At 72.8% G+C, this 111,189-nt stretch carries 105 protein-coding genes and 6 pseudogenes (1 of these 111 only partly in view); 65 read left to right on the forward strand and 46 right to left on the reverse strand.

Going from position 1 to position 111,189, the window contains the following annotated elements; genetic code table 11:
• Positions 1–98: 98 nt before the first annotated feature.
• Positions 99–746, forward strand: a complete 648-nt coding sequence (locus ACZ79I_RS31040; protein WP_471501628.1) for a class I SAM-dependent methyltransferase — start codon at positions 99–101, stop codon at positions 744–746.
• A gap of 89 nt (positions 747–835) precedes the next feature.
• Here the strand turns inward: ACZ79I_RS31040 and ACZ79I_RS31045 are convergent, their stop codons facing one another.
• Entirely contained in the window at positions 836–1,792 is a 957-nt protein-coding gene (locus ACZ79I_RS31045) for an AraC-like ligand-binding domain-containing protein (RefSeq protein WP_471501630.1), read from the reverse strand.
• A gap of 227 nt (positions 1,793–2,019) precedes the next feature.
• Here ACZ79I_RS31045 and ACZ79I_RS31050 point away from each other — a divergent pair, with 227 nt between their 5' ends.
• From ACZ79I_RS31050 to ACZ79I_RS31070, 5 genes are read left to right on the forward strand one after another with little or no spacing between them, the layout of a single operon-like run.
• On the forward strand, positions 2,020–3,399 hold the full coding sequence (locus ACZ79I_RS31050) for an ATP-binding protein (protein WP_471501632.1): 1,380 nt from the start codon (positions 2,020–2,022) through the stop codon (positions 3,397–3,399).
• A complete protein-coding gene (locus ACZ79I_RS31055; RefSeq protein WP_471501634.1) occupies positions 3,396–3,827 on the forward strand; it encodes a roadblock/LC7 domain-containing protein in 432 nt (143 codons plus the stop codon). Before ACZ79I_RS31050 ends, ACZ79I_RS31055 begins: the two co-directional genes overlap by 4 nt.
• Complete coding sequence (locus tag ACZ79I_RS31060; protein ID WP_381082878.1) at positions 3,824–4,183, forward strand: DUF742 domain-containing protein; 360 nt, start codon at positions 3,824–3,826, stop codon at positions 4,181–4,183. The genes ACZ79I_RS31055 and ACZ79I_RS31060 overlap by 4 nt, the downstream gene beginning before the upstream one ends.
• Positions 4,161–4,769, forward strand: a complete 609-nt coding sequence (locus ACZ79I_RS31065) for a GTP-binding protein (protein WP_471501636.1) — start codon at positions 4,161–4,163, stop codon at positions 4,767–4,769. The genes ACZ79I_RS31060 and ACZ79I_RS31065 overlap by 23 nt, the downstream gene beginning before the upstream one ends.
• Before the next feature lie 56 nt (positions 4,770–4,825).
• Positions 4,826–6,172: a cytochrome P450 gene (locus tag ACZ79I_RS31070; protein ID WP_471501638.1), complete on the forward strand. Its 1,347-nt coding sequence runs from the start codon at positions 4,826–4,828 to the stop codon at positions 6,170–6,172.
• Between the two features lie 12 nt (positions 6,173–6,184).
• On the opposite strand, the gene ACZ79I_RS31075 is transcribed toward ACZ79I_RS31070, so the two are convergent.
• Complete coding sequence (locus tag ACZ79I_RS31075) at positions 6,185–7,429, reverse strand: cytochrome P450 family protein (protein ID WP_471501640.1); 1,245 nt, start codon at positions 7,427–7,429, stop codon at positions 6,185–6,187.
• Between the two features lie 268 nt (positions 7,430–7,697).
• On the opposite strand from ACZ79I_RS31075, the gene ACZ79I_RS31080 reads away from it, so the two are divergent.
• A complete protein-coding gene (locus ACZ79I_RS31080) occupies positions 7,698–8,012 on the forward strand; it encodes a hypothetical protein (protein WP_471501642.1) in 315 nt (104 codons plus the stop codon).
• 151 nt (positions 8,013–8,163) lie between these two features.
• Here the strand turns inward: ACZ79I_RS31080 and ACZ79I_RS31085 are convergent, their stop codons facing one another.
• Both ACZ79I_RS31085 and ACZ79I_RS31090 read right to left on the reverse strand, forming a co-directional pair.
• Positions 8,164–8,583 (reverse strand): DUF6114 domain-containing protein, encoded by a 420-nt coding sequence (locus ACZ79I_RS31085; RefSeq protein WP_471501644.1) that lies wholly within the window; start codon positions 8,581–8,583, stop codon positions 8,164–8,166.
• Positions 8,583–9,245, reverse strand: coding sequence for a DUF6230 family protein (locus tag ACZ79I_RS31090; protein ID WP_471501646.1), 663 nt, complete (start codon positions 9,243–9,245; stop codon positions 8,583–8,585). Before ACZ79I_RS31090 ends, ACZ79I_RS31085 begins: the two co-directional genes overlap by 1 nt.
• Positions 9,246–9,877: 632 nt before the next feature.
• On the opposite strand from ACZ79I_RS31090, the gene ACZ79I_RS31095 reads away from it, so the two are divergent.
• Entirely contained in the window at positions 9,878–10,540 is a 663-nt protein-coding gene (locus ACZ79I_RS31095) for a Tat pathway signal sequence domain protein (RefSeq protein WP_471501648.1), read from the forward strand.
• An 88-nt stretch (positions 10,541–10,628) separates the two neighbouring features.
• Here the strand turns inward: ACZ79I_RS31095 and ACZ79I_RS31100 are convergent, their stop codons facing one another.
• Positions 10,629–11,546 carry a lytic polysaccharide monooxygenase auxiliary activity family 9 protein gene (locus tag ACZ79I_RS31100; RefSeq protein WP_471501650.1) on the reverse strand — a complete coding sequence of 306 codons (918 nt, stop codon included), beginning with the start codon at positions 11,544–11,546 and terminating at the stop codon, positions 10,629–10,631.
• Positions 11,547–11,734: 188 nt separating this feature from the next.
• On the opposite strand from ACZ79I_RS31100, the gene ACZ79I_RS31105 reads away from it, so the two are divergent.
• The 6 genes from ACZ79I_RS31105 to cyc2 all read left to right on the forward strand — a co-directional run bounded on the left by ACZ79I_RS31105 (position 11,735) and on the right by cyc2 (position 18,972).
• Positions 11,735–12,703, forward strand: a complete 969-nt coding sequence (locus tag ACZ79I_RS31105) for an ABC transporter substrate-binding protein (RefSeq protein ID WP_471501652.1) — start codon at positions 11,735–11,737, stop codon at positions 12,701–12,703.
• A 22-nt stretch (positions 12,704–12,725) separates the two neighbouring features.
• Positions 12,726–13,505, forward strand: coding sequence for an ABC transporter permease (locus ACZ79I_RS31110; RefSeq protein ID WP_471501654.1), 780 nt, complete (start codon positions 12,726–12,728; stop codon positions 13,503–13,505).
• Complete coding sequence (locus ACZ79I_RS31115; RefSeq protein ID WP_471501656.1) at positions 13,502–14,320, forward strand: ABC transporter permease; 819 nt, start codon at positions 13,502–13,504, stop codon at positions 14,318–14,320. The genes ACZ79I_RS31110 and ACZ79I_RS31115 overlap by 4 nt, the downstream gene beginning before the upstream one ends.
• Complete coding sequence (gene mdlC / locus ACZ79I_RS31120) at positions 14,317–15,939, forward strand: benzoylformate decarboxylase (protein WP_471501658.1); 1,623 nt, start codon at positions 14,317–14,319, stop codon at positions 15,937–15,939. The genes ACZ79I_RS31115 and mdlC overlap by 4 nt, the downstream gene beginning before the upstream one ends.
• Before the next feature lie 9 nt (positions 15,940–15,948).
• Positions 15,949–16,722: an ABC transporter ATP-binding protein gene (locus ACZ79I_RS31125; protein WP_471501660.1), complete on the forward strand. Its 774-nt coding sequence runs from the start codon at positions 15,949–15,951 to the stop codon at positions 16,720–16,722.
• 78 nt (positions 16,723–16,800) lie between these two features.
• Positions 16,801–18,972 (forward strand): germacradienol/geosmin synthase Cyc2, encoded by a 2,172-nt coding sequence (gene cyc2, locus ACZ79I_RS31130; RefSeq protein ID WP_471501662.1) that lies wholly within the window; start codon positions 16,801–16,803, stop codon positions 18,970–18,972.
• Between the two features lie 78 nt (positions 18,973–19,050).
• Here cyc2 and ACZ79I_RS31135 read toward each other — a convergent pair whose 3' ends face one another.
• Positions 19,051–19,788 (reverse strand): CTP synthase C-terminal region-related (seleno)protein, encoded by a 738-nt coding sequence (locus tag ACZ79I_RS31135; RefSeq protein ID WP_471501664.1) that lies wholly within the window; start codon positions 19,786–19,788, stop codon positions 19,051–19,053.
• A 95-nt stretch (positions 19,789–19,883) separates the two neighbouring features.
• Between ACZ79I_RS31135 and ACZ79I_RS31140 the strand changes: the two are divergent.
• Positions 19,884–20,782 (forward strand): annotated as a pseudogene (locus tag ACZ79I_RS31140) (LysR family transcriptional regulator).
• A 36-nt stretch (positions 20,783–20,818) separates the two neighbouring features.
• On the opposite strand, the gene ACZ79I_RS31145 reads toward ACZ79I_RS31140, so the two are convergent.
• Positions 20,819–21,715: a helix-turn-helix transcriptional regulator gene (locus ACZ79I_RS31145; RefSeq protein ID WP_471501666.1), complete on the reverse strand. Its 897-nt coding sequence runs from the start codon at positions 21,713–21,715 to the stop codon at positions 20,819–20,821.
• Between the two features lie 139 nt (positions 21,716–21,854).
• On the opposite strand from ACZ79I_RS31145, the gene ACZ79I_RS31150 reads away from it, so the two are divergent.
• The 18 genes from ACZ79I_RS31150 (at position 21,855) to ACZ79I_RS31235 (ending at position 38,384) form a co-directional block, all read left to right on the forward strand.
• Positions 21,855–23,612 carry a bifunctional metallophosphatase/5'-nucleotidase gene (locus ACZ79I_RS31150; protein ID WP_471501668.1) on the forward strand — a complete coding sequence of 586 codons (1,758 nt, stop codon included), beginning with the start codon at positions 21,855–21,857 and terminating at the stop codon, positions 23,610–23,612.
• Between the two features lie 369 nt (positions 23,613–23,981).
• Entirely contained in the window at positions 23,982–26,066 is a 2,085-nt protein-coding gene (locus ACZ79I_RS31155; RefSeq protein ID WP_471501670.1) for a heme lyase CcmF/NrfE family subunit, read from the forward strand.
• Positions 26,066–26,656, forward strand: coding sequence for a TlpA family protein disulfide reductase (locus tag ACZ79I_RS31160; protein ID WP_471501672.1), 591 nt, complete (start codon positions 26,066–26,068; stop codon positions 26,654–26,656). Before ACZ79I_RS31155 ends, ACZ79I_RS31160 begins: the two co-directional genes overlap by 1 nt.
• Before the next feature lie 59 nt (positions 26,657–26,715).
• Positions 26,716–27,594 (forward strand): cytochrome c-type biogenesis protein, encoded by an 879-nt coding sequence (locus tag ACZ79I_RS31165; protein WP_471501674.1) that lies wholly within the window; start codon positions 26,716–26,718, stop codon positions 27,592–27,594.
• The gene (locus ACZ79I_RS31170; protein WP_471501676.1) at positions 27,591–28,034 is read left to right on the forward strand and encodes a hypothetical protein; all 444 of its coding nucleotides are present in this window, start codon (positions 27,591–27,593) and stop codon (positions 28,032–28,034) included. Before ACZ79I_RS31165 ends, ACZ79I_RS31170 begins: the two co-directional genes overlap by 4 nt.
• Positions 28,031–28,207, forward strand: coding sequence for a hypothetical protein (locus ACZ79I_RS31175; protein WP_471501678.1), 177 nt, complete (start codon positions 28,031–28,033; stop codon positions 28,205–28,207). Before ACZ79I_RS31170 ends, ACZ79I_RS31175 begins: the two co-directional genes overlap by 4 nt.
• On the forward strand, positions 28,204–29,691 hold the full coding sequence (locus ACZ79I_RS31180; protein WP_471501680.1) for a cbb3-type cytochrome c oxidase subunit I: 1,488 nt from the start codon (positions 28,204–28,206) through the stop codon (positions 29,689–29,691). The genes ACZ79I_RS31175 and ACZ79I_RS31180 overlap by 4 nt, the downstream gene beginning before the upstream one ends.
• On the forward strand, positions 29,688–30,377 hold the full coding sequence (locus ACZ79I_RS31185) for a cbb3-type cytochrome c oxidase subunit II (RefSeq protein ID WP_471501682.1): 690 nt from the start codon (positions 29,688–29,690) through the stop codon (positions 30,375–30,377). Before ACZ79I_RS31180 ends, ACZ79I_RS31185 begins: the two co-directional genes overlap by 4 nt.
• A gap of 6 nt (positions 30,378–30,383) precedes the next feature.
• Positions 30,384–30,566, forward strand: coding sequence for a hypothetical protein (locus ACZ79I_RS31190; protein WP_471501684.1), 183 nt, complete (start codon positions 30,384–30,386; stop codon positions 30,564–30,566).
• Positions 30,566–31,711, forward strand: coding sequence for a c-type cytochrome (locus ACZ79I_RS31195; RefSeq protein WP_471501686.1), 1,146 nt, complete (start codon positions 30,566–30,568; stop codon positions 31,709–31,711). The genes ACZ79I_RS31190 and ACZ79I_RS31195 overlap by 1 nt, the downstream gene beginning before the upstream one ends.
• Positions 31,708–32,925, forward strand: a complete 1,218-nt coding sequence (locus ACZ79I_RS31200) for a molybdopterin-dependent oxidoreductase (protein ID WP_471501688.1) — start codon at positions 31,708–31,710, stop codon at positions 32,923–32,925. Before ACZ79I_RS31195 ends, ACZ79I_RS31200 begins: the two co-directional genes overlap by 4 nt.
• Before the next feature lie 3 nt (positions 32,926–32,928).
• Positions 32,929–33,342 (forward strand): hypothetical protein, encoded by a 414-nt coding sequence (locus tag ACZ79I_RS31205; protein WP_471501690.1) that lies wholly within the window; start codon positions 32,929–32,931, stop codon positions 33,340–33,342.
• Between the two features lie 3 nt (positions 33,343–33,345).
• The gene (locus tag ACZ79I_RS31210; protein WP_471501692.1) at positions 33,346–34,017 is read left to right on the forward strand and encodes an ABC transporter ATP-binding protein; all 672 of its coding nucleotides are present in this window, start codon (positions 33,346–33,348) and stop codon (positions 34,015–34,017) included.
• The gene (locus tag ACZ79I_RS31215; protein ID WP_471501694.1) at positions 34,008–34,652 is read left to right on the forward strand and encodes a heme exporter protein CcmB; all 645 of its coding nucleotides are present in this window, start codon (positions 34,008–34,010) and stop codon (positions 34,650–34,652) included. Before ACZ79I_RS31210 ends, ACZ79I_RS31215 begins: the two co-directional genes overlap by 10 nt.
• A 1-nt stretch (position 34,653) precedes the next feature.
• Positions 34,654–35,400 (forward strand): cytochrome c biogenesis protein CcsA, encoded by a 747-nt coding sequence (ccsA, locus tag ACZ79I_RS31220; protein ID WP_471501696.1) that lies wholly within the window; start codon positions 34,654–34,656, stop codon positions 35,398–35,400.
• Between the two features lie 94 nt (positions 35,401–35,494).
• A complete protein-coding gene (locus ACZ79I_RS31225) occupies positions 35,495–35,920 on the forward strand; it encodes a cytochrome c maturation protein CcmE (RefSeq protein ID WP_471501698.1) in 426 nt (141 codons plus the stop codon).
• A gap of 344 nt (positions 35,921–36,264) precedes the next feature.
• Entirely contained in the window at positions 36,265–37,410 is a 1,146-nt protein-coding gene (locus tag ACZ79I_RS31230) for a M24 family metallopeptidase (protein ID WP_471501700.1), read from the forward strand.
• A gap of 50 nt (positions 37,411–37,460) precedes the next feature.
• Positions 37,461–38,384, forward strand: coding sequence for an aminoglycoside phosphotransferase family protein (locus tag ACZ79I_RS31235; protein ID WP_471501702.1), 924 nt, complete (start codon positions 37,461–37,463; stop codon positions 38,382–38,384).
• 47 nt (positions 38,385–38,431) lie between these two features.
• Here ACZ79I_RS31235 and treZ read toward each other — a convergent pair whose 3' ends face one another.
• Positions 38,432–40,177 (reverse strand): malto-oligosyltrehalose trehalohydrolase, encoded by a 1,746-nt coding sequence (gene treZ / locus ACZ79I_RS31240; RefSeq protein WP_471501704.1) that lies wholly within the window; start codon positions 40,175–40,177, stop codon positions 38,432–38,434.
• 173 nt (positions 40,178–40,350) lie between these two features.
• Between treZ and ACZ79I_RS31245 the strand changes: the two genes are divergently transcribed.
• The 3 genes from ACZ79I_RS31245 to ACZ79I_RS31255 all read left to right on the forward strand — a co-directional run bounded on the left by ACZ79I_RS31245 (position 40,351) and on the right by ACZ79I_RS31255 (position 42,945).
• Positions 40,351–40,902, forward strand: coding sequence for an FHA domain-containing protein (locus ACZ79I_RS31245; RefSeq protein ID WP_381081325.1), 552 nt, complete (start codon positions 40,351–40,353; stop codon positions 40,900–40,902).
• 280 nt (positions 40,903–41,182) lie between these two features.
• The gene (locus ACZ79I_RS31250; protein WP_471501706.1) at positions 41,183–42,508 is read left to right on the forward strand and encodes a M14 family zinc carboxypeptidase; all 1,326 of its coding nucleotides are present in this window, start codon (positions 41,183–41,185) and stop codon (positions 42,506–42,508) included.
• Complete coding sequence (locus ACZ79I_RS31255; RefSeq protein ID WP_471501708.1) at positions 42,505–42,945, forward strand: SSI family serine proteinase inhibitor; 441 nt, start codon at positions 42,505–42,507, stop codon at positions 42,943–42,945. The genes ACZ79I_RS31250 and ACZ79I_RS31255 overlap by 4 nt, the downstream gene beginning before the upstream one ends.
• A gap of 130 nt (positions 42,946–43,075) precedes the next feature.
• Here the strand turns inward: ACZ79I_RS31255 and treY are convergent, their stop codons facing one another.
• Both treY and glgX read right to left on the reverse strand, forming a co-directional pair.
• Positions 43,076–45,424, reverse strand: a complete 2,349-nt coding sequence (treY, locus tag ACZ79I_RS31260; protein WP_471501710.1) for a malto-oligosyltrehalose synthase — start codon at positions 45,422–45,424, stop codon at positions 43,076–43,078.
• A 68-nt stretch (positions 45,425–45,492) separates the two neighbouring features.
• Entirely contained in the window at positions 45,493–47,601 is a 2,109-nt protein-coding gene (gene glgX, locus ACZ79I_RS31265; protein ID WP_471501712.1) for a glycogen debranching protein GlgX, read from the reverse strand.
• A 165-nt stretch (positions 47,602–47,766) separates the two neighbouring features.
• Here glgX and ACZ79I_RS31270 point away from each other — a divergent pair.
• The 3 genes and pseudogenes from ACZ79I_RS31270 to ACZ79I_RS31280 form a co-directional block, all read left to right on the forward strand.
• Positions 47,767–47,962 (forward strand): annotated as a pseudogene (locus ACZ79I_RS31270) (copper amine oxidase); the annotation flags it as partial.
• A 118-nt stretch (positions 47,963–48,080) separates the two neighbouring features.
• Positions 48,081–49,319 carry an SAV2148 family HEPN domain-containing protein gene (locus ACZ79I_RS31275; RefSeq protein WP_471505326.1) on the forward strand — a complete coding sequence of 413 codons (1,239 nt, stop codon included), beginning with the start codon at positions 48,081–48,083 and terminating at the stop codon, positions 49,317–49,319.
• A gap of 102 nt (positions 49,320–49,421) precedes the next feature.
• Positions 49,422–50,144: an exonuclease domain-containing protein gene (locus ACZ79I_RS31280; protein WP_471501714.1), complete on the forward strand. Its 723-nt coding sequence runs from the start codon at positions 49,422–49,424 to the stop codon at positions 50,142–50,144.
• A 12-nt stretch (positions 50,145–50,156) separates the two neighbouring features.
• Here the strand turns inward: ACZ79I_RS31280 and ACZ79I_RS31285 are convergent, their stop codons facing one another.
• Together ACZ79I_RS31285 and ACZ79I_RS31290 are read right to left on the reverse strand one after the other, a co-directional pair.
• Positions 50,157–50,654: a YbaK/EbsC family protein gene (locus ACZ79I_RS31285; RefSeq protein WP_471501716.1), complete on the reverse strand. Its 498-nt coding sequence runs from the start codon at positions 50,652–50,654 to the stop codon at positions 50,157–50,159.
• Complete coding sequence (locus ACZ79I_RS31290; protein WP_471501718.1) at positions 50,624–51,607, reverse strand: DMT family transporter; 984 nt, start codon at positions 51,605–51,607, stop codon at positions 50,624–50,626. The genes ACZ79I_RS31285 and ACZ79I_RS31290 overlap by 31 nt, the downstream gene beginning before the upstream one ends.
• A gap of 81 nt (positions 51,608–51,688) precedes the next feature.
• On the opposite strand from ACZ79I_RS31290, the gene ACZ79I_RS31295 reads away from it, so the two are divergent.
• Positions 51,689–52,618 (forward strand): LysR family transcriptional regulator, encoded by a 930-nt coding sequence (locus ACZ79I_RS31295; protein ID WP_471501720.1) that lies wholly within the window; start codon positions 51,689–51,691, stop codon positions 52,616–52,618.
• Positions 52,619–52,657: 39 nt separating this feature from the next.
• Here the strand turns inward: ACZ79I_RS31295 and ACZ79I_RS31300 are convergent, their stop codons facing one another.
• Positions 52,658–53,521, reverse strand: a complete 864-nt coding sequence (locus ACZ79I_RS31300) for a phosphotransferase enzyme family protein (RefSeq protein WP_471501722.1) — start codon at positions 53,519–53,521, stop codon at positions 52,658–52,660.
• 136 nt (positions 53,522–53,657) lie between these two features.
• Here ACZ79I_RS31300 and mgt point away from each other — a divergent pair.
• Positions 53,658–54,915 (forward strand): annotated as a pseudogene (mgt, locus tag ACZ79I_RS31305) (macrolide-inactivating glycosyltransferase).
• 62 nt (positions 54,916–54,977) lie between these two features.
• On the opposite strand, the gene ACZ79I_RS31310 reads toward mgt, so the two are convergent.
• Positions 54,978–57,248 carry an MMPL family transporter gene (locus ACZ79I_RS31310; protein WP_471501724.1) on the reverse strand — a complete coding sequence of 757 codons (2,271 nt, stop codon included), beginning with the start codon at positions 57,246–57,248 and terminating at the stop codon, positions 54,978–54,980.
• Between the two features lie 239 nt (positions 57,249–57,487).
• Here ACZ79I_RS31310 and ACZ79I_RS31315 point away from each other — a divergent pair.
• Positions 57,488–57,804, forward strand: a pseudogene (locus tag ACZ79I_RS31315) (2-dehydropantoate 2-reductase N-terminal domain-containing protein); the annotation flags it as partial.
• Positions 57,805–57,967: 163 nt separating this feature from the next.
• Complete coding sequence (locus ACZ79I_RS31320) at positions 57,968–58,585, forward strand: mycothiol-dependent nitroreductase Rv2466c family protein (RefSeq protein ID WP_471501726.1); 618 nt, start codon at positions 57,968–57,970, stop codon at positions 58,583–58,585.
• Between the two features lie 53 nt (positions 58,586–58,638).
• On the opposite strand, the gene ACZ79I_RS31325 is transcribed toward ACZ79I_RS31320, so the two are convergent.
• The 15 genes from ACZ79I_RS31325 to ACZ79I_RS31395 form a co-directional block, all read right to left on the reverse strand.
• Positions 58,639–59,376: a sirohydrochlorin chelatase gene (locus ACZ79I_RS31325; protein WP_471501728.1), complete on the reverse strand. Its 738-nt coding sequence runs from the start codon at positions 59,374–59,376 to the stop codon at positions 58,639–58,641.
• Positions 59,377–59,384: 8 nt separating this feature from the next.
• On the reverse strand, positions 59,385–60,293 hold the full coding sequence (locus ACZ79I_RS31330; protein WP_471501730.1) for an ABC transporter permease: 909 nt from the start codon (positions 60,291–60,293) through the stop codon (positions 59,385–59,387).
• Positions 60,280–61,059 (reverse strand): ABC transporter ATP-binding protein, encoded by a 780-nt coding sequence (locus tag ACZ79I_RS31335; RefSeq protein ID WP_471501732.1) that lies wholly within the window; start codon positions 61,057–61,059, stop codon positions 60,280–60,282. Before ACZ79I_RS31335 ends, ACZ79I_RS31330 begins: the two co-directional genes overlap by 14 nt.
• Positions 61,060–61,104: 45 nt before the next feature.
• Complete coding sequence (locus ACZ79I_RS31340; RefSeq protein WP_471501734.1) at positions 61,105–62,217, reverse strand: aliphatic sulfonate ABC transporter substrate-binding protein; 1,113 nt, start codon at positions 62,215–62,217, stop codon at positions 61,105–61,107.
• A gap of 288 nt (positions 62,218–62,505) precedes the next feature.
• On the reverse strand, positions 62,506–63,834 hold the full coding sequence (locus tag ACZ79I_RS31345; protein WP_471501736.1) for a sulfate adenylyltransferase subunit 1: 1,329 nt from the start codon (positions 63,832–63,834) through the stop codon (positions 62,506–62,508).
• A gap of 2 nt (positions 63,835–63,836) precedes the next feature.
• Positions 63,837–64,772, reverse strand: a complete 936-nt coding sequence (gene cysD / locus ACZ79I_RS31350) for a sulfate adenylyltransferase subunit CysD (protein ID WP_471501738.1) — start codon at positions 64,770–64,772, stop codon at positions 63,837–63,839.
• Positions 64,769–65,338, reverse strand: a complete 570-nt coding sequence (cysC, locus tag ACZ79I_RS31355) for an adenylyl-sulfate kinase (RefSeq protein WP_471501740.1) — start codon at positions 65,336–65,338, stop codon at positions 64,769–64,771. The genes cysD and cysC overlap by 4 nt, the downstream gene beginning before the upstream one ends.
• Before the next feature lie 2 nt (positions 65,339–65,340).
• A complete protein-coding gene (locus ACZ79I_RS31360) occupies positions 65,341–66,051 on the reverse strand; it encodes a phosphoadenylyl-sulfate reductase (RefSeq protein WP_471501742.1) in 711 nt (236 codons plus the stop codon).
• A complete protein-coding gene (locus tag ACZ79I_RS31365; RefSeq protein WP_471501744.1) occupies positions 66,048–66,230 on the reverse strand; it encodes a hypothetical protein in 183 nt (60 codons plus the stop codon). The genes ACZ79I_RS31360 and ACZ79I_RS31365 overlap by 4 nt, the downstream gene beginning before the upstream one ends.
• The gene (locus tag ACZ79I_RS31370; protein ID WP_471501746.1) at positions 66,227–67,918 is read right to left on the reverse strand and encodes a nitrite/sulfite reductase; all 1,692 of its coding nucleotides are present in this window, start codon (positions 67,916–67,918) and stop codon (positions 66,227–66,229) included. Before ACZ79I_RS31370 ends, ACZ79I_RS31365 begins: the two co-directional genes overlap by 4 nt.
• 138 nt (positions 67,919–68,056) lie before the next feature.
• Positions 68,057–68,140: a putative leader peptide gene (locus ACZ79I_RS31375; RefSeq protein WP_349817346.1), complete on the reverse strand. Its 84-nt coding sequence runs from the start codon at positions 68,138–68,140 to the stop codon at positions 68,057–68,059.
• 127 nt (positions 68,141–68,267) lie between these two features.
• A complete protein-coding gene (locus tag ACZ79I_RS31380) occupies positions 68,268–68,840 on the reverse strand; it encodes a GNAT family N-acetyltransferase (RefSeq protein WP_471501748.1) in 573 nt (190 codons plus the stop codon).
• Between the two features lie 70 nt (positions 68,841–68,910).
• Entirely contained in the window at positions 68,911–70,293 is a 1,383-nt protein-coding gene (locus ACZ79I_RS31385; RefSeq protein WP_471501750.1) for a hypothetical protein, read from the reverse strand.
• A 148-nt stretch (positions 70,294–70,441) separates the two neighbouring features.
• Positions 70,442–71,806, reverse strand: coding sequence for a GAF domain-containing protein (locus tag ACZ79I_RS31390; protein ID WP_471501752.1), 1,365 nt, complete (start codon positions 71,804–71,806; stop codon positions 70,442–70,444).
• Positions 71,807–72,119: 313 nt separating this feature from the next.
• Complete coding sequence (locus tag ACZ79I_RS31395) at positions 72,120–73,754, reverse strand: acyl-CoA dehydrogenase family protein (RefSeq protein WP_471501754.1); 1,635 nt, start codon at positions 73,752–73,754, stop codon at positions 72,120–72,122.
• Positions 73,755–73,877: 123 nt separating this feature from the next.
• On the opposite strand from ACZ79I_RS31395, the gene ACZ79I_RS31400 reads away from it, so the two are divergent.
• Both ACZ79I_RS31400 and ACZ79I_RS31405 read left to right on the forward strand, forming a co-directional pair.
• Positions 73,878–75,026 carry a YihY/virulence factor BrkB family protein gene (locus ACZ79I_RS31400; protein ID WP_471501756.1) on the forward strand — a complete coding sequence of 383 codons (1,149 nt, stop codon included), beginning with the start codon at positions 73,878–73,880 and terminating at the stop codon, positions 75,024–75,026.
• Positions 75,027–75,192: 166 nt separating this feature from the next.
• A complete protein-coding gene (locus ACZ79I_RS31405) occupies positions 75,193–75,894 on the forward strand; it encodes a helix-turn-helix domain-containing protein (protein WP_471501758.1) in 702 nt (233 codons plus the stop codon).
• On the opposite strand, the gene ACZ79I_RS31410 is transcribed toward ACZ79I_RS31405, so the two are convergent.
• The 3 genes from ACZ79I_RS31410 to ACZ79I_RS31420 all read right to left on the reverse strand — a co-directional run bounded on the left by ACZ79I_RS31410 (position 75,877) and on the right by ACZ79I_RS31420 (position 78,599).
• Complete coding sequence (locus ACZ79I_RS31410; RefSeq protein ID WP_471501760.1) at positions 75,877–76,278, reverse strand: VOC family protein; 402 nt, start codon at positions 76,276–76,278, stop codon at positions 75,877–75,879. The genes ACZ79I_RS31405 and ACZ79I_RS31410 overlap by 18 nt on opposite strands.
• Before the next feature lie 288 nt (positions 76,279–76,566).
• Positions 76,567–77,910 carry a sensor histidine kinase gene (locus ACZ79I_RS31415; protein ID WP_471501762.1) on the reverse strand — a complete coding sequence of 448 codons (1,344 nt, stop codon included), beginning with the start codon at positions 77,908–77,910 and terminating at the stop codon, positions 76,567–76,569.
• Positions 77,907–78,599, reverse strand: a complete 693-nt coding sequence (locus ACZ79I_RS31420) for a response regulator transcription factor (RefSeq protein WP_471501764.1) — start codon at positions 78,597–78,599, stop codon at positions 77,907–77,909. Before ACZ79I_RS31420 ends, ACZ79I_RS31415 begins: the two co-directional genes overlap by 4 nt.
• 98 nt (positions 78,600–78,697) lie before the next feature.
• Here ACZ79I_RS31420 and ACZ79I_RS31425 point away from each other — a divergent pair, with 98 nt between their 5' ends.
• Entirely contained in the window at positions 78,698–79,258 is a 561-nt protein-coding gene (locus tag ACZ79I_RS31425) for a hypothetical protein (RefSeq protein ID WP_471501766.1), read from the forward strand.
• A gap of 31 nt (positions 79,259–79,289) precedes the next feature.
• On the opposite strand, the gene ACZ79I_RS31430 is transcribed toward ACZ79I_RS31425, so the two are convergent.
• Genes ACZ79I_RS31430 through ACZ79I_RS31445 form a run of 4 tightly spaced genes read right to left on the reverse strand, consistent with a single transcriptional unit; the run spans position 79,290 to position 82,550 of the window.
• Positions 79,290–79,511, reverse strand: a complete 222-nt coding sequence (locus tag ACZ79I_RS31430) for a ferredoxin (RefSeq protein WP_471501768.1) — start codon at positions 79,509–79,511, stop codon at positions 79,290–79,292.
• Positions 79,508–80,830 (reverse strand): NADH-ubiquinone oxidoreductase-F iron-sulfur binding region domain-containing protein, encoded by a 1,323-nt coding sequence (locus ACZ79I_RS31435; RefSeq protein WP_471501770.1) that lies wholly within the window; start codon positions 80,828–80,830, stop codon positions 79,508–79,510. Before ACZ79I_RS31435 ends, ACZ79I_RS31430 begins: the two co-directional genes overlap by 4 nt.
• Positions 80,827–81,558 carry a ferric reductase-like transmembrane domain-containing protein gene (locus ACZ79I_RS31440; RefSeq protein WP_471501772.1) on the reverse strand — a complete coding sequence of 244 codons (732 nt, stop codon included), beginning with the start codon at positions 81,556–81,558 and terminating at the stop codon, positions 80,827–80,829. The genes ACZ79I_RS31435 and ACZ79I_RS31440 overlap by 4 nt, the downstream gene beginning before the upstream one ends.
• Positions 81,555–82,550, reverse strand: a complete 996-nt coding sequence (locus ACZ79I_RS31445; RefSeq protein WP_471501774.1) for an FAD:protein FMN transferase — start codon at positions 82,548–82,550, stop codon at positions 81,555–81,557. The genes ACZ79I_RS31440 and ACZ79I_RS31445 overlap by 4 nt, the downstream gene beginning before the upstream one ends.
• A 3-nt stretch (positions 82,551–82,553) precedes the next feature.
• Between ACZ79I_RS31445 and ACZ79I_RS31450 the strand changes: the two genes are divergently transcribed.
• Complete coding sequence (locus ACZ79I_RS31450) at positions 82,554–83,138, forward strand: hypothetical protein (RefSeq protein WP_471501776.1); 585 nt, start codon at positions 82,554–82,556, stop codon at positions 83,136–83,138.
• Between the two features lie 153 nt (positions 83,139–83,291).
• Positions 83,292–84,920: a carboxylesterase/lipase family protein gene (locus tag ACZ79I_RS31455; RefSeq protein WP_471501778.1), complete on the forward strand. Its 1,629-nt coding sequence runs from the start codon at positions 83,292–83,294 to the stop codon at positions 84,918–84,920.
• Positions 84,921–84,964: 44 nt separating this feature from the next.
• On the opposite strand, the pseudogene ACZ79I_RS31460 reads toward ACZ79I_RS31455, so the two are convergent.
• Positions 84,965–85,162 (reverse strand): annotated as a pseudogene (locus ACZ79I_RS31460) (alpha/beta fold hydrolase); the annotation flags it as partial.
• A 115-nt stretch (positions 85,163–85,277) separates the two neighbouring features.
• Complete coding sequence (gene mmuM / locus ACZ79I_RS31465) at positions 85,278–86,207, reverse strand: homocysteine S-methyltransferase (RefSeq protein ID WP_471501780.1); 930 nt, start codon at positions 86,205–86,207, stop codon at positions 85,278–85,280.
• Between the two features lie 105 nt (positions 86,208–86,312).
• On the opposite strand from mmuM, the gene ACZ79I_RS31470 reads away from it, so the two are divergent.
• From ACZ79I_RS31470 to ACZ79I_RS31490, 5 genes and pseudogenes are all read left to right on the forward strand, one after another.
• Positions 86,313–87,428 (forward strand): aminoglycoside phosphotransferase family protein, encoded by a 1,116-nt coding sequence (locus ACZ79I_RS31470; protein ID WP_471501782.1) that lies wholly within the window; start codon positions 86,313–86,315, stop codon positions 87,426–87,428.
• 285 nt (positions 87,429–87,713) lie between these two features.
• Positions 87,714–89,123, forward strand: coding sequence for an RICIN domain-containing protein (locus ACZ79I_RS31475; protein ID WP_471505329.1), 1,410 nt, complete (start codon positions 87,714–87,716; stop codon positions 89,121–89,123).
• Between the two features lie 38 nt (positions 89,124–89,161).
• Positions 89,162–89,453 (forward strand): annotated as a pseudogene (locus tag ACZ79I_RS31480) (carbohydrate esterase); the annotation flags it as partial.
• Positions 89,454–89,656: 203 nt separating this feature from the next.
• Positions 89,657–89,845, forward strand: coding sequence for a hypothetical protein (locus tag ACZ79I_RS31485; protein WP_471501784.1), 189 nt, complete (start codon positions 89,657–89,659; stop codon positions 89,843–89,845).
• Positions 89,842–90,600 (forward strand): isocitrate lyase/PEP mutase family protein, encoded by a 759-nt coding sequence (locus ACZ79I_RS31490; protein WP_471501786.1) that lies wholly within the window; start codon positions 89,842–89,844, stop codon positions 90,598–90,600. Before ACZ79I_RS31485 ends, ACZ79I_RS31490 begins: the two co-directional genes overlap by 4 nt.
• Before the next feature lie 47 nt (positions 90,601–90,647).
• Here the strand turns inward: ACZ79I_RS31490 and ACZ79I_RS31495 are convergent, their stop codons facing one another.
• On the reverse strand, positions 90,648–91,640 hold the full coding sequence (locus tag ACZ79I_RS31495) for a glycoside hydrolase family 11 protein (protein ID WP_471501788.1): 993 nt from the start codon (positions 91,638–91,640) through the stop codon (positions 90,648–90,650).
• Between the two features lie 440 nt (positions 91,641–92,080).
• On the opposite strand from ACZ79I_RS31495, the gene ACZ79I_RS31500 reads away from it, so the two are divergent.
• A complete protein-coding gene (locus tag ACZ79I_RS31500; RefSeq protein WP_471501790.1) occupies positions 92,081–93,307 on the forward strand; it encodes a PP2C family protein-serine/threonine phosphatase in 1,227 nt (408 codons plus the stop codon).
• A 91-nt stretch (positions 93,308–93,398) separates the two neighbouring features.
• Here ACZ79I_RS31500 and ACZ79I_RS31505 read toward each other — a convergent pair whose 3' ends face one another.
• The 3 genes from ACZ79I_RS31505 to ACZ79I_RS31515 all read right to left on the reverse strand — a co-directional run bounded on the left by ACZ79I_RS31505 (position 93,399) and on the right by ACZ79I_RS31515 (position 95,420).
• The gene (locus tag ACZ79I_RS31505) at positions 93,399–93,998 is read right to left on the reverse strand and encodes a TetR/AcrR family transcriptional regulator (protein ID WP_471501792.1); all 600 of its coding nucleotides are present in this window, start codon (positions 93,996–93,998) and stop codon (positions 93,399–93,401) included.
• Positions 93,999–94,125: 127 nt separating this feature from the next.
• Complete coding sequence (locus tag ACZ79I_RS31510) at positions 94,126–95,007, reverse strand: hypothetical protein (RefSeq protein WP_471501794.1); 882 nt, start codon at positions 95,005–95,007, stop codon at positions 94,126–94,128.
• The gene (locus ACZ79I_RS31515; protein WP_471501796.1) at positions 95,004–95,420 is read right to left on the reverse strand and encodes a peptidase inhibitor family I36 protein; all 417 of its coding nucleotides are present in this window, start codon (positions 95,418–95,420) and stop codon (positions 95,004–95,006) included. Before ACZ79I_RS31515 ends, ACZ79I_RS31510 begins: the two co-directional genes overlap by 4 nt.
• A 499-nt stretch (positions 95,421–95,919) precedes the next feature.
• Between ACZ79I_RS31515 and ACZ79I_RS31520 the strand changes: the two genes are divergently transcribed.
• Positions 95,920–96,387, forward strand: coding sequence for a DUF2690 domain-containing protein (locus tag ACZ79I_RS31520; RefSeq protein ID WP_471501798.1), 468 nt, complete (start codon positions 95,920–95,922; stop codon positions 96,385–96,387).
• 175 nt (positions 96,388–96,562) lie between these two features.
• Here the strand turns inward: ACZ79I_RS31520 and ACZ79I_RS31525 are convergent, their stop codons facing one another.
• Together ACZ79I_RS31525 and ACZ79I_RS31530 are read right to left on the reverse strand one after the other, a co-directional pair.
• Entirely contained in the window at positions 96,563–96,745 is a 183-nt protein-coding gene (locus ACZ79I_RS31525; protein ID WP_471501800.1) for a DUF397 domain-containing protein, read from the reverse strand.
• Positions 96,742–97,581, reverse strand: a complete 840-nt coding sequence (locus ACZ79I_RS31530; RefSeq protein WP_471501802.1) for a helix-turn-helix domain-containing protein — start codon at positions 97,579–97,581, stop codon at positions 96,742–96,744. The genes ACZ79I_RS31525 and ACZ79I_RS31530 overlap by 4 nt, the downstream gene beginning before the upstream one ends.
• Positions 97,582–97,734: 153 nt before the next feature.
• On the opposite strand from ACZ79I_RS31530, the gene ACZ79I_RS31535 reads away from it, so the two are divergent.
• Positions 97,735–98,190, forward strand: coding sequence for an ATP-binding protein (locus ACZ79I_RS31535; protein WP_471501804.1), 456 nt, complete (start codon positions 97,735–97,737; stop codon positions 98,188–98,190).
• Positions 98,191–98,278: 88 nt separating this feature from the next.
• Here ACZ79I_RS31535 and ACZ79I_RS31540 read toward each other — a convergent pair whose 3' ends face one another.
• Together ACZ79I_RS31540 and ACZ79I_RS31545 are read right to left on the reverse strand one after the other, a co-directional pair.
• Complete coding sequence (locus tag ACZ79I_RS31540) at positions 98,279–98,680, reverse strand: peptidase inhibitor family I36 protein (RefSeq protein ID WP_471501806.1); 402 nt, start codon at positions 98,678–98,680, stop codon at positions 98,279–98,281.
• Positions 98,681–98,856: 176 nt separating this feature from the next.
• Positions 98,857–99,891 carry a helix-turn-helix domain-containing protein gene (locus tag ACZ79I_RS31545; protein WP_471501808.1) on the reverse strand — a complete coding sequence of 345 codons (1,035 nt, stop codon included), beginning with the start codon at positions 99,889–99,891 and terminating at the stop codon, positions 98,857–98,859.
• 312 nt (positions 99,892–100,203) lie between these two features.
• On the opposite strand from ACZ79I_RS31545, the gene ACZ79I_RS31550 reads away from it, so the two are divergent.
• From ACZ79I_RS31550 to ACZ79I_RS31590, 9 genes are all read left to right on the forward strand, one after another.
• Entirely contained in the window at positions 100,204–101,196 is a 993-nt protein-coding gene (locus tag ACZ79I_RS31550) for a metallophosphoesterase (protein WP_471501810.1), read from the forward strand.
• A 231-nt stretch (positions 101,197–101,427) separates the two neighbouring features.
• Entirely contained in the window at positions 101,428–102,399 is a 972-nt protein-coding gene (locus tag ACZ79I_RS31555) for a helix-turn-helix domain-containing protein (protein WP_471501812.1), read from the forward strand.
• On the forward strand, positions 102,396–103,256 hold the full coding sequence (locus ACZ79I_RS31560; protein ID WP_471501814.1) for an endo alpha-1,4 polygalactosaminidase: 861 nt from the start codon (positions 102,396–102,398) through the stop codon (positions 103,254–103,256). Before ACZ79I_RS31555 ends, ACZ79I_RS31560 begins: the two co-directional genes overlap by 4 nt.
• A 221-nt stretch (positions 103,257–103,477) precedes the next feature.
• Complete coding sequence (locus tag ACZ79I_RS31565) at positions 103,478–104,710, forward strand: MFS transporter (RefSeq protein WP_471501816.1); 1,233 nt, start codon at positions 103,478–103,480, stop codon at positions 104,708–104,710.
• A gap of 103 nt (positions 104,711–104,813) precedes the next feature.
• Complete coding sequence (locus ACZ79I_RS31570; RefSeq protein ID WP_471501818.1) at positions 104,814–105,545, forward strand: FadR/GntR family transcriptional regulator; 732 nt, start codon at positions 104,814–104,816, stop codon at positions 105,543–105,545.
• A 518-nt stretch (positions 105,546–106,063) separates the two neighbouring features.
• A complete protein-coding gene (locus ACZ79I_RS31575) occupies positions 106,064–107,167 on the forward strand; it encodes a TerC family protein (protein WP_471501820.1) in 1,104 nt (367 codons plus the stop codon).
• A gap of 269 nt (positions 107,168–107,436) precedes the next feature.
• Positions 107,437–109,215: an L-lactate permease gene (locus ACZ79I_RS31580; protein ID WP_471501822.1), complete on the forward strand. Its 1,779-nt coding sequence runs from the start codon at positions 107,437–107,439 to the stop codon at positions 109,213–109,215.
• A gap of 44 nt (positions 109,216–109,259) precedes the next feature.
• On the forward strand, positions 109,260–110,030 hold the full coding sequence (locus ACZ79I_RS31585; RefSeq protein ID WP_471501824.1) for a (Fe-S)-binding protein: 771 nt from the start codon (positions 109,260–109,262) through the stop codon (positions 110,028–110,030).
• Positions 110,027–111,189, forward strand: the 5' portion of a protein-coding gene (locus ACZ79I_RS31590; RefSeq protein ID WP_471501826.1) for a lactate utilization protein B. The gene runs 283 nt beyond the window's last position; only the first 1,163 of its 1,446 coding nucleotides appear in the window; its start codon is at positions 110,027–110,029; its stop codon lies off the right edge, out of view. The genes ACZ79I_RS31585 and ACZ79I_RS31590 overlap by 4 nt, the downstream gene beginning before the upstream one ends.

Here is a 111,189-nt window from a genome sequence, read left to right on the forward strand (position 1 = left end):
CCGCAGTCGGCCCCCACCTGCGTGGCGGGGCCGACAGGCGGGTGGGGAGAGCGCGATTCTCCCGGCCCGTCCCAGCGCAGGGAACTACTGTCGTGAGCATGGTCGGACACGATGCCTTCACCGCCACCCGCGATGCCTACGACGCTGCCGCCCCCGTGTACGCGCAGATGTTCCGCGGCGAGCTGCGGGACAGGCCCCTGGACCGCGCGGTCTTGAGCGCCTTCGCCGAGGTGGTGGGCGCGAGTGGCAACGGCCGGGTCGCGGACCTGGGATGTGGGCCCGGTCATATCACCTGCCACCTGGATGAGTTGGGGCTGGCGGCGTTCGGCGTCGATGCCTCTCCCGCGATGATCGAGTCGGCCCGGCAGACCTATCCGGGTCTGCGGTTCGACGTGGGCTCGATGGCCGCGCTGGACATCGCTGACGGGGTGCTGGGCGGCATGCTGTCACGTTGGTCCGTCATCCACACACCGCCGCGAGAACTCCCCGTCATCCTGGCCGAGTTCCACCGTGTGCTGGCATCTGGCGGACACCTCCTGATCGGCTTCTCCGCCAGCGACGATCCGTCCCACCCCACGCAGGTCTTCGATCACGCGGTCGCGCCGGCCTATCGGTGGTCGCCGGATCATCTCGCCGTGCTGCTGCGCCGGTCCGGGCTGGCCGAGGTGGCCCGGATGGTTCGCGAGCCCCAGCCCACCGACCGGCGGCAGTTCCGGGAGGTTCATCTGCTCGCCCGCAAAGCCTAGGCAGGGGCTTTCTGCGACTCGCCGCAGCGGGGCTTCCCCCGGTCCGGCTTCCAGCAGCCCGTCGGACAGCGGTGCGACCGCCCCCGCCCTCAGCGGTGGCGGTGGCGCATCTCGCGCGGGCTCATCCCGAAGCGCCGGCGGAACGCCGTGCTGAGCGTGCTGGCCGAGGAGAAGCCGCACGCGTAGGCCAGTTCCGTGATCGTCAGATACGCGCAGTCCGTGCAGCGGAGCCGGTCGCGCACCAGCCGCAGCCGCTCCTCCCGGATCAGGTCCCGGGGCGTGGTGCCCACGCGCTGGAGGGCGAGCTGTATCTGGCGCAGGGACCAGCCGAGGTCCCGCGCCATCGACGAGCCGCTGAGGGCGGGGTCCGCGGCGTGTTCGCGGACGTAGCGGCGGACCATCGCCTCGACCTCGCGCAGGTGGCCCGGCGCGTCCGGACGGTCGTCGCCCGCGGCCAGCATGCACAGCAGCTCCACGATCCGGTCCGAGACCGCGTCGAACTGGGTTCCCGTCAGGTGGTCCCGCTCCTCGTGCAGCGACCGCACCATGGAGTCCACCACGCGGCCCAGTCCCCGCGTCAGGTCGAGGCCCGTGGCCAGCGGCGCCTTGCGGCCCAGCGGGCCGTCGATCTCCTGGGAGGGGATCGACAGGATGATCCCCCGCAGCGAGGCGTCGTGCGCCAGCTCGAACGGCGCGCCGAGCGTCATCAGGCTGCCGGTGCCCGGGGTCAGCCGCGCCTCCTGGCCGTCCTGCCGCAGCACCAGCTCACCGGAGGCGGGAAGCACGAACCGGTAGGCGTCGTCGGGCTTCCGGCGCACCAGGCCGGGGGTGCGGACGTACTCGATCTGGTCGCAGTTCCAGCTCACCAGCTGGTACGAGTCGCTGCGCTGCCGGGTCATCTCCCCGCGGAACGCCTCGGAGTGCGCGTACCTGAAGTCCAGCGGGGTCTGGAAGGACACCACGTGCTCGCTCCAGAAGTCGGTGCGTTCCCGTGCGCCGACCTCACCTGTCCTGACCGATTCCACGACGTAGCTTCCCGTGGACAACGATCCCCCTTCGGTACCGCGTGTGCCGACCGCCCATGCAGGCAATACAGCAACTACCGCGTGATCAGGCGGGAGTTACTCCCGGTCATCTTAGAGCACACGCAGCGTCCGCACGTCCGGGGTGTGCGCCCCGTGGCGGATTCCTTTCGTCCGCGCAAAAGTTGTTCGGCCCGGATGCCGCTAGCCTGTGCGCCGCCCGTCCACTCGCGTCCGCTCTTGGGGACTTCATGACCGAACGGATACCGGAGCCGCTGTTCTGGTGCCTGGCAGCCCTGCTGCTCGCCGTCGTGGTGCTGCTGATGCGCCAGCGCGGCATCACCCGGCGCCAGCGCCTGCTCGCCGAGACGCTGGCCGGCGACGTGCGCGCACGCGAGGACGAGGTGCGGCACCTGGTGTCGGTCCGGCTGCCCGCGCTCGCCGACTCCCCGCACGACCCCGTCCCCGGCCCCGGCCCGCTCGACCCACGCCTGGCCAGCACCGACTTCGGCAAGTGCCTCGACGGCGTGCTGGAGAGCTTCTCCGGCGCCGTGGCCCACGCCCAGGCCCGCGCCGACCAGTCCGCGAAGGCCGCCCTGAAGGCGTCGATGCACTCGATCCAGGCCCTCGCCAACGAGCAGCAGGTCGCCATCGCCGAGATGCAGGACCGGCACGACCACCCCGACGTGCTGCGCGACCTGCTCGAAATCGACCACACCAACGCCCAGTTCGGCCGCCGCGCGCAGGCCATCGCCGTGCTGTGCGGTTCCTGGCCCGGACGCCAGCGCTCCACCTCCCCGCTGGTCGAGGTGGTGCGCGGCGCGACCTCCCGCATCCGCGACTACCGCCGGGTGCGCATCACCGGAGAGGTCGACATCGCCGTCGAGAGCCGTGCCGTGGAGCCGGTGGTCCTCGCCATCGCCGAGCTCCTCGACAACGCGGCACGCCACTCGCAGCCCAACACGACCGTCGAGGTGGGCGTCAGCGCGGTGCACAACGGCGCCTGCGTCATCGTCGACGACGCCGGGGTCGGCATGGACGCGCAGTCCGTGGCGAGCGCGACCGAACTCCTGGACGGCCGCCGCTCCGTCGACGTCACCCGGCTCGACGACCCGCCCCGGTTCGGCCTCGCCGTCGTCGGTGTGCTCGCCGTGCGGTACGGATTCAGCGTGTCCGTGGACACGCGGTCCCCCTACGGGGGCGTACGGGCCGTGGTGTTCCTGCCGAGTGCGCTGCTCACGCACGCCGATGCCGCCGCGCCGGAGGACCCCTCCGCCTCCGCCTCCGCCTCCGCCTCCGCCTCCGCCTCTGCCCCCGCCCCCGCCCCGGACCCGGAGGCGGCCCCGTCCTCCGGCACGGACGACTCCGCGCCGCGCCCAGCCGAGGTCGTGGGGAGCACACCCGGGGGCCTGCCGAAGCGGCGGCGACGGACCCCCCGCGCCTCGCAGCCGGCCGCACCCGCCGCCGCCCCGGCCGACGACGTCGAGCACCGCTCCGCAGAGGAGAACGCCCGCCGGATGGGGGCGTTCGCCCGTGGCACCCGCTTCGGCCGGACCGCGCAGGACTCGCCGGACGACGCCCGTGACACCGAGAACCACAGCACCAGCGACGAAGGGACCCCCCAGCCATGATCGAGCCCACGACCAACGAGCTGGGATGGATGCTCGACGACGTGCTGAAGGTGCCCGAGGCCCGGCACGCGATCCTGCTCTCCGCCGACGGCATGCTGCGCGCTCACTCGGCGGACATCGAACGTGACGACGCCGAGCGGCTCGCCGCCGGGCTCTCCGGCGTCCAGTCGATCAGCCGCAGCACCGCCGAGTTCTGCGGCACACCGGGCACCCCGTGGCGGCAGACGCTGATCGAGTTCGCGCACGGATACGTGTTCCTGGCCGCGGCCGGGGAGGGGGCCTACCTCGCCGTCTCCACCAGCCAGGACGTGGACATGGAGGCCGTCACCTACCGCATGCACAAACTGGTCGACCGGCTAGGCCGGGAGCTGACCAGCCCGGTCCGCCGGGACACCGGCCCGGTCGCGCACGGCGGCAGCCCGGCATGACGCCCCGGCGCCGCCCCGGGGAGCGGCTCGTGCGCTCGTACGTGGTCACCGACGGGCGCGCCCACCCGACCCGCACCGCCCTGGACCTGGTCACCCTGATGATCGCCACCGGTGACGTGCCGCCGCCCGGGCTGAGCCCGGAGAAGCGCCGGATCCTCGAACTGTGCCGGCCGGGGGCGCTGTCGCTCGCCGAGGTGGCCGGGCATCTGGAACTGCCCGTCAGCGTCACCAAGGTGCTGGTCGCCGACCTCATGGACAGCGGCCATCTCGTCTCCCGCGCCCCGGTCCCGGCCGCCGCGCCGTCCGACACCCGCATCCTCCAGGAGGTCCTCGATGGGCTTCGCGCCCGCCTCTGACGTCTATCTGCGCAGCAGCGTACGGACCGCGGCCAAGCTGCTGATCGTCGGTCACTTCGCGGTCGGCAAGACCACGTTCGTCGGCGCGCTCTCCGAGATCCGCCCGCTGCGCACCGAGGAGGTCATGACGCAGGCGGGTGCCCTCGTCGACGATCTCGCCGGTACCACCGACAAGACCACCACCACGGTCGCGCTGGACTTCGGCCGGCTCACCCTCAACGACCAGCTGGTGCTCTACCTGTTCGGCACCCCGGGCCAGCAGCGCTTCACCGAGCTGTGGCAGGACATGACCCGGGGTGCCCTCGGTGCGCTGGTGCTGGCCGACACCCGCCGCCTCAGCCAGTCCTTCGGCGTCATGGGGGTGCTGGAGGAGCTGGGGCTGCCGTACGCGGTCGCCGTCAACGACTTCGACGGCGCCCCGGTGTTCGAGCTGGACGAGGTGCGCGAGGCCCTCGACCTGCTGCCCGAGACCCCGCTGGTCCGCTGCGACGCCCGCGACCGCGTCTCCTCGACGCGGGCGCTGATCGCCCTCGTGGAGTACCTGCTGAACCGGACCGGCACCGGTGAACCGCCGGCCGGTACCTGACCGGGCCGGGGACGCACCGGCCGCCTGACGAACCGCACCGGCGAATTGGAGTACGCGTGAGTGCCGTACCACCCCCGGGCTGCCCGGCCCACGAGTCCCTGTACGGGCCGGAGTTCGCCGCCGATCCGGCCGCCGTCTACGGGCGGCTGCGCGCGGCCGGGCCCTTCGCGCCCGTCGAACTGGCCCCCGGCGTCCGGGCCACGCTGGTGGTCTCCTACGACGCCGCCCTGCACGTCCTGCGCAGCCCGGAGACCTTCTCCAAGGACTCCCGCCGCTGGCAGGACCTCGCCGACGGCACCGTCCCGATGGACAGCCCGGTCGTGCCGATGATGGCGTACCGGCCCAACGCCCTGCTCACGGACGGCGAGGAGCACCGGCGGCTGCGCGGGGCGATCACCGACAGCCTCGCCCGGGTCGATCCCCACACCCTGCGCGGCTATGTGGAGTCCAGCGCGGACACCCTCATCGACCGGTTCGCGCCCGCCGGGCAGGCGGATCTGCTCGGCGAGTACGCCCAGGTGCTGCCGCTGCTGGTGTTCAACCATCTCTTCGGCTGCCCCACCGAGTACGGGCTGCGGCTCGTCGAGGGCATGTCCGGGATCTTCGACGGCGTGGAGGCCGAGAAGGCCAACGAACTGCTCAGCACGACCGTGGCGGATCTGGTGGCGCTGAAGCGGGCGAAGCCGGGTGCGGACGTGACGAGCCGGCTCATCGCCCATCCGGCCCGCCTCACGGACGAGGAGCTGGTGCACACCCTGGTCCTGCTGATGGGCGCGGGCACCGAGCCGCAGCAGAACCTCATCGCCAACGGTCTGCGGCTGCTGCTGTCGGACGACCGGTTCGCGGGCGACCTGTCCGGCGGCAGCCTGCCGGTGGAGGACGCCCTCGACGAGGTGCTGTGGACGGACCCGCCGATGGCCAACTACGCGGTGCACTTCCCGATCCACGACGTCACCTACGAGGGCGTGCGGCTGCGCGCGGGCCATCCGCTCGTGGTCAGTTTCGGCGCCGCCAACACCGACCCCGCCCTGACGGCCGACCAGCGGGCGGGCAACCGCGCCCATCTGGCGTGGAGCGCGGGCCCGCACACCTGCCCGGCGATCAGCCCGGCCCGGCTGATCGCGGCGGTCGCGGTGGAAAAGCTCCTGGACCGGCTGCCGGACGTCGAACTCGCCGTGCCCGTCACAGAGCTGGTGTGGCGGCCCGGCCCCTTCCACCGGGCGCTGGCCGCGCTGCCCGTGACGTTCCCGCCCGCCCCCGCGGCAGCGGCCACCGCGCCGGCCGCGGGCCCGGCCGCCGGGCAGCATCCGCCCCTCGTGCCGGAGCCGGCGTCCGGGCCCGCGGCGGCCGACCGGCCGAGGAACGGCTGGGCCCGGCTGCTGGCGTGGTGGCGCGGGGAGTGACTCCCGAGGCGATCAGGCCAGGCGCACCGGAAGGGCCCGGTGGCCGTTCGAGATGAACGAGTCGACGGGCTCCAGCTCTCCCTCGGGCACGGCGAGCCTGAGATCCGGGAACCGCTCGAAGAGGGTGGGCAGCGCGATGCGCGCCTCCAGCCTGCCGAGCGGCGCGCCCAGGCAGAAGTGGACGCCGTAACCGAAGGCGAGGTGCTCCTTGTCGGCGCGGGTGACGTCGAAGCGGTCGGCCTCCGGGCCGTACCGCTCGGGGGCGCGCCCGGCGGCGGCGTACGCGGCCAGGATCGCCTCGCCCTTGCGGATGGACACCTCCTCGGGGCCGCCGAACTCGCCCATCGCCAGGTCCTCGACGGCGTACCGCAGAGGCAGGCTGGCGACGGGCGAATCGACGCGCAGGGTCTCCTCGATCACGTCGTCCCAGGACGCGCGGCCCGTGCGGACGTGCGCCAGCTGGTCCGGGTGGGTGAGCAGGGCGTGGACGGCGTTGTCGAGGAGGTTGACCGTCGTCTCGTGGCCGGCGCTGATCAACAGCACCAGCGTGTCGAGGAGTTCCTGCTCGCTGAGCCGGGTGTCCCCTTCCTCGTCACGGGCCGAGATCAGCCCGGAGGTCAGGTCGTCGCCGGGCGACTCGCGCTTGGACGCGACCAGTTCGCCCAGGGTGGCGTACAGCCGCCCGTAGGTGTCGGTGACCTCCTCCGGGCTCGCCGAGGTGTGGAAGATGCTGTCGACCAGGGACCGCAGCTCGGCGCCCTTCTCCTCCGGCAGGCCGAACAGCTCGCTGATCACCTGGATCGGCAGCGGGTAGCAGAACTCCTCGCGCAGATCGACGGGTTCGCCGGTGCGCCCGGCCTGGCCGACCCGGTCGAGCAACTGCGCGGTGATCTCCTCGATGCGGGGCTGGAGCGCGGCGATGCGACGGGGGGTGAACGCCCTGGAGACGAGCCCGCGGAGCCGTTTGTGGTCGCCGCCGTACGCGGTGAACATGTTCTGCACCGCGACCCAGGTGAACAGCGGCCACTCGGGGGAGACCTCGCCGTTGATCCAGGTGGGCCAGTGCTGTCGCGGGTCCTTGGACACCCGGGGGTCGGTGAGCAGCCGTTTCAGCAGGTCGGCGTCGCTCACGGCCCACGCCGGCACCCCGCCGGGGAGCTCGACGAGGGTCACCGGTCCCCGGGCACGGATGCGTGCGGCCTCGCCGTGGATGTCACGACCGGTCGCGTCAATCACTATGGGGGTCGGGTTCCCCATCGAAGCCTCCCTGGCGTTCGGGCGTTCGTACGACGCGTCACCGTACGCGGAGGGGGAGCGCTGCCACGGGGGTGGGGCGCGGCGGTGCGTACGCGCGCAACTTCCCTGCGCGTGCAGGCAAGTTCGCCCGGTGGGCCGGTCCTAGGGTGAGGGGTGGAGGGGGTGAGGGGGAGGTCGGTTGTTCGGAAGCCTGGGAGGGCTTGTGTTCGGCAGGACGGACGGTGGGGCGCCGCGATGGATGCGCCCTTACAGCGCCGAGGTGCGGACGATGCCCGCCGGGCGGTGGTGGGACGCGGTCCGCGTGCCCCTCGCGCTCGGGGCGCGCACGCTGCAGCACCTCGGTGACGAGACCGGCGCCGTGATCAAGGACGGTTTCGGGGGCATCCTGTACTGGCTCGTGCTGCCGGACTCGGCGGACGGCTGGCGGCTGCCGGGGGTGCAGGTGCTCGGCTCGGGCTGCCATGTGGCCGTTCCGCCGCTGCACCGCACGACGGGACCGGGCCTGTACTGGAGCGTCCCGCCCTCCCGTGAACGCGAGTGCACCACCGCCCACCGCCTCCACTCGGCCCTGACCGCCCCCTGACCTCCCATCGGGCGGCCCCCCGGCGGGCCGGGCCCCGTCGCCGGCGGGGCCCGGCCCGCCGGCTCGGCCTCGGCGGGCGGGGGCCCGGTGGGGGAGTCCCGTGCGGTGGGGCGTGGGACGTCGCAGGACCGCCCGCCGAGGTGCGGAAGGGTCAGGACGTGGCCGTGTCCGCGGTGGGGGACGGCGCGCGACGGCGGCGCAGCCGGCCCCGGCGGGGTTCCTGGTCCGGCAGCCAGCCGAAGGCGAGACAACTGCCCGTCGCGCCCAGCAGCAGGCCGATCAGGAAACCGCCCAGATTGGACGTGAGCCAGGTGCCCAGCGACAGCAGGATGCCGATGATCGAGTAGAACAGCCGCTGCTGGGGGTTGAAGAGGACCAGCAGACCGCACAGCACCATCACCGTCGGCAGGAGATACCCCGCCAGGCCCTGCATGCCGATGTGCATGACCACCTTCAGCGACGCCTTCTCGGTGAGAAGGATCTCCGCCCCGCCCAACGTCAGCAGCAGCCCGCCCCAGAAGGGACGGGCCGCTCGCCACCGCCGGAAGGCGGTCCTTGTCCGGCCGCTCATCAGCAGCCCGTGTCGCTGAAGCGGAGCTTGAGCCCGGGCAGCTTGAACACGCCTGCCGTGGTCGCGTAGTTGGTCTGCCGCAGGTTGCCGATGTGCACGGTGTCGGCCTGCTGGCTGAAGACGCCCTTGGGGCCCTGGACCCCCGCCTTGTCCAGCGTGCTCGCGTCGTTGCCGATCTCGATGTTGTTGAACGCGGCGTCGCCGGACAGCACGGTCGAGTCGGTGGTCAGATCGCTCGCGGTCACCTTCTCGGCACCGCTGCCCGCGGTGATGAGCAGGTTGGTGCCGCCGAGGTCGACGCTCTGGCACAGCTTGGTGAGCGTCGCGTTCTTGATCGCCGAGGTGACGACCAGGACCTGGCCGCCGGTGTCGCCGGCGTTCGGGCTGCCCTCGGCCATGTTGTCGAGAGCGCCGAACTGCTCGAAACCGGTGCCGTCGAGGTTCGTGGCGGTGACCGTGAACGGCATCCCGGAGATGGCGAACTGGACGCCGAGCGCGCCCTGGGCCGTGAGGATCATGAGTCCCGCGGCGATCGCGGTGGCAGGCACCGCCATCACCGCGGCGCGGCGCAGGCGGACTCGCCCGCGTCTCTCGGGCGACCCCTCGTCGGGGAGCTCGGGGGTGGAACCGGTGGACGCCGTGGCGTCCGGGGACGAGGCCATGTCTGCTCCTGGGCATAGTCAATGCAAGTAGGGCTTCGCTGGCACGTTGTCCTGGCGCGGACTGCTGCCGCTCACGCCTCCTCACACCTCCCGGCGTGTGCAAGGGCTTACTCGTGGCGCGGCAGGGGGCCGACGAGGAAGTTACCCGGGGTTACAGCAAGCGGTCAAGGGAGTTGTGGCAAAGAGGTGTCGATTGTGTGACGCCCATGCACGAGCTGCGTCCGGATCCGGACCGGCAATGGCCCGACTGTGCGTGCACTTGAGCCCCTTTCAACGCCAACTTGGTTGAAACTTCTTGACGTTGACGGTTGATCAGGTCTACAACTGCCACTGTTTTCCCACGGATCCGTGGCGCCGGATCCGTTCGCACGGAGCACGTCGCTCTCCCGGCCCCGTCCTTCCGGGGCGTTGGCGACACCTCTGCACGCGCCGTGCGATGTACGGATCCTTCACACCGCTCGTGATCCTGTACCACCCCTTCGCGGCACCGGTACGGCCGCCTTCCCCTGTCCGCGGTCCGTTCCCCGTGCCTCGTTCGTCGCTGTTGGTCCGTCACGTACGGAGAAGGCGTCGCGGACCGGCAGCGGCACACCACCCGCACAGGCCCCCACTTCGGAGAAGAGGCACCCCCCATGCGTTCGACCCGATCCCTGCTCGCCGTCGCCGGCGCCGCCGCGGCCCTCGCCGTGGCAGCCGCCACCCCCGCCTCCGCGGACGGCACCGTGCTCACCACCGGCAGCGCGGGCGGCACCGCCGTCGCCGTCGGCGACGTCCTCAACGCTTCGCTCGCCAGCGGCACCGCGGCCACGCTCTACTCCAGCAGCACCGGCACCAGCGGCGTCACCTGCACCTCCTCCTCGTTCAGCGCCACCGTCACCGGCAACCCGGCCGCGCCCGGCACCGCGACCGAGTCGCTCACCGGCCAGAGCTTCGACAGCAGCAGCTGCACCAGCAACGTCACCGGTGTCCTGAGCGTCTCCAGCATCAACGTCGACAACCTGCCCTACTCGACCTCCGTCACCTCCGGCGGCACGGTCACCGTCACCCCGGCCGCGGGCTCCACCATCCAGACGACGGTGAAGCTGCGCACCCTGCTCGGCACGATCACCTGCGTCTACCAGGCCCCGAGCCTGACCGGCACGGCGAGCAACGCCGACAACAGCATCACCTTCACCAACCAGCAGTTCACCAAGTCCTCGGGCTCGTCCCTGTGCTTCGCCAACGGCTTCTTCACGGCGAAGTACGCCCCGGTCACCGACACCAGCCAGGGCAACAGCCCGGTCTACGTCAACTGACGGCCGGCGATCCGGGTGGACGACCGCTTCCGGCGCTCCGCGGAGCCGGGGCGGTCGTCCTGCTCCGGCCGCGGGCGGGCGATCGTCCTCATCCGCGCCGTCGGCGCAGCGCCAGCGCGGTACCCCCCGCGAGCAGCGCCACCGCCGCGGCGCCGCCCGCCAGCAGCGGCATCGACGGGCCGCCGCCGGAACCGGAGCGGGGCGCGGCGGCCGCCGCCGGGGTGCCGGGCACGGTCGTCGCCGGGTCGTCCGGCACCGCCGAAGGCTGTGCCGGCGTGGCCCCGGTCTCCGAGGTACCGGAGGCACCCGAGGCGTCCGCGGTGCCCGGGTTCCCGGACGCACCCCGGGTCGCGGAGCCACCCGCCGCACCGGATGCGCCCGACGCGGGGAAGACCACGTCCGAGCACGAGTAGTACGTGTCCGTCGTGCTCGAGTTCTGCCAGATCGTGTAGAGGACGTGGTGCCCCGTCCGGTCCGCCGGGAGCTTCACCCCGATCCGGTAGGCGCCCTTGACCAGCGGCGGGTCAGTGACCTGGGCGAAGGGCTTCGCCGGGAGATCGGACCAGGCCAAGGGCCTGGTGGGGTCGTACCCCTGTTTCGTCAGGAACAGCTTGAACGTGCCGGTGTGCGGGATCGTCGAGCTGTACGCCATGGTCAGCGACGCGCCCGGCGCGAGCCGCGTCGACGGCCAGTCGGAGCGCGCCAGGTCGAGGCCCCGGTAGGAGGGCAGCCCTCCGCTGCACAGCCGTCCGTCGGGGATGAGCCGTCGGTCCCGGCCGTTCACGTCCGCGACCCGCAGGTTGTCCCACGCCGTGAACGGGGCGCCGTTCGCCTCCACCGCCGCCCGGCACGCGGCGCTCCGCGCCCGGTCGCCCCCCTCGGGCGAGCACGCGACCACCCGGCTGACCGGGTCCGTGGGCGCGCCGTGGGCGAGGGCCGGGGTCGCGGTCAGCAGCGTGACCGACACGGCGACGGCGGCCGCGGCGGTGGTGCGGTGTGCGGTCATCCGGTGTCTCCAGGGCACATGGGTCCGGTGGGTGCGTGCCGAGAAGTACGGGCGGGCGGCGCCGGGTGTTCAGACGCGGGCCGCCGCGGTGGCACGGCGGCGCGTTTGCCCCGCGCATTTCTCCACAGCACACGCGCTTGACCATTCCTATGTGGTGATCATGTCAACTGACTGGTAGTCATGCATACATGGCGTTACCTCGACTGCGCTCAGGAACGGGAAGACTGGCGGCGGCGCTGGCCGCCCTCGCCCTGGCCGTCACCGCCTGCGGCGGCGACGGGAAATCCTCCTCCGAGAGCGGGCGGCAGACGATCACCGTGGCCGCCGTCCCGCTCGCCGACGAAGCCGCGCTCTACCTCGCGCAGGACCGCGGGCTCTTCCGCAAGGAAGGGCTGGACGTCCGCATCCAGCCCGTCCAGCAGAGCATCCAGGCGCTGCCCGCGCTCACCAAGGGGCAGGTGGACCTCATCGCCGGGGCGAACTACGTGACGTTCCTGCAGGCGTACGACAAGGGGACGCTGGACCTGCGCATCGTCGCCGAGGGCGCCCGGGCCGCGTCGCACATGATGGACGTGCTGGTGCCCAAGGACTCGCCGATCAAGAGCGTCTCCGACCTCAAGGGCAAGAAGGTCGCCGTCAACATCCTCAACAACATCCAGTCGCTCACCCTCGACGCGATCCTCGACGCGCAGGGTGCGGGGCGGCCCGTGTACCGGCAGATCACCTTCCCGCAGATGGGCCCCGCCCTGCAGAAGGGGCAGGTGGACGCGGTGCACGCGGCCGAGCCGTTCGACAGCGCCCTGCAGAAGGACCTCGGCGCCCGGATCCTCCTGGACGGCGCGTCCCCGCCGGTGCGGCTGATCCCGATCAGCGGGTACGTCACCACGGGCCGCTTCGCCGCGAAGAACCCCGAGGCGGTGGCCGCGTTCCAGCGCGCCCTCGCCGCCGCCGCGGCGCTCGCGAACCGGACCCCCGACGCCGTACGCCGGGAACTCCCCACGTTCACCAAGGTGACCGCCGACCAGGCGAAGTCGATCCGTCTGCCGGCCTATCCGGAGAAGGCCGACGCGGCACAGCTGCGGCGGCTCGTCTCGCTGATGCGGGCACAGGGGCTGCTGACGAAGGACGTCGACCCCGGGTCGCTGTTGGTGAAGTGAGCGGCGGGATCGGGTGGCTCGGATGAGGCGACGGCGGGAGCTCGGGCTCGGCGCCCTCGGAGTGCTGCTCGCCTTCGGTGTCTGCGAAGCCGTGAGCCGGGCCGGACTCGTCCGCGAGAGCTATCTGCCGCCGGCGTCCCGGGTGGCCGCGCGAGCCGTCGGACTGGCGGGCGACCCCGCCTTCCTGAACGGTGTCGCGGCGACCCTGAGGGCCTGGGCGCTCGGGCTCGGCCTCGCCTGCGCGCTCGCCGTCCCGGCGGGACTGCTGCTCGGCAGCGTGCCCGTGGCCGACGCCGCGGTGCGGGCCGTGGTGGAGTTCCTGCGGCCGCTGCCGTCCGTGGCCCTGATCCCCCTGGTCTCGCTGCTGCTCGGCTCCGGCACCGAGACCAAGGTCGCGCTCATCACCTACGCCTCCGTGTGGCCCGTGCTCTTCAACACGGTGTACGGGCTCGGCGAGACGGACCCCCTCGCCAAGGACACGCTGCGCGCCTTCGGCTTCGGCCGGGTGTCGGTGCTGCTGCGCGTCGAACTCCCCGCCACCGCGCCCTTCATCGCGGCCGGGGTGCGCATCTCGGCGGCCGTCGCGCTCGTCCTGGCCGTCGCTACGGAGATCCTGTCGGGCTTCGGCGAAGGGCTCGGCATCTTCATCGCCCAGGCGGAATCGGCGACGGACGGGGCGCTCGACGTGCTGGCCGGGGTCATGTGGGCCGGAGTCCTCGGGCTGGTGATCAACGGGGTACTGGAGTGGGCGGAGCGGCGGCTGTTCCCCTGGACGCCGGAGCGGCGAGGAGCGCCGGCGTGACGCGGGGGCGTGCGCCGTCGACGCGCGCCGTCGCGGTGCGCGGTGCCGTCCTGCGCTGGACCGTGCTCGCGGTCGCCGTCGCCGGATGGGAGGCCGCGGCGCGCGCCCACGGCAGCGTCTACTTCCCGCCGCCCGGCCGGATCGCGGGCCACGCCTACGACCTGTGGTTCTCGGGACCGGCCCGGCATGTCTTCCTGACCCGGGAGGCCCTCGACACGATCCTCCCCAGCCTGGGGCGGATGGCCGCCGGGTTCGCGATCGCCGCCGTCGCCGGCATCGCGCTCGGTGTGCTCCTGGGACGCTCGCGCCAGGCGTACGCGCTGTGCAACCCGGTGCTGCAGTTCGCGCGCGCCGTGCCACCGCCCGCACTCGTCCCCGTCTTCGTGGTCGTCTTCGCCTTCGGCACCCCGATGCAGCTCGCCTCCATCGTGTTCAGCGCCGTCTGGCCCGTTCTCATCAACACGGCGCAGGGCACACGTGCCACCGACCCGCTGCGCCTGGAGGTCGCCGCCGTGCTGCGGCTGACGGCCGCCGAGCGGCTGTGGCTGCTCCTGCTGCCGTCCGCGCTGCCACGCATCCTCGCGGGCCTGCGCCTGAGCCTGTCGCTCTCGCTCATCCTCATGGTGTTCTCGGAACTGCTGCCCGGTACCGCCGACGGCATCGGATTCGCGCTCACCGACGCCCAGTCGCGCTCCGACCTGCTCACCGTGTGGGCGGCGCTGGTCCTGCTCGGCGTCCTCGGGAACCTGCTCAACACCGGCCTGCTGGGCGTGGAGAAGCGGCTGGTCGGACGGGGAAGGGAAAGCGCCGCATGACCGAGCGGACCGTTCTGCAATGCGCCCTGGACTTCTTCCGGGACACCGGAATGACCACGATCTTCGGCAATCCGGGCTCGACGGAGCTGCGCATGTTCCGCGACTGGCCCGACGACTTCACCTATGTGCTCGGACTCCAGGAGTCCGTCGCCGTCGCCATGGCCGCGGGACATGCGATAGGGACCCGCCGCGCCGCCCTCGTCAGTCTGCACTCGGCCGGCGGAGTCGGTCACGCCCTGGGCGCCGTCTTCAACGCCCACCGCGACCGCGTCCCGCTCGTCGTCGTCGCCGGGCAGCAGTCCCGTGCCCTGCTCCAGCTGCGCCCCTTCCTCGGCGCGGACGAACCGGCCCAGTTCCCGCGCCCCTACGTGAAGTTCAGCCGCCAGCCGGAACGTGCCGCCGATGTGCCGGCCGTGCTCGCCGAGGCGCACCGGATCGCGATGGCGCCGCCCCGCGGGCCCGTGTTCGTCTCCGTCCCCGAGGACGACTGGGACCGGCCGGCGCAGCCGGTCGCGCCGCGCGCCGTCCACAGCTCGTACACGGCCGACCCGCAGGCGTTGCGCACCCTCGCCGCACGCCTGGACGCCTGCGCCCGGCCCGCCCTGGTCGTCGGCCCGGGAGTCGACGACGAACACGCCCTGGACGAGGTGCGCGCCCTCGCCGAGCGGCTCGGCGCCGCCGTGTGGATCAGCCCGCTCTCGGGCCGCTCCGGGTTCCCCGAGTCGCACCCCCTCTTCCAGGGGTTCCTGCCGCCCGTCGCCGACCAGCTGGCGGCGCGCCTGGACCCGTACGACGTGGTGATCGCCCTGGGTGCGCCCCTGTTCACCTACCACGTGCACACCGAGAGCCCGCCGCTGAGTCCGGGCACCGAACTCTTCCACCTGGACTGCGACCCCGCCCAGGCGGCCTGGCTGCCCACCGGCACGAGCATCGTGACCACGCTCAAGCCGGCCCTGACCCGGCTGACCTCCCTGGTGGGCGAGTCCGGGCGCACGCCGCCCCCGCCCCGGACCCCGCGCCCGCGCGCCGCACCCGGTGTGCTCACCCCCGAGCTGCTCTTCGACCTCCTCCAGGAGCGGCTGCCGGGCGACCGCGTGCTCGTCGAGGAGACCCCCAGCCACCGCGACACGCTCCACGCGCGCGTGCGCGTCGACGCCGACGGCGGCTTCCTCACCACCGGCAGCGGCGCGCTCGGCTGGGGTCTGCCGCTCGCTGTGGGGCGGGCGCTCGCCGACCGGCGCCGGCTGGTGTGCGTGGTCGGCGACGGCTCGGCGCTCTACTCCGTGCAGGCCCTGTGGACCGCGGCCCGGCACCGCGCGCCGGTGACCTATGTGCTCGTCGACAACGGCGGCTACGGCGCCGTCCGGGCGCTGGGGCGCCGCATCGACATCGCGCCGGTCCCCGGCACCGACATCGACGGCATCGACTTCGCCGCGCTCGCCGCGTCGTTCGGCTGCCCGTCGGCGTACGTCGACGACCCCGGGGCCCTCGCCCCCGCCCTGGACCGGGCGCTGGCGGCGGGGGACGACGAGGGCCCGTTCCTGCTGCACGTCCGGGTGACGGGCGCGGACGGCGCGCTGTACGCCGGACACGACGCCCGCACCCCCTGGGCCGGGTGAGCGGACCTCATGCTCGAACTGGACGCGCTCGGCCAGCGCTACGGCGACCACGTCGTCCTGCGCGACATCGGCCTCACCGTCCCCGACGGCCAGCTCCTGTGCGTCGTGGGCCCGTCCGGCTGCGGGAAGTCCACGCTGCTGCGCACCATCGCCGGACTGCTGCCCGCGTACGAAGGGAAGATCGTCCTGGACGGGACTGCGGTGACCGGTGTGCCGGACCGGCTCGCGGTCGTCTTCCAGGACTACGGCCGCTCGCTCTTCCCCTGGCTGACGGTGCGCGAGAACGTGGCGCTGCCGCTGCGCCGCCGGGGACTCGGCCGGGCCGCGCGACGCGCGGAGGCCGACCGCATCCTGGAGCGGGTCGGCCTCCTCGACGCGGCCCGCCGGCACCCCTGGCAGCTCTCCGGCGGAATGCAGCAGCGGGTCGCCATCGCCCGCGCGCTGGTCTGCCGCCCCGCCCTGCTGCTGATGGACGAACCGTTCGGCTCCCTCGACGCCCAGACCCGCGAGGACCTGGAGGACCTGCTCCTGGAGGTCCACCGCACGGACGGCGCGACGATCGTGTTCGTGACGCACGACATCGACGAGAGCGTCTACCTGGGCGACCGTGTGGTGGCCCTGTCCCCGGGCCCGGCCGCGCGGGTCGCCCTGGACCTCCCGGTCCCGCTCCCCGGCGCACGGGACCAGATCGCCACCCGCGGCCTGCCGGAGTTCGTGGCGCTGCGGACGCGGGTGGGGCGGGCGGTGCGCGGCGGGGGCGTCCGCGACCGAACCGGCGGCTGAGCGCCCCCGGTTCACGCGATGGTGGGAGCATGTCCCGCCGCGCGGATGTACCGCACCGGCCACGGGTAGGGCCCGGCCATGACGCAGCCGTTCGACCTTCCCCGCTTCTACATGCCGTACCCGGCACGGCTGAACCCGCATGTCGACGAGGCGCGCGCCCACTCCGCGCACTGGGCGCGGGCCATGGGCATGCTGGAGGGCTCCGGCATCTGGGAGCGGTCCGACCTCGACGCGCACGACTACGGACTGCTCTGCGCGTACACCCACCCCGACTGCGACGGCCCGGCCCTCTCCCTCATCACCGACTGGTACGTGTGGGTGTTCTTCTTCGACGACCACTTCCTGGAGACCTTCAAACGCAGCCGGGACCGCGCGGGTGGCAGGGCCCACCTGGACCGGCTGCCGTCGTTCATGCCGCTGGACCTCGCGACGCCCGTTCCCGAGCCGGAGAACCCCGTCGAGGCGGGGCTCGCCGACCTGTGGGCCCGCACGGTGCCGTCGATGTCCCCGCACTGGCGGCGGCGGTTCGCGACCGCCACCGCGCACCTGCTCGACGAGTCACTGTGGGAGCTGTCCAACATCGACGAGGGGCGGATCGCCAACCCCGTCGAGTACATCGAGATGCGCCGCAAGGTGGGCGGCGCCCCCTGGTCGGCGGGGCTCGTGGAGTTCGCGACCGCCGAAGTGCCCGCCCGGGTGGCCGCGGCCCGGCCGCTGCGCGTGCTCATGGAGACGTTCGCCGACGCGGTCCATCTGCGCAACGACCTCTTCTCCTACCAGCGCGAGGTCGAGCAGGAGGGCGAACTCAGCAACGGCGTCCTCGTCCTGGAGACCTTCTTCGGCTGCGGAACGCAGCAGGCCGCCGACACCGTCAACGACATCCTCACCTCGCGGCTGCACCAGTTCGAGCACACGGCGCTCACCGAGGTGCCCGCGCTGGCCGTGGCGAAGGGGCTCACGCCGGACGAGGTGGCGGCCGTCGCCGCGTACACGAAGGGGCTGCAGGACTGGCAGTCGGGCGGCCACGCCTGGCACACCAGGTCCAGCCGCTACATGAACGGACGAGCCCGCTCCGCGGAGCGGCCCCTCGGCCCCACCGGCATCGGCACGTCGGCCGCCGATGTGCGCGGGCTGCTCGCCGACGCCGGGGCCGAGAGGCTGCGCGCGTACACCCATGTCCCCTTCCGGCAGGTCGGACCCTCGCTCATCCCCGACATCCACATGCCCTACGAGGTGGAACTGAGCCCTCACCTGGACGGCGCCCGCAGCCGCCTCGTGCCCTGGGCGCGGCGCACGGGCATGCTCCAGGAGGGCGTCTGGGACGAGGACAGGCTCGCGGCGTTCGACCTGCCGCTGTGCGCCGCGGGCCTGGACCCGGACGCGACACCCGAGGCACTGGACCTCAGCTCACGGTGGCTGGCCTGGGGCACGTACGGCGACGACTACTACCCGCTGGTCTTCGGCCACCGCCGCGACCTCGCGGCGGCCGCGCTGTGCACCGAGCGCCTGTCGTCGTGCATGCCCGTCGACGGCACGGAACCCCCCGTACCGGTCAACGCGATGGAGCGCGGACTGATCGACCTGTGGGCGCACACCACGGCCGCGATGACTCCCGAGCGGCGGCGCGAACTGCGGGCCGCCGTGGACACGATGACCGAGGGCTGGCTGTGGGAGCTGTCCAACCAGTTCCAGAACCGCATCCCGGATCCCGTCGACTATCTGGAGATGCGGCGCGCCACCTTCGGCGCCGACCTCACCAAGAACCTGTGCCGCGCCGGCCACGGGCCCGCGGTCCCTCCCGAGGTGTACCGCAGCAGCACGGTCCGGGCGCTGGAGAACGCGGCCGTCGACCACGCGATGCTGGTCAACGACGTCTTCTCGTACCAGAAGGAGATCCAGTACGAGGGCGAGATCCACAACGCCCTGCTCGTCGTGCAGAACTTCTTCGGCTGCGACTACCCGACGGCCCTGCGCATCGTCAACGACCTGATGACCGGCCGCATGAGGCAGTTCCAGCATGTTGCCGCCCACGAACTGCCCGTTCTGTACGAGGACTTGCGGCTGGGCGAGGAGGCCCGCGCCGTCCTGGACGGTTATGTCGCGGACCTGCGGCACTACATGTCCGGCATCCTGAACTGGCACCGCGGCTGCCACCGTTACGGTGCCGCCGACCTGGCCCGCCGCGTCCACGGCTTCGTACCGGACCTGGCACCGGCCGTCGGCCGGCGGGCGGCTGCGGTGGCACGCTGAATGCGCGGAGGGCCGCCGCGGAGGCTCCGCGACGAACTCCGCGGCGGCCCGGAGTCCAGGCGGGCGCTCTGCACGCGATCAGCCGGTCCGGGCCTCCTCGCGGACGGCCGCCCGCTCCACCGCGGCTCGCGCCAGCGCCCGCACGACCGGATGCGGGCGGGACCCGTCGCCGGCCAGTTCCGGCTGGAAGAGGGTGGCCAGGAAGAAGGGATGCCCGGGGAGTTCGGCGATGCGGACGTCGCCGTCCTCGTCGTGGCCGCTGAACCGCAGCCCGTGCGCGCGCAGCGTGTCGAGGTGCCGGGAGGGCCCGTACGCGCAGAAGTACCGTTCGACGGTCCGGGCGGAGCCGATCACCGTGTGGGCCAGCGAATCCGGCTCGATCGTGACCGCCGCCTCGTGGCCCACCAGGGAGCAGGCGAGCGGCTCGATGAGGAGGTCGTCGGCGCCGGGGTCGTTCTCGGCGTGCGCCACCTTGGTCAGACCGCAGACGGTGCGCGCGTACTCGAGCAGCGCGTGCTGGAACCCGCCGCACGTGCCGAGGAAGGGAACGCCCTCCTCCCGCGCGGTGCGGATCGCGGCGACCACGCCCGCCTCGCTGCGGTAGGGGCTGCCCGGCACCGCCCACACCGCGTCGAAGCCGTGCAGCGCGCCCGCGTCCCCGGCTTCCTCGGAGGGGATCCAGTAGGCGTCGAGGACGAGCCGGTCGCGTTCGGCGAGCGCCTCCAGCAGCAGCGGGATGCGGGTGTGCGAGACGACGGCGGGGGAGCGGTCGCCGACCAGGGCGAGACGGGCGGTGTGCGTGATGTCGGCTGTCATGCCGACCATGCTGGGCGCGCGATGCGGTTCACGTCCAACGATGATTCCTGGAGGGCCGATAAGCGGTGCTGATGGGGTGCGGGATGCTGGGCGGCATGGACCCTCACCTCCTGCGCACGTACGTCACCGTGGCCCGGCTCGCCTCCTTCTCGGAGGCGGCGCGTGAGCTGGGCTACACCCAGTCCGCGGTGTCGCAGCACATCGCCGCGCTCGAACAGGACCTCGGCGCGCCCCTGCTGACCCGGCGTCCGGTGGCGCCCACCGCGGCGGGCGAACGGCTCCTGGAACACGCCGGGCCGCTGCTGCTGCGGCTGGAGGCGGCGAGGGCCGATGTCGTCCGGATGGCGGCCGCGCCCGCGTTCGGCGTGACGCTCGCCGCGACGCCGACCGCGCTCGGACCGCACGTCCTGACCGCGCTGCCCGCCGCCGGTGTCACGCTGCGCGTGCTCACCCGGGGGGGGGAGAGATCCCCGCCGCGGTCGCCACGGGCACCGCCGACCTCGGCCTCGTCGACGGGCTGGCCGCGCCCAGCGACCCGCTGCGGCTGCCCGACGTGGCACCGCTGACGACCGAGGGCGTGAGCGAGGAGCCCGTGTGCCTGGTCCTGCCCCGCACCCATCCCCTCGCCGGGCGCGCCGGGCTCCGGCTCGACGACCTGGCCGACGCCCGCTGGCTCGACGCCCCGGACGCGGGCCTGCCGCTCGCGCAGCTCCGCACGGCGATCGGCGGCGCCGGCCTCCGCCGGGCCCTGCGCTACGAGGGCACCGATCTGCACGCGCTCACCGCGCTGGCGGCCGCCGGCCACGGGCTGACGGTGCTGCCGCGCCGGGCGGCCACCGGCGTCCCGGGCGCGGTCGCCGTTCCGCTCACGGCACCGCGTGTGGTCCACCGCACGGAACTGGTGCGCGGCGGCGACCTGCGCGGAGCGGCGGCGGCCCTGGCCGAGCGGCTGCTCCGCGGTCCCCGCGGGTCCTCGCTTCCTCCCCGGGCGTGAAACCGGCCGGGCCGCACACCCGGCGGGTCCGGTGCCTCAGCCCAGATCGACGGCATCCGGCGATGAGGCGGTTCCGCGTGCCGCGCTGCAGGCGGCGACCTCACGGGCCAGGGCCAGCAGTTCCTCCCGGTCCGCCAGCTTCAGTTTGTGGCGGATGTTGTGCACATGGTTCCGCACGGTTCCCGCGGAGATGTAGAGCCCGTCAGCCACCGCGGAGTACGTGTGGTCCTGACCGAGCATGAGCAGGATCTGCTGCTCCCGTTGGGTCAGTGACGCCGCGTTGTTCGTGGTGTCGAGCTTGAGCGACAGACACGCCGCGAGGTTGGTGATGCGTTCGTTGCCCGTGCTCGCGGGTGTCACGCCGGCCGGCTCCTGATCGTCCGCGGCGGAGGCCGGATTCTCGCCGGCGCCGCGCTTCCCGATCTCAAGCGCCAGTATGAGCACCAGCGTTGCCACGAGCGCCCAGGCGAGGAGCAGGGGAAGGCGGACCAGCGCTTCTCCGTTCACCATCCTGTTCGCGGCGATACGGAGCACGATCAGGCTGACGAAGACTCCCGCCCCGCCGATCGCGCCCGGCACGCCACGGCGTGCCGTCATCCGGAAGACGAGGAGCGGCAGCGCGGCGACGGGCGTGGCTTCCGGGTCGGGGAGGAAGACCACGAACACCGTCAGGGCGAGAACGATGTCGAACCAGTGGGAGCCCGTGGCGAGCTTGACGAGTTCGTCCCGGGACAGACGGCTCTGGAGGGCCAGGGTCATCAGCAGCGACCAACCGATCCCGGTGACCGCGGCGGTGACGGCCACCCAGGCCGCCAAAGGCTCGAAGGCTATGGTCATGGCCACGAGCAGGACGCCCACGGCCAGACGCAGCACGCAGGCCACGCGCTCGGTTCTCAGAAAATTCCGGCAGGTGTTGCGCTGAGCGCCGACCATCTCTTCCTCCCAGCACCTCCGGATCCCGACGTGGACGCAGTATCCAGAGAAAACCGACGTGTGTATAGGCGCGTGTCCATGGATTTTGGACGTAAGCACAAGGTCTCCTCGAGTGGTCGCCGCCACATGAGGAGCCGCCATGAACCACGCCAACAGTGAGAAGCGGGCTGAACTTGCCCCGTCCGCGCCGAGTCGCAGAGCCCTGCTCAGAGGCGTCGGCGCGGGGGGGCTGGCACTGGGCCTGACCCCCCTTGTCGGGTCGAGCGCGTCCGCGAACTCGGCGCAGACCCTCCGGCAGAGCCAGGCCGTCGCCTGCGGCAGGGCGACCTTGCTGACCGTTCTCCAGACGGCGGACCTGCACGGTCAGCTCGACACCCACGACGAGTTCTTCTGGGAGAACGGCAAGCCCGTGTTTCGCCGTACCGGAGGAGTTGCCCGGATCCAGACACTGGTCAAGCAGGTCCGCGCGCAGAACCCGCGGGGTACGATCCTGGTCGACGGCGGGGACTGCTTCCAGGGCAGTGGCTGGGCGGCGCTCAGCCGCGGTGAGGCGATGGTGCCCCCCATGCGGCACCTGAACTACGACGTCATGATCCCGGGCAACTGGGAGGTCGTCTACGGCAAGAGCCAGCTGCTGAAGGTCATGGGCGAGTACGAGGCACCCGTGGTGTGCTCCAACATGTTCGATGACGACAACGGCCAACCGGGGGACTACCTGTTCAAGCCGGTGCACGTCCGGAACTTCGCCGGCGTACGGGTCGGGTTCCTTTCGTTCAACGACCCCATGGTGCCGACCCGTCAGAGCCCGGAGTACAGCGTCGGCATCAAGTTCACCTTCCCCGAGTACAACGCCGCCAAGTGGATCAAGTACCTGCGTGAGGACCAGCAGTGCGACCTGGTCTTCGCGGTCACCCACATGGGCATTGCCCAGCAGGTCGACCTGGCCAGCCGGGACTACATGCAGGGCGTGGACTACATCCTCGGCAACGACACCCACGAGCGGATCCGTGAGCCGATCAAGGGGACGTACGCGTCCGTGACCGAGCCCGGGGCCTTCGGCTCGTTCGTCGGGCGGCTGGACCTGGTCGTGGAGAAGGGCCGGATCAAGGACGCGGCGTACGACCTGATGGAGGTCGCGGAGTCGCGGTATGCCGAGGACCGTGCCATGCGCAGGATCGTGCGCCGGGTGCAGGCGCCCTACAAGAAGGAGCTCTCCCAGGTCCTGGGCAGCACCGCGACCCCGATCATGCGCTACTACCCGATCGAGACCCCCATGGACAACCTGATCACCGACGCTCTCTTCGAGACGACGTCGGAGGAGTTGGCCAAGCAGGGCAGGACCCTCGACGTGGCGCTGTCCAACGGGTTCCGGTTCTGCCCGCCCCTGGTGCCGAAGAACGGCGGGACGGCCCAGATCACCCGCGAGTACCTGTGGAGCATGCTCCCGGTGAACGCCGGGGCCCGGATCGCCAGCGTGCCGGGCGGCCTCCTGAAGGCATGGATGGAGAAGGAACTCAACAACGTCTTCTCCAACAACCCCTTGGAGCGCTTCGGCGGCTGGGTCGTGCGGATGAGCGGCATGAAGGTCAACTTCACGGCCGGCAAGCCGATGGGGCAGCGGGTCAACAGCATCGAGATCGGCGGGCAGCCGCTCGACGTCAACCGGACCTACACCTTCGCCGCCTGTGAGCGCGGAGGGGACCCGGCGGACGTACTGTGCCGGATCAAGGGCGTGTCGAACCGGCAGGACCTCTCCTTCACCCTCCACGACGCGGTGGAGCGCTACCTGCACCGGCACTCGCCCGTGGCGCCGAAGCAGGAGGGCCGGGTCACCGCCACCGACCTGCCGTCCACCACGCTCGGCCAGCTGCCCGGGACCGACTACCAGTTCCACTGAGTCCACACGGTCTGTTCGTCGCCGTCGGCCTTCCGCCGTGCCGTGCCGGTTCGCGGGCCCGCCGAGCCATCGGCGGGCCCCGCAGAAGAGCGTCCAAGAGGGCGTCCAGGCGGGCGTCCAGGCGGCGTCCAGAAGCGTCCAGGCGGGCGTCCAGATCTCCAAACGCCCCTGTCTATGGAGGCCGGCCACGGCTTCGTGGTCTGCTCTGCCGAGCACGCCGCCGGACTCCGGGCGGCGCAGATTCCTGCAAGGAGAGAACGCTATGACCGGCCTCGTGGGCACACCGAGCAACGCCACGCATCGTCCGGGCGGAGTCCGCTGTGCGCGCACCGGCCCATGCGGTTCCTCCACGGTACGGGGAGCCCGGCGGTGATCAGCCGGCTGGGCCCGCTGCTGCTCGCCTCGGGCGTCGGGCTCGCGCTCACCGCGACCCTCCTGTGGGCGTTCGCGGCCCGCGCGTCCCGGCTGACCGTCACGGCCCGCAAGCTGACCTGGGGCGCGCTCGGTTCGGCCGCGGCGACGCTGCTGGCCATGGAGTGGGCGCTGGTCACGAACGACTTCAGCGTCCGCTACGTGGCCGAGCACAGCGCCCGCGAGGTACCGCTCTACTACCGGATGACCGGCCTGTGGAGCGCGCTGGAGGGCTCCCTCCTGCTGTGGCTGCTGATCCTCGCCGGGCTCGCCGCGATCATGTCGCACGTCGTGCCGCGCCGCGCCGCCGAGCTGCACCCCTGGGCCATGGCCGTCATGACGTCGGTCCTGACGTTCTTCTTCGGCGTGGCGCTGCTGACCGGAAGGGCCTTCGCCAGGGTGTCCCCGGTGCCCGCCGACGGGCCCGGTCCCAATCCGCTGCTGCAGGACCACCCGTTGATGGGTGTGCATCCGCCGTTGCTGTACCTCGGCTACGTCGGTTTCACCGTGCCCTTCGCATACGCCGTGTCCGCGCTCGTGACCGGGCGCCTCGACCGTGACTGGCTCGTGGTGAGCCGCCGGTGGCTGCTGGTGGCGTGGGCGGCGCTCACCGTCGGCATCACGATGGGGGCCTGGTGGTCGTACGAGGTGCTCGGCTGGGGCGGCTACTGGGCCTGGGACCCGGTGGAGAACGCCTCGATCCTTCCGTGGTTCACCGCCACCGCGCTGCTGCACTCGGTGATGGTCCAGGAGCGGCGCTCCATCCTGCGCATCTGGAACATCGTCCTCGCGGCCTCGACCTTCCTGCTCGTCCTCATCGGCACGTTCATCACCCGCAGCGGGGTGCTGGCGAGCGTGCACGCGTTCACCCAGTCGGCGCTCGGCCCGGTCCTGCTCGGCTACATCGCCGTGGTGGCGCTCGGCGTGGTCGTCCTGCTGGTGTGGCGCGGGGACCGGCTCGGCCCGGTCAGCAGGATCGAGTCCACGGTCAGCCGCGAGTCGGTGTTCCTGGTCAACAACGTGCTGTTCGTGGCGCTCGCCGTCACGGTGCTGCTCGGTACGACCTTCCCGCTGCTCGTGGAGGCCCTCAACGGCGACCGGGTGAGCGTGGGCGCGCCGTACTTCAACCGCATGGTCGTGCCGCTGGTCCTTGCCGTGGTCCTGCTCATGGGCGTGGGCCCGGTCCTGCCCTGGGAGGGGCGCGAGGCGTCCGCGGCCCTGCGGCGGCTCCGGTTGCCCGCGCTGACCGGCCTGGGCACGGTCGCGGTCCTGGGCGGGGCGGGGCTGCCGCGTCCCGGCACGATCGTGGCCTTCGGGCTTGCCGCCTTCTCCGTCGCCGCCACCGCCGGTACGGCGCTCCACGACGTGCGCAAGGTACGGGCCGCGGGCGAGGGGACCTGGTTCTCGGCCGCCGCGCGTGCCGTGCGGGGCAACCGGCGCCGCTACGGCGGGCTGATCGCGCACGTGGGCATCGTCCTCGCGGCGGTGGCCGTGGCGGGCTCGTCCTCGTACGCGTCGACCGCCGAGCGGACGCTGCGCCCCGGCGAGAGCATCACCGTGGCCGGGCACACCGCGACCCTGGTCCGGGTCGAGCGGCAGCGGACGCCGCGTTTCATGCAGGTCCGCGTGCTGACCGAGCTGTCCGACTCGGACCGCCGCCTCGGCGTGTACACGCCGGCGCTGCGGTTCTACCCCTCGATGAACGAGGCGATCGGGCGGCCGTCGGTGCGCACCGGGCTCACCTCGGACGCCTACCTGACGGTCTCGTCGGCGGCGCCCGACGGCTCGACCGCGACGGTGCGGCTCACCGTCACCCCGCTGGTGGTGTGGCTGTGGGTGGCCGGTGTGCTGGTGGCATGCGGCGCGCTGTTCGCCGCGCTGCCGCGCCGCCTGAGGAAACGGTCCACCGCCGCGGCCGGGGAATCCCCGGCCGGCGTCGAGAGCACCGCTGCGGACTCCGGGGACTCCGCGGACTCCGCGCCCGGTGCCGCGGCGGTCCCGGAGGACGGCGCCTCCGCGGAACTGTCCGGGGCGGAGCGGTGATGGCGGCTCCCCCCGAAACCGTGGAACGGGCGGCGGCCCCCGCCCCCGGCCGGCGTCCGCGCGTGTGGCGCTGGGGCGTTCTGGCACTTGCGGTCGTCGTCGTCGCCACCGTCGTGACGGTGCTCGGCACCGGCATCGGCCGCGATCCGTCCATCGTGTCGTCGCGACTGGTCGGCCACAGTGCGCCGCCGCTGGCCGGGCCCACGATCGACGGGGGACGCTTCGACCTCGCCGGGCAGCGGGGAAGCGTGGTCCTCGTCAACGTGTGGGCCTCCTGGTGCGGACCGTGCCGGGAGGAGCATCCGCTGCTGGTCGAGGCCTCGCGCGACCTGGCCCCGCGCGGGCTGGTCGTCGTCGGTGTCAACACCAAGGACGACGCGGCCGACGCGCGCGCGTTCCTGCGCGAGATGGGTGGCGCGCCGTATCCGAGCGTCGACGACGGGGACGGCAGGCACGCGGTGGAGTGGGCGACCTTCGGCGTCCCCGAGACCTTCGTCGTCGACCGCGCCGGCGTTGTCCGCGCCCACGTCGCCGGGGAGGTGAGCACCCAATGGATCGACCAGAACGTCGTGCCACTGCTGGCAGGCTGACCCGGTTCTCCGGGCGAATCCCCGGCGGTGCGGGGGTTCGCCCCCGGGGACCGCGAGGGGTGACGCTGGCGGCGGTGCTGATCCTGCTGGCGCTGGCGGGCTTCGGGCTCGTCCGGTCCGCCGACTCGGCCGGGCCGACATCGCGCGCGCAGGTGGCGCACGAGGTGGCCGCCTCGCTTCGCTGCCCGACGTGCCAGGGGCTGTCGGTGGCCGAGTCGAACTCACCACTGGCGCAGAGCATGCGGAAGATCATCGACCGGCAGGTGGCCCAGCACCGCAGTCCCGGGCAGATCCGTGGCTACTTCGTCCAGCGCTACGGCGACTGGATCCTGCTGGCACCGCCGGCCGGCCACCTGGGGTGGGTGGTGTGGGCGGCGCCCGCCGTGGCGGTCGCCGTGGGACTCGTCGTCGCGAGCCGGCTCCTGGGCCGCCGGCGGCTGCCCCGGGCGGTGCGCTGGGTCTCGGCGGTCGCGCTGTTCGCCGCCGCGTCGGGTGTGCTGGTGTGGAGCAACCTCGGTGAGCGCGGTGCGGGCGGCCTGCCCACGGGGAACGTACCGGTCGCGGCCGGCTCCGGCACCACGGGGCGCTCCGCGGCGCCGACCGGTGCCGCACCGGGCTCGCCGGCCCCGACGGACGCCGCGGCGGACCTGCGGGCCATGGAGGCGGCGGTCGCGCGGCAGCCCGACAACGCCTCGGCCCGCCTGGCGCTGGCGTCGGCGGCTCTGCGCGTCGGCCGGCTCCAGGTCGTGCGCGCCCAGGCCGAGGCCGTGCTGAGGGGGGATCCGGACAACGTCGACGCGCTGCTGCTGCGCGGGCTGTCCCCCCTCTCGCGGACCGATCCGGAGGCCCTCGCGGCCATGCGGAAGTTCCTGCGGCTCGCACCGCCGGACCACCCCGGGGTCCCGGTGGCCCGCGCCGTCACGGAGGGGGCGTCGTGAGCCGCTCCGTCATCAGCCGGCGTGCCGCGGTGCCGCTCGCCGCCGTCGTCGCGGCGCTGGTCGCGGGCGGGTGCTCGGCGGATCCCGCCCCGGCCCCTCCGCCCAGCGGTCCGCCCACGGCGGACATGCGTGTCGGCCTCGTGGAATGGGGGTTCACGATGTCGGCGTCGGCCCTCCGCGCCGGTCCGGTGCGGCTGACGGTCACCAACGCCGGTTCGACGGCCCACGACCTCGAGGTTCTCGACGGTCACACCGTGCTGGGGAAGACCGCCTCGCTTTCCCCCGGTGCCGGGCAGACGCTCGAGATCGATCTGTCGGGGCACTCCGAAGTCACCTTCCTCTGCACACTGCCGGGCCACCGGGCTCAGGGCATGGTGCGCGAGGTCAGGGTCATGCCACCCCCCGCCGTGTCGAGCACGCAAGGAGCCACGAACACATGACGGAACAGCTGAACACGCCGTCGGGGGACGCCGGTCAGGACACGAGGAGGCCGGCCGCCTTCTTCGAGCCGGAGCGGTATTCGTGGCCGCCCGACCCGGTGATGGTCTGGCTCTTCGTGATCTGCGTGTTCGCCTTCGGCGGGCCCCTGACATGGCTGGCGGTGCGACGATGACCGTGATCGACACACGCTCGGGCGGCGCCGGCCGGCCGGCGCACGAGCCGGTCGCCGGGACCGACCTGCCGCCGAGACCGGAGCCGGGCGTGCGGGTGGAGCGCGGTCTCATCCGCGCGCACGCCATCGCCGGGCTGGTCGGCGTGCTGGGCGCCGCGGTCTTCGGCATCCTCGTCGCCGCCAAGTTCAACAACCCCGACTTCCTGGGCAGGTCGCCGGTCACCACCTGGGGGCGGCTGCGCTACGCGCACGTCCAGGGGATCCTGTACGCCTGGCTGATCAACGGCTTCATCGCCTTCGCCTACTACGCGGTCCCGACGACGTCGGGCCGCCGGGTGCTGAGCCGGACGCTGGGCTGGTGGCTGTTCTGGGTGTGGAACATCGCAGTCGTCCTGCTCGGCTGGATCTTCGTACTGATCGGGTACAGCCAGTCGGTCGAGTGGGGCGAGTTCCCGGTCGCCGTCGACGTCGTCACCGTGTTCGCCTTCCTCGGGTTCGGCGCCCAGTTCGTCGCGCCGTACCTGCGCCGCCGGGACGCGCGCCTGTACGTCTCCAGCTGGTATCTGCTGCTGGCCTTCACGTTCAGCCCGGTGGTCTTCGTCATCGGCCAGTTCGTGCCCGAGTACTTCGCCCCCGGCGCCCTCGGCGCCGTGCTGTCGGGGCTGTGGATCCACGACGCGGTCGGCCTGCTCGTCACGCCGCTGGCGCTGGCGATCGCCTACTACGTGATCCCGGTGACGACCAACCGTCCCGTCTACAGCCACTTCATGTCGCTGGTCGGGTTCTGGGGCCTGGTGTTCTTCTATCCCCTCAACGGGATCCACCACTACGTCTTCTCGCCGATCCCCATGGAGGCGCAGAAGGTCGCCATCATGGCGTCGGTGTTCATGGGCCTGGCCGTCCTCGTGGTGGTCACGAACCTGCTGCTCAGCCTGCGCGGCTGCGGCCGGCTCACGGTGTCGAGCCTGCCGCTGCGCTTCATCTGGACCGGGATCGTCTTCTACCTCCTGGTCTCGATGCAGGGGGCGTTCCAGGCCGCGATGCCGGTCCAGGAGCAGATCCACTTCAGCGACTGGGTGATCGGGCACGCGCACCTGGCCATGGCCGGGTTCGCGACCTTCGTGATCATCGGCGGTCTGCTGCACCTGTGGCCGCGGGTGGCCGGCCGGCCCGTGCACGCCCGCTACGCGAACCTCGCCTACTGGACCGGCACCATCGCCCTGGTCACCCTTGTCGCGGATCTGACGGCGGCCGGCCTGCTGCAGGCGGGCTCCTGGATGAACGGCGCGCCGTGGATCGAGAGCGTCGTCGTGTCCAAGGTGCCCTGGCTGCTGCGCACGGTCAGCGGCACGTTCCTGGCCGCGGCGTTCGTGCTGCTCCTGATGGCCGTCCTCACCAAGCCGGCGCCGGGCGACGCCGAAACGAACGTATCGATGTCCGGTGAGTCGGAGCACGAGCCGGTGGAAGTGGAGGCAGGCCGATGAGCGACCCGGAAGAGCCGGACAAGCCCGGGACACCGGATGAGCCACGGCGTTCGGACGCTTCGCAGGGGGACGGGCCGGGGCACGAGGGGCCGCGCTGGATGCGCTTCCTCGAACGCGGCACCACGGTCATGCTGCTGGGCGGGCTGGGGTCGCTCGTGCTGTCCTTCCTCACGCTCGGCGTCCTGCCGCTGGGCGAGCTGAGCGACGAGGTCAAGAAGGACACGCCGGCCTCCTACCGGCCGATGAACCAGCTCGAACAGACCGGATTCACCGTCTACAAACGGGAGGGCTGCGCCTACTGCCACTCCAACTTCGTCCGCAGCACCACCTCGGACGTCCGGCGGTTCGGCGCACCGGCCGAGGCGTGGGAGTACCAGGACCAGTACCCGCAGCAGTGGGGGACCCGGCGGATCGGCCCGGACCTCTCCCGCGAGTCCGGCGTGCGGACGGACGCATGGCAGTACGCGCACCTGTACGACCCGCGCAGCACGGTGCCGCAGTCCGTGATGCCGCCGTACCCGTGGCTCTTCCAGAAGAAGGCCGACGGCGAGCTCGTTCCCACGCAGGAGGCACGCGGCCTGGTCGCCTACCTCAACTTCCTCGGACGGGCGATGCGGGAGTCGGGACCGCAGACGAAAACGGGCAGCGACGCCGTCAACGGCGTCATGAGCCATGAGGGGCACTGAGAACAGATGTCGAATTTCCTGATGGACCTCCTGCTGGTGCTTGGTATCGCCCTCGTAGGAATGTTCCTGACCGCCGGCCTGGCCAGCCCGCGTTTCCGCGCCGCCCTGCAACGGCCCGCCGAGGACATGCTCCAGCGCGACCGCAGGCAGTGGGGCGAACACCCGGGAAGGGAGAATGGTGCGCGGTGATGGGCAGATTCCTCCGGTTGACGCTGGTGCCGGGGACGGCCGTGCTGGCCACTGCCGCCGCCTGGACCACTTTCCACGCCTTGACCGACCGTGAAGCAGCGCCGGTGCACGTCCACACCATGTCCATGGGCGTGCAGCGCAACGAGCAGAAACTGGTGGCCCCGCAGCCGGCGGCGTACAAGGGCCTGATCTCGCGCGGTGCCCAGGTGTACGCGGCCAACTGCTTCTCCTGCCACGGTGGCGTCGGCAACGGCCGCGGCCCGCTGGCGGCGAACCTGTCCACGCCGGCCCGTGACTTCACCGACGCCGACTGGATGTCCTCGCAGTCCGACGGCGTGTTCTTCACGTCCGTGCAGCGCGGTGTCCCCGGCACGCCGATGCCGGCGTTCACCGGCCGGCTGTCCAACGCCGACATCTGGGCCGTCGTCGCCTACATCCGGGGGTTCTCCCCGACCGTACGGCTGGACAGCGCCCCCGGCGGCGCGCCCGGCGACTCGGGGAACAGCAGCCTGGGCAAGCAGCTGTACGAGGAGCAGTGCGCGGGATGCCACGGCCAGTCCGGCGACGGGAAGGGGGCGGCCGCGTCGTCGATGCGGACGAAACCGCGCAACCTGTCCGACCAGGACTGGCAGGCGGGCCGCAGCGACGGGCAACTCGCCCACACGATCCAGCAGGGCCTGCCGGGGACGGCCATGCCCGCGTTCGGCGGTGACCTGACCGCCGACCAGATCGACGCCGTCGTCGGCTATCTGCGCCGGCTCGCCGACGGAGTCGAGCGGCCCAACCCCGTCTCCGGATGGGCCCAGGAGAACTACCTTGCCTACTGCGCCTCCTGCCACGGCGTGAACGGCGACGGCAAGGGGGTCGCCGCGGGCCGCCTGGACCCGGCGCCGCGGGTGTTCCGCAATCCGGCCTGGATGGCCGGCCAGACCGACCAGGCGCTGGCGAACGCCATCAAGAACGGCCGACCGGGAACCGCGATGCCCTCCTTCGGCGCGGTCCTGACCGACCAGGAGATCGCCGTACTCGCCGACTATCTGCGCGCTTTCGCCGGTTCCGCGGCGATTCCCGGAGCCGACTCCGCCTACCGATACGACCCCCAGAGCAATCAACGACTCGACGGCCGCGCCGAGGTGAAGCAATGAGTTCAGTCAACAGACGCCGTCTCCTCATCGGAGGAATCGCCGTGCCGGCCGCAGCGCTGATGGCCGGCGGCGGGTACCGCCTCTTCGGCGGCGCGGACACGGCCTCCGCGGCCGACAGCGTGCTGCGCGCCGGGGACCTCAAGATGCCACCGGGCACGCCCTTCCGGCTCGTGGCGCTGCCCGGCAAGGCGCCCATGGGGCAGACCTACGACCGGCCGCCGAACTACGAGACGCCGGCCGAGCGCCTGATCGGGCGGGAGAACTACCCCTACACCGACAACGACTACTACTACGTGCGTTATCGGGAGGCCACCGTCCTCCAGCTCAATCCGGACAACTACCGGCTGACGATCGGCGGCGCGTCCGCGGCCAACGAGATCACGCTGTCGCTCGACGACCTGCAGGCCCGCGCCACCACCACGGTCGGCGCGGTGGGCATGTGCTCCGGCGAGGGCCGCGGCCTGCACCACCCGATGATCCCGGGGATGCCGTGGACCAAGGGCGACCTGTCGTGCGCCGAGTGGACCGGGGTGCGGATCTCGGACCTGCTGAAGGAGGTCGGTCTCAAGGACGACGCCAAGTACGCCTCGTTCGGCGCCGGCCGAGAGCTCAGCCTGACCAAGCCGGAGTACTGGCGCACGTATCCGCTCGCGAGCGTGCAAGAGAACCCCGACGCGATCCTCGCCGTCAAGATGAACGGGGAGGACATACCGCTCTGGAACGGCTACCCGGTCCGCCTCGTCGTGCCGGGCACATGGGCGCCGACCTGGACCAAGCAGCTCGTCAGCCTCGAGATCGCGCCGACGCCGCACCCGATGGAGTGGTCCGGGCGTCCCATCACGCCCAACAAGCTGAGCGTGTTCTCGATGATCTCCACGCCCACCGACGGCACGCGGATCCCGTTCGGCCGGAAGGTCGAGATCACCGGCGTCGCGTTCGACGACGGCTCCGGCATCACCAAGGTGGAGATCAGCCAGGACGACGGGCGTACCTGGCAGCCGGTCACCCTGGACAGGTCGTACGGCAAGTACACCTGGCGGGTGTGGCGGGCGCAGATCGGGTTCTCCGGCCGCGGCGAACAGCGGGTCCTGAGCCGGGCGACGAGCGCCGACGGCAAGGTGCAGCCGCTGGAGCCGGACCCGGCGAAGCTGGCGAACGGCGGCCGCAAGGAAACCGCCTCCCGTACCTTCGCGGCTGTCTACGAGGTGGTCTGAGCCATGGCGAAACGTGGACTGTGGATGATTCCGGCGGTCGTGCTGCTCGGCTCCGCCGGCGCCCTCGGGGTGTACGCGGTGACACGGCCGGACGCCCTGCCCGCCGTCGAGGCGGGGCAGGCCGGCCTGGGCCAGTACCCGCAGGCGGACTTCACCCTGGCCGAGGGCAGCGGGAAGGGACTCGTCGAGGCCTACTGCACGGCGTGCCACTCGCTGGCGCCGATCGTGACCCACGGCGGGTTCACCGCGAAGCAGTGGGCCAAGGAGGTGGACAAGATGCGCACCAACTACGGCGCCCCCATCGACGACGCGACGGCCGCCCAGATCACGGCCTACCTGCAGACGCACTACACCGTCCCGCCGCCGCTGCCGTTGAAGGGCACGGCGGGCGACGTCTACGGCAAGCCGGGCAGCTGATCGATGACCGCCGCACCGTCCTCCGGGTCCGGCCCGCCCGCCGGGCTCGTCCTGCAGCTGACCACCGTCCGCCGGCACTACGGCGAGGTCGCCGCGCTCGCGCCGACCAGCCTGGCGCTGGCGCGCGGTACGGCCACCGTGGTGACCGGCCCCAACGGCTCGGGCAAGACCACGCTGCTGCGGCTCGCCGCCGGCCTGCTGCGGCCGGCGGCGGGCGTCCGCCTCGTGTCCGGACCCTCCCTCTATCTGGCGGGAGGAAGCGGCGCGCGCGCGGCGCAGCGCGCGGAGGAGGCCGTCGCCGACGTGCTGGGCCTGGCCGGCGAGCCGAGGGCGGCGGCCCGGGTCCGCGCCCGCGAGGCGCTGGCCGTCGTCGGCCTCGAGGACTCGGCCGGGGCCCGGGCGGGGACGCTGTCCGCGGGCCAGCGGGCCCGCCTCACCCTGGCGATCGCCCTCGTCTGCCGCGCCGACCTCGTCTGCCTCGACGAGCCGACCGCGCACCTCGACGAGACCGGGTCCGCGCTCGCCGGCGACGTGCTGCGGCGGCTGCGGGCGCGCGGCGCCGCCGTGCTGGTCGCCACGCACGACCCGGCGTGGACCGCGTGGACCGCGGACGCGCATCTCCGGCTCGCGCGGGGCCGTCTCGAACAGGTCGCGGAGGAGGCAGCGTGCCCGTGACAACCGTGGCCCGCCTGGTCGCTCGCGAAGTGCGCGTCGAGCTCGCCGGGCACGAGTCCTCGATCACGGTGTTCCCGTTCGTCGTCGCGGGCGTGCTGCTCGCCGGGCTGGCGTACGGGCCGGTGCCGCGGGTGCTGGAGGCGGTCGCGCCCGGCACGGTGTGGATCGTGGTGCTGTTCGCCGCCGCCCCGCTGGCCCGCGGCGTCGCCGCCGCGGAGCGCGACGAGGGCGCCTGGGACCTGCTGCGCGGTCTGGCCTCGCCCGGGCAGCTGCTGGCCGGGAAGATCCTGGGGCTGTGGCTGCCGCTCACGATCGCGTGGGCGATCGTGAGCGCTCTGGTGACGCTGGTGTTCCCGGCTCCGCTGCCGGCGGCGGCGCTGGCCGCCGGGCCGCTGGGCACGTTCGGCCTGGCCGGGCTCGTCGTGGCGTTCGGCGCCCTGCTCGTCGGCACGCGCCGCCGCATCGGCCTGCTCGCGGTGCTGCTGCTGCCCGCCGGGCTGCCGGTGCTGCTGGCCGGCACGGCGGTGGGCAAGCCGGGCGTCCCGGCACTGCCGTGGCTGGTTCTGCTGACCGCCTATGACCTGCTCGTGTCGGTCGCCATCTGGGCCGTCCACCCCGTCTTGCTGGAGGAATGACATGCGTGGATCGCGTCTCGAACGTGCCGTAGGACTCGCCTCGGGCGCCACCGCGGCGGTGGCGCTGCCGCTCGCCCTCGTCATCTCGCCCCACGACGCGTACCAGGGCGACGCGCAGCGGCTCATGTACGTTCATGTGCCGGCCGCGTGGGCGGCGTATCTGTCGTTCGCGGTGGTCGCCGTCGCCAGCGCCGCCTACCTGATCCGCCGCGACCTGCGCTACGACCGGGCGGCGCAGGCGGCCGCCGAGCTCGGTGTCGGCCTGACCGCGCTGGCGATCGTGCTGGGCAGCCTGTGGGCCAAGCCGACCTGGGGCACCTGGTGGACGTGGGACCCCCGGCTGGTGACCACCGTGGTCCTGCTCCTCGTCTACATCGGCTACCTCGGGGTGCGCGGGCTGGCCGAGGATCCGCACCTGAACGCGCGTCGCGCCGCCGCCGTCGGCGTGCTCGCGGTCGTCAACGTGCCGATCGTGCACTTCTCGGTCGTCTGGTGGCGGACGCTGCACCAGCCGCCGACCGTGCTGCGCCCCGGAGGCCCCGACGGAGCGCTGCCGACGATCATGTTCGTCACGCTGATCGCCGCGGTCGTCGCGTTCACGCTCGCCGCGGCGTGGGTGTGGATGCGGCGCGTCCGTCTCCTCGGCGAGCAGGCGGTGGCCGCCGCGCCCGAACCCGGGAACGAGGACGAGCGGCCGCTGGTCGAGGTCGTCGTGGTTCCCCGCCTGGAGCCGGGAGGCGAACGGTGATCTACCTTCTGATCGGCTATCTCACCACCGCGGTGTTCTGGGCGGGCTACCTCGCCTGGGTCGTCGTGGGGCCCTCGCAGCGAAGGAGCCGGTGATGCGGCTGTCGACGCCACGCGCCCGGCTCGCCGTCGTCGGCGTCGCCGCGGCCGGTGTGCTCGCGGTGCTCGGCATCTGGGGGGCGGGGGACGACCTGGTCTACTACCGGACCCCGAGCGAGATCGCCGCCAAGGTGCGCCCCGGCGAACGGGTGCGCCTCGGCGGCCTGGTCGAGCAGGGCACCCTGCGCCGCGACGGCTCCGTCGTCCGTTTCATCATCACGGACGGCGCCCGCGACCTGCCCGTCACCTATGACGGCGCGACGACCGCGATCTTCCGGGAGGGCCAGGGCGTCCTGGTGGAGGGCAGCGTCGACGGCCGGGGCCGCTTCGTCGCCGACACGCTGCTGGTCAAGCACTCCAACCAGTACGTGACGAAGACACGGGAGAAGATCTCGGACCGCGCGGGCCGCGGCACGCGGTGACCGCGGCACCGGCCGCGGCCGGGACCCGCCGCGGGGTGCCCGTGGCCGGCCGCGTCCGGATGCGCCGAACGGCCGGTGCGGGACCGGCGGGGCCTGCGCATTCCCCGCGGGCACGGCACGCCGTTCGACGTGCCCGGCAGCCGGGCCGGCGGGGCCCGCGGGCATGAGGACGGCCGCACGTCCCGCGCCCGCAGACACGCCGGGCATTCCGGGCCGCCGGAGGACCGCGCCGTGTGCGCCCGGTCCGCGGCCCGCCATGGTCGCAATGGGCTCGCATCCACCCCGGCGGAAGGGCAGGATGCTGCCCGTAGACCCTGGGAGGCTCCGGAACCGCGGAGGTATGGATGACCGGCACGTCCACGCAGCCCGAGGGCGGCGGCCCCGCGCCCTTCACCGTCGCGGACTACGCGGCCCGGATGCGGCGCGCCGCGGAGGCCGCCGATGCGGCCGGCCTCGCCGGGCTCCTGATCGCGCCGGGACCCGACCTGGTGTGGCTGACCGGGTACCGGCCGGTGGAGACCGAGCGCCTCACCCTCCTGGTGCTCAGGGCCGGACACGACCCCGTCCTCGTCGTGCCCACCCTGGAGGCGCCCGACGCGGCGAAGGCGGCCGGAGGGCCCGCGCTGACGCTGCATGACTGGACCGACGGCAAGGACCCCTATGAGGCGACCGCCTCGGTGCTCGGGGCCGGCGGCCGCTACGGCATCAGCGACAACGCCTGGGCCCTGCACCTGCTCGGTCTGCGCGAACGGCTCCCCGACGCCGGCCATGTCGCCCTCACCCGCGCCCTGCCCATGCTGCGGGCCGTCAAGGACGCCGCCGAACTCGACCGGCTGGCGGCAGCGGGCGCGGCCGCGGACGCGACGTACGAGGAGATCCTGAAGGTCCCCTTCGGCGGGCGCCGCGAGCGGGAGGTCGCCGCGGACCTGGCCGATCTGCTGCGGTGGTCCGGGCACGCGCAGGTCGACTTCACCATCGTCGCCTCGGGCCCCAACGGCGCCAACCCGCACCACGAGGCCGGTGAACGCGTCATCGAGCGCGGTGACATGGTCGTCCTCGACTTCGGCGGCCTCAAGGACGGCTACGGCTCGGACACCTCCCGCACCGTCCACGTCGGCGAACCGGCCGACGAGGAGCGCGCCGTGCACGACCTGGTGCGCACCGCCCAGGAGGCGGGCTTCCAGGCGGTGAGACCGGGCGCGGCCTGCCAGGACGTCGACCGGGCGGCCCGCGCGGTCATCGCCGACGCCGGGTACGGCGAGTACTTCATCCACCGCACGGGGCACGGCATCGGCGTCACCACGCACGAGCCGCCGTACATGATCGAGGGCGAGGAGCAGCCCCTCGTCCCCGGGATGTGCTTCTCCGTGGAGCCCGGCGTCTATCTGCCCGGGCGCTTCGGCGTCCGCATCGAGGACATCGTGACGGTGACCGAGGACGGCGGGCGCCGGCTCAACAACACCCCCCGCGGGATGGCGGTGGTCGACTGAGGGGGACAGTGGAGCCCGGCACACTCGATCAAGACGACAACGGCGCGATCATGACCCAGGCACCGACACCGACGGCGGAGACCGTACGCCGGCTGGTCCGTTCCCTGATCCCCGACGGCGACGGGCCGGACGTGACGCCGGCCGCCGAGGGCGAGGGGCCCTCCGCCTGGTGGGTCGGGACACGCCATGTGCTGCGACTGGCCCGTGACCGCGGCGCCTCCGTGCGCCAGCGCCGCGAACTGCGGCTGCGTGACCTGGTGCGGCCGCACGTCCGGCTCGCCGTGCCGAAGAGCGTCGCGTACGGCGAGTGGTCCGCAGGACTGGGCTACACCCTCGACACCCGGCTGCCCGGCGCCACCGGTGACGTGCTCGCCGTGTCGGCGCTCGGCGAGGCGGATCTCGCGGACCTGCTCACCGGGTTGCGGGGCGTACCCGCGCGCCTGGCGGAGTCGCTCGGCGTCCCGCGTGTCGCACCGCGCTCCCTGGAGGCGCTGCGGACGGCCGGGGCGAGCGCCGCGCGGCGCCTGGCCGAGGCCGACGAATTCGACCCCGCCCGGTTCGCGCAGCTCACCGCCCCCGCCGCCCGCCAACTCGTCGCCCAGCCCGGCGCCGCCGTGCTGGTGCACCACAACCTCAGCCGCGAACACCTCCTGGTGAGCGGCGACGGGCGGGTCCGCGGCGTGCTCGGGTGGACCGACGCGGTCATCGGCGATCCGGCCGAGGACATCGCCGGACTCGCCGCGGCGGTCGGCGCCCCGGCCGCCGTACGCGCCGCCACCCTCGCCGGTTACGGGGCCCGCCCCTGCCTGCGCGGGCTGTGGCTGGCGCGCTGCGACGCGCTCGTCCGCCTCGCCGACGGTCTGGAGGGCCCGGACGACAGCCGCCGGACCGCCCTGCGCGCCCGGCTGCGGCGCTCCTGGGAGGCCATCCTGCTGGAACGGGTCACGGAACTGCCGCGCGACGAGATGCCGTAGACGACGCCCGTGCGCACGGCGGTGGCCCGGACCGGGGCCCGCCCGTGTCACTCCTGGCTCAGCACCACGCACGACTCGCCCGGCAGGTTCAGCACCCCGCCCGCCTCCGGCGGCCGCACGGGCTCCCACGCGGCCAGCACGCGCGCGTACCGGGCGCCGAGGGGGACGGAGGCCGGCTCCGCACCCAGGTTGACGGCTACCCTTACGTCACCGCGGCGGAAGGCGAGCCAGCGGGCGTCCTCGTCGTAGGCGACCCGCACGTCCCCGAGGCCGGGATCCGAGAGGTCCGGCTCGGCGGCGCGCAGGGCGATCAGCTCCCGGTACCAGGCCAGGACGCGCGCGTGGGGATCGCGCCCCGGCTCCGACCAGTCCAGGCAGGAGCGGTCCCGGGTGGCCGGGTCCTGCGGGTCGGGCACGTCCTCCTCCGCCCAGCCGTGCGCCGCGAACTCCCGGCGCCTGCCGCGCCGTACGGCGTCGGCGAGTCCGGGGTCGGTGTGGTCGGTGAAGAACTGCCAGGGCGTCGTGGCGGCCCACTCCTCGCCCATGAACAGCATCGGCGTGAAGGGGGCGGTGAGCACCAGCGTGGCCGCGCACGCCAGCAGGCCCGGGGACAGGGACGCGGAGAGCCGGTCCCCCTGGGCGCGGTTGCCGACCTGGTCGTGGGTCTGGGCGTAACCGAGCAGGCGGTGCGCCGGGACCCGGGTGCGGTCCAGCGGGCGGCCGTGCCGCCGGCCGCGGAACGTCGAATACGTGCCGTCGTGGAAGAAGCCGCCCGTCAGCGTCTTGGCGAGGGCCGCGAAGGGGGCACGGGCGAAGTCCGCGTAGTAGCCCTGCGCTTCACCGGTCAGCGCCGTGTGCAGCGCGTGGTGGAAGTCGTCGTTCCACTGGGCGTGCACCCCGAGGCCGTTCTCCGCGCGCGGGGTGATGACCCGCGGGTCGCCCAGGTCCGACTCGGCGATCAGGAACAGCGGCCTGCCCACCTCGGCGGCCAGCGCGTCCACGGCCGACGACAGCTCCTCCAGGAAGTGGATCGCGCGCGTGTCGCGCAGCGCGTGCACAGCGTCCAGGCGCAGCCCGTCGAGCCGGTAGTCGCGCAGCCAGGCCAGGGCGCTGCCGACCAGATACGCGCGCACCTCGTCCGAGCCCGGCGCGTCCAGGTTCACCGCGGCGCCCCAGGGGGTGTGGTGGGTGTCCGTGAAGTACGGGCCGAACGCGGGCAGATGGTTGCCGGAGGGGCCGAGGTGGTTGTGGACCACGTCCACGACCACCCCGAGGCCCAGCTCGTGCGCCCGGTCAACGAACCGTTTCAGCGCCTCGGGCCCCCCGTACGGCTCGTGCACCGCCCAGAGCGAGACGCCCTCGTACCCCCAGCCGTGCCGCCCCGGGAACGGGCACAACGGCATCAACTCCACATGCGTCACACCCAGTTCAGCCAGATGCCCGAGCCGCTCGGCGGCGGCGTCCAGCGTGCCCTCGCGGGTGTACGTCCCCACGTGCAGTTCGTAGAGCACCGCACCCGGCAGCCCGCGCCCCGCCCATGCGGTGCGCCACCCGTACCGCCCCTGGTCGACCACCGCGCTCAGCCCGTCGGGACCGTCCGGCTGGCGGCGCGAGCGCGGATCGGGCAGCACGGGGCCGCCGTCCACGGCGAACCCGTACCGCGTGCCGTCCCCGGCCTCCGCTTCGCCCGTCCACCACCCCGGCCGGTCCGGATCGCGCCCCAACGCGTGCGCGGCGCCCGCGCAGTGGAGCGTCACCCTGGTGGCCCGCGGTGCCCACACCTCGAACTGCACGGACGGTTCCCCCTCGTCTGCTCATCGTGATGTAGCCCGTGTCCATGGTGCGCCACAAGAGATCAATTCGCTTTCGAATCGACCCTTTTGACACGTGGAACGACCCTGACGGCGGCAGCGGCCGTTGCCGGGTTTTCTGGACACCCCGGCCCGACTGACCGACAATCACGTCCGTGACGTCGTCCTTCGAGTTCCACACCTACCCCGCCCGGCTCTCGGACGCCGAGCGCGACAGGGCGCTGAAGGTGCTCCGCGACGGCGTCGCCCTGGGGCGTCTGTCGCACGACACGTTCATGCGGCGCATGGAGCTCGCCCTGGTCGCCCGCCAGCCGCACGAGCTCGCCGCGCTCACCGCCGACCTGCCCACCGAGAAGCGCTGGTCGCGGATCGTGTTCGGAACGGTCGAGGCGGTCTCCGGGTTCACCGTGCGGCTGCGCCGCGCCTGGCAGGCCGAGCGGCTGCCCAAGCTGCTGCTGCCGAACCCGGGCCATTCCCATCCGCTGCGGATCGGCCGCGACCCGGCGTGCGGGCTCAGGCTCAGCCACGAGACGGTCTCCCGCCTGCACGCGGAGCTGAGCCGTCAGGGCGGCCTGTGGGTGCTGCGCGATCTCGGCTCGACCAACGGCACCACGGTCAACGGCCGCCGTGTGATCGGGGCCGCGGTCGTCCGCGACGGCGACCAGGTCGGTTTCGGGACGATGACCTTCCGGCTGGCCGCGGAGTAGCCGCAGGGGCGCACCGGCCGGCGCCGGAGGGGCCGGCCGGTCCCGCCCCAGGTGACACGGCCGGTCGCGCCGGAGTGAACCCCGGCGTGCGGCGTGCCGCGCCGGAGCGCGGTGCGTGGCCGGATTCTTCTCCTACATCCCGCCCGCCCTCCCTCACCATCCGTGGTGTTGACGTACCTGCCCAGCCGTGACTGACTGTGCGTACACCATGTACGTGTGGTGAAGCGACGGTGCCGCAGAGTGGAGGTGTGCCCTGCCGCCACTCCTCCGCTACCCGACCGTGGACGAGCTCGGCGCCCGCGCGGCCGCGCTCGTCGCCCGCCGTCCACGTGACGCCAGGCTGCGCCGTGTGGGTACCTCCCGGGGCGGCACGCCCCTGTGGCTCCTGTCCGTCGGCCACGGCAGCCGCCAGGCCCTCGTCGTCGCCGGACCCCACGCCAACGAGCCGGTCGGCGGCGCCACCGTCCTGCGGCTGGCCGAGCGCGCGCTGGCCGACCCGAGGCTGGGCACGGAGGCCGACGCCACCTGGAACCTGCTGCTGTGCCTCGACCCCGACGGCGCGCGCCGCAACGAGGGATGGCTGACGGGCCCGTACACGCTCGGCCGGTACTTCCGGCACTTCTTCCGTCCCGGCTTCCTCGAACAGCCCGAGTGGCTGCCCGACGGCGCGGCGCGCGCCGCCCTCCCCGAGACCCGCGCGCTGCTCGACGTCCAGGACGAACTGCGGCCGTTCTTCCAGTGCTCCCTGCACGGCGTGGACGTGGGCGGCGGCTTCGTCGAACTGACCCGCGACCTGCCCGGGATCGCCCAGCGGCTCGCCCAGACCGCGGCCCGCCTCGGCATCCCGCGCGAGCTCGGCCCGTACGACACCCTGTACTGGCCGGCGCTGGGGCCCGCCGTCTACTGCATTCCGCCGCCACGCCGTGGCGACCTCGCCGCCGCGATCACGGAGGCCGCGGTCGAGTCGACCTGGTTCCATCCGCACCGCTACGGCACCGTCACGGCGGTGGTGGAGGCACCCATGTGGGGCGTCGCGGCCGTGGAGGACGGCTCGCCGCCCCCCGACGCCGACGCGGTGCTGCGGGCCGTGAGCCGGACCCTGCGGCGCGACACACTGCTCCTGGAGGGCCTCCTGGCCCGCATCCGCCCGCATCTCGCGGCCGTGCCGGACGCAGACCGGCTGCTCGCCCCGGTCGACGACTATTTACTGGTCGGCCCCGGTCTCGCCGACTCCTGGGACCCCGACACGCACGCCGCCGGACAGCGGACGCTGCCGCCGCTGGACAGCGCCCGGCTGACGGCCCTGGGCATCTCCGGGCGCCGCGTCGCGCTGCGCACCGCCGGACTGCTGCACCAGCTCGCCACGGCCGCCGGGCGCGAGACGGCCCGCGTGGTGCGGGAGCTGGACGGGCTCATCGACGCGTGGTGCGCCGACTACCGCGACGGCTATGGCGCGCGCTGGATCCCGGTCGCACGCCAGGCCGAGTACCAGGCGCGCGTGGTGCTCGCCGCCTTCGAACTCGCCGGTCGGTACGCGCCCGCGCGCTCCCATTCGGGTGAGCCGGGCTGGGGTCCGGGCGCCGCCGTGCCGATGCACACGGAATGAAGAACACCACTCTGGCCCTGCGCGGCGTCCTGGTCGCCGCGGCGGCCCTGCTCATCGCGACCCCGGCGCAGGCCGCGCCCCGGCCGGCCGGCACCGGCAACTGGCTCTACGTCACCGTCACCAGGAGCGACGACCGTTCGATGGACGTCAACGGCACGCTGCTGATGTGCGACCCGCCCCAGGGACACGCGCAGGCCGGCCAGGCATGCGCGGAACTCGCCGAGGCCGAGGGCGACATCGGCCGTATCCCCCGCAAGGACGCGATCTGCCCGATGGTCTACGCGCCCGTGACGGTGTCCGCGCGCGGCCAGTGGAACGGCCGCCCGGTCGACTACAGCCAGACCTTCTCGAACGCGTGCGACCTTCAGGCGAGGACCGGGGCGGTGTTCGCGCTGCCGGACCGGACGCCGGTCAGGACGGTGCCGGGGCTGCACTGAACCGTGCCGCGCGGGGGCTGCGGACGACGCATCACGCGCGCGTGGCAGGGCACGGGTGCGGGGGCGCCGGGGGTGTCGGGGACGTCGGTGCGGTGGCCGGGCGCGCCGGGGCCGGTGCGCGCCGGCCCCGTCACCCGCCGGTCTGCTCCAGCAGCGCCACCGGGCGCCGCGCGAACAGGTCCGCCACGCGCGCGTGCCCCCCGAACCTCCGTTCAGGCGCGAGCACATCCGTCCACAGGCCCGGCGGCAGCGTGAGGGACGTGTCGCGCCAGCCGCCGGCCTCCGCCAGCCGCAGCGACAGCCGGGTGACCGCCGTGAGGGCCGCGCCGGAGCGCACGAAGGCCACACAGTGGGCGGCACCCGGCCCCCGGGCCGCCAGGGGTGCGTACGTGCCCGAGGCGCCGAAGACGTCCGGGCGCCGCCGGCGCAGCCCCAGCGCCGCCCCGGTGAGGTCCGCCTTCTCCGAGGCCACCGCGCGCGGCGCGAACGGCCGCCGGTTGTCCGGGTCGACCAGGGCCCGGTACTCGTCCTCCGCGCCCTGGTAGACGTCCGGCACGCCCGGCATGGTCAGATGGACCAGCGCGGCCCCGAGGACGTTCGCCCGGATGTGCGGCGCCAGCGTGTCCCGCAGGTCCAGGACGAGCCGCCCCGGCGCCCCGCACACGCTCTCGGCGACGAACGCCGCCACCGCCTCCTCGTAGCCGGGATCCTGCTCGGTCCACGTCGTGCGCAGTCCCGCCTCCCGCACCTGCTTGAGCAGGGCGCCCCGAAGCCGCTCCTCGGCGGCCTGTCCCAGCCCGAAGAGCGTCTGCCAGGCCGCCCACGCCAGATGCGGGTCCGGCACCCGGCCGCCCGCGCGCGTCACCTCGGCCAGCACGTCGGCCCAGCGCTCCGGGCACTGGGCGAGCACCGAGACCGCCGCCCGTACGTCCGCGCTGCGCTTGGTGTCGTGCGTCGACAGCACGGTCCCGGTGGCGGGCCAGTCGCGCTGCAGACGCGCGCAGTACGCGTGGAAGTCCTCCACCGGGACGGCCGGGGTCCCCGGATCGCCGCCCACCTCGTTCGCCGACAGCAGCGGCACATAGCGGTAGAACGCCGTGTCCTCCACGGACTTGGCGCGCAGCGCCGACGCGGTCTGCGCGAACCGGGCCCGGAACCCGGCGTGCCCCGGCCCGTCCCCGGCCCGTCCCAGCGCCAGGTCCCGCACCACGGTCACCGCGTGCGCCTCCTCGGGCACCGTGAAGACGGCACGGGCCTCGGCGGCCGCCTCCTGTGTGATCACCGCGGCGGCGTCACCGGAGGCGTACGGGCGGTACACCTCAAGGCGGACGAGGAGCTCCCGCAGCGCGGTGCGCAGCGCCCAGGGGGCGTGGTCGCGCAGGGCCGGGTCCGGGGACGCGGCGCACAGACGGCTCGCCTCCCGCGTGAGACGGTCCACCTCGGCCGCCAGTTCGTGCGTGACCACCTCGTGCGCGGCGCGCCGCACGGTCGAGGCCCAGTGGCCGCCGCGGTCGCCCGGCGGGCCGGCGAACCGCCGGTAGTGGCCGAGCAGGGCCCCGGCGCCCGCCGGGTCCGTGAACAGCCCGTCCACGTGCCGCAGCGCGTCGTACCCGGTGGTGCCCGCGACCGGCCAGGCGGCGGGCAGGCGCTCGCCGGCCGCGAGGATCTTCTCGACCACCGTCCACCGGCCGGAGGTGGCCTCGTGCAGGCGGCGCAGATACGCGTCCGGGTCGGCCAGGCCGTCCGGGTGGTCGACCCGCAGGCCCTCGATCACGCCCTCGTCGAGCAGCCGCAGGAGCGTGGCGTGCGTCGCCCTGAAGACCTCGGGGTCCTCGACGCGCACCCCGATGAGCTCGGAGATGCTGAAGAAGCGCCGGTAGTTCAGCTCCGTACGGGCCAGCCGCCACCACACCGGGCGGTACCACTGGGCGTCGAGCAGCCGCGGCAGCGGCAGCGTCCGGGTGCCCTCGCGCAGCGGGAACACCTGGTCGTGGTAGCGCAGCAGGTCGCCGTCGACCTTCAGCTCGCCCAGCTCCTCGCCGAGCCGGCGCCCCAGCACGGGCAGCAGCAGCTGCCCGCCCTGCGCCTCCCAGTCGATGTCGAACCAGCGCGCACAGGGCGAGGCGGGGCCCTCGCGCAGCACCTCCCACAGCGGGCGGTTGTGGCGCGGGGACATGGCCATGTGGTTGGGGACGACGTCCACGACGAGGCCGAGCCCGTGTTCCCGCGCGGTGCGTGCCAGGGAGCGCAGTCCCGCCTCGCCGCCCAGCTCGTCCCGCACGCGCCCGTGGTCGACGACGTCGTAGCCGTGCGCCGATCCCGGGACCGCCTCCAGGACCGGCGACAGATGCAGGTGCGAGACGCCGAGCGAGGCCAGGTGGGGCACGGCCGCCTGCGCCGCGCGGAACGGGAACTCGGGCTGCAGCTGGAGCCGGTAGGTGGCCGTGGGCGCGGCCGGGCCGGGGCGCTCAGGTGTCATGGGAACCTAGGTACCCGCCCCACGGCCCTTCGTGTCACCGACGCGCCGCCGTGTGCCGTCGCGAGGACTCAGACCGGCCGCTGCAGCACCGTCAGGCTCCGGTCCACCAGCGTCAGCCGGCCCCCGGCCTCGATCTTCGCACCGGTGCCGGGCGCCACCCCCTCCGGCACGGCGGTGTCGACGACGACCTGCCACTGGCGCCCGTGGTCGGCCGGCACCACGAACTCCAGGGGCTTCGGCGAGGCGTTGAACAGGAGCAGGAACGAGTCGTCGGCGATCCGCTCACCGCGCGGGCCGGGCTCGGAGATCGCGTTGCCGTTGAGGAACACCGTCAGCGCGCCGGCCTGTGCCGACGTCCAGTCCTGCTGGGTCATCTCATCACCCTGGGGGGTGAACCACGCGATGTCGGACAGCTCGTCGTGCGTGCCCTGCACCGGCCGTCCGTGGAAGAAGCGGCGGCGGCGGAAGACCGGGTGGTCGCGGCGCAGCCAGACCATGGCGCGGGTGAACTCCAGCAGACCGCTGCCGCCCTCGGGCCACTCCAGCCAGGACAGCTCGTTGTCCTGGCAGTAGGCGTTGTTGTTGCCGTGCTGCGTCCGGGCGAACTCGTCGCCGTGGCTGAGCATCGGCACTCCCTGGGAGAGCATCAGCGTGGCGATGAAGTTCCGCATCTGCCGCGCCCGCAGCTCCAGCACCGCCGGGTCGTCGGTCTCGCCCTCGACCCCGCAGTTCCAGGAGCGGTTGTGGCTCTCCCCGTCGCGGTTGTCCTCGCCGTTGGCCTCGTTGTGCTTGCCGTTGTACGAGACGAGGTCGTGCAGCGTGAAGCCGTCGTGGCAGGTCACGAAGTTGATGGAGGCGAGCGGGCGGCGTCCGTCGTCCTGGTAGAGGTCCGAGGAGCCCGTCAGCCGGGAGGCGAACTCCGCGAGGGTGCGCGGCTCGCCGCGCCACAGGTCCCGCACGGTGTCGCGGTACTTGCCGTTCCACTCGGTCCACAGCGGCGGGAAGTTGCCCACCTGGTAGCCGCCCTCACCCACGTCCCACGGTTCGGCGATCAGCTTCACCTGGGAGACGACCGGGTCCTGCTGGACCAGGTCGAAGAACGACGACAGCCGGTCCACCTCGTGGAACTGCCGTGCCAGCGTCGCCGCCAGGTCGAAGCGGAAGCCGTCCACGTGCATGTCGGTGACCCAGTAGCGCAGCGAGTCCATGATGAGCTGCAGCACGTGCGGGGAGCGCATCAGCAGCGAGTTGCCGGTCCCCGTGGTGTCCGTGTAGTAGCGCGGGTCGTCCGCCAGCCGGTAGTACGAGGCGTTGTCGAGCCCCCTGAAGGAGAGCGTCGGTCCCAGGTGGTTGCCCTCGGCGGTGTGGTTGTAGACGACGTCCAGGATGACCTCGATGCCCGCCTCGTGCAGCGCCCGGACGGCCGACTTGAACTCCAGGACCTGCTGGCCGCGGTCGCCCCAGGAGGCGTAGGCGTTGTGCGGGGCGAAGAAGCCGATCGTGTTGTAGCCCCAGTAGTTGCCCAGTCCCATGTCCGCCAGACGGTGGTCGTTCACGAACTGGTGCACCGGCATCAGTTCCAGTGCCGTCACACCGAGTTCGGTCAGGTGTTCGATGATCGCGGGGTGGGCGAGCCCCGCGTAGGTGCCGCGCAGTTCCTCGGGCAGCGCCGGGTGGCGCATGGTCAGGCCCTTCACATGGGCCTCGTAGATCACCGTGCGGTGGTACTCGGTACGCGGCCGGCGGTCGTCGCCCCAGTCGAAGTACGGATTGATCACGACGGACGACATGGTGTACGGCGCCGAGTCCAGGTCGTTGCGCCGGTCGGGCGCCCCGAAGGGGTACCCGTACACCTCCTCGCCCCACCGCACCGAGCCGCTGACGGCGCGCGCGTACGGGTCGAGCAGCAGCTTCGCCGAGTTGCAGCGCAGGCCGCGCTCGGGGGCGTAGGCGCCGTGCACCCGGAATCCGTACCGCTGTCCCGGCATCACCCCCGGCAGATACGCATGCCGCACGAAGGCGTCGGTCTCCCGCAGTTCCACCGCCGTCTCCGAGCCGTCGTCGTGCAGCAGACACAGTTCGATCCGGTCGGCGGCCTCCGAGAAGACCGCGAAATTGGTCCCGGCGCCGTCGTACGTCGCGCCGAGCGGATACGCCTCTCCAGGCCAGACCTGCATGGATATGACTCTCCCAGGTGCGTCGCCCCTCTGGGGGGCCTTGAGGCCGAGTCTCCCCGAATTTGACGGCTCCCTCTCCTCGGCGAGAGGGATTCCCGGCTCGGGCAGCCGCCTGGAGCGGCGCTCCCCAGCGGCTCGACTTCGACGGGGACAACGAACGAGCGGGTCAATGGACAGCCCCTCACCCACCCGGTGGTGTGGGCCGGCATCGGCTTCCACCCGCATCGCACGCGACGAGGACCGGCAGCCCATGCCCGTCGGACGGCAGGGCCTCTCCATCGCTCCACGCGACGTCACGGCCATGAATCCGCTCACCCCGCCCGCCCCCGCCGACCGGAACGGTCATGGAGAAGGCGGTAGTTGGGAAACGACCCTGTGCATCCGGCTGCACCGCCCCGGGCTCCCGGAGTACCCTTCCTTGATCGTTGGCTGGGACCTTGCCCCTGGGCAGGCTCGGGGGAGCGGAAGGCGGTGCGCGGGTGGGCTCGGGAGGGCTGGAGCTGCCCCCTGGTGACGAGGGTCGCGAGGGGAGCTCCGCGGATGTCCCGCCCGGGGCGGTGTCCCTGGCACGGCCGATGGACCTGGGGTCCATCGGACCCGAGCTGGAGTGGAACGCCGACGCGTGGCGCGAGGTGCGCACCCGCGCCCAGCGGGCGGGGCGGGCCTACATCTGGCTGAACCTCGTGGAACAGCGGCTGCGCGCGGTCGTGGCCGCCGTTCTCCGTCCCATCTACGAACCCGTCCACGGCGACGACTGGGTGGTCGCCGCGGCCGGGCCCGCCGGCCAGGAGTGGGTGCAGCGCGCGGTCGCCGTACGCGAGGTCAGCCGGCGCAAGGGGTATCTGCTGGACCCCGCCGACGACAACGTGCTGAGCTTTCTGACCCTGCCGCAGCTGCGCGAGCTGATGGTGCAGCACTGGCCGTGCTTCGAACCGTACGTCGACGAGCGCCGCGACATCGAACTCGCCCTGGACGAGCTGGAGGTGACCCGGAACGTCGTCTCCCGCAACCGGGCCCTGTCCCAGGCCGTCCTCGCCCAGGCCGAGCGCGCCTCGGCCAGGCTCCTGGAGGTGCTGGGCGCGGGCGGCGACGTGCCCTCGGCGCGCCGGCTGCCCGTCGACGCGGTCGAGGACCTCGTCGGCGACCGGTACGCGGACGTGGTCGCCGTCCACCCGGACCGGGTGCGGCTGCTGCGGCAGTTCCCCGCCGAGGACATCTTCGGCGGCGCCCGCCGTCTCGACGCCATCGGCATCGGCCTCAACCTGCTCGTGCAGAACTTCTCCGGACGCCGGCTGGTGCGCCTGGCCGAGTCGGGCTGCCGGGTGCGGCTGCTGTTCCTCAATCCCGCCTCCAGCGCGGTCAAGCGGCGCGAGCGGGAACTCGGCATCAAGAAGGGCGAGCTGAGCCGGGCCGTCGAGATGAACATCCTGCACATGCGCCGGGTGCGCTCGAAGCTGCGCGACCCGGGCGCCTTCGAGATCCAGGTCTTCGACGAGACGCCCCGCTTCACCGCCTACCTGGTCGACGGGGACGGCTCGGACGGCATCGCGGTCGTGCAGACGTATCTGCGGCGCACCCGCGGCATGGAGGCGCCGGTGTTCGTGCTGCGCAACGGCGGCAAGGTCGTGAGATCGGGGAACCTGGAGGAGAGCGGGCTCTTCCCGACCTACCGTGAGGAGTTCGAAGTGGCTTGGGCGGATTCGCGTCCCGTGTCCTGACCCGTTCCACTGCGCAAGCGGAACGTGGTCCTCGGATTGTCAGTGGCGCATGCGAGGGTGGAGGCCACTGGGGGGAACGCACCACCGAGAAGGGGGGCCGCCATGGCCTGGCACCGGGAGCTGCTGATCGGCTTCGACCTGGAGACGACCGGGACGGATCCGTATGAGGCGCGCATCGTCACGGGGGCGGTGATCGAGGTCAAGGACGGCGAGCCGCTCGGCCGTCGCGACTGGCTGGCCGACCCGGGCGTGGAGATCCCGGCGGACGCCGTGGCGGTGCACGGGATCAGCAATGAGCGCGCGGCAGCCGAGGGCGGACCCGCCGACCGGGTGGCGGACGCGATCGCCGGGGTCCTGGTGGCGTACTGGAGGACGGGCGTCCCGGTCGTCGCCTACAACGCGGCCTTCGATCTGACCCTGCTCAGCGCCGAGTTGCACCGTTACGGACTGCCGTCCCTGCGTGAGCGGCTGGGCGGCCTGGATCCCGCCCCGGTCATCGACCCGTACACCATCGACCGCTGGGCCGACCGCTACCGCCGCGGCAAGCGCAATCTGGAGGCGGTCTGCGCGGAGTACGGGATCGCGCTGGACGCGGCGCACGACGCCGGGGCGGACGCGCTGGCCGCGGCCCGGCTCGCCCGCGCGATAGCCGATCGCCACCCCAAGGTCGCCGCCCTCGGCCCGGCGGAGCTGCACCGCCGTCAGATCGAGTGGTACGCGGCCTGGGCCGCTGACTTCCAGGACTTCCTGCGCCGCAAGGGCAACGCGCAGGCGGTGGTGGACGGCACCTGGCCGCTGCGGGAGGCCGTGGGCGACAGGGTCTGACCCGGGCGCCCCTCACATCGGGGCCGGGCCCGCGATGCGTTCCACCCGCGGGTGGGCGAGCCTGGCGTAGTCGGCGCCGGAGATGACCAGCGACCGGTCCAGGCGGGCCGCGTTGAAGTAGAGCCGCGGCTGTGCCACGACGTCCGGATCGGCCACGACATCGAGCGCGGGGTCGAAACTGAACGGCAGAACGGTGCCGGGGACGGCGCGGGCCAGCCGCTCGGCGGTCGCGGCGTCGCTGAAGCCGACGTAACGGGCCGAGAACAGCGCACGCACGGCGTCGAGGTCCACCCGCCGGTCCCCGGGGACGACCGCGAGGACGTGACGCGTCGTGCGCCGGTCGACCTTGACCCTCAGCACGATGCACTTCGCGGCCTGGGCCGCCGGGTGTCCGCGCAGGGCGCTGACGGCAGCCGTGGTGCCCTCGGGGGCGTGGTCGATGAGGCGGTAGCCGACGCGGGAGGAGTCGAGCAGAGAGATCAGGTGCTGGTAAGTGTCGTGGTCGGGCACGGGGTGTCTTCTTCTTCCGTTCTGCCGGCGGTCCCTGAGGTCACGGTCGGGGTGGTCACGGTCGGGGTGGTCCCGGCGGCGCGGTGGGTGCGTTCGACGGCCTGGCCCCAGTAGGTGCCGGCGACCATCAGGACCGCGCCGAGGGCGGTGGGCGCCGTGAGGCGTTCGCCGCCGAGGGCGAGGCCCACCACGGCGGCCCAGACCGGTTCGGTGCCCAGCAGCAGGCTCGCCCGGGACGCCGAGGTGCGCTGCACCGCCCAGGTCTGGGCGAGGAAGGCGAACACACTGCAGAACAGGGCGAGGTACACCAGATGGGACCAGGTGGTGGCGTCGGCGTCGGCCACGGACGGCAGGTCGCGTGCCGCGCATGCCAGGAACAGGACCGAGCCGACGACGGTCTGCACGGCCGTCAGCTGCAGGGGACGGATCGCCCCGGCCGAGGTGAGCCGGCCGACGAGCGCCACGTGCACCGCCCGGACGCCGGCGGCCGCGAGCATCAGCAGGTCGCCGAGGCGCGGCGCGTGGAAGCCGCCCGCGGACATGAGGAGCCCGACGGCCAGGACGCACACGCCGGCCGCGGCGAAGAAAGCGGGTGGCAGCCCGTCCCCGTGCCGGTCACGGTCGAGCATCGGGGTCAGGACGATGGTCAGGCTGATGATCAGCCCCGCGTTGGCGGCGCTGGTGTGCGCCACGCCGTACGTCTCCACGACCAGGACCGCGGCCTGGGTCACGCCCAGCGGGACCCCGGCCCGGATCTCGTCACGGGTCCACCGGCGCCGCCCGCGCCGGGCCGCGACCAGGCCCAGGCAGGCCACCGCCGACAGCGCGTACCGCAGGAACAGCACGGTCAGGACGGGCAGGGCGAGGACGGCCGTCCGGGCGGACAGATAGCTGGAACCCCAGACGAGCGCGACCAGGAGGAGTACCGCGTCGGTACGGCGGGCGTCGGACACACGCCCACCGTGCACCGCCCACGTCCTTGAAGCCCACAACCACTTTCTACAACGATCTTTTAGCATCCCTACACTGAGACCATGGACGAACGGCAGCTGCGGATCCTGCGGGAGCTGGGGGAACTGGGGAGCATCACCGCGGTCGCGGAGGCGCTGCTGGTGACCCCCTCGGCGATCTCGCAGCAACTGCGGCTGCTGCAGCGCTCGATGCCCGTGCCGCTCACCGAGCGCCTCGGGCGGCGGGTCGTGCTCACCGACGCGGGGCGGGCGCTGGCGGACGCGGCCGTCGAGGTGGAGACCGCGCTGGCGCGGGCCCGGGGCGCCGTCGCGGAGTTCGTCGGCAGACCGGACGGCGAGGTGTCGGTGGCGGCGTTCCACAGCGCGGGCGCGGCGTTCTTCCCCCTGCTGCTGCGGGGCCTGACCGGTCCCGGCGCGCCGGTCGTGGCGCTTGCCGACGAGGACGTACCGCAGGAGGACTTCCCCCGGCTGACCCGGGAGTACGACCTCGTCCTGGCCCACCGCCTCGACCATGCCCCGCCGTGGCCGCGCACGGTGGCCTCGGTCACGTTGCTGCGCGAACCGCTCGATGTGGCGATGCCCGCCGGTCATCCGCTCGCCGCGAAGCGGCGCCTGACGCCGCGCGACGTGGCCGACGAGCGGTGGATCACCGTGCACGAGGGCTTCCCTGTCATGGCGACCGTCGAGGCCATCGCCGCCGCGGCGGGGCGGCGGCTGCACCTCGCCCACCGCATCAACGAGTTCGCGGTGGTCGCCGAGGCCGTCGCCGCCGGCGGCGGTGTCGCGCTGATGCCGCGCTGGACCATGCGCCCGCACCCCGCGCTCGTCCTCAGACCACTCGGCGGCGTGCAGGCCAGGCGGCACATCGACGTCCTGTGCCGCCCCGAGCGCACGGCGCGGACAGCGGTCCGCACGGTGCTGTCCGAACTGCGCCGCGCCGCGCGGACGATCCGGGAGCGGGACCCGGGGGAAGCGGCCGGCCGGGAACGGTGACGGGACCCTCGGCGCCGGACGGGCGGCCGGGCGGCCGGCTCAGAAGGGATGCCAGCGGACCGTCTCGTCCCCGTCCCGCAGCGACGCCACCCGCCGCTCGAACTCGGCCAGCGCCTGGGGGTTGCCGGGCGCGTGCTGGGCGGCCCAGGCGCAGCCGGCGGTCTCACGCGCCCCGCGGAGCACGGAGCAGCCCTCCCACTCGCGCACGTCCCACCCGTAGGCCCGGGTGAAGGAGTGGTACGCCTCGGCCGGCAGCCCGTAGCGGTCGTGGGCGAGGGCCATGACCACCAGGTCGTGCTCGCGCAGGTCGGCGGAGAAGGTCTCCAGGTCGACCAGGACGGGGCCGTCCGGGCCGATGTGCACATTGCGGGGCAGCGCGTCGCCGTGGATCGGGCCCGGCGGCAGATGCGGCGTCAGCGCGGCCGCCGCGGCGGCGAACCCGTCACGGCGCTCACGCAGATACGCCGCGTCCTGTGGGCGGATCGCGTCGCCCGCGAGCCGCAGCCAGCGCTCCACGCCGCCCAGCAGGTCCCGGGGCGGCAGGGGGACGGAGGGGGAGGGCAGGGCGTGCACCATCCGCAGCAGCCCGGCCAGATCCCCCGGCTGCGCGGGGCGCAGGGGACCGGCCACCCGGTGCCACACCGTCACCGGGTGACCGTCCACCAGCAGCGGCTCCGGGCCGGCGGCCCGCACCGCGGGGATGCCCGCCTCGGCGAGCCACAGGGCGATCTCCAGCTCCCGGCGCGCACGGCCGAGGAGTTCGGCGTCGCGCCCCACCTTGACCACCAGATCGCCGGCGGCGAAGACCGCGTTCTCGCCCAGGGCGAGGAGCCGCGCGTCCCGCGCCGGGGCCGGCAGCACGCCCGCCGCGGCCAGCACGTCGCGCGCCCGTGCCTCGTCCATCGTCCGCCTCCGTGTGCTCGACGCGTTCCCGGCCTGTGCCGCTCAGTGTCGCATTCGCGCAGGTCGCGATGTGTGGACGGGGCGGCCAGGGGAGGCGGACCAGGACGTGGCAGGACCACATGGCGCCCCAAATACATTGGACGAGACGTATCGTCTCACCTATGGTCACGGCCATGACCACCCCACACCCCGCCCACATCGCCATGTTCTCCATCGCCGCGCACGGCCATGTGAACCCCAGCCTGGAAGTGATCCGTGAGCTCGTCGCGCGCGGGCACCGGGTGACGTACGCGATTCCGCCCGTGTTCGCACGGAAGGTCGCCGAGACCGGAGCCGAGCCCGTCCGCTACACCTCGACGCTGCCGTCCCCCGACGACGACCCCGATGCCTGGGGCACCACACTCCTCGACAACGTCGAACCGTTCCTGGACGACGCCGTCCAGGCGCTGCCGCAGCTCGTCGAGGCGTACGAAGGGGACCGGCCCGACCTCGTGCTGCACGACATCGCCTCCTACCCCGCCCGCGTCCTCGCCCACCGCTGGGGCGTCCCGGCGATCTCGCTGTCCCCCAGCCTTGTCGCCTGGGAGGGCTATGAGGAAGAGGTCGCCGAACCGATGTGGGCCGAGGCCAGGGAGACCGCGCGCGGCCGGGCGTACTACGCGCGCTTCGAGTCCTGGCTGGCGCAGAACGGGATCACCCGGCACCCCGACTCGTTCGCCGGCCACCCCGCCCGTTCCCTCGTACTGATCCCGAAGGCGCTCCAGCCGCACGCGGACCGGGTCGACGAGCGGATCTACACCTTCGTCGGCGCCTGCCAGGGCGACCGCGCCGCGCAGGGCGACTGGCGGCGGCCGGCCGGTGCCGGCAGGGTGCTGCTCGTCTCACTCGGCTCCAGCTTCACCAAACAGCCGGCCTTCTACCGCAGGTGCGTCGAGGCGTTCGGCGGCCTGCCGGGCTGGCACATGGTGCTGCAGATCGGACGGCACGTCGACCCGGCGGAGCTGGGGCCCGTTCCGGACAACGTCGAGGTGCGGGACTGGGTACCGCAGCTCGCGGTCCTGAGGCAGGCCGACGCGTTCATCACGCACGCCGGGGCGGGCGGCAGCCAGGAGGGCCTCGCGACCGCCACGCCGATGGTGGCGGTGCCGCAGGCCGTGGACCAGTTCGGCAACGCCGACATGCTCCAGGCGCTGGGCGTCGCACGTCACCTGCCGATGGAGGAGGCGACGGCCCGGACCCTGCGAGAGGCGGTCCTGGCGCTCGTCGACGATCCCGAAGTGGCGCGCCGGCTCCAGGAGATCCGGGAACAGATGAAGCAGGAGGGCGGCACACGGCGGGCGGCGGACCTCATCGAGGCGGAACTCCCGCGACGCGGCGCCTCCCGCGAGCCCTGACACGCGAGGTGGCCGGGGCGCACGCCCCGGCCACCGGCCATCCGCGCCGTCACCCGCGCAGGTCAGACGCGGACCTTCTCGTCCTCCACCGCCGGCGGCGGGGGTGCCACCGGAGCCGACTCGTCGTGCGTGAGGTCGGGCAGCCGGTTCAGCCACTTCGGCAGGTACCAGTTGCGCTCGCCGAGCAGGGCCATCACCGCCGGGAGCAGCACGCCCCGGATGACGGTCGCGTCGATGAGCACCGCGGCGGCGAGGCCGACGCCCATCTGCTTCATCGACTGCATGGACAGGGTGCCGAAGATCGCGAAGACGGCGACCATGATGGCCGCGGCGCTGGTGACGACGCCCGCCGTGGTCACCACGCCGTGCCTGATCGCCTCCTTCGTCGTACGGCCCCGCAGGCGTGCCTCACGGATGCGGGAGACCACGAACACGTGGTAGTCCATCGACAGCCCGAAGAGGATGACGAACAGGAACAGCGGCAGCCAGGTGACGATGGCACCCACACCCTCGGCGCCCACCAGCGACGCGCCCCAGCCGTGCTGGAAGACGGTGACCAGGATGCCGTACGCCGCGCCGACCGACAGCAGGTTCAGCGCGATCGAGGTGATCGCGACCGTGAGCGAGCGGAACGACAGCAGCATCAGCAGGAAGGCGAACACCACGACGAACGCGAAGACCGGCACCACCGAGCCGATGAGCCGGTCGTTGAAGTCCTGCGAGCCGGCGACCTGGCCGGTGATCGGCGCCTGCACCCCGGCGACCTTGCCGAGGGTGTCCGGCCGCACCGTGTCGCGCAGCAGGTCCAGGCTCTTGCCCGCCTTGTCCAGGTCGGAGCCGCCGACGAGGGGCACGGAGATCAGGGCCACGTTCTCGGCGTCGTGCACCTTGATGTCGACCGGGCCGCGCGAGGCACCGGAGCTGACCGCCCGCGCCCGGAACTCGGACAACGCGGCCTTCACGTCCGCGGCGTTGATGTCCTTCGCCTTCACCACGACCTGGGCCGGCTCTGAGCCGCCGGGGAAGGCGTCGTTGACGCGGTCGTACGTGGCCACGATGGGCAGCCTGTCCCCGAACTCCTGGTCGAGGGTGAGGTTCTGGGTCTTCATGCCGAGCGCGGGCGCGGCGATCGCCAGCAGGGCGCCGGCCGCGACCACCAGGGAGACGGCGGGCCTGGCCAGGACGACCCCGAGCACGGCACCCCACACCCGGCTGCCCTCCTCGGGGGACCGGCCGCGCCGGGCCAGCCGCCGCCGTCGGCTCTCCGGGTGCAGGAACGGGATGCGCCCCTTCTCGACCCGCTCGCCCAGCAGCGACAGCAGCGCGGGCAGCACGGTCACCGAGCCGACCATGGCGACCGCCACCACCATCAGCGAGGCCAGACCCATCGCCTCGAAGGTGGCGATCCCGGTGAACAGCAGGCCCGCCATCGCGACGCAGACGGTCACACCGGAGACGATGACGGCGCGGCCACTGGTCGCGGCGGCGATGCGCAGCGCGGTGCCCGGGTCCCGGCCGGCCGCGCGCTCCTCACGTTCGCGCCGCAGATAGAACAGGCAGTAGTCGACGCCCACGGCCAGACCCACCAGCAGCATCACGGAGTTGGCGGTGTTGTCCATCGCCTGCAGATGGCTGACGACGCCCATCAGGCCCAGCGTCGCCATGATCGCGGTGAGGGCGAGCGCGACCGGCAGCAGCGCCGCGACCACCGCGCCGAACGCGATCAGCAGGATGCCGAGCGCCACCGGCACCGCGGAGTACTCGGCCTGCTGGAAGTCGTCACCGAACGCGTCGGAGAACGTCTTCTGGATGCTGGCCGAGCCGATCTCCTCGATCCGCAGCCCCGCGTGCTCCTTCTGCACCCCGGCGACGGCCTTCAGCACCGGCTCGACCCGCTTGCCCGCGGTGTCCGCGTCGCCGCGTATGTCGAACTGCACGAGCGCGCTGCGGCCGTCCTTCGAGATGGTCCCCGCGTCGTAGGGGGAGGTCACGTTCGCCACCCGGCCGGTGCCGTCGACGGCCCGTACGACCTCGGTGACGGCGGCGCGGAACTGCGGGTCCGTGGCCGTGGTCCGGCCGTCCTCGGCCTGGATCAGCACGCTCTCGCCCGCCGGCCGCTTGATCCCCGCATCGTCGATGATCGTGGCGGCGGTGTGCGTCTCGCCCTTGAGCTGGTCGCTCTCCTTGACGTCGACGCGCCCGGCCGCCGAGCCGGCGGCCATCGCCAGGACGACGAACAGCACCCAGATGCCGACGGCAGCCCATCGGTGCCGGGCGCTCCAGCCGCCGGCCCGGGCGGCGATGCCCCGCACCCTCGTATCTCCGTTCCCCATGACGGGCATGCCCTCTCGTGCACGGGTGGCGGCCCCCTGCCGCCACCGTCCGCATAGACGGTATGCGCTGCGCAGGCGCGGCTCGTCGTGCTGCCCGGTGAACCGTGTGCGGCCCGGCTCATCCCCTCGGACCGCGCCGCCTCAGCATCTGGGAGGACAGCGGCCCCTTACATCTACCCGGGTTCTCCCACTCCGGGGTCAGGGTCGGGGCGCCGCCCGGACTCTGCGAGGCTCGCGGTATGCGCTCCGTCATCATCGGGGCAGGGGCGGTCGGGGGCGCGGTCGGGGCGCGGCTCGCCGAGGGGGGCACGAGGTGGTCCTCGTCGCACGGGGCGCGCAGTACACGGCGCTGCGCGAGGGCGGGCTGCGGTTCCGCGGCCCGGACGGCGAGCGCACCCATCGGCTGCCGGTCGTCGAGGGGCCGGACGTGCTGGGCGCGTTGCGCACGGACGACGTGCCGGTGCCGGCCGTCAAGACGCGGGACAGCGCGGCCGCCCTGGACGTCTGGGGCCCCTGGGCGGTGACGCGCGGGGCGGCGGTTCCTCCTGGCAGTCCCTCACGCGCGGCACCGGCACGATCGAGGCCGACTACCGCGGAGCTGGTGCGGCTGGCGGACGAGGCGGTGGAGGCGGCCGGGGGGAGCGCGGGGGAAGTGGACCACTGAAGCGGTCGCCGATTGGACCGGGGGCCTGCGCCAATCGACGACTAGCGTGACGGGCATGCAGAACACCTCACCCACCCGCGTCGACTTCTACTTCGACCCCGCCTGCCCGTTCGCCTGGATCACCTCCCGCTGGCTGCTGGAGGTCGAGCGCGAGCGCCCGCTCGACCTCCGCTTCCACGCGATGAGTCTGTATCTGCACAACATCGGCAACGAACTCCCGGACTGGTACCGGGAACTGGTCGACAAGTCGGTCGGACCCGTGCGGGTCGCCGTGGCCGCCGCCGAGCGGCACGGCGAGAAGGTGCTGCGCGACCTGTACACCGCCTTCGGCACCAGGATCCACGAAGGCGAGGAGGAGGACTTCGACGCCGTGGTCGCCGAGTCGCTCGCCGAACTCGGTCTCCCCGCCGATCTGGCCGCCGCCGCGCACGACCCCGCGTACGACGACGCCGTACGCCGCAGCCATGACGCCGGCGCCGAGCCCGACTCGGACGGCTATGTGGGCACCCCCACGATCCACGTCGACGGAACGGTGTGGTTCGGACCGGTCCTGCGCGCCATCCCGCGGGGTGCGCGGGCGGCCGAACTCTTCGACAGCTTCCGGGTGCTGGCGGGGCACCCCGACTTCTTCGAGCTGAAGCGGACCCGTACCGGCGGGCTGTCCTTCGGCTGAGCCCGGTCCGGACGCGTCACCCCCGCGCGCGCGGACGTCGTGCGCCGGCTCCCTCAGGCACCCATCGCCGCCGGCACCGGCGTCCGCGCCGCGTCGTACCGCTCCAGCAGCAGGCGCGCCACCTCCGGCGCCGGGCCGAGCACCTCGGCCAGGACGTCCGCCTCGGCGGCACCCCGCACGATACGGTCCGGCAGGAACCCCGGCGCCAGCACATACGGCGCCACGGCCACCGTTGCGCAGCCCAGCGCCCGCAGGTCGCGCACGGCGTCCTGCGTGCGCGGAAGGGATGCGGAGGCGAACGCAGGCCGCACGGCGCACCAACCGGTGTGCCGCCACTCCCGCGCGATTTCTGCGATCACTGCGATCGCCTCCGGGTCGGTGGACCCCGCCGAGGCCAGCACGACCCCGGTCGAGGACTTGTCGGCGGGGCCCAGACCCGCCTCGTACAGCCGCCGTTCGAGGGCGCGCAGCAGCAGCGGCGAGGGGCCCAGCACATCCGCCTGCCGGATCCTCAGCCGGGCCGGGGCGCCCCGCAGGGCCGCCGGGATGTCCGCCTTCGCGTGGAACGCGCGGGTGAGCAGCAGGGGCAGGACCACGACGTCGCGCACTCCCTGAGCCGCCAGGGAGGCGAGCATCCCGTGCACGGACGGGACGTCGAAGTCCAGGAAGGCGGTCTCCACGCGCAGCCACGGCCGCAGCGACCGTACCCGCCGTACCAGGGCGTGGACGGTGTGGGCGTGCCGCGGGTCGCGGCTGCCGTGGGCGACGACCACTAGGACCGGACGGTGCATCGGAGGGATCACCCCTTCACGAGGAGGCCGCGGCTGCGCAGCACCCACCGCTCCAGCGGGCTGAAGATCAGCAGGTCGACGGCGATGCCGACGAGCAGGATGAGCAGGATGGCCTCGAACACCATGGCCATGTCGCCGGCGTTGCGGCCGTTCTCCAGCAACTGGCCGAGGCCCACCCCCAGATCGGGGAAGGACGCGATGATCTCCGCCGCCATCAGCGAGCGCCACGAGAACGCCCAGCCCTGCTTCATTCCCGCGACATAGCCGGGCAGCGCGGCCGGCAGCACGATGTGCCAGGTCCCCCGCAGGCCGGTCGCGCCCAGGGTGCGGCCCGCCCGCAGGAACAGCGGCGGCACCTGGTCGACGCCGGACACCAGGCCGTTGGCGATGGAGGGGACGGCACCGAGCAGGATCACCGCGTACATCATCGAGTTGTCCAGGCCGAGCCAGATGACGGCCGGCGGCACCCACGCCACCGACGGCAGCGACTGCAGGCCGGACAGGATCGGGCCGACGGCCGCGCGCACGAACCTCACCCGCGCCACCAGCAGACCCAGCGGGGTGCCGATGGCCAGGGCGAACAGGAAGCCCAGCAGTCCGCGGGAGACGCTGGTCCAGATGTAGCCCAGCAGCGTGCCCCGCAGCCACGACTGGTGGACCACGTCCCACACCGCGGACGGCGAGGGCAGCTTGCTCGGGTCGGTGACGATCCGCAGCGAGATCAGCCCCTGCCACACCGCCAGCACCAGCACGACGGCGACGACGGGCGGCAGTATCTTCCGGGTGAACGTCTGCCGCAGCGGCGGACGGCCGGCGGCCGTCGTCTCCAGGGCGTCGAGGCCGGCCTCCACACCGGCCAGCTCCGAGGTGCTCCGGTCGGCGGCGGTGCCCGCCGAGGTGGTCTCACTGCTGGCCATGACGCCGGATCTCCCCACGCAGTACTTCGGTGATCTCTCTGGACAGGTCCGCCACGGGGGCGTCCTCGATGCGGCGCGGCTGCGGGATGTCCACGGCCCACTCGCGGGCCACCCGCCCCGGACGCGACGAGAGCAGCACCACGCGCTGGGCGAGCCGCACCGCCTCCCGGACGTTGTGCGTGACGAACAGGACCGAGACTCCCGTCTCACTCCAGATGCGGGTCAGCTCCTCGTGCAGCACGTCCCGGGTGATGGCGTCGAGCGCCGCGAACGGCTCGTCCATCAGAAGCAGCCGGCTGTCCTGGGCGAGCGCCCGGGCCAGCGCCACGCGCTGGCGCATCCCGCCGGACAGCTCGTGCACCCGCTTGCCGTGCGCGCCCTTGAGCCGGACGAGTTCGAGCAGCTCGTCGGCCCGGCCGCGCCGCTCGCCCTTGGGAACACCCCGCAGGCGCAGGGCCAGTTCGATGTTCTTGCCCGCGGTCAGCCATGGGAAGAGGGCGTGCTCCTGGAACATCAGCGCCGGGCGTCCGTGCGTGGTGATGCTGCCCGAGGTCGGGGCGTCGAGCCCGGCGACCAGGTTGAGCAGCGTCGACTTGCCGCAGCCCGAGGCGCCCAGGAGGGTGACGAACTCGCCGGGCGCGACATCCAGCGTGATGTCGTCGAGGACGAGCTGCCGCCCCGCGGGCCCCGCGAAGGACTTCGAGACGTGCGCGATGCGGGCGGCCTGCTCCACCGCCTCGGCGGCCTTGGCGTAGGTCGTGGCCATGGTCGTCACCTCCTGGGAACTCGGGGAACGCTTCGGGTCGGGGACTCAACGGACGCCGAGGCCGGCGTCGTCGACGGTGCCGGCGCCCTCTTCCGCGAGGACCTTGTTGAGGAGCGTGAGGTCGTAGATGCCGCGCAGGTCCGGCTTCCGCAGCAGACCCGCCTCGGCCGCGTGGTCCGCCTCGGTGCCGAGGGTGGCGGCCAGCGGGTCGTCGGTGGTGCGGATCGACGCCCAGGCCGGGTCCAGCACGTTCGACGGCAGCGCCTTGCCGGAGTCGGCCTCCAACTGCTCGTTCGCCGACGCCTTCGCCGCGTCCGGATGGGCCGTGATCCACTTGTTGGTCTCGACCGAGGCCCGCAGCACCGCCTCGACGGCCTTCGGGTGCTCCTTCAGGAACCTCTGTGAGACGACGATGTTCGTGATCACGAACTTGCCGCCGGGCCACAGCGACGCCTCGTCCAGCAGGACCCTGCCGCCCTCGGCGACCAGCCTGGACGCGGTCGGCTCCGGCACCCAGGCACCGTCGACGGAGCCGGCCCTGAAGGCGTCCGGGGTCACCTTGTTGTCGCTGCGCACGACGGTGACGTCGCCCGTGCCGCTCTGCGCGTCGACCTTCCAGCCCCGGCCGGCGATCCAGTGGAGGAACGCCACGTCCTGCGTGTTGCCGAGCTGAGGTGTGGCGATCCTCTTGCCCTTGACGTCCTCCAGGGACCTGATCTTCTCCGGGTCGACCACGAGCTTGACACCGCCGGACGCCGAACCTCCGACGATGCGCAGGCTCTTGCCGTTGGACCTGGTGTAGCCGTTGATCGCCGGGGACGGTCCGATCCAGCCGATGTCGAGGGAGCCCGAGTTCAGTGCCTCGATCTCGGAGGGGCCGGCGTTGAAGGTCGCGTACTCGGCCCTGGTCGCGCCCAGCGCCTTCTGGAAGATGCCCCGCTCACGGCCGACGAGGGCGGTGGCGTGGGTGAGGTTGCCGAAGTATCCGATCCTGACGGAGTCGAGGCCGTCGGTCTTGCTGGCCCCGGCGGCGATCGCCTGGTCGGCCGCGCCGTCCTCGGCCTGGGAGCCGTAGCCGCAGGCGGCCAGGGCGAGGAGGGGGAGCGCGGCGAGCACGGCTGTGCCGCGGCGAAGGAGCGAAGGGCGGGTGGCAGGCACGGGAGGGGTTCCTCTCGTCGGCCCGGCGGTCACGGTCCGTCAGGGCGTGGCCGGGAGGTCGGCAGGTCTTCGTCGTCTCCGGCGCCGCAGGGGGCGGAGCGACGGCAGGGCGTGCGGGCGGTGCGCGGACGTCATCGCGCACATCGCGCCACTCCGCCCCGGCCTCCCCCGAACTCCGTTCGGGGGGACCCCCAGCCGAGGGCTCCGCTGCCGATGCGGCCCCCCTCTTTCGCGAACGTCGCGTAGACGTCCTTCGCGAACGTCGCATGGACGTCGGTGGAGTTCATGTCAGAAATCCCACCCGTCGTCCTCGGCCCCGTCCTTGACCGGCTCGGGGGCGGCGAAGGACTCGCCGACCATGCCGGCCGTCAGCGTGGTGCCGTCCGCCGGATCGATCAGGATGAACGAGCCGGTGCGCCGCGAGTCGGCGTACGAGTCCACCGGCAGCGGCTCGGCGGTACGGATCTTCACCCGGCCGATGTCGTTGGCGGCCAGCAGTCCCGGGTGCGGGTGCAGGGACAGGTCGTCGAGCGTGAGACGGGACGGGATGTCCTTGACGATCGCCTTGACGGTGCGGGTGCCGTGCTTGAGCAGCACGCGGTGGCCGACCGTCAGCGGCTGGTCGGCGACGTGGCACACGGTCGCCTCGATGTCCTGTGTGGTCGGGGGCGCGTCCTTGGCCGGGACGATCAGGTCGCCGCGCGAGATGTCGAGGTCGTCCTCCAGCAGCAGGGTCACCGACTGCGGGGTCCAGGCCGCGTCGACCGGCCGGCCCAGCAGGTGGATGCCCGAGACCCTGGTCGTGCGCCCCGACGGCAGGACGGTGACCCGGTCGCCGACGCGGAACGTGCCGGCCGCGATCTGGCCCGCGTACCCCCGGTAGTCCGGGTGTTCGGCGGTCCCCGGACGGATCACGTACTGCACGGGCAGCCGCGCGTGGCAGTGTGCCAGGTCGTGGCTGACCGGGACCGTCTCCAGGTGCTCCAGGACGGTCGGCCCGCCGTACCAGTCCATGTTCGCGGACGGTTCCACGACGTTGTCGCCGGCCAGCGCCGAGATCGGGATCGCGGTGACGTCGGGGACGCCCAGCTCGGTCGCGTACGCCGTGAACTCTTCGGCGATCGCCGCGAAGACGGACTCCCGGTGGCCGACCAGGTCCATCTTGTTGACGGCGAGGACCACGTGCGGGACGCGGAGCAGGGCGGCGATCGCGGCGTGGCGGCGGGTCTGCTCGACGACACCGTTGCGGGCGTCGACCAGGATCACCGTCAGCTCGGCCGTGGAGGCGCCGGTGACCATGTTGCGGGTGTACTGCACATGACCGGGGGTGTCGGCGAGGATGAACCGCCTGCGCGGGGTGGCGAAGTAGCGGTAGGCGACGTCGATCGTGATGCCCTGCTCGCGTTCGGCGCGCAGGCCGTCGGTGAGCAGCGCGAGGTCCGGGCCGTCCTGCCCGCGGTTCGCCGAGGCGCGCTCCACGGCCTCCAGCTGGTCGGCGAGGACCGACTTGGAGTCGTGCAGCAGACGGCCGACCAGCGTGGACTTGCCGTCGTCGACCGAGCCGGCGGTGGCGAACCGCAGGAGCGTGGTGGCGGAGAGTTCCGTGGTCGTGGTCATGCTCAGAAGTACCCCTCGCGCTTGCGGTCCTCCATGGCGGCCTCGGAGAGCCGGTCGTCGGCGCGTGTCGCGCCGCGCTCGGTGAGCCGGGACGCGGCGATCTCGGCGATGACCTCCTCCAGCGTCACCGCGCCGGAGTCGACGGCGCCGGTGCAGGACATGTCGCCCACGGTCCGGTACCGCACCAGGCGCTTCTCGACCCGCTCGCCGTCCTTCGGGCCGCCCCACCCGCCGGCCGTCAGCCACATGCCCCCGCGCCGGAAGACCTCGCGCTCGTGCGCGAAGTAGATCTCCGGCAGGCCGATGTCCTCGCGGGCGATGTACTGCCACACGTCCAGTTCGGTCCAGTTGGACAGCGGGAAGACGCGGACATGCTCCCCGGGCGCATGGCGGCCGTTGTACAGGTTCCACAGCTCCGGGCGCTGGCGGCGGGGATCCCACTGGGAGAACTCGTCGCGCAGCGAGAAGACCCTCTCCTTGGCGCGCGCCTTCTCCTCGTCGCGGCGCCCGCCGCCGAAGACGGCGTCGAAGCGCTCGGACTGGATCTTCTCCGTCAGCGGAAGCGTCTGCAGGGGGTTGCGGGTCCCGTCGGGCCGCTCCTTGAGGACGCCCCGGTCGATGTAGTCCTGCACGGACGCCACGTGCAGCCGCAGCCGGTGCCTCTCGACCGTGCGGTCGCGGTACTGCAGCACCTCGGGGAAGTTGTGCCCGGTGTCCACGTGCAGCAGCGAGAAGGGCACCGGCGCGGGCGTGAACGCCTTCACCGCCAGGTGGAGCATGACGATGGAGTCCTTGCCGCCGGAGAACAGGATCACCGGCCGCTCGAACTCGCCCGCCACCTCGCGGAAGATGTGCACGGCCTCGGACTCCAGCGCGTCCAGGTGGCTCAGGGCGTAAGGGCTTCCCGTGCCCTCCGCGACCTCGGCGACGGTCGTCATGCCAGTCCCCTTTCGCTCAGCAGCGTGTACACGGCCGCCGCCGACTCCTGCACGGTCTGGTGCTGCGACTCGATGCGCAGATCGGGCGCGACGGGCTCCTCGTACGGGTCGTCGACGCCCGTCAGTCCGGTCAGCTCGCCCGCCGCCTGCTTGGCGTACAGCCCCTTCACATCGCGCACGGAGCAGACCTCGACCGGGGTCGCCACGTGCACCTCCAGGTACGGCGCACCGCTGTTCCGGTGGCGCTTGCGCACCGCCTCGCGGCTGTCCGCGTAGGGCGCGATCACCGGGACGAGCGCCTTGACGCCGTTGCGGGCGAGCAGGTCGGCGAGGAAGCCGATGCGCTGCACATTGGTGTGCCGGTCGGCGCGGCTGAAGCCCAGGCCCGCCGAGATGAACTCGCGGATCTCGTCGCCGTCGAGCACCTCGACGCGGTGGCCCTTCTCGCGCAGCCGCCCGGCCAGTTCGTACGCGATGGTGGTCTTGCCGGCGCTCGGCAGACCCGTGAGCCAGACGGTGGCTCCGGTCGTCACGTGTGACTCCTGATTCGTAGAGATCCCGGTCATGGTCAGCCGTGCAGCCCGCACTCGGTCTTGGCGCGGCCCGCCCAGCGGCCGGCGCGCGCGTCCTCACCGGCCAGGACCCGGCGGGTGCAGGGGGCGCAGCCCACGGAGGCGTAGCCGTCCATGAGCAGCGGGTTGGTGAGCACACCGTGTTCGGCGATGTAGGCGTCCACGTCGTCCTGGGTCCAGCGGGCGATCGGCGAGATCTTGACCTTGCGGCGCTTCTCGTCCCAGCCGACGACCGGGGTGTCCGCCCGGGTGGGGGCCTCGTCGCGGCGCAGTCCGGTGGCCCAGGCGTCGTAGTCCTTCAGCCCCTCCTCCAGGGGCATGACCTTGCGCAGCCTGCAGCACAGGTCGGGGTCGCGGTCGTGCAGCCGGGTGCCGTACTCGGCGTCCTGCTCCGCCACCGTCTGACGCGGTGTCAGAGTGATGACGCTGACGTCCATCACGGCCTCGACCGCGTCGCGGGTGCCGATGGTCTCCGGGAAGTGGTAGCCGGTGTCGAGGAACACCACGTCGACGCCGGGCATGGCCCGCGAGGCCAGATGGGCCACCACCGCGTCCTCCATGGAGGAGGTCACGCAGAAGCGGCTGCCGAAGGCGCCGGCCGCCCACCGGAGGATCTCCGGCGCGGAGGCTTCCTCCAGGTCCCGGCCCGCCTGCTCGGCGAGCGCCTTCAACTCCTCGGCGGAACGCCTCTTCTGAGCCGTCGTCATATCGGATCTCCTCCGTTGTCGGCTCGCCGCAGCCCGCGCGCGAGCAGTCCGAGGAACGCCAGCCGGAAGGCCCGGTTGCAGGCCGCGCACTCCCAGGCGCCGTGTCCCTGCTCCTCGCTCGGGCGCAGATCCTCCCCGCCGCAGTAGGGGCAGTAGAAGGGGGCGGCCCGCTCACTCACGACAGTGCCTCCTCGTCGGCGCGCGCGACCCAGGCCGCGAACCGCTCGCCCTCCTCGCGCTCCGCCTGGAACCGCCTCAGGACACGCTCGATGTAGTCCGGCAGTTCCTCCGACGTGACCTTGAGGCCGCGGACCTTGCGGCCGAACCCGGCCTGGAGACCGAGCGCGCCGCCCAGGTGCACCTGGAACCCCTCCACCTGCTCGCCCTTGTCGTCGAGGACCAGCTGGCCCTTGAGGCCGATGTCCGCGACCTGGATACGGGCGCAGGCGTTCGGGCAGCCGTTGAGGTTGATGGTGATCGGCTCGTCGAAGTCCGGGAGGCGGCGCTCCAGTTCGTCGATCAGCCGGGAGCCCCGTGCCTTGGTCTCGACGATGGCGAGCTTGCAGTACTCGATGCCGGTGCAGGCCATGGTGCCGCGCCGGAAGGGCGAGGGGCGGACCGTGAGGTCCAGCGATTCCAGGCCCTCGACGAGGGAGCCGAGCTGGGTCTCCGGGACGTCGAGGATGATCATCTTCTGCTCGACGGTGGTGCGCACCCGGCCCGAGCCGTGCGCCTCGGCGAGGTCTGCGATCTTGGTGAGGGTCGTACCGTCGACGCGGCCGACGCGCGGGGCGAAGCCGACGTAGTACCGCCCGTCCCGCTGGCGGTGGACGCCGACGTGGTCGCGCCACTGCTGGACGGGCTGCTCGGGAGCGGGACCGTCGAGCAGCGCGCGGCCCAGGTACTCCTCCTCCAGCACCCGGCGGAACTTCTCGGCACCCCAGTCGGCCACGAGGAACTTCAGCCGGGCCCGGTTGCGCAGCCGGCGGTAGCCGTGGTCGCGGAAGATCGACAGGACGCCCTCGTAGACGTCCGGGACCTCCTCCAGCGGCACCCAGGCGCCCAGCCGCACGCCCAGTCGGGGATTGGTGGACAGGCCGCCGCCGACCCACAGGTCGAAGCCCGGCCCGTGCTCGGGGTGCCGGACGCCGACGAACGCGACGTCGTTGATCTCGTGCACCACGTCCAGCAGGGGCGAGCCGGAGACGGCCGTCTTGAACTTCCGGGGGAGGTTGGAGTACGCCTTGTTGCCCAGGACGCGGCGCTTCATCTCCTCCAGGGCGGGGGTGGCGTCGACGATCTCGTCCTCGGCGATGCCGGCGACGGGAGAGCCGATCATCACGCGGGGGGTGTCGCCGCAGGCGGTGACCGTGGACAGGCCCACGGCCTCCAGGCGGTCCCAGATCTCGGGGACGTCCTCGATCCGGATCCAGTGGTACTGGACGTTCTGCCGGTCGGTGATGTCGGCGGTGCCGCGCGCGAACTCCTGCGAGACCTCGCCGATGACGCGCAGCTGACGGGTGGTGAGCCGGCCGCCGTCGATGCGGACGCGCATCATGAAGTACCGGTCGTCCAGCTCCTCCGCTTCCAGGACCGCGGTCTTGCCGCCGTCGATACCGGGCTTGCGCTGGGTGTACAGACCCCACCAGCGCATCCGTCCGCGCAGGTCGTTGGGGTCGATGGAGTCGAAGCCCCGTTGGGAGTAGATCGTCTCAATGCGTGTCCGCACATTGAGACCGTCGTCGTCCTTCTTGAACTGCTCGTTGCCGTTGAGCGGGGTGAAGTGACCCGCGGCCCACTGACCCTCGCCACGGTGACGGCTCACCTTGCGGCGGGGCACGGCGGATTTCTGCGGGGAGGCGGCCATGGTGGATACGTCCTTCGGGACAGGCAGGAGAAAACGGCACCGACCTGCGCAAACGGGGGTACGGGCAGGCGTGCGCACCCCTGCGCAAGGGTCGGGAAAGTTGAGAAAAGTGGAGAAACCGGCGCGGGCGGGAGGCTCTCAGCGGACCGGACAGATGGCGCTGGACATGCGGCCGAGATCGACGTGCCGTCGACTCACCAAGGCGATTCCAGTTCCGGACATGAGGGAAGCCTGTCATGGCGATCTGGACACAGTCCAGTTTTGCCCATCATGTGGACACCCTTGTCCCGGAACGTGAGACAAGGGTGTCGTCGGTCACATGGTACGGCCGTGCCCGCGTCCTCGCAGGTCAGACGGCCTGCGCCCCAGGCCACGGGCCCGGAGTGGGAACCTCCGGTTCCTCCTCGACCCGGGTGTCGAACAGCCGGAAACCGCGGCGCTGGTAGTTGCCCATCGCATGCTCGCCGTCCTTGCTGCACGTGTGCAGCCACACCCGCTTCGTCTGCGCCAGCCCAGGCCACCGGTCCGCGAGGTCCCATGCCCGCGCGGCCCCGTACGACAGCAGGTGCCCGCCGATCCGCCGCCCCCGGAAGGCCGCCAGGAGCCCGAAGTAGACGATCTCCACGACCCCGTCGTCCTGCGGCTCCAGCTCCACATACCCCGCGGGCGTGCCCCGGTCGTGGGCCACCCAGGTCTCCACTCCCGGCCGGTCCAGGTACTCCCGCCACTGCGCGTACGTCCAGCCCAGCCGGTCGACCCAGCGGATGTCCCCGCCGACCGAGGCGTACAGGAAGCGGCTGAACTCCGGCGACGGCACCTCGGCGCGGACGACGCGGACGTCGCCCTCGGGGGCCGCCGCGGGCAGCAGATCGGCCGGGGACGTCTGCTCCAGGGACCACGTGGTCACGGTGATGCTGCTCATGCGGTCAGGGAATCACGGGGGCACACGCTACGACAAAGGTGTTCCGGCCCGCGGTCCCGGGGCCGGCTCCCTATCCCATGGCTTCGTCCACGGAGCCGAGCGGCACCGCGTACAGCACCCGCCCGTCGGCCGGTCCGTCCCCCTGGCCGTCGTCGCCCGGCACGCCCTCCGTCAGCGTCCACAGCTCGCCCGTCTCCTGCCAGTACGACAGGGACGCCGTGTGCCGGCCCCAGCATGCGTGGCTCTCGTTGGACCCGCAACGCGCCGCCTTCGCCTTGGACGTGGTCTGCCGCCAGAGCGTGCCGCGCCGGCCGTCGGACGTCGGCGCGCGGTCGACGTACCAGTCGGCCCGCTCCGCCCCGTCGCCCCGGTGGGAGAGCACGCCCCGCACCCCGGTCGCCTCCGTCTCGTACGCCTCGGCCGCCCGGACGTCGCCGCGTGCGTCCGCGGCGAGCAGACCGCCGCGGCCCGGGACGGTGCTGTACGCGTAGCGCCATACGCGCGCCGCCCGGTGGCCGCCGCCGGCCGGGAACCATTCGCTCGCGACCAGGCTGTCCGGAACCGAGGTGCGGTCGAGGGAGAGGGCGGAGAAGCAGGGCGTCGCGCGGTCGTCCGCCGTCGAACACGGGCCGTCGGTGAGGCGGTAGGAGCCGACCGCCGGCAGCACGTACTGGTAGCCGTGCGCGGCGAAGCCGCCCTTCACCCGGCCGATCGCGGGACCGTCGACGTTCGCCCTGAGGACGCGGTGCAGATCGAAGACGAGCAGGGAGCCGCGGGCGGCGGCGATGAGCTTGTCCTGGTACCAGACCATGCCGGACAGACGGGTGCGGACGGCGGTGTAGTCCTTGCCGTCGGCGCGCGGGGCGACCAGCAGGACCCAGCGGTAGGCGAGGCGGGCGGGGTCGTTCGCGTCGATGAAGGCGATCCTGGCGAGGCCACGGTCGGCGGCCGGGCCGTCCGGGCGGTCGTCGTGCGCCCATCCGGACAGGATGACCCGGTCGGGACCCCAGTGGCCGTCGTCGTCGGCGTCGCCGGAGGTGGTCACGGACCGGGGCAGCCACTGTGTGGTCGTCGCGTCGCGGCGGTCCCAGCAGTAGGCGCGCGTGGCGGCCGGCTCGACGGGCAGCGCGTCCGTCTCGGCCGTGTCGCACCCGGAGCGCTCGCGCATGGTGCGGTCGGCGGAGGCGAGGACGCCGTGCACGCCGACGTTGCCCCCCATGGCGCGGGAGAGCGTGTCCAGGGTGCCGCGGGCGGTGAGGTCCTCGTGGAGGCGGAAGCGGGCGGTCTCGGCCCGGGCGGTGACGCGGGTCAGTCCCCCGGGGTCGTCCCCGCCAGCGGCCTGCGAGGTGCTGATCAGCGTGGCGGCGGCGGTCAGCGCCAACGCGGTCCCGGCCAGCGTGGCCCGCAGCGCTTGGCCTCTGCGCCTGCGGCGGTGCCTGCCACGGTGCTTCATACATCCTCCCGGGGTAGGCCAACTGCTCCTCGTGATCCGGATGTTGACGGGGGAACGGGTGGGGTGGCCTATGGGAGGGATGCTACGGCAGACGCCCGCGGGACCGGTCGAAGACCCGGGAAATGCAGGGTTATCCCCACCGTGAGGGTTATATGCCGCGGGAGTGTGCGGCGGGCGGTTGCGCGCCGGGCGGCTGCGCGGTGGCCGGCTGCGCGGTGGGGCGGGGGACGCCGGCCAGGGTGTCGCGCGCCCTCACCACGCCCGGCGCCACGGAGTGCGGCAGCAGGTCCCGCGGGTCGTCGGGGGTCAGCACCTCCACCTCCGCCGACTCGCGGAAACGATACGGCCGGTGCTCCAGAACGGCCCCGAGATAGCGCCGTACGCGGGACATCTCCGCGCGGACCGTGACCGTGCGGGCCGGGTCGCCGAACATGTCGGCGGCCAGGGCGGCGGCGGTGCGGCCGGTGCGGCCGAGCGCGAGCAGATAGAGCAGTTCGGCGTGGCGGGGGCTGAGCTCCTGGGTCCAGGAGCCCGTGTCGCCCGACACCGTCACCGACCAGCGGTGCGGATGCCCCACATCGAGGACGATCCGGGTCGCGGGCGTCACCACGGGCGCGTCCGCGGTGCGCACCAGCCAGCCGCCCGGCAGCGGCTCCACCTCGCAGGGGCCCAGCGACGGCAGCAGGCATCGGCCGGGCGAGAGGGACGCGGGCAGAGCCACCCGGCTGGCGTACGGCATCCCGGTCACCGCCGCCGTCCAGCCGTCCCTGTCCACCGCCAGCGCCCGGCCGCCGAGCTTGGCCAGCAGCGGCGCCGCCACCGCGCGCAGCCGCTCCAGGGTGCCGAGGTGGATCTCCCGCAGCCTGGCCTCCGCGAGCTTGGCCACCGAGTCCACCCAGGCCAGCGTCGCCGGGTGCATCGTCTCCAGCGGGCCGCTCACGTCCACCACCCCCAGCAGCCGGCCGTCGCGCGGGTCCGTGACCGGGGCGCCCGCGCACGTCCACGAGGCGTGCGAGCGGACGAAGTGCTCGGACGCGAAGACCTGCACCGGACGCCGGATCGCCACGGAGGTGCCGACGCCGTTCGTGCCGACGACCTCCTCGCCCCAGTGCGCCCCGGGCAGCAGGCCCAGCCGGTCCGCCTGGCGCAGCACCCGGGGACTGCCCTCGCGCCACAGCACCCGCCCGTCCGCGTCGGCGACGACCATGATGTGCTCGGTGACGTCCGCGACCGACAGCAGACTCTCCCGTAAGACGGGCAGCACGGGACGCATCGGGGAGTCGCGGCGGCGCTGCTCCACCTCGTCGCGGCCGAGCGGGTCGGCCCGGACGTCGTGGTCGGGGTCGACGCCGCTGCGCAGCATCCGCCCCCAGGACGCCCAGATCACCGGGCGCGGCGGCACCGGGGCGCGCTGTCCGGCGAGCGTGGCGCTGCGCACTTCGCTGAGCACGCGCGCCGCCTGCGCGGCGTCCAGGGTGGCGAGCCGTGTGACGTCGTTCGCCGAGTGCGCCACTGGACCTCCCGGATGGCCTGTCCGTCTCCGTCCCCTTCCGCCCCGGGCAGGAGCACCCGGTCCGCGGCGACGGTGGCATCATCTTGCCGCTTGCCCGGGACGGAGGGATGTACTCCGCCCACAGCGGGCACGTTGCAACCCCCTGCAACTCTGGCGAACGGCCACGGGGTCGTTGAAAACTTGGGCGACGCCGCTGCGGCGGCGTCCGCGCTCCTCCAAGGGGGGCGGCAGAGCGGGGGTGGTGCCGTGTCGGCGCAGCACCACCCCTGCGACGTGCTCCCTCCGGGACGCCCTCGGCGTACGGGACGGACCGTCAGACGACCGGCCTCGCCCGCTCCACCACCGCGGCCAGGTCCAGGCTGTGCGGCAGGGTGCCGAAGGCCGCGCCCCAGTCGCCGCCGAGACGGGAGGCGCAGAAGGCGTCGGCGACCTCCGGCGGCGCGTACCGGACGAGCAACGCGCCCTGGAGCACCAGCGCCATCCTCTCCACCAGGCGGCGTGCCCGCGCCTCGATGCCCTCCAGATCGGACAGTTCGGTCAGCAGGCCCTTGACCGCGGCGTCCAGGCGGTGGTCGGCGCCGTGCGCCCGGCCGACCTCCTGGAGATAGGCGTCGAGGGCGTGCGGTTCGCGCTGGAGCGCCCGCAGCACGTCCAGTGCCTGCACATTGCCCGCGCCCTCCCAGACGGAGTTGAGCGGCGACTCGCGCAGCAGCCGGGGCATGCCGGACTCCTCCACATAGCCGTTGCCGCCGAGGCACTCGGACGCCTCCGCCACCACCGGGGTGCAGCGCTTGGTCACCCAGTACTTGGCGGCCGGCACCGCGAGCCGCAGGAACGCCCGCTCCTGCTCGCTCCCGTCGTCGTACGCCGCCGCGAGCCGCAGGCCGAGCGTCGTCGCCGCCTCCGACTCCAGGGCCAGGTCGGCCAGCACGTTGCGCATCAGCGGCTTGTCGATGAGCCGGCCGCCGAACGCCTCCCGGTGGGCGCAGTGGTGGAGCGCCTGCGAAACCGCCTGCCGCATCAGCGCCGTCGAGCCGAGGACGCAGTCGAGCCGGGTGGCCGCGACCATCTCGATGATGGTGCGCACCCCGCGGCCCTCGTCGCCCACCCGGCGCGCCCAGGTCCCGGCGAACTCCACCTCGCCGGAGGCGTTGGACCGGTTGCCGAGCTTGTCCTTGAGCCGCTGGATCATGAACGTGTTCCGTGTGCCGTCCTCCAGCACACGGGGCACGAGGAAGCAGGTGAGCCCGCCCGGTGCCTGGGCCAGCACCAGGAACGCGTCCGACATGGGTGCCGAGCAGAACCACTTGTGGCCCGTCAGCCCGTATGTGCCGTCCTCGGCGAGCGGCCGGGCCGCGGTGGTGTTGGCGCGGACGTCGCTGCCGCCCTGCTTCTCCGTCATGCCCATGCCGAAGATCACGCCGGGCTTCTCCGCGGCCGGGCGCAGATCCGGGTCGTAGACCGTGGAGGTCAGCCGCGGCTCCCACTCGGCGGCGAGCACGGGGTCCGTGCGCAGGGCGGGCACCGCGGAGTGGGTCATCGACAGCGGGCAGCCGTGACCCGCCTCGGCCTGGGACCAGATCACGAACGAGGCCGCGCGGCGCACATGCCCGCCCGGGCGTGACCAGGCCGCCGTCAGCCCCGCGGCGACGCCCTTGCCGAGCAGCCGGTGCCATGCCGGATGGAACTCGACCTCGTCGATGCGGTTGCCGTAGCGGTCGTGGGTCCGCAGTCTCGGCGGATTCTCGTTCGCCTGGGCCCCCCACTCCTGTACCTGCGCGGAACCGGCGCTGAGCCCGAGGCCCGACAGCTCGGAGCGGGCCTCGTCGAGGAGCGCCGGGTCCAGATGCCGCTCGACGGCCTCCGCCAGGGCCCGGTCGGCGGTGAAGACGTCGTAACCGACCAGGGGCGGAGCCTGGTTGGTCACGGTATGCGTGCTGGCTGCCATGGGAGCGAACCTACTCCTCGGTACGCCGCCGGTCACCCGTCTTGCCGCGGCGCATGCCCCACCCCGGGCAGGTCGTCTCACCGGGGGGTGAGTGCGGGCCCCGGCGGCGGATACCGTTATGGCGTGCAGCCAGCAGCAAGTGAACCCTCCGAGCGGCCTTCAGGCCGTCTCCACCGGGCGCGTGCCCTCTACCGGAACGTCTCCAAGCGCAGGACCGCCTGGCTGCTGCTGAAGGACACCGTCAACTCGTGCATGGAGTACCGCATCCTCGGTCTCGCGGCCGAGGCGGCGTTCTTCACGCTGCTGTCCGTGCCGCCGCTGCTGCTGAGCCTGATCGGGCTGCTCGGGTACGTCGACGACTGGACCGGCGCCGACACCATCCAGAGCCTGGAGAACAACCTCCTGGAGGCGTCCCGCACGGTCCTGTCCGACAAGGGCGTCACGGAGATCGCCCAGCCGATCCTGCACGACGTGATGAAGGGCGGCCGGCCCGACATCATCTCCATCGGCTTCCTGTTCGCCCTGTGGTCGGGGTCGCGGGCCGTGAACGTCTTCATCGACACCATCACCGTGATGTACGGGCTCGACGGCACCCGGGGCATCGTCAAGACGCGGCTGCTCGCGTTCGTGCTCTTCATCGTGGCGCTGCTGATCGGCTCGGTCGCGCTGCCGCTGATGGTGGCGGGACCGGACGCGGTGGTGAACGTCGTGCCGTGGTCGACGACGGTGGTGCAGATCCTGTACTGGCCGGTGGTCATCATCCTGTCGGTGGTGTTCCTGACGACGCTGTACCAGGTGTCGGTCCCGGTGCGCTCGCAGTGGGTGGAGGACGTGCCCGGCGCGCTGGTGGCGCTGGCGATGTGGGTACTGGGCAGCCTCCTGCTGCGCATCTACCTGACGCACACGGTGGAGGGCCCGACCATCTACGGTTCGCTGGCCGCGCCCGTGGCCGTCCTGCTGTGGATCGGCGTGTCCGCGTTCGCGGTCCTCGTCGGCGCGGCCGTCAACGCGGCGATCGACCGCGTGTGGCCGGCCGCGGCGACGGCGGCGGCCCGGGAGGCGAACGAGCGGCTGCGGCAGGAGCAGGCGGCGGAGTACGTGGCCCGCGCGGCCGCGGCCCGCGCGGCCGACCCCGACGACCCGGACATGCCGTCGGAGTTCCCGGAGCGCTGGTCCCGCTTCCTGCCCCCGGAGGACGTCACGTCACGGCTGCGGACACATGCGCGCAGCGCGCCCCCTCAGGCACGGAAGGCGGACGAGGCGGGGGAGTGAGCGGCGCCCTGCCGCCGTCCGGATGTTCCCCGCCGCGCGGCCGGCCGACGGAGCGTGCGCGCTCCGGCTCCGGCGGCCGTGCGCGGTCCGGCTCCGGCGGCCGTACGCGCTCCGAGGCGATCGCCCGCCGGAGACCACCGGGCCCCGCGGGCGTAGCGTGAGGCACATGGCTGCCGGCGAAGGCGGATACGCGGAACGGGCGTCCCGGCTCGACGGCGCGGTCGTGTGGACGAACACGCCGAGCGCCGCCGGGCCGCCGGTCCTGCCCGACGGCTGCATGGACCTGCTGTGGACCGAGGGCAGGCTCCTGGTCGCGGGCCCCGACACACACGCCCACCACCCCGGGAGCCCGCCCACGCGCTGGGCCGGTGTCCGCTTCCGCCCCGGCGGCGGACCCGCCCTCCTCGGCGTACCGGCGTACGAACTGCGCGACCGGCGCGTCGAGCTGGCCGACCTGTGGCCCGCCGCCGAGGTGCGCCGACTGGCCGGGCGGGTGAGCGCCGCCGCCGATCCCGCGACCGCGCTGGAGGAGATCGCGCTGGAGAGGGCCGGACGGGCGCCGGCCCCCGACCCGCTGCTCGGTGCCCTGGTCGCGGCCCTCGACGCGGGCCGCCCGGTGGCCGCCACCGCCGACGCCCTGGGCCTGGGCGCGCGCCAGTTGCACCGCCGCTCGCTCACCGCGTTCGGCTACGGCCCGAAGACGCTGGCCCGCGTGCTGCGGCTGCAGCGGGCGCTGGCGCTGGCGCGGTCGGGGGTGCCCTACGCGCAGACCGCGGCACGTGCCGGTTTCGCCGACCAGGCCCATCTGGCGCGCGACGTGCGGCAGCTGGCGGGGATGCCGCTGGGTGACCTACTGGCCCGCGGGTAGCTGCGCGAACAGGTCGACGCCGTTGCCGTCCGGGTCGTGCACGACCGCGTACCGCATCCCCCAGGGGGCGTCCCACGGCTTGAGCTCGCCGTGGTACCCGGCGCCCACCAGCTCCTCGTACACCCTGTCCACCTCGGCGGGGGAGTCGCAGCGGAAGGCCATCGCGACCCGGTAGCCGCCGGCCGGGGGCCGCCAGCCGGGGTGGAAGGAGCGGACGGTCTCCTCGGGGTCCAGGGCGAGCCGCAGCCCGCCCGGCAGTTCGGCCTCGACGTGCGGCTGCCGCTCGGCGCCCTCGGGGAAGACGAGGCCGAGACGGCGGTAGAAGGCGAGGGACGCGGCCAGGTCGGAGACGACGAGGCCGATCACGTCGAATCGTGGAGTCATACGGCCACCGTAGGCGGGCGAAGGCGGCCGGGTCTTGAACGAATCGGACGTGGGCGGCCCTGGGCGGACGGACGTGGGCGGTCTTGGGTGGATGGCTGCGGCCGGGTCTTGAACGAATCGGACGTGGGCGGTTTTGGGTGGACGGCTGCGGCCGGTCTTGGGTGGACGGCTGCGGGCGGGTCTTGAACGAATCGGACGTGGGCGGTCCTGGGCGGACGGACGTGGGCGGTCTTGGGTGGATGGCTGCGGGCGGCTCCGGGCGGGCGGCCGCGGGCGGCTCCGGCGGGATCACCGCGAGCCGGTGCCGGCGTGGGGCGGACGCACATGGCGCCGGTGGCGGCGCGGCGGGGATCCGGGCGGCGCGCCCAGCTCCAGCACGATCGACGCGCCACCGGCCGGCCCGTTGTCCAGCTCCAGCGTTCCGGCGGCCGCCTTCGCCGTACGCCGCGCTATGTCGAGGCCGAGCCCCGTGGAGCCCGCCCGGCTGGCGCCGCGCTCGGTGGGGAAGCCTCCGGTGAATCCCGGCCCGGCGTCCTGCACCGTCAGCCGCGCGCCGCCGCCCGGCCGGGGAGAGAGGCCGATGCCGAAGGCGACTCCGTCCGGCGTGTGCGCGAAGACGTTGTCCAGGAGCACGTCCACGCAGGCCGCCAGATCCTCGGCGGAGGCGAGCACGGGAATCGGGCCCGCCGGGATCCGGACCGACATCGGCCGCTGCTGCTCGTCCGCGAGCACCGACCAGAAGTCGGCGCGCTCCCGTACGACCGCGGCGGCGTCGCAGACCGCCCACAGGCCGCCGTGGGACGGGCGGCGCGCCTCCCGGATGATGTCGCTCACGGTGCGTTCCAGCGTGTCCAGTCCCTCGCTGATGGTCCGGCTCTCCCTGGGGTCGGCCAGCGACTCCGCCTCGATGCGGAGCGCGGTCAGCGGGGTGCGAAGGCGGTGCGAGAGGTCCGCGACGGACTCGCGTTCCCTCGTCAGCAGTTCCCCGATGCGCCCGGCCAGGGTGTTGAGCGCGGTTCCCACCTTGCGTACCTCCGGCGGACCGGCGGGTGACGCCCTGGCCGACAGATCGCCCGCCCCGAGGCGGTCGGAGGCGTGCGCCAGATCGCTGAGGGGCCGGACGAGCGAACGGGCGAGCCGGTCGGCCACCAGGACGCTCAGCACCAGCAGCCCGGCCCCCACCGCGCCCAGCAGCAGCCAGGCCGTGCCGAGCCCGTGGCGCAGTTCGGACTCCGGGGCGAAGACCCGGATGACCGCCGTGCCCTCCGGCAAGCCCTGGACCGCGACCAGGACCTCGACTCCTCCCGGGGCCTGGGCGACGATGCTGCGGCCGCTCGCGGCCAGGCGCATGGCCTGCGAGCGCGGCGCCGATGCCCCCACGGTGCCGCCGTCGGCGAGGAACACGGTCAGGGGACTGGCGGGGGCCTCGGCGTCCAGCTCCCCGACGACCTGGGCCAGTCGGGGCCGGTCCAGGGTGGCGACCAGGGGCGTGATCGACTGGGCCCGGGTCACGGCCCCGTCGATCGCGCGGTCCTCGGCGACGGTGCGCACGAGCAGTCCCAGGGGCAGCAGGAAGGCGACCAGCACGAGAGAGCTGGTCGCCACCACCAGAAGCACCAGGCGCCGCCTCATGACATCGTCGGATCCATGAGTTTGACACCGACGCCGCGCACCGTGTGCAGGTAGCGGGGTTCCTGTGCCGTCTCACCGAGCTTGCGCCGAAGCCAGGCGAGGTGCACGTCCACCGTCTTGTCCGCGCCCCCGTAGGGCTGCCGCCAGATGTGGGTGAGCAGATCGCGTTTGGGCACCACCTGCCCGGCGCGCACGGCGAGGTAGTGCAGCAGGGCGAACTCCTTGGGGCTCAGCTCCAGCAGACGGCCCTCCAGCCGCACCTCGTGCGCGTCCGGCCGGAAGGCGAGGCCGCCGACCACCGTCGGTTCCACGCCACCGGCCCGGTCGGCCGTGGTGCGGCGCAGCACGGCCCGTATCCGGGCGTCGACCTGGCCCGGCCCGAACGGTTTGACGAGGTAGTCGTCGGCTCCGGCGTCGAGCACCCGGATCATCTCGGCCTCCTCGTCGCGGGCCGTGGCGACGATCACCGGCACATCACTGACCGCACGGATCATGCGAAGGGCCTCATAGCCGTCGAGATCGGGCAGCCCCAGATCCAGCAGCAGCAGATCCGGCTGACGCTCCACCAGCAGTCGCAGCGCCTCCAGGCCGGTGCCCGCGCTGGCGACCGCATGCCCCCGCTCCGTCAGGGAACGGGTCAGGGCAGTGCGTATCGCCGCATCGTCCTCCACGAGCAGCAGCTGTGCCATGGCGCCATACGATAATGCAGCCGGTGCCGTGTGCCTCACCCCTGGCCTTGTCGAAGCCTTTACCCGGCTTTAGGACGCGAACGGCCATGATGACGCCCATGAACGCGCGCGTATTCGGAGGTGTGGCCGCCTGGACCATCGGCGCCGCCATGGCGACCGCCCTGAGTCTCCTCGCGATCTCGGCGCTCGGTGACGGCATCTACGCCGGCCGGACGCGCACCTGGAGCGGCGACGACGTCGCCCGCGCGCTGGCGGCCGCCTCCTCGGACCCGGCCGAAGCCCCCTCGGATCCGGCCGCCGCAACCTCGGGCAGGCCGCGCGCCGGCGCCCGGGCCGACGCCGGACCCGGCCCTTCGCGTCCGGCCCCGGCCGTGTCGCCGTCGCAGACCACCGGCCACACCGACGCCGTGGCCTCGCCCGGAGGCACCGCGCTCGCCGTGTGCGGCGCGGCCGGGGCGTATCTCACGTCGTGGAGCCCGGCGCAGGGATACCGGGTGGAGTCGGTGTCCCGGGGGCCCTCGCGTGTCGCCTCCGTGACCTTCGAGTCCTCCCGCTCACTGGTCGTCCTGCGGGTCGGCTGTTCCTCGGGCGTCCCCACCGCGCAGGTCGTCACCGAGTCCGAGGACGGCACCGAGCACGAGGGCGACGATCACCACTGAACCCGGCCGGACACCGTGCCGCGGACCCGGCTCAGGCCCGCGCCCGGGCGCGGGAGGAGCGGTCCAGGATCAGCGCCAGCGTCGGGCAGCTCACCACCGCGCGCTCGGCGTGCCCGACGAGTTCGGGGGGCACCGCGCCGGGGTCGAGGATCGGGTATCCCCACGGGTCCAGGCTGATGATCTCGCCCAGGAGTTCGGCGCACATGCCGTGCGCCTCGCAGGTGATGGGGTTGACGCGCAGCCTGTACCTCACCGGAACTCCCAGTCTCGTGCGTGATCGTCCGGCAGGGGCAGCAGCGGCGGGCGCTCCAGGCCCGTGCAGGGATGGTCCTCGTCGTGCCAGTACGCGTCCTCCGCGAACGCCGTCAGCGCGCTGCGCACCAGATGGGTCGCCCCGTCGGGGTGCTTGCACGCGCCGCGGCCCTCGACGAGCTCGATGAGCTGCCGGACGCGGGCCAGCGTGCGGCCCCGGCCGCCGCTGTAGGCGAGGGTGACGAGTTCGTTCGACAGCTCCGGAAGCCCCCTGACGCACGGCCCGCACTGCCCGGCGGTCTCCTCGGCCAGGTAGCGGACCACCCGTGCCGTCTCGGCCAGCCCGCAGGACGACTCCGGCAGCACGATGACGATCCCCGCGCCCATGGCGCCGCCGACCGCCCGCAGGTCGGCGTGGGTCAGCGGGGTGAACCAGGCGGTGTCGGCCGGAATCCACGTTCCGAAATAGCCGCCGACCAGGATCGCGCCGGTGCGTTCCACCAGCCCCCCGGCAAGGGTGACGGCGTGTCCGACGGGAGTGCCCAGCTCGATCTCGTACACGCCCGGCCGGCCCACGGCGCCGCTGACCGTGACCAGGGTCGTCCCCGGTGCGCCCGGCGTGCCCGCCGACCTGAACCACACATCGCCGTGGCGGGCGATCAGCGCGAGGTGGCCGAGCGTCTCGACGTTGTTGACCACGGTCGGACGGCCGTGCACACCGCGCTCGTGCGGTCGCGGCGGCGCGAACGTCGGCTTGGCCGGCCCCTTGTTGAGGTACTGCACGATGGCCGACTGCTCGCTCGACACATAGCGCCCGGGTATCCCGACCAGCCGGATCGGTACCGGGTCGAGACCGGCCTGCCGGCGTTCGGCCAGCGCCTGGTCGAGCACGGTGAGCACCTCGGTGTCGGTACGGTGCACGGCGAGGTACGCCTCGTCCGCGCTCACCGCGTACGCCGCCAGGGAGATCCCGTCCAGCACGAGGTGCGGCACCCGGGTCAGCAGCAGATGGTCCTTGGCGCTTCCGGGTTCCCCCTCCGAGCCGTTGGCCACGACGACCGGCGTGCCCCGGCGGTCCAGCACCGAGCGGAGCTTGCGCCCCGTCGGGAACCCCGCGCCGCCCCGGCCGGTCAGTCCGGACCGCTCGACGCGGTCGATCAGGCGGTCCGGGCGGTCGCGGTCACCCGGCCCGCCCAAGGGCGGACGGCCGTGCAGGGCCAGGTGCTCGGCAAGGTCGGCCGGCCTGTTCCGCGGGGCACCGGCGAGCAGTCTGGGCAGTCGCGGTGCGGCGGGAAGACGGGTCGTGGTGGTCAGCGTCATGAGGCCCTCACCACGGAGGCGTGCGTCACGGGCGCGAGAGCCCGCTGGGACCAGCCCGGGGCCAGCGGCCCGCTGCTCGCCCATCCCCAGCCGGCCAGCACCACGGCGACCACCGCCGAGGCCACCGCCAGCCGCAGGCCCCTGCGCTCGGGCCAGCCGGTCGCGAGCCGCCACACGGACGCCCCCAGGACCGCGCCGAGACAGACCAGCACCAGAGCCGACCCCCAGACCGTCGCCGGGTCGGTGCCGGTGCCGAGCGCGTGCACCACCGCGACCGGCCAGCTGACGTACGCGAGCCAGTGGATCGCGCGCCAGCCGCGGTGTCCCATGCGTACGCGGACCAGGCTGGTGACGATCAGGGCGATCAGCAGGTCCGAGGCCACCGTGCCCAGACCGAGCCACACGGGGCGGTAGTTCGCGGCGAAGGGAACGAAGGCGTCGGTCAGACGGATGTCGGTGTACGAGTCCACGACCGTGGTCAGGACGTGCAGAGCGAGGAAGACCGCGGTGAGCAGGGACGTGTTGTTGTGCAGGCCGACGGTGACGAAGCGCGGCCACTTCGGGCTGGCGAACCGGACCGTGGTCAGCACACCGAGGGTGACGCAGAGGGTGAGCAGGAGAAGCGCGACGAGCCCGGTGGCACGCGTCGCGTACCACAGGCCCGGTCCGTCGAAGGACACCTCGAAGGGCAGCGCAAGGGGGGCGGTCGTCAGGGGCATCTTGGTCATCCGGTTGTTCCGTGGTGGCGGGGCCAGGCGCCGGTGACGGTGGCGCGGCCGTCGGGGCGGACCAGGAGCGCCGGCACGGCGAGCCCTTCGAGCCAGTCGACCGCAGCCTCCCCCCGTACGATGGCGGCCGTCGAAGCGGTGTTCGCTCCCACGCACGTCGACGCGGCGACCGTCACGGTCTGCCAGTGGGCGGGTGCGCACTCCCCGGTGGCCGGGGAGACGATGTGGTGGACCGTCTCCCGGCCGCGGCGCCAACGGCGCACCCCGGTCCCGGAGGTGGCGAGGCCGCCCTCGGTGATGGCGACGCTCCGGTGCGGTGCGCCGGAGCGCACGGGACCGGGGTCCTCGTCGGCCGGGGAGGTGCCCTCGGTGACGAGGATCCGCCAGCCGTCGTCCGGTGCCGGTCCCGCGACGGAGATGTCACCGCCCAGGTTGACCAGCACGCCGCAGCCGACGGCGGCGTGGATCCGGGCCGCGGCGCGGTCCGCCGCCAGGGCCTTGGCCGTCGCCCCGAGATCGAGCACCAGGCCCGCCGGGACCCGCACCACGCCTGCCTCCGCGTCGAGTTCGACCACGCGCCAGCCGGGCACCGGCCGCGCGGTCACGACGGTCCTGGCGCCGTCCCGGGCGACCTCGGTGAAGTCCCGGTCGTAGCCGAGGTCGACCAGCACGCCGCCGCACGTCGGGTCGACGTCGCCGTCGGTGGCCGCCGCGGCGTCGAGGGCGACACCGAGTGCGTCGACGAACGTGCCGCTGACGCGCAGCGGACGGCCGTCGGCCCGGTTGAGCGCGCTCAGTTCGGAGTCCTCGCGGAACCGGGAGCAGGCGAGGTCGATCGCCGCGAGTTCCGCGTCCAGCAGCCCCCGGGCCTCGTCCAGCGCCGCGGGTTGTGCGACCAGCAGGGTGGCGACGGTACCCAGGGCCCGGAACTCCGCGCGGGCGATGCCGGGAAGCGGCGCGACGGCGCCGGCCGGCCGGGTGGAGCCGCTCATCCCTTGGGACTCGGCGACGACGTCGTCTGCGTGGGCTTCGGCGTCGGCTTCGGCGCCGTGGTCGTCGGCGTGATCACCGGCGCGGTGGTCTTGCGGGTGGCCGTCGGGGCGGGCGCCGCGGAGCGCGTGGTCGTCGTGGCGGTCGGCGTGCGGGACCTGCTCGGGCCGGCCGAGGCGGTCGGCGACGCGCTCGCGGAGGCCGAGGCGGACGGCGAGGCCGAGGGCGACTCCGGCACGGAGGCCGTGGGAGAGGCGGCGGCACTCGCGCCGACCCCGCCCGGAGCCGACTCGGTGCCGGGCGACTGGGTGTCGGCGACGACCGGCGCGGACCGTGTGAAGAGCGTCGCGAAGGCCACCGTGGCCAGCGCGCTGAGCTGGGTGACGCGCCAGGTCAGCCTGGACAGCCGCTTCAGGCCGTCATGGCGCTCCGCGTCGGCGGTGTCCCTGTGTTTCATGCTGTTCGCTCCTGCCTGGGGACCACGGTCCTCAAGGACCGTGCGGGGCGATCCCACCTGCGTGGTGGAGACCCCGCGCGTGCCGTCTCACCCCAGCGGACGGCGGGTTAAGGCCCCCCTAAGAGGACGCTAATCTCGGACGAGCGGCCGCCGCGGTGACGGGCCGTCACGAGAAGACGACCGTCCGGCACGCACTTCTGCCGGATCCCGTTGGACGGTGCCGTGGGTCGGGGAAGTGATGTGATGCGGTGACAGAAGCAGTCCCCCAGCGTGAGGAGCGGGCCGGATGGACCGTGCGGACGAGGCGGCCGAGACCCCGGCAGGCCTGCCGGACCCCGTGGTCCGCACTCCCTGCGGGGCGGTGCGCGGGCGGTACGAGAACGGGGTCGCCGTCTTCCGCGGCATCCCCTTCGCCGCCCCGCCCTTCGGCCCGCACCGCTTCCGCCCGCCCGTTCCGCCCGAGCCCTGGGACGGGGTGCGCGACGCGGGCGCGTTCGGCCCGACGCCGCCCAAGCCGCCGTATTCGGAGGCATTCGCCCGCTATCTGTCCGACCCGGTGGTCCCCGGGGACGACTGCCTCAACCTCAACGTCTGGACCCCCGAGCCCGGGCCCGGAGCCCGGCTCCCGGTCATGGTGTGGGTCCACGGCGGCGCACTGACCCGGGGCTCCTCCGCCGTGCCCGTCTACGACGGCAGCGCCTTCGCCCGCGCCGGCGTCGTCCTCGTCTCCTTCAACTACCGCCTGGGTGTGGAGGGCTACGGCCTCTTCCCGGACGCCCCCGCCAACGCCGGACTGCGCGACCAGCTCGCCGCGCTGGAGTGGGTGCACGACACCGTCGCGGCGTTCGGCGGAGACCCGGACCGGGTGACCGTCTTCGGCGAGTCCGCGGGCGCGATCAGCATCGGCGCGCTGCTGGCGAGCCCGCGCGCCCGGGGGCTGTTCCGGCGGGCGGTGCTGCAGAGCGGGCCGCCCGAGTCGACGCAGCGGGACAAGGTGCGGCGCCTGGTGCGCCGTATGGCCGCCCGGCTGAAGGTGCCGGCCACGGCGGCCGCGTTCGCCGAGGCCGACCGCACGCTGCTGGCCGCGGCCCAGGCGGAGGCGGGGCGCCGGGCCGGCCCCGTCCTCGGCGGGCCCGCCTTCGGGATCGTCGTCGACGGCGACCTCGTGCCCCGCGACCCGCTGGAGGCGCTGCTCGACGGAGTCGCCCGGGACGTCCCCCTGCTGATGGGCTGGACCAGCGAGGAGTACCGGCTGTGGCTGGTGCCCACCGGGCTCGTCGAGCGCATCGACCGGCTGGGCCCGGTCGCCCTGGCGGGCGCGATGGCCCGCTGCCACTGCGGTCCCGAGGTGCCCCGCGGCTACCGCACCGCCCGTCCGGACGCCGCCGTGTCCGACCTGGTCGGCCAGATGGTCACGGACCACCTGCTGCGCCGCCCGCTGCACCGGCTGGCCGACTCCCGCCGGGGCCACGCGCCCGCCTACGTCTACGAGTTCGCCTGGCGCTCCGGCCTTCCCGGCCTCGGCGCCTGCCACGCCCTGGAGCTGGGTTTCGTCTTCGACAGCGCCGGCGTGCCGGAGGCCGCGAAACTGGCCGGCCCGCACGCGCCCCGCGAACTGGCCCGGGAGATGAACCGGGCGTGGGTGCGCTTCGCGACGGAGGGCGATCCGGGCTGGCCCGCGTGGGACGCCTCGCATCCGGTGCGTGTCTTCGGCGGCGACGGCGACCCGGTCGTCAACGGTCCCCGCGACAGGGAGATGACGCTGTGGGCGGCCGCCTCCACCGCACCGCGGACCGCCCCCGCCCCGGGTACCGGGAACGGCGCGTCCCTGCGCGGCACGGCACCGCTGTCCGCGGTCCGCCGGCTGCGGCGGCCGGCGGGAGCACGGCGGCGCGACGACGGTCCACGGGGGTGACGGGCCGTCGTCCGCGGTGGCGACGTGCCTGCCGCCGGTCCGCCCCACAGTTCCCGCAGAGCGGCGTTGACGGTGCCGGGCTGCTGGGTGTGCGGGTAGGAGCCGGGTACCCGGAGCAGCCGGCCGCCGACAGCGTCGGCCACGGCCTCGGCGCAGGCGATCAGAGGTTCGCCCACGTGCGTGCGGTACGGCTCCGGCGCATCCCGCCAGGTCCCGCAGATCACCAGCGTCGGCCACGGGGCGGTGACGGCCATGCGATCACACCGGGCGTGCGGCGGGCGGGACAAGACACCTCTTCGCCGAGCGGCGGGCCCGGTCACCACCGGAGCGGCGGGCCCGGTCACCACCGCGGCGCCCTCAGGCGGTGCCCCGCAGGCTCTCCGCGACCGACGCGATCGCCTCCGGCCCCACCCGGCAGCATCCCCCGATCAGGCGTGCCCCGGCGTCGCGCCAGCGCGTGACCCGGGCGGCCGTGAACGTGGAGCGGCCGTCCCAGGCGCGGGACCGGGCGTCCCAGCTCTCGCCGCTGTTCGGGTAGACCACCACCGGTTTGCCCGTGACGCGCGCGGCGAGCCCGATCGCGTCGTCCACGTCCTCGGGGGCGCAGCAGTTGACGCCCACCGCGATCACCTCGTCCGCTCCGGCGGCCAGGGCGAACGCCTCCTCCAGCGGCTGACCGGCACGGGTACGCCCGCCGGAGACCGTGTACGACAGCCAGGCGGGCACCCCGAGCCCGCGCACCGCCCGCAGCAGCGCCGCGGCCTCGTCCGCGTCGGGGACCGTCTCCAGGGCGAGCACGTCGGGCCCGGCCGCGGCCAGGACCTCCAGGCGCGGGCGGTGGAAGGCCTCCAGTTCGGCGACGGTGAGGCCGTAGCGGCCCCGGTACTCGGAGCCGTCCGCCGACAGCGCCCCGTACGGGCCGGCGGACGCCGCCACCCACAGCGGGCGCGTGATGCCCTCGGCGTGTGCCCGCGCCGCCGCCTCGCGGGCCAGCCCCACGCTGAGGGCGAGGAGCGCGGCCGCCCGCTCACGGCCGATGCCGCGCCGCGCGAATCCCTCGAAGGTGGCCTGGTAGCTGGACGTGATCGCCACGTCCGCCCCCGCCTCGAAGTACGCCAGATGCGCCTCGGTGATCGCCTCCGGCCGTTCCGCGAGCAGCCGTGCCGACCACAGTTCGTCGCTCAGGTCGTGCCCGGCCGATTCGAGCTGGTTCGACAAGCCGCCGTCCAGGACGACCGTCCCGGCGGCGAGGGCGTCGGCGAGGGTGGGAGCGGTGCTGCCGTTCATGTCCCGACGCTAACCGAAACGCGGACGGACGCCGGCGGCCGTCCAGGGGGCGGGCGGATCGCCGGCCATGCGGACACGGCCGGGGCCGTCGCCTACCCTTGCGGCATGCCCGAACCCGCGCTCCTGGACGCCGCCGTGCGCGAGGTCTTCGGCGCCTCGGCGGGCAGGCCCGTTCTCACCCCTCTCGCGCACAACCCCGGGAACGGGGTCACCGCGGGCGTGTGGCGCGTCAGCGCCGGGGACCGCTCGGCTGTCCTGAAGCTGCTGACCCGTACCAAGGAGGCCACCGCCCACTGGGCGGCCTCGGACGACCCCCGGCACTGGAACTACTGGCGCCGTGAGGCGTATGTGTACGAGTCCGGGCTCGCGCAGGTGTGGCAGCGGTGGGGCGTTCGCGCGCCGCGGCTGCTGGCCCGCGTCGAGCACCCCGACGGTGACGTGGCGCTGTGGCTGGAGGACGTGCCGGGCGAGCCGGCCACGTCGTGGTCGATCGCTCGCCACGCCGGGCACGCCCACCGCCTCGGCGCCGCGCAGGGCGCCGTCGGCGAGCGGCGGCACCCCTGGCTCTCGCGTCGTTTCCTGCGCGAGTACACCGGCGGCAACACCCTCGGCCGGGATCTGCTCGACGACGACGCCGCCTGGCGGCAGCCGCTGGTGCGGGACCACTTCCCGGCGGGGCTGCGCGAGAGCATGGTCCGGCTGCACCACGACCGGGAGTGGTTTCTGCAGATCATGGAGTCGCTGCCCCGCGTGTTCAGCCATCTCGACCACTGGCCCGCCAACCTCAGGGCCCAGGGCGCGGACAGTGTGCTGTTCGACTGGGCGTTCGCGGGGGACGGCGCGCTCGGCGAGGACATCGGCAACTACGTCCCCGACTCGGTCTTCGACCTCTTCGTCCCCGCCGCCCGGCTTCCCGAACTGGCGGCGGCCGTGTACGACGCCTATCTGCAGGGCCTACGGGCGGGCGGCTGGCGGGGCGACGAACGCCTCGTCCGTCTCGGGGTGTGCGCGTCGGCCGTGAAGTACGACTGGCTCACGGCCCTGATGCTCGCCCGCGCGGGCGAGGAGAAGCAGCTCGACTACGGCGGCACACGGACCGTGTCCGCCGAACTGCGCTACCGGGAGCGCGGCCTGACGCTGGCGTTCCTGGCGGACTGGGCGGCCGAGGCCCGGGCCCTGGCGCCGTCCCTGGGCTTTCCGCCGCCGCCCTCGGGCCGCTGACGCCGCGGCAAGCGATTTCCATCCCGTCGCTCCCGGCCCGTTGACCCCCCGGCGGCACGCCCTTACCTTTTCGGCGTTCGGAATGGCAGATGTAGTACGGAATATCGAACACGCACGCGCTGTACGCACCGCATCCCGTTGCCCCCACCCGGAAAGGCGGTCCGCATGAGCCGCGACGACGACCTGCCCGAAGCCCCCGGCCGCAGACCGGTGTTGAAGGGCGCCCTGGCCACAGGCGCGCCCGCCGCGGTCCCCGGGACCGCCCGTGCGGAGAGGGGGCGTGACATGAGACGCGCGTACGCGATCCTGCTCGCCCTGTGCTGTGCGCTGGCCGGGGCCCTGGTGACCGCGGGCCCGGCACGGGCCGCGGCCCTGACCGTCACCAACGGCACCCGGTTCACCGACACATCGGGCGCCGTCGTGCACGCCCACGGCGGCGGGGTCATCAAGGTCGGGCCGTACTACTACTGGTTCGGCGAGGACCGCAACGCCGACAACACCTTCCGGTACGTGGACGCCTACCGCTCCACCGACCTGAAGAACTGGGAGTTCAGAAACCACGTCCTGACCCGCTCCAGCGCCCCCGAACTCGCCACGGCCTACATCGAGCGCCCCAAGGTGCTCTACAACGCCTCCACCGGCACGTTCGTGATGTGGATGCACAAGGAGAACGGCACCGACTACAGCGAGGCCCGCGCGGCCGTCGCCGTCTCCGGCACCGTCGACGGCACCTACACCTACCGGGGCAGCTTCCGGCCGCTCGGCCAGTACATGTCCCGCGACCTCACCGTCTTCACCGACACCGACGGCACCGGCTACATGGTCTCGGCCGCCAACGAGAACTACGACCTGCACATCTACCGGCTCACCACCGACTACACCGGCATCGACAGCCTGGTCGCCAACCCCTGGCCGGGCGGCCACCGGGAGGCCCCCGCCCTCTTCAGGCGCGGTGGCGTGTACTTCATGCTGACGTCGGGCGCGACCGGCTGGAGCCCCAACCAGCAGCAGTACGCCACCGCCACCAGCCCGGCCGGCCCGTGGACGTCCATGACGAACGTGGGCGACTCCACGGCGTACGGCTCCCAGACGGCGTACGTCCTGCCCGTGCAGGGCACGTCGGGCACCTCGTACCTCTACCTGGGCGACCGCTGGGGCAACTCCTTCGGCGGGACCGTCAACGACTCGCGGTACGTCTGGCTGCCGCTGTCCTTCCCCACGTCCACCACGATGTCCATGTCCTGGTACCCGGAGGTCACGGTGGACACGGCCGCCGGGACGATCGCCGGCACCGGCGCCACGTACCGCACCCTGATCGCCCGGCACAGCGGCAAGTGCGCCGACGTGCCGAACCAGTCGCTGTGGCAGGGCGTCGCGGTCAGCCAGTACACCTGCAACGGCGGCACCAACCAGAAGTGGTGGTTCAAGGACCTCGGCGGCGGATCCTACGAGCTGATGGGCCGCGGCAGTTCCCTGTGTCTGCAGGAGAACGCGAGTGACGTCACCCAGGAGGACTGCACCGGGGCCACCGCCCAGCAGTGGTCGGTCACGGCGTCGGGCTCCTACGTGACCATCACCTCCCGCGCCAGCGGCGAGTGCCTGGACGTGTCCGGCGCGTCCACCGCAGACTCGGCCGCGGTCATCACCTACACCTGCAACGGCGGAACGAACCAGCAGTGGACGCAGGGCACTTGACCGGCCCATGGTGAACGTTCCCCTCCTGAGGGCGAACCGGCCGGCCCGAAAAGGGCGGACGGGCGGCGCCTGTGGGAGCGATCGTCCGCCGCCGGTCCGGCGCGGACGGTACGCTCGACAACGACACCGCGCTGCTGGTGAACGGTCTCGGCGTGGGCCACCCCGCGGTGATCCGGTCGGTGGCGGCCGCCGAGGGCTCCATGCCGGTCCCCCTCTCCCACGAGAAGCGGGACACCGCGCATAGGTGCCTTTATGGCGCAACGGCGTACGCGGGGTCTGGTGCGAGACGCAGGCGTGGCGCAAGATCTGATACCGGAGGGTAAGTCGCGTCGACCGCGAGGGTGCGCCGCCCCCTCCGTGCGGGGTCTGCACGCCGGGCGCGACCCCGCCCACACGCCCCTGGGGCGTCCCGACCGGAACCGGGGCGCCCCAGGTCCGAATCCCCGGGCCCGCGTGCGGGTTTGCGTTCCCCGGCCGTTCGCGGCGACGACACTTCGGTCCCGGCCGAAGCGACCCGCCCCTAGCGTTCCCGTATGACCGAAACGCAGCAGAGGGACACGGCCCCGCACCCAGCCGGATCCGTAACCGGAACCCGAACCGGAACCGGAACCGAAACTCCGCGGGAGGCCCTCGCCGCGGGCGAGGGCTGGAGTTTCGCCGAACTCGCCCGGCATCTGGAGGGATCGAGGTACTACGCCGACGCCGTGGGCGACCTCTCATGACGACGCCCCTCAGCGACCTGCACCACGCCGACGGGCCCCTGCTGCTGCCCAACGCCTGGGACCACGCCTCCGCGGCCGCCCTGGCCGCCGCGGGGTTCACGGCGATCGGCACGACGAGCCTGGGGGTCGCCGCCGCCGCCGGGCTGCCCGACGGGGCGGCGGCGACCCGCGAGCAGACCCTGGGGCTCGCCCTGGCCCTCGGCAGCGGGCCCTTCCTCCTGTCCGTGGACGCCGAGGGCGGCTTCGCCGAGGACCCGGACGCGGTGGCCGAGTTCGCCCGTGAACTCTGGGCCGTGGGTGCCGCCAGCATCAACCTGGAGGACGGCCTGGGGCCCGCCCGGACGCACGCCGCCAAGATCGCCGCCGTCAAGTCGGCCGTGCCGGGCCTCTTCGTGAACGCCCGCACCGACACCCACTGGCTCGGCGACGGGGACCAGGCGGACACCCTCCGCCGTCTCGACGCATACCAGGAAGCGGGCGCGGACGGCGTGTTCGTGCCCGGGCTCACCGATCCGGGGCGCATCGCCCGCCTCGTGCGGCATGTCGCCGTCCCCCTCAACATCCTCTACTCGCCCACCGGGCCGGCCCTCGCCCACCTCGCCGACCTCGGCGTGCGCCGCGTCAGCCTCGGCTCCCTTCTCTACCGGCACGCCCTGGGCGCGGCGTTGACGGCCGCCGAAGCCGTCCGCGACGGCCACCGGCCCACGGGCGCGGCCCCGGCGTACGACGAGGTATGCGCCCTGAGCGGTGGATGACGGCCGTCGTTTCGCCGCGCCGCGGGTGCGCTGTTGCGGAATTCGGGTCAGCCTGGGCTGCAGGTGACCGCCGGCCAGGTCCAGGTGCCGTTGGTCTGGACGGTGACGCCCCAGTTGTTGCCGTTGCCGTTGGGCCGGGCGGTGAGGACTTGGGCGCTGGGGTAGGCGGCGGTGATGTTCCAGGTGGCGATGATCTTCTCGGGGGACGGGACGTTCATCGTCACGGTCCAGTTGTCGGAGCCGCTGACCGAGACGTTGAGGTTGTAGCGGTCGCTCCACTGCTGTCCCGCGGACAGGGTGGCGGTGCAGCCGCCGCCTCCTCCGCCTCCGCCGCCACCGGAACCGGAGTCGCCCACGGTGATGCCGGAGTTCCCGCTGCTCTGGTAGCCCTCGGTCGCGAGGATCATGTAGTTGAAGGTGCCCAGGTTCATTCCGTTGCGGGCCCAGGCGTCGAAGTGGTTGCCGGTGGTGATGGTTCCGCCCGTCCGCTTCGACTGCCGGACGCTCCAGTACTGGTTGAAGGTCCGAGTGCCTTCGATGGAGGGGGCGTTGACCCGTGTCGTCTCGTAGATGTCGTACGTGCCGCCGTCGCTGGTGACGGTGCCCTTGTACGTTCCGGTGGGCCGGTAGGTGCCCCAGTTGTCCACGACGTAGTACTCGACGAGCGGGTTGGTCGTCCACCCGTAGAGGGACAGGTACGCGTTGCCGGACGGGTTGAAGCTGCCCGAGTAGGTGACACTCCTGCGTCCGCCGGTGCTCCAGCCCTTGCCGGCGACGAAGTTCCCGCTGTTGCTCCATGAGGTGCCGTAAGTGCCGCCGGAGCCCAGGTTCATGGAGACCGACCCGCCGCCGTCGGTCCAGAAGGAGTAGTAGTAACCGTTGCTGGTGCCGGTCTGGTTCGACGTGATGACCGTGTCGGCGCTGGCGGTGCCCGGCAGGACCAGCGCGCCCAGGGCGACCAGGGCGAGCGCGCAGGCGCTCCTGACGAGCGTCGTGAGACGGCCGCGTCTGCGGCTCTTCGGACGGACGAGCGCTTCCATGTGCACGTGCTTCCTCCTCGTGTCCTCGTGAAGGTGGTGAGGGCGGGCAGCGCGACACGCCCCGGCGAGGCTGCCGGCAGCCGGGAGGTGACGCCGACCGCGCGCAGGTGCCGCGCAGCGTGGGCGAACAGTGTTGGTCTGCCTTCGTCGAGTGTCAACGGTTTCGGTTCATATTTCGAAAGCTTCGCACGCGAAAGGGTAGTCGAGGAGGGCATCATGCCTGGTGTCTGGGTATGGCTGCTCGGCCGGTCGAGGAAAAGGGGGCAAGTTCCCCTCGGGAGATCAATGGGTGATGCGAAACTTGCCGAAAGTTTCGAGGTCTCTCGTGCCCGGCGCCATGCTGCGCATGGCGTAATGAGCCGCTCCGGTGGCCGCGCGGGTCACCCTGTGCCGAGGCGGAGACCGGTGCGGTGGCACGAAGGAGGTGGCGAACCCGGGGCATGGACGAGGAGAGCGTGGACCGGTCGGAGGGTTTCGGGGAACGGCTGCTCGGCGTGCTGCTGGACAGGGCACGGCTGATGCCGCCGCAGCTGATCGCCCCACTGATCGCGGAGGAGGTGGCCAGGATCGGAGGCCGTGACGTCTCCATCCTGCTCCAGGACTACGCGCAGGAGCTGCTGGTGCCGCTTGCCGGCAGGAACCTGCACGTGGGCCAGCCCCAGCCGGTGGGCGAATCGCCTGCCGGCAGGGCCTTCCTGCGCGCGCACGTCGTCGAGGTGCCGCAGGCCCACGATGGCGTGCGGATGTATCTGCCGCTGCTGGACGGCAGCGACCAGGTGGGTGTGATGGCCCTGACCCTGGACGCCGTCGGCGACGACGACCGGCGCCTGCTGTGCCGGCTCGCGGGTCTGGTGGCGGACCTGCTGGTCACCAAGAACGCCTACACCGACCAGTTCTTCCAGGCCCGCCGCCGGGAGCCGATGAGTGTGTCCGCGGAGATCCAGTGGGCCCTGCTGCCGCCGCTGTCCATGTGCATGCCGCAGGTCGAGGTGGCCGGCATCCTGGAGCCCGCCTACCGCGTCGCCGGCGACAGCTTCGACTACGCCCTCAACGACAGCATCCTGCACGCCGCGGTGATCGACGCGATGGGCCACGGCCTGGACGCCGCCATGATGGCCACCATCGCCATCGGCGCCTACCGGCATGCCCGGCGCGTGTTCGTCAGCCTGGAGGAGAAGTACGCCTACATGGACGAGGCCGTCTCCCGGGAGTTCGGTCCCGACCACTTCGTCACGGCGCAGCTCATGCACCTCAACATCGCCACCGGTGAGCTGGCCCTGGTCAACGCGGGCCATCCCGCGCCGCTGCTGGTCCGCGACGGCCGGGTCGTACGGCAGCTGGAGAGCGCGACGACGCTGCCCGTCGGCTTCGGCGGTGAGCAGCCCCGGATCAGAGAGCACATGCTCCAGCGGGGCGACCGGGTGCTGTGCTACACGGACGGCATCATCGAGGAGCACGTCGGCGACGGGGAACTGTACGGCGAGGAGCGCCTCATCCACTGCGTCAACCGGTGGGGAACGCAGCCGTCGGAGGGGCTGCGGGCGGATCTGCGCCGGCTGTCCCACACGCTGAAGGCGGAACGGGGCGGGCGCACCAGCGACGACGCCACCCTCTTCGTGATCGAATGGCACGGGGGCGCCGCGGACCACCTCGCGGTCCTCGACTGAGCGATCTCCACGCCCTCACCATCCCCACGACCGCCGCCGGTCGGCGCCGTCCGGCATCCGCTGCCGCGCACGTCCCGGCGGAGGCCGGTCGTCAACGTCCACTCTCCGCCTCCCCCTGCTTCTCCTCGCGCGGCCAGTGCGACAAGGCCACATGCAGGGCGTCGACGGCCTTGTCCCACGATGCCTGCACGTCCCGGGGCGCGCCGAAGCCGCCGGCGGCTTCGAGGGCGCAGTAGCCGTGGAACGTGCTCCGCAGCAGGCGTACGGCATCGGTCAGATCGGGTTCGTCGAGTCCGTAGGCGCGGAGCATGCCGTAGGTGATCTCGGCGGTGCGGCGCAGGGCGGGGGAGCCGGCGACGAGTGCCTGGTCGACACGGATCTGGGTGGCCGCGTACCGGCCCGGATGCCGGAGCGCGTACTCCCGGTAGGCACCGGCGAAGGCGGCGAGCGCGTCCTTGCCCGCGCGCCCGGCGACCGCCGCTGCGATGTGCTCGATCAGCTCGCCGCCGGCGAGCAGGGCGACGCGGGTGCGCAGGTCCGGCAGATTTCTGATGTGCGAGTACAGGCTCGCGTCCTTCACGCCGAAGTGCCGCGCCAGCGCGGACAGCGTGACGTTCTCGAACCCGGCCTCGTCCGCGAGATCGGCCGCCGCGGCGACGATCCGCTCGACGGTGAGCCCGGCACGGGCCAAGGGGCAGCTCCTCACCTGGGGGTCCTGGGCAAGACCCTAGGGCATACCGCCTCCGACGGCGCCGCCCGCTCATCCTGCCCAGGAGCCGATCCGGCCCAACCGCTCGCCCCCGGTCCGGGACAACCGGCTACGCACCCGCCAGCGCCGCTCGCTTCACCGCCCGGTAGCGCCGGATGTCATCCCGCGCCGAGGCGCTCAACACGGCGCGCTCCACGTCCCGTTGCGCCGCGTACACCGCCTCGTGAAGCCGTGCCCGGCGCTCGCAGGCGTAGTCGTCCGCCGCGATGTGCAGCTCCTTGCGGCCGAGGGCCCGTAGTGCCGTGTCGTCGCCGCCGGCTGCCTCGATGCCGCGGGCCAGTTCCCGTCTCGGGGCCTGGAGATCCGCATATGAGTGGCCCGATTTCCGCATGCACGCGGACCACGCGGACAGCGCCCTGGTGTACCGGCCGTCCTCTTCGACCCGGTCCATCACGGTCGCCTGCAGACCCTCCAGTTCGTACTCGAGCCGGGTCCAGCCCCGGCCGTACGCTGCTTCCCGGCCCTGGTGGGCACACCCGTCGGGCCGGTAGGTCAAGGCCATGCCCGTCGGGAGGGTGAGTGTCATTGCGTGCGTGCCCACCAGCGCCTTCGTCCAGTCGGCGGGGTGGTGCGTGGCCGCCGGAGCGCGGTTGGCCGCCCCACTGAGGATCTCGCCCACCGCGCCGTAACCGTCCTGGCGTGCCTGCTCCTCGCGCAGCAGCCCGTACGGGTTGGTGGTGACCGCCCGTTCGCTCGTCGTCGCTCGCTGCGGCACGTACCTGAATCCGCGGCGGGCCATGCAGGCGGCGACGGCGGACTCCTCACGCTGGTGCAGACGCGCGGTGTCGGCCACGGAGGTCACCAGAGCGGCGGACAGCGGCCGGGGGTCGTAGGTGACCGGCCCGCGGCCGCCGCTCCCCGGGAGGGAGCAGCCGGCCGCGAACACGGCGACGAGTGCCACTTCGGCGAGTCGTGCGGAACCTCGGCTCATACGCACCAGTTGTTCGAGTAGACGTGGTGGTAGAGGGCCGTGCCCCATTCCGGGTTGTTGGCCACGTCGTTGAGGGAGTACATCCCGGTGCCGCGGTCCAGTGTCCAGTAGTGGCCCGTGTAGTTGCGCTCGCTGTAGACGCGTACGTTGCAGGACGTGCCGGCGTTCCACAGGGACTCGGCGCCGCGGAACTGGGAGAAGCCGGTGAGGTCCCTGTTGTCCTGGTAGACCGCGCCGCGTGATCCGTTGCCGTACGTCGAGGTGTAGGCGCACAGCGCGCCGGACGGGCAGTTGTAGGCGGCTTCGGCGGTTCCCGCCGTGGCCATGGTGGTCAGTACGAGTGCCGCTGCGCCCAGGAAGGAACCCAGAGCGAGCTTCCCTCGTGTGGTCCTCGCCGTTCGCGTGATTCCCACGAGACATCCTCCGTCGTGTGGCTGGGGAGTGTTACGCCGTGCTGTGCGGCCGTGCCGGCACCGAGAGTGCGGGGCGGGCGGGCCCGCATGCCACACCCACCGCACGAATGAGGGGACGGCGGGACGTCTCGCGGTCCGACCAGCGCGGACAGGGACCGGAATGACGCCTGCGCGGGACGCGGGCGGCCGTTCCACCCGCCCGGGAGCGGGCCATCACCGAAGTGCTCCGTGCAGCATTCCGCCGTGGCACAGAGCGGACTTTGCCCCTCCTTGAGGCCATGCCGATTGTTCCCCCCGTTTCGCCCCTGTACCTTCTGTTTTCGTCACGGGGGATCGGCCCGCGGATCGAGGGCGGGCTGGGAACGGGTCAGGGGCGCGCGGGGATGCCGCTCCGCATCGCCCGTTCGGGCACGGCGGCTCACCGACCATGGACGGGGCTGCCGGGCCGCCCCCTTCGCGGGCGCCGGTGCGCCGGAGCCCTACCGAGGGGAGCACGGAGATGAAACTGCGAGCAGTGAGCGCGGTGGCCGCCGTCGTGCTGACGGCGGGCACGACCCTGGCCCTCGCCGGCCCGGCCGATGCCGCCAACCGCAAGTGGGACGGCAAGGACCCCGTCTACACCGGCTGCAGCAGCACGGGACGCATCGTCAAGAAGAAGACGGACAAGTACTACAGCTCGCGCTACCACCTGCATGTCTCGGTCACCGCGTCGCTGTGGTACAGCAGCGGCTGCCGCACCGTGTGGGCCATGGTCGACGCAAACGTCCCGGAGAAGTACTGGACCGGCAAGGGCTGCAACGTCTGGCGCAACAGCGACATGAAGCACTACACGTGCAACCACACCACCGGTACCCAGGAGAAGCTCTCGCCGATGCTCAACGACAAGAACACCACCGGCTTCGCCACCGCATGGTCCTACATCGGCGACGACCCCCACGAGATGTTCGCCCGCACCGGCTCGTACTGACGGGCGGGAGACCGTTGCCGCCGGGGAACGGTACGGTCGGGCCCCATGAAAGCGCAGCAGGGCGGCGACGGCCTGGTGAGACGGTTTGCGGGGAGTTCGAGGCCCACCGATCGTCCGCCAATCGCCCAGCTGACCGAGCACGGTGGCCGCGAACGGGCCGCCGTGGACCGGCGCCTCACCGGCCGACGTGCCGGCAGAAGTCGGCCCAGGCGGCGGGGGAGAGGGCGAGCCGGGGACCGTCGGGGTTCTTGGAGTCGCGGACGTGGACGGTGGTGGGGGAGGGGGCCACTTCGATGCAGTCGCCCGAACTGTCGCCGCTGTAGGTGCTTTTGGACCAGGTCAGTTCACTCGTGCTCATAGCGCTCCTCGCATCCGTTCCAGCAGGCTCCGAGAGTCGCCTGGGGTGAGAGCTTGTGAGCGCAGTTTTGCATAGCGCATGTGAAGCACACTGAGCGTTTTCGAGCTGACGATGAGCTGGCTGCTCTCCTGACCCTCGCAGTAGCCGAACCATTCGGTCTCAAGGGTCTCCAACAGTTGCATCGGGCCGTTGAGCCCGGCGTGAACGTGGCGGTCCATCGGCATCAACTGCAGCACCACGTTGCGGAGTTCCGTTGTACTCAGAAGGTGATCGATCAGTTCGCGCGTGACGTCAGCCCCGCCGGTCCGGCGCATGAAGACGTGTTCCTCCACGATGAAGCTGAACGCTGTGTTGGGCCGCTCGATGAGCAGAAACTGCCGCTCCATTCGCGCCGTGATCATCGCCTCGATCTGCAAGTCTGTGAGCAGCGGCAGCCGCTCGCTGAAGAGCGTCCGCGCATACGCCTCCGTCTGCAGCAACCCCGGCACCAGCCGGTTCTCGTACGTGTACAGACTGATCGCCTGCTCCTCCAGTTCCGCCCACTGCCGGAACCACGACGCCAGGCCCCTCTCACGGCCGACGTGCTTGTACACCGCCTTCAGCGCGCCGAACGCGTCCAGGACCTGTTCGGCCCGTTCGACGAAGACGCGTGGGGGGAAGCGCCGGCCCTGCTCGATCGACGCGACCGTCGACGGCTGGTACCGGACGAGCGGTGCGTACTCCTCCTGCGTGAGACCCGCCCGTTTGCGGAAGGCCTTGTGCGCCGCCCCGAACGCCTTCAAGCTGTCGGAGGGATCGGGCTCGCCCGTGGTCGTGGTCGTGGTGCCGATGGTCATCCGGGTACCCCCGAGTGCAGTGGTGCCAACCCCGCCAAGTCCCCCATGGTCACGTACCGTTACGCGGACTGTCCACTTCGTGAACTCGTACGGTGTGCGGCGTACGAGTGCTGTACCTGGTGCAATGGCGGTCGGCCCGGAGAGCGTTGGGCCATGCACGCAGATCTCCGGCTCCACGGGACCGTCACCGTACGTACGTTCACCCAGCTCTTCAGCAGCACTCCGCGCGGTGCCCGCCTCGCGCGGCGGCTGGTCGCTCATCGCATGGACGTGTGGGGGTTCCCGTACGACAGCGAGGCCGCCCGGAACGTGGTCCTGGTCGTCGCCGAGCTGGCCGCGAACGCCGTGCGGCACGGGCGTGTTCGCGGGCGCAGCTTCCGGGTGCGGCTGCTGCTGGACGGCGGCGTCGTACGCGTCGAGGTGGCCGACGCGCGGACCGACCGGCTGCCCGTGCTGGGGGAGCCCGCCGGCGAGGGCGGGCGCGGGCTCGTACTCGTCGCCGCCATCGCCGAGCGGTGGGGCGTCGAGCCGCGGCCGGGTTGCGCGTACAAGGTCGTCTGGGCCGAAGTGAGGGTGGCGGTCAGCGATCCACGGCGGGGGAAGGCTTGAGAGCGTAGGACCCCAGGACGCCCTGGACCGTGGCGGAGGCGGCCCCTGTCCTGGGCCGACCGCCTCCGCCGCGTCCGTCATCTCAGGCTCAGCCGCAGGCGCCGTCCACCCAGCGGTGGGACTTCAGCATGTACGAGCCCGCGAGGTTGCCGCGCGCGCCCTGGGGGGTACACCCCTTCCTGGTGTTGTAGTTGGCCCACTGGTAGTAGGCCACCCCGGTGAGGCTGCTGTCGGTACCCCGGTTCCAGACCGACTTCACGTTGGTGGTCTGGGACCAGGAGCACTTGATCAAGCCCTGGGTCCAGTCCGGGTCGGCCTCGGTCCATGCGCACTTGTTGCCGGAGCCGTCGGCACCCGTGTAGAAGCACACGGTGCCCTCGGCGCAGGAGCCCCAAGTGGGGGCGGCGTGCGCGGTACCGGGCAGCGCCAGCACCGCGGCCAGGGCTGTGGCGCTGGTGGCCGCGGCGAGGGCGGAACGCAACTTGGTCATACGGGTTCCCCATTTCTCGGTGGGCGGGTCCGTCCCCGCAGGGACGACACGCACGGGTCTGTGGCCGGCCCGCGCCCTGAGGGCGACGGCCGGCTCTTCACTCCGGCCGCGGGCCCGAACCGGCCCGCCGCGCGGGTGGTGTCGGGTCCGTACCGGAAGTCTGTGGTTTTTCGCCGTCAGGTCACGGTTCGACCGGCGAAGGCGCCGGTCCTGGGGCCGGCCGCGGACGGCGGGCCGCCCGCCCTGCGCAACTCGCGTGGCGGAACCCCGTACACGGCCCGGAAGTGACGGCTGAACTCCGCCGCGTGCCGAAATCCCCAGTGAGCCCCGATGGCCTGCAGCGTGAGACCGGACTTCCGGGGATCGAGGAGGTCGTGGCGGCAGCGTTCGAGCCGTCTCCGGCGGATCCATCCGCCCACGGTGATCCCCTGCTCCTGGAACAGGCGGTGCAGATGCCGGACGGAGATGTGATGTGCGGCGGCCACCGCGTCCGGCGTCAGGGAGCCGGCATCGAGGTGACCCTCTATGAAGGAATGGATGCGTGTCAGCAGAACCCGTCGTCTGCTCTCCGCCGGTACGGCCCTCTCCACGTCCCCGCGGTGCGCGAGCAGTGCCACGGTCAGGTCCCGCAGGACCGTGCCCAGGCCCGAGGGGTCATGGCTGCCGTGAAGGTGCGTCTCGTCGACGAGGCGTCGCAGCAGGGAGAGGAGTACGGCCCCCGCGCCTGCGGTGCTCTCCAACGGCACGTTGATCAGCCGTGCCACGCGAGCCGCCGGCAGCCCCAGGTGGGACCGCGGTATGGCCACCGTGACGGTCTCCACCAGCTCCGCCGCCCTTGACCGCCCCGGAGTCCGCACCACCGCCTCGAACGGCCGGGCCGCGTCCATGAGGAACAGCGTTCCCTCGTCCATGACGATGTCCGTCTTCCCGGACACTAGCCGCTGCTGCCCACTCCTCACCCAGGTGAGCTGGTACATGTCGATGTCGTCCGCGCGCACCATCCGGGCAGTGCGCCGGCACCGCAGCTCCGTGTACGCGGGCGCGGCGACCTTGGCGACTCCGAGGTCGAGCATCCTCAGCCCGGCCCGGAACGCGAGCGGCTCATCGCACAGGAGGCTGCTGGCCAGCAGCTCACGCCGGACCAGCTCGCACCACCACGGAAACCGGTCCGCGGCGGGCAACTCCTCACTGCTGTACGAATACTCACTCACGACTCGGCACCTCCGGTCGGCGATCTTGGGCCAACCGACACCAACGCCGCAAGAAATTCGCCAACGATCGATCACATCTGGGCGCGGATCATCAAGAGCCGGTCATCGGGCCGGTGTGCCCGCCCGCCTCCTTGCTCGCCAGGGCGCGGCGCCGGGTCGGCGCCGCGAGGTGAGTGTCTGGTTGTTCACCTCCTGTCCCCGCGGCATGGGGCGTCGGTTCATGCCGCGGCGGGAGATTGACCCCGCTCACCCCAGGAGGATGCGATGAGAACGTGGCGCCGTGCGGCACAAGCAGCCGTTGCTGTGAGTGCCGTGAGTGCTCTGTGGCTGGCCCTGTCGACGGGACCGGCCTCGGCCGGACCGGCGGCGGCCGGGTCCGAGGACAAGCCGTTCACCTTCGCCGTGATCGGCGACATACCCTACGGCGATCAGCAGATCGCTGACTTCCCCGCCGCCATCGAGCAGATCAACGCCGACCCGGACGTGCGGTTCGTCGACCACCTCGGCGACATCAAGAACGGCTCGACCGTCTGCAGCGACGCCTACTTCAAGATGATCAAGTCGGACTTCGACACGTTCAAGGACCCGTTGGTCTACACCGTCGGGGACAACGAGTGGACCGACTGCCACCGGCCCAGCAACGGGCCGTACAACCCCCTGGAGCGCCTGGCGGAGATCCGGAAGGTCTTCTTCCCCAGCCCGGGCCGGACGCTCGGGCAGCACCGCGTCCGGGTGACCTCGCAGGCCGAGGAGGGCTACCCCGAGAACGTCCGGTACACCCGGGCCGGTGTCGCGTTCGCGGCCCTGCACATCGTGGGCAGCAACAACAGCATGGCGCCGTGGACCGGCAACACGGCGCCCACCCCGGAGCAGAGCGCCGAGGTCCTGGGCCGTACGGCCGCCGTGGTCCAGTCGGTCCACGCCACCTTCGACGAGGCCCGCCGCGCCCACAACAAGGCCGTGGTGCTCCTCACCCAGGCCGACATGTTCGACCCGACGGTCACCGACCCGTCCTTCGCCGACTACTACGCCTTCCAGCCGATCGTCAGGGCGATCGCCCAGGAGTCGGCGGACTTCGGCCGGCCGGTGTACCTGTTCAACGGCGACAGCCACGTCTACACCAGCGACAGCCCTCTGTCGGACGGCTCCAAGTGGCTGTCCCTCTACGGTGTGACGACCGCCGCGAACAACCTGCACCGCATCACCTGCGACGGGTCGAGCAACGCGCACGACTACCTGAAGGTGACCGTCGAACCGGGCAGCAGCCGGGTCCTCACCTGGACCAGGGTGCCCTTCGCGTCCTGAAGGGGCCGGGCGCTGCCCGAGGGACTCCCCCCGGACCCCTCGGGCCGCGCCCGGCCGACGCAGGAGGCCAGGCACCCCCGTACCCACGGCCTGCCTCCTGCGGTCGACACCGGTCCCATCGTCGCCGCCAGGTCTCCGTCCGTCATTGGTGCACAGCGCACGGACTGTTGACGTTCCGCGCACGCCATACTGGGCGGGGGCAGGGCAGATGAGAAGGGTGGGGGCCGACGGGTGATCGAACTCAACAGCCGGGACCTGCCGGCAGCCGAGCGGCTGGACTGGTTCCGCGAGCTGGTGGCCCGCGACATGGCGCCCCACGACATCGTCACCGAGCACGTCTCGGACTTCCCCGCCTCGGCGACGCTGCTGCCGTTGGGCGATCGCATCGGGGTCTCCAGCGTCGCGTTCCCCGCCATGCGGTCGATCCGCACTCGCCGCCTCATCCAGCGCTCGGATCCCGAACTGTGGGTACTGGCCCTGGTCGTGAGGGGCGCCATGCAGCGGGAGCAGGGCGGCAACCACGTCAACCCGGGCCCCGGCGACCTGGTGCTCTACGACACCTCCCAGCCGTACTGGGCATCGATCGGCACCGACGACGTGGCCCAGTCCATCGTGCTGCACCTGCCCCGGCGTTCGGTGCCCGTTCCGGAACAGGCGCTGCGTCGGCTGGTGGCCACCGTGCTGCCGTCCATGACCGGCATCGGCGCCCTGCTGGGCCAGTTGCTCCGCGGACTCGTCGAACAGGGGCCGGCGCTCGAAGCCGGTCGCACCCCCCGGCTGTCCTCCGCGGTGGTCGACCTGACCACCGCGTTCCTGGCATCCCTGAGCGACGGCGAGGGACCGCAGAACGCGTCGGCGCGGCGGGCGGCGCAGCTGCACCGGATCAAGTCCTTCATCCGCGCCCGGCTCGGTGAGCCGGAGCTGACTCCCACGGCCGTCGCCGCCGCCCACCACATCTCGCCGCGCACCCTGCACTACCTGTTCCGGGAGGACGGCCGGACCGTCGGTCAGTACATCCGCGAGCAGCGGCTGGAGCGTTGCCGGGCCGAGCTCACCGACCCGCGGGCGGCCGGGCGGAGCGTTGCCGCGATCGCGAACCGCGCGGGTTTCTCCGATCCCGCCGCCTTCAGCCGGGCCTTCAAGGCGTGCTACGGAATGCCCCCGGCGGAGTACCGCCGCAGCCAGGGGCAGTCGCGGCCATGAGCCGGATGCGCGGGAATCCCCGGACATACCTGGCAGTGGCCGCAGCCGCGTGCGCCGCGGCCCTCCTCGCTTGGGTGCCGGCCCGGACGCATGCACCGGCTCAGACGCATGCACCGGCCCGAACGTATGCACCGGGGAAGACGGGGGAGGTGTCCCCGCCTCCCGTCCATGCCGGATTCGACTACCAGATCGGTGGGCCCTACACCCCGCCGGCCGGGGTGCGGGTGGTCGTCCGCGACCACCGGGCGTCCCCGGCCGCCGGCCTGTACAACGTCTGCTATGTCAACGCTTTCCAGGCGCAGCCCGAAGCCGAGAAGGAGTGGGACGCGGACCTGCTGCTGCGCGATTCAGCGGGCAAGGTCGTTTACGACGACCAGTGGGGCGAGGCCCTGCTGGACCTCCGCACCGACGCCGGGCGCCGGCGGGTGGCCCTGAAGGTGAATGCGTGGATCGACGAGTGCGCCGCCAAGGGCTTCAAGGCCGTCGAACCGGACAACTACGACAGTTACACCCGCTCGCGGGGGCTCCTCGACGCCGCTGACGCGCAGGCGTTCATCACCCTGCTGTCCGGTCGCGCGCACGCCGACGGGCTGGCGATCGCCCAGAAGAACACCGCCGAACTGGCGGGCAGCCGCCGGAAGAACGGTCTGGACTTCGCGGTCACCGAAGAGTGCGGGAGGTACGACGAGTGCGGCACCTATGCCGACGCGTTCGGCGACAACGTGATCGACATCGAGTACTCCGGTGACGGCCTGGCGCGGGCGTGCTCCCGCTGGGGCCGGAGGCTGAGCATCGTCCGGCGTGACCTCGCCGTCTCCCCGGCGGGAAGCGGCGGACACCTCCGCAAGACCTGCTGAGTCCCGGGTCCGCCGGAGGAGCAGACCAGGGCCACGGCCTTCGGCGCCTGATCGGCCCGGGTGCCACGTCGTCCGCCGCGTCCGGGCCCGGGGGACCCGGACGGCCCGTGCGCCGCCCTCGGGAGCCGGCCGCACCCGCCGGCCCGCCCGGTCGTCGTACGGTGGTACCTCTTGATCGTGCGTGCGCCCCGAGCGGGCGAGGTGTGAGGGGGGAGCAACCGGTGCGGGGGACGCGATCGCCGGGGTACGGCCGGGACTTCGGGATCTTCTGGGCGGCGCAGACCCTCTCGGTCCTGGGGGACTCCTTCGCCCTGATCGCGCTGCCCCTGCTGGTGCTGGAGGCGACCGGGTCCATCGCGCGCATGGGGCTGCTGACGGCCGCCGGGGGCGCGGCGTCGGTGCTCGCCGGGGTCTTCGCCGGGGTCGTGGTGGACCGGGTCGACCGCAGAAGGCTGCTCATCGCCTGCGATGCCGTCCGGATGGTCCTCTACGCGCTGATCCCGCTGGTGTGGCTGGCCGGGCCGCGGATCTGGCTGCTGTACGCGGTGCTGCCGGTGTGCGAGGTCGTCGGCATGGTGTTCTCGGTCGCGTACGTCACCGTGGTGCGCGGCCTCGTGGAGGGCGAGCGGATCACCGCCGCCAACGGGCGGCTGAACGCGACCGCCGCGGCGGCCGGGGTGGCCGGACCGCTGTGTGCGGGCGTCGTCGCGGCCTGGGCAGGACCCGCCGCAGCCGTCGCGGTGGACGCGGCGAGCTTCGGCGTGTCGGCGCTCTGCCTGGGCTTCGTGCGGTTCCGGCCGGACACGCCGCCCGACCCGGCGCCGGACCGCGAGGGGCTGTGGCGGGAGCTGGTGGCCGGGGCGTCCTTCCTGCGCCGCCATCCGGTGCTGCGGGTGCTGACCCTGCTGCTCGCGGTGTTCAGCTTCCTGGAGCTCGGCCTGAACGACCTGCTCATCTACCACCTCAAGCACGACCTGGGGCAGCGCGACGGCACGGTCGGCACCGTCCTCGCGGTCGGCGCGCTCGGCAGCATCACCGGGGCCCTGCTGGTGGCCCGGGTGCGCCGCGGTCTCGGCTTCGGCCCCACCTGGATCGGCGCCGTGGCCCTCTGCGGCTGCGCCCTGGGCGGCATCGGCTGGGCCCGCGGCGTACCGGCCGTCGCCTTCCTGGCCGCGGCGTTCCTCGGCGGAGTCAGCGTCGCGGGGACGTGCTCCATGTCCCTGCGCCAGGAGGTGACCCCGCGGCACCTGCTGGGGCGGGTCACCTCCGCGTTCTGGACCCTCCACTACGCGGCGGCCCCGGTCGGCGCGGCCGTCGTCACCTGGGCCGCGCAGCACCACGGCACGGCGCCGGTGGGGGCGGTGGCCGGTGCCTGCTGCGTGGGCGTGGCGGCCCTGGCGCTGCTCACGCCGGTCCGCGCCCGCCACCCGGAGGCGGCCGCCGAGGCCGCGTGAGCGCCCGTGCGCATGGCGTCACTTGGTCCGACCGAACCATGGTCGCCCCTGAGATAGGCTCGTCTCAGGCGATATCGCCGGGTGAGCGAGGCAGGGGGAATCCATGACCGGGTCGGCGGGCTGGGAGCCGCTGCCGCGTGCGCGGACCTACGAGCTGGTGCTGGAGCGGATCGAACAGCTCATCCTGGACGGGAAGCTGAGAGTGGGCGACCGGCTGCCGCCGGAGCGGGAGCTCGTCGAACTCCTCGGCGTCAGCCGGGCGGCGATCCGCGAGGCCCTGCGCGTCCTGGAGGCTCAGGGGGCCCTTCGTCCGCGGGTCGGCACGGGGCCGGACTCGGGGAATGTGATCGCCGCGATGCCCAGCGCCGGCCTGACCCAGTTCCTGCGTCTGCACATCGCGCTCGCGAACTTCCCGCTCGACGATGTGATGGAGGCGCGCGCGGCGCTGGAGCGCTGCAGTGCGCAACTGGCCGCCGAGCAGGCCACGGAGGAGGACCTGGCCGCGCTGCGCGGGCTGCTGGAGCGCATGGACGAGCCGGGGCTGTCGCGCGAGCGGTTCAACGACCTGGACACCGAGTTCCATGTCGCCATCGCCGAGGCGGGCGGCAACCGTCTGGTCGCCGACATGACCATCGCCGTGCGCAACGCCGTGCGGCACACGTTCCTGGACGTCTTCCACCGCATCCAGGACTGGGAGGCGGTCGCCGGGCGTCTGCGCGCCGACCACCACGCCGTGTACGACGCCATCGCCGCCCGGGACGCGGAACGCGCGGGTGACACGGTGGAGCGGCACATCCGCGCGATCCACCACGACGTCATCCACCCCGTGCTCTGACCCGGCCCGTCCGTCACGGCGGCGGCCGTACGGGCGGGAGGCCGCACGTGCGTGGTCGGCCGGGGCCCGCTGCCTGCGGCCCGGAGCGTGCACTGTCGGACCGTGCCGGCGCCGAACGGCCGACGAGGCCAAGGGGGTGGCCGACGCGGGTACGGGTGAGGCAGCCGGCGTTTTCGAGGTCGGTGACAATGACCTGGACGGCGTGTTCGGTGATGCCGATCGAGGCGGCGACGTAGCGCAGCCGCATCTCCCGCGCAGGTCTCGCGGCGGGTGGAGGGGCCGGTCACCGTCCTCACCGTCCTCACCGTCCTCACCGTACGATCGCCGCCGCGTGTCCAGCCGCCCCCAGCGGGGCACTCGGGCTGGGGGAGTCGGCCGCGATCCGCGGCGGACCGCCCGTCCACGCTGCCGCCCCGGTCCCCTGGACGCCGCTCGCCACGGCCTGGCCCCCTCCGTGACCGTCGTGCCCGGTGACGCCCCGCCGGGCCCACCCGCCAGGTGAAGGAGGCCTGATCGCCGTGAACGACCCGTCCTTCCCCGTCCCGCTGTGGGTGTGGGCCGCGGTGACCCTCGGTATCGCCGTGATGCTCGCGGTCGACCTGCTGGCCCACCGCGACAGTCATGTGATCGGGTTCCGCGAGGCGGTGATCTGGAGCGCTGTCTGGATCGCCGTCGGCCTCGGCTTCGGCCTCGCCGTGCTGGCCTGGCAGGGCGGGGACGCGGCCTCCACCTACTACGCCGGCTACCTGATCGAAAAGGCCCTGTCGATCGACAACATCTTCGTCTTCGCCCTGGTCTTCTCGTTCTTCGCCGTACCCGACGCCTACCAGCACAAGGTGTTGTTCTGGGGCGTCATCGGCGCGCTGGCGGCCCGGCTGGTGTTCATTCTCGTCGGCGTCGAACTGCTCCGGGTCTTCTTCTGGACCGCCTACCTCTTCGGCGCGTTCCTGATCTGGACCGGCTGGAAGATGGCCTTCTCCAAGGACGCGGAGGTCCATCCCGACCACAACCCGATGGTGCGCCTCGTCAAGAAGATCATTCCCACCGATGCGCGGTTCCACGGCGACAGGTTCGTCACCCACGTCAGCGGACGCCGGGTGGCGACCTTGTTGTTCGTGGTCCTGGTCGCCGTCGAGGCCACCGACCTGATCTTCGCCATCGACTCCGTCGCTGCCGTCCTGGCCATCACCACCAACACGTTCCTGGTGTGGACCGCCAACGCCTTCGCCGTCCTGGGCCTGCGCAGCCTGTACTTCTGCCTCGCCGGACTCCTGCGCCGCTTCGTCTACCTGCACTACGGCCTGGCCGTCCTGCTCGCCTTCGCCGGAGTCAAGCTCATCCTGTCCGAGACTCCCGTGGGGAAGCTGCCGATCCCTCTCACCCTCGGCTTCATCGCCGCCACCATCACCATCTCGATCGCATGGTCCGTGATCGCCACCCGCGACCAGGCCCCCGGGACCGGCAAGCCCGAACGTGTCGGCACCGCCCCCGCCGACCACCCCGGACCCGACGCCGGACCCGACCCCGGACGCGCCAACGGACCTGACAGCGGACCCGACACCCGAACCGAACCGGGCCCTGCCGCGGACCGCGCGGACCCACGCCGCCGGGGAGCGCCATGACCCGGGGTTGCCCGTCAGCCCGGTGGGCGGGGGTGCTCCGGGGTGCGCGCTGCGACCTCGGATTGTGGAACACGGGGACCGCCGTGCGGCCGTGGCAGGGGAGGCGCAGGCGCCGATCGCGCCCGGGTGGCCGCCCATCACCCGGCCGGACCGGGCGCCGGAGCTGAATCGTTGCCGCGCGAGGTCTGGACGCCGGGGTTCCGTTGTGCTTGGCTACCGAGCCGTCCAAGCTATGGTCTGACCAAGTCCTCAATGGAGTGTGGGCCGCCATGTACCAACCCCATCTGGCTCCTGTGGCGGAGAGCCTCGCGCTCTCCTCCCTTCTCGCCGCCCTGCCCTTGGCCACGCTGTTCGTCCTGCTCGGCGTGGTGCGGGCCAAGGCCCACTGGGCCGGGCTCGCGGCGCTCGGCGTCGCGCTCGCCGTCGCCGTCGCCGGTTACGACATGCCCGCCGGTCTCGCACTGCTGTCGGCGAGCCAGGGAGCGGCGTTCGGTCTGTTCCCGATCATGTGGATCGTGCTGACCGCGTTGTGGGTGTACCAGCTCACGGTGGCCAGCGGCCGCTTCGAAGACCTGCGTCGCGCCTTCGGTCTGATCAGCGACGATCCCCGGGTACAGGCGGTCATCATCGCCTTCTGCTTCGGCGGGCTCCTGGAGGCGCTGGCCGGATTCGGCGCGCCCGTGGCGATCACCGGCGTGATGCTGATGGCGCTCGGCTTCACCCCGCTGCGCGCGGCGATCACCGTACTGGTCGCGAACACGGCGCCGGTCGCCTTCGGCGCGATCGCGACCCCGATCATCACGGCCGGCGGACTGACGGGGATCCCGTTCACCGACATCGGCGCCTACGTGGGCCGCCAGACCCCGGTGATCGCCCTCTTCGTGCCGCTGCTGCTGGTCGCACTGGTCGACGGGCGGCGCGGAATGCGCCAGGCGTGGCCCGTCGCCGTGGTGGGCGGCGCGGCCTTCGCGCTCGCCCAGTTCGTCAGCGCCACCTATGTCTCGGTGGAGCTCACCGACATCGTCGCCTCACTGGTGGGCCTCGCCGCCATCGTGGCCTTCCTGCAGGTGTGGAGGCCCCGGGGCGGGGAGCGGGTGCGGGCCGCGCTCGCCGGTACCGGCCCACAGGCGACGGAGGGCTCCGAGGACCGCTCCGGCGGGACCGGCGCGGACACCGCGGGGGAGCCCGCCGAGGGCCGGGAGCCGTCGGTCCCGGGCGGGGCGGCCGGCGCCCCGGTGGCCGAGTCCGGCACCGCGACACGGGTACGGCCCGCCACCGGCACCGCCGAGCCCGACCGCGTCGGCGCGGGCGGGATCGTCATGGCCTTCCTGCCCTATCTGCTCGTCATCGCCGTCTTCGCCGTGGCCAAGCTGTGGGAGCCCGCCAAGGAGTTCCTCGCCGGGACGGACGTCAAGATCGCCTGGCCGGGGCTGGACGGCCATGTGCTCACCGCCGCGGGCAAGGTGTCGGCCGCCACCGTCTACACCCTGCCCTGGCTCTCCTCTCCCGGCACGCTGCTGCTGCTGTCCGGTGTGCTCGTGGCCGCCGCATACCGGCTGAGCCCGGTCGTCGCCGCGAAGGAGTTCGCCGGGACCCTGCTCAGGCTGCGCTGGGCGCTGCTCACCGTGGCCAGCGTGCTCGCCCTCGCCTACGTGATGAACATGTCCGGACAGACGATCACCATCGGCAGCTGGATCGCCGGCGCCGGCACGGCGTTCGCCTTCCTCTCCCCGGTCCTCGGCTGGCTCGGCACCGCGGTGACCGGCTCGGACACCTCGGCCAACGCCCTGTTCGCCACGCTGCAGCAGACCGCCGCGCACAAGGCGGGGCTCGACCCCACCCTGCTGGTCGCCGCCAACACCTCCGGAGGCGTCGTCGGCAAGATGATCAGCCCGCAGAACCTCACCATCGCGGCCACCGCGGTCGGCATGAGCGGCCGAGAGTCGGAGCTGTTCCGGGGCGCGATCAAGTGGAGCCTCCTGCTGCTGCTGGCCATGTGCGTGCTGGTCTTCCTGCAGTCCGACCTGCTGGCGGGGATGCTCCCGTGACCCCGGCCACGCCGCCCGCCCGCACCTGACGAAAGACGGCAACGATGCGCGTCGCGCTGTTCATCACCTGCTTCAACGACACCCTCTTCCCCGACACCGGCCGGGCCGTGGTCCGGCTGCTCGAACGGCTGGGCTGCACGGTCGACTTCCCCCAGGAACAGACCTGCTGCGGCCAGATGCACTTCAACACCGGCTACCAGCGGGAGTGCGTGCCGCTCGTGCGCGGCTTCACCGAGGCCTTCGCCGGCTACGACGCGGTCGTGACACCCTCCGGATCGTGCGCCGCCATGGTGCGCGAGTACCACGGGCGGGTCGCCGAGGCGGCGGGGGACATCCCCCTCGCCGCCGCGGTGGCGGCCACCCCGCGCGTGTATGAACTCTCCGAGTTCCTCGTCGAATACCTCCAGGTCATCGACGTGGGCGCCTACTTCCCCCACCGGGTCACCTACCACCCGACCTGCCACTCGCTGCGCATGCTCGGCGTCCGGGACAAGCCGCTCGACCTGCTGCGGGCCGTGCGCGGCATCGACCTCGTCGAGCTGCCCGCGGCCGAGCAGTGCTGCGGCTTCGGCGGCACCTTCGCACTGAAGAACTCCGACACGTCCGTGGCCATGTGCGCGGACAAGGCGCGGCACGTGCTGGCCACCGGCGCCGAGGTGCTGTGCGCGAGCGACAACTCCTGCCTGATGCACATCGGCGGCATGCTCTCCCGGCTCAACAGCGGTGTCCGCACCCTGCACCTGGCCGAGATCCTCGCGGCCACCGAGGACGAGCCCGCATCCCTCGGCTCCCTCCCCGGGACGGTGGCCCCATGAGCGGCACCGTCGACCTGGGCATGCCCTCCTTCCCGCGAGCGGCCCGGCAGGCACTCGCGGACACGCAGTTGCGCCGCAACCTGGCGTACGCCACCGGCACCATCCGCCGCAAGCGGGCCGAGGTGGTCGGCGAACTCGACGACTGGGAACAGCTCCGCGAGGCCGGGCGCGCCCTCAAGGAGCGCACCCTGCGCCATCTCGACCGCCACCTGGTCCAGTTGGAGGAGCGGGTGACCGCCGCCGGCGGCCGGGTCCACTGGGCCCGGGACGCCGCCGAGGCCAACCGGATCGTGGTCGGGCTCGTCGAGGCCACGGGCGAACGCGAGGTGGTCAAGGTCAAATCCATGGTCACCCAGGAGACCGGCCTCAACGAGGCGCTGGCACAGGCGGGCATCGCCGCGTACGAGACCGATCTGGCCGAACTCATCGTCCAGTTGGGAGACGACCACCCCTCGCACATCCTCGTCCCCGCCATCCACCGCAACCGCGCCCAGATCAGGGAGATCTTCCTGCGCGAGATGGGTGAACGGGGCACGCCCGCCCCGCCGGACCTCGGCGACGACCCCCGTGAACTGGCCGAGGCCGCCCGCACCCACCTGCGCGCCAAGTTCCTGCGGGCGAAGGTGGGCATCTCGGGGGCCAACTTCCTGGTGGCCGAGACCGGGACCGCCGTGGTCGTCGAGTCGGAGGGCAACGGGCGCATGTGCCTCACGCTCCCGGACACCCTGATCTCGGTCGTCGGCATCGAGAAGGTCGTGCCGGCCTGGCAGGACCTGGAGGTCTTCCTGCAACTGCTGCCCCGCTCCTCGACCGGCGAGCGGATGAACCCGTACACCACGACCTGGACCGGCACGACGGACGGCGACGGGCCGCGCGTCTTCCACCTCGTCCTCATCGACAACGGCCGCACGGACACGCTCGCCGACCCCATCGGCCGGCAGGCACTGAACTGCATCCGCTGCTCCGCCTGCCTGAACGTGTGCCCGGTGTACGAGCGGGTCGGCGGACATGCGTACGGCTCGGTCTACCCCGGGCCGATCGGCGCCATCCTCACGCCTCAACTCCGCGGCCTGGCCACGCCCGTGGAGCGCTCGCTGCCGTACGCGTCGACGCTGTGCGGGGCGTGCTACGAGGTCTGCCCGGTCAAGATCAACATTCC

It is taken from the genome of Streptomyces sp. PSU-S4-23, assembly GCF_055632315.1.

Bases quoted from the DNA above. Each gene is read 5' to 3' on its own strand.
- ACZ79I_RS31255 (WP_471501708.1), top strand. From the start codon at position 42,505: ATGAAGAACACCACTCTGGCCCTGCGCGGCGTCCTGGTCGCCGCGGCG.
- ACZ79I_RS31435 (WP_471501770.1), bottom strand. From the start codon at position 80,830: ATGACGCTGACCACCACGACCCGTCTTCCCGCCGCACCGCGACTGCCC.
- ACZ79I_RS31205 (WP_471501690.1), top strand. From the start codon at position 32,929: ATGGCGAAACGTGGACTGTGGATGATTCCGGCGGTCGTGCTGCTCGGC.
- ACZ79I_RS31040 (WP_471501628.1), top strand. From the start codon at position 99: ATGGTCGGACACGATGCCTTCACCGCCACCCGCGATGCCTACGACGCT.
- ccsA (WP_471501696.1), top strand. From the start codon at position 34,654: ATGCGTGGATCGCGTCTCGAACGTGCCGTAGGACTCGCCTCGGGCGCC.
- ACZ79I_RS31060 (WP_381082878.1), top strand. From the start codon at position 3,824: ATGACGCCCCGGCGCCGCCCCGGGGAGCGGCTCGTGCGCTCGTACGTG.
- ACZ79I_RS31440 (WP_471501772.1), bottom strand. From the start codon at position 81,558: ATGACCAAGATGCCCCTGACGACCGCCCCCCTTGCGCTGCCCTTCGAG.
- ACZ79I_RS31210 (WP_471501692.1), top strand. From the start codon at position 33,346: ATGACCGCCGCACCGTCCTCCGGGTCCGGCCCGCCCGCCGGGCTCGTC.
- glgX (WP_471501712.1), bottom strand. From the start codon at position 47,601: ATGCAGGTCTGGCCTGGAGAGGCGTATCCGCTCGGCGCGACGTACGAC.
- ACZ79I_RS31135 (WP_471501664.1), bottom strand. From the start codon at position 19,788: ATGACAGCCGACATCACGCACACCGCCCGTCTCGCCCTGGTCGGCGAC.
- ACZ79I_RS31375 (WP_349817346.1), bottom strand. From the start codon at position 68,140: ATGTCCGGAACTGGAATCGCCTTGGTGAGTCGACGGCACGTCGATCTC.
- ACZ79I_RS31145 (WP_471501666.1), bottom strand. From the start codon at position 21,715: ATGGTCGGCGCTCAGCGCAACACCTGCCGGAATTTTCTGAGAACCGAG.
- ACZ79I_RS31415 (WP_471501762.1), bottom strand. From the start codon at position 77,910: ATGAGGCGGCGCCTGGTGCTTCTGGTGGTGGCGACCAGCTCTCTCGTG.
- ACZ79I_RS31195 (WP_471501686.1), top strand. From the start codon at position 30,566: ATGGGCAGATTCCTCCGGTTGACGCTGGTGCCGGGGACGGCCGTGCTG.
- ACZ79I_RS31510 (WP_471501794.1), bottom strand. From the start codon at position 95,007: ATGAGCCGAGGTTCCGCACGACTCGCCGAAGTGGCACTCGTCGCCGTG.
- ACZ79I_RS31560 (WP_471501814.1), top strand. From the start codon at position 102,396: ATGAGCCGGATGCGCGGGAATCCCCGGACATACCTGGCAGTGGCCGCA.
- ACZ79I_RS31125 (WP_471501660.1), top strand. From the start codon at position 15,949: ATGCTCGAACTGGACGCGCTCGGCCAGCGCTACGGCGACCACGTCGTC.
- ACZ79I_RS31185 (WP_471501682.1), top strand. From the start codon at position 29,688: ATGAGCGACCCGGAAGAGCCGGACAAGCCCGGGACACCGGATGAGCCA.
- ACZ79I_RS31320 (WP_471501726.1), top strand. From the start codon at position 57,968: ATGCAGAACACCTCACCCACCCGCGTCGACTTCTACTTCGACCCCGCC.
- ACZ79I_RS31535 (WP_471501804.1), top strand. From the start codon at position 97,735: ATGCACGCAGATCTCCGGCTCCACGGGACCGTCACCGTACGTACGTTC.
- ACZ79I_RS31335 (WP_471501732.1), bottom strand. From the start codon at position 61,059: ATGGCCACGACCTACGCCAAGGCCGCCGAGGCGGTGGAGCAGGCCGCC.
- ACZ79I_RS31570 (WP_471501818.1), top strand. From the start codon at position 104,814: ATGACCGGGTCGGCGGGCTGGGAGCCGCTGCCGCGTGCGCGGACCTAC.
- ACZ79I_RS31095 (WP_471501648.1), top strand. From the start codon at position 9,878: ATGCGTTCGACCCGATCCCTGCTCGCCGTCGCCGGCGCCGCCGCGGCC.
- ACZ79I_RS31300 (WP_471501722.1), bottom strand. From the start codon at position 53,521: ATGGACGAGGCACGGGCGCGCGACGTGCTGGCCGCGGCGGGCGTGCTG.
- ACZ79I_RS31280 (WP_471501714.1), top strand. From the start codon at position 49,422: ATGGCCTGGCACCGGGAGCTGCTGATCGGCTTCGACCTGGAGACGACC.
- mmuM (WP_471501780.1), bottom strand. From the start codon at position 86,207: ATGAACGGCAGCACCGCTCCCACCCTCGCCGACGCCCTCGCCGCCGGG.
- cysD (WP_471501738.1), bottom strand. From the start codon at position 64,772: ATGACGACCGTCGCCGAGGTCGCGGAGGGCACGGGAAGCCCTTACGCC.
- ACZ79I_RS31395 (WP_471501754.1), bottom strand. From the start codon at position 73,754: ATGGCAGCCAGCACGCATACCGTGACCAACCAGGCTCCGCCCCTGGTC.
- ACZ79I_RS31200 (WP_471501688.1), top strand. From the start codon at position 31,708: ATGAGTTCAGTCAACAGACGCCGTCTCCTCATCGGAGGAATCGCCGTG.
- ACZ79I_RS31105 (WP_471501652.1), top strand. From the start codon at position 11,735: ATGGCGTTACCTCGACTGCGCTCAGGAACGGGAAGACTGGCGGCGGCG.
- cyc2 (WP_471501662.1), top strand. From the start codon at position 16,801: ATGACGCAGCCGTTCGACCTTCCCCGCTTCTACATGCCGTACCCGGCA.
- ACZ79I_RS31475 (WP_471505329.1), top strand. From the start codon at position 87,714: ATGAGACGCGCGTACGCGATCCTGCTCGCCCTGTGCTGTGCGCTGGCC.
- ACZ79I_RS31485 (WP_471501784.1), top strand. From the start codon at position 89,657: ATGACCGAAACGCAGCAGAGGGACACGGCCCCGCACCCAGCCGGATCC.
- ACZ79I_RS31360 (WP_471501742.1), bottom strand. From the start codon at position 66,051: ATGACGACGGCTCAGAAGAGGCGTTCCGCCGAGGAGTTGAAGGCGCTC.
- ACZ79I_RS31075 (WP_471501640.1), bottom strand. From the start codon at position 7,429: ATGGGGAACCCGACCCCCATAGTGATTGACGCGACCGGTCGTGACATC.
- ACZ79I_RS31470 (WP_471501782.1), top strand. From the start codon at position 86,313: ATGCCCGAACCCGCGCTCCTGGACGCCGCCGTGCGCGAGGTCTTCGGC.
- ACZ79I_RS31495 (WP_471501788.1), bottom strand. From the start codon at position 91,640: ATGGAAGCGCTCGTCCGTCCGAAGAGCCGCAGACGCGGCCGTCTCACG.
- ACZ79I_RS31585 (WP_471501824.1), top strand. From the start codon at position 109,260: ATGCGCGTCGCGCTGTTCATCACCTGCTTCAACGACACCCTCTTCCCC.
- ACZ79I_RS31425 (WP_471501766.1), top strand. From the start codon at position 78,698: ATGAACGCGCGCGTATTCGGAGGTGTGGCCGCCTGGACCATCGGCGCC.
- ACZ79I_RS31180 (WP_471501680.1), top strand. From the start codon at position 28,204: ATGACCGTGATCGACACACGCTCGGGCGGCGCCGGCCGGCCGGCGCAC.
- ACZ79I_RS31080 (WP_471501642.1), top strand. From the start codon at position 7,698: ATGCCCGCCGGGCGGTGGTGGGACGCGGTCCGCGTGCCCCTCGCGCTC.
- ACZ79I_RS31330 (WP_471501730.1), bottom strand. From the start codon at position 60,293: ATGGCCAGCAGTGAGACCACCTCGGCGGGCACCGCCGCCGACCGGAGC.
- ACZ79I_RS31310 (WP_471501724.1), bottom strand. From the start codon at position 57,248: ATGGGGAACGGAGATACGAGGGTGCGGGGCATCGCCGCCCGGGCCGGC.
- ACZ79I_RS31055 (WP_471501634.1), top strand. From the start codon at position 3,396: ATGATCGAGCCCACGACCAACGAGCTGGGATGGATGCTCGACGACGTG.
- ACZ79I_RS31490 (WP_471501786.1), top strand. From the start codon at position 89,842: ATGACGACGCCCCTCAGCGACCTGCACCACGCCGACGGGCCCCTGCTG.
- ACZ79I_RS31175 (WP_471501678.1), top strand. From the start codon at position 28,031: ATGACGGAACAGCTGAACACGCCGTCGGGGGACGCCGGTCAGGACACG.
- ACZ79I_RS31520 (WP_471501798.1), top strand. From the start codon at position 95,920: ATGAAACTGCGAGCAGTGAGCGCGGTGGCCGCCGTCGTGCTGACGGCG.
- ACZ79I_RS31230 (WP_471501700.1), top strand. From the start codon at position 36,265: ATGACCGGCACGTCCACGCAGCCCGAGGGCGGCGGCCCCGCGCCCTTC.
- ACZ79I_RS31190 (WP_471501684.1), top strand. From the start codon at position 30,384: ATGTCGAATTTCCTGATGGACCTCCTGCTGGTGCTTGGTATCGCCCTC.
- ACZ79I_RS31160 (WP_471501672.1), top strand. From the start codon at position 26,066: ATGGCGGCTCCCCCCGAAACCGTGGAACGGGCGGCGGCCCCCGCCCCC.
- treY (WP_471501710.1), bottom strand. From the start codon at position 45,424: ATGACACCTGAGCGCCCCGGCCCGGCCGCGCCCACGGCCACCTACCGG.
- ACZ79I_RS31385 (WP_471501750.1), bottom strand. From the start codon at position 70,293: ATGAAGCACCGTGGCAGGCACCGCCGCAGGCGCAGAGGCCAAGCGCTG.
- cysC (WP_471501740.1), bottom strand. From the start codon at position 65,338: ATGACCGGGATCTCTACGAATCAGGAGTCACACGTGACGACCGGAGCC.
- mdlC (WP_471501658.1), top strand. From the start codon at position 14,317: ATGACCGAGCGGACCGTTCTGCAATGCGCCCTGGACTTCTTCCGGGAC.
- ACZ79I_RS31100 (WP_471501650.1), bottom strand. From the start codon at position 11,546: ATGACCGCACACCGCACCACCGCCGCGGCCGCCGTCGCCGTGTCGGTC.
- ACZ79I_RS31295 (WP_471501720.1), top strand. From the start codon at position 51,689: ATGGACGAACGGCAGCTGCGGATCCTGCGGGAGCTGGGGGAACTGGGG.
- ACZ79I_RS31405 (WP_471501758.1), top strand. From the start codon at position 75,193: ATGGCTGCCGGCGAAGGCGGATACGCGGAACGGGCGTCCCGGCTCGAC.
- ACZ79I_RS31420 (WP_471501764.1), bottom strand. From the start codon at position 78,599: ATGGCACAGCTGCTGCTCGTGGAGGACGATGCGGCGATACGCACTGCC.
- ACZ79I_RS31540 (WP_471501806.1), bottom strand. From the start codon at position 98,680: ATGACCAAGTTGCGTTCCGCCCTCGCCGCGGCCACCAGCGCCACAGCC.
- ACZ79I_RS31050 (WP_471501632.1), top strand. From the start codon at position 2,020: ATGACCGAACGGATACCGGAGCCGCTGTTCTGGTGCCTGGCAGCCCTG.
- ACZ79I_RS31525 (WP_471501800.1), bottom strand. From the start codon at position 96,745: ATGAGCACGAGTGAACTGACCTGGTCCAAAAGCACCTACAGCGGCGAC.
- ACZ79I_RS31455 (WP_471501778.1), top strand. From the start codon at position 83,292: ATGGACCGTGCGGACGAGGCGGCCGAGACCCCGGCAGGCCTGCCGGAC.
- ACZ79I_RS31345 (WP_471501736.1), bottom strand. From the start codon at position 63,834: ATGACCACGACCACGGAACTCTCCGCCACCACGCTCCTGCGGTTCGCC.
- ACZ79I_RS31410 (WP_471501760.1), bottom strand. From the start codon at position 76,278: ATGACTCCACGATTCGACGTGATCGGCCTCGTCGTCTCCGACCTGGCC.
- ACZ79I_RS31235 (WP_471501702.1), top strand. From the start codon at position 37,461: ATGACCCAGGCACCGACACCGACGGCGGAGACCGTACGCCGGCTGGTC.
- ACZ79I_RS31445 (WP_471501774.1), bottom strand. From the start codon at position 82,550: ATGAGCGGCTCCACCCGGCCGGCCGGCGCCGTCGCGCCGCTTCCCGGC.
- ACZ79I_RS31085 (WP_471501644.1), bottom strand. From the start codon at position 8,583: ATGAGCGGCCGGACAAGGACCGCCTTCCGGCGGTGGCGAGCGGCCCGT.
- ACZ79I_RS31110 (WP_471501654.1), top strand. From the start codon at position 12,726: ATGAGGCGACGGCGGGAGCTCGGGCTCGGCGCCCTCGGAGTGCTGCTC.
- ACZ79I_RS31370 (WP_471501746.1), bottom strand. From the start codon at position 67,918: ATGGCCGCCTCCCCGCAGAAATCCGCCGTGCCCCGCCGCAAGGTGAGC.
- ACZ79I_RS31090 (WP_471501646.1), bottom strand. From the start codon at position 9,245: ATGGCCTCGTCCCCGGACGCCACGGCGTCCACCGGTTCCACCCCCGAG.
- ACZ79I_RS31580 (WP_471501822.1), top strand. From the start codon at position 107,437: ATGTACCAACCCCATCTGGCTCCTGTGGCGGAGAGCCTCGCGCTCTCC.
- ACZ79I_RS31500 (WP_471501790.1), top strand. From the start codon at position 92,081: ATGGACGAGGAGAGCGTGGACCGGTCGGAGGGTTTCGGGGAACGGCTG.
- ACZ79I_RS31225 (WP_471501698.1), top strand. From the start codon at position 35,495: ATGCGGCTGTCGACGCCACGCGCCCGGCTCGCCGTCGTCGGCGTCGCC.
- ACZ79I_RS31530 (WP_471501802.1), bottom strand. From the start codon at position 97,581: ATGACCATCGGCACCACGACCACGACCACGGGCGAGCCCGATCCCTCC.
- ACZ79I_RS31380 (WP_471501748.1), bottom strand. From the start codon at position 68,840: ATGAGCAGCATCACCGTGACCACGTGGTCCCTGGAGCAGACGTCCCCG.
- ACZ79I_RS31325 (WP_471501728.1), bottom strand. From the start codon at position 59,376: ATGCACCGTCCGGTCCTAGTGGTCGTCGCCCACGGCAGCCGCGACCCG.
- ACZ79I_RS31065 (WP_471501636.1), top strand. From the start codon at position 4,161: ATGGGCTTCGCGCCCGCCTCTGACGTCTATCTGCGCAGCAGCGTACGG.
- ACZ79I_RS31150 (WP_471501668.1), top strand. From the start codon at position 21,855: ATGAACCACGCCAACAGTGAGAAGCGGGCTGAACTTGCCCCGTCCGCG.